The 115,343-nt window shown below is 67.0% G+C and carries 108 protein-coding genes, 1 pseudogene and 1 riboswitch (2 of these 110 cut by a window edge); of the genes and pseudogenes, 48 read left to right on the top strand and 61 right to left on the bottom strand.

Features of this window, described 5'->3' with window-relative positions; all coding sequences use genetic code 11:
- The 7 genes from AB0B25_RS11965 to AB0B25_RS11935 all read right to left on the bottom strand — a co-directional run.
- On the bottom strand, nt 1–6,624 hold the 5' end (the start) of the coding sequence (locus tag AB0B25_RS11965) for an amino acid adenylation domain-containing protein (protein ID WP_357177329.1). The gene continues 7,053 nt to the left of window position 1, outside the view; only the first 6,624 of its 13,677 coding nucleotides appear in the window; its start codon is at nt 6,622–6,624; its stop codon lies beyond the left edge, outside the window.
- 354 nt (nt 6,625–6,978) lie between these two features.
- Nucleotides 6,979–8,640, bottom strand: a complete 1,662-nt coding sequence (gene lnt / locus AB0B25_RS11960) for an apolipoprotein N-acyltransferase (protein ID WP_357177367.1) — start codon at nt 8,638–8,640, stop codon at nt 6,979–6,981.
- Between the two features lie 34 nt (nt 8,641–8,674).
- Nucleotides 8,675–10,273, bottom strand: a complete 1,599-nt coding sequence (locus AB0B25_RS11955) for an amidohydrolase family protein (RefSeq protein ID WP_357177327.1) — start codon at nt 10,271–10,273, stop codon at nt 8,675–8,677.
- Between the two features lie 40 nt (nt 10,274–10,313).
- Nucleotides 10,314–10,568: a hypothetical protein gene (locus AB0B25_RS11950; RefSeq protein ID WP_357177325.1), complete on the bottom strand. Its 255-nt coding sequence runs from the start codon at nt 10,566–10,568 to the stop codon at nt 10,314–10,316.
- A 59-nt stretch (nt 10,569–10,627) separates the two neighbouring features.
- Nucleotides 10,628–11,107 carry an FxsA family protein gene (locus AB0B25_RS11945; RefSeq protein ID WP_357177323.1) on the bottom strand — a complete coding sequence of 160 codons (480 nt, stop codon included), beginning with the start codon at nt 11,105–11,107 and terminating at the stop codon, nt 10,628–10,630.
- A gap of 94 nt (nt 11,108–11,201) precedes the next feature.
- The gene (locus AB0B25_RS11940; protein ID WP_357177321.1) at nt 11,202–11,861 is read right to left on the bottom strand and encodes a response regulator transcription factor; all 660 of its coding nucleotides are present in this window, start codon (nt 11,859–11,861) and stop codon (nt 11,202–11,204) included.
- Between the two features lie 161 nt (nt 11,862–12,022).
- Nucleotides 12,023–13,195: a histidine kinase gene (locus tag AB0B25_RS11935; protein ID WP_357177319.1), complete on the bottom strand. Its 1,173-nt coding sequence runs from the start codon at nt 13,193–13,195 to the stop codon at nt 12,023–12,025.
- A gap of 166 nt (nt 13,196–13,361) precedes the next feature.
- Between AB0B25_RS11935 and AB0B25_RS11930 the strand changes: the two genes are divergently transcribed.
- Nucleotides 13,362–14,129 (top strand): TSUP family transporter, encoded by a 768-nt coding sequence (locus AB0B25_RS11930; RefSeq protein WP_357177317.1) that lies wholly within the window; start codon nt 13,362–13,364, stop codon nt 14,127–14,129.
- Here the strand turns inward: AB0B25_RS11930 and AB0B25_RS11925 are convergent, their stop codons facing one another.
- Nucleotides 14,130–14,777, bottom strand: a complete 648-nt coding sequence (locus AB0B25_RS11925) for a helix-turn-helix domain-containing protein (protein WP_357177315.1) — start codon at nt 14,775–14,777, stop codon at nt 14,130–14,132.
- Between the two features lie 172 nt (nt 14,778–14,949).
- Between AB0B25_RS11925 and AB0B25_RS11920 the strand changes: the two genes are divergently transcribed.
- Entirely contained in the window at nt 14,950–16,479 is a 1,530-nt protein-coding gene (locus AB0B25_RS11920; RefSeq protein WP_357177313.1) for a TldD/PmbA family protein, read from the top strand.
- A 68-nt stretch (nt 16,480–16,547) separates the two neighbouring features.
- Complete coding sequence (locus tag AB0B25_RS11915; protein ID WP_357177366.1) at nt 16,548–17,867, top strand: metallopeptidase TldD-related protein; 1,320 nt, start codon at nt 16,548–16,550, stop codon at nt 17,865–17,867.
- A gap of 44 nt (nt 17,868–17,911) precedes the next feature.
- Here the strand turns inward: AB0B25_RS11915 and AB0B25_RS11910 are convergent, their stop codons facing one another.
- The 6 genes from AB0B25_RS11910 to AB0B25_RS11885 all read right to left on the bottom strand — a co-directional run bounded on the left by AB0B25_RS11910 (nt 17,912) and on the right by AB0B25_RS11885 (nt 22,160).
- Complete coding sequence (locus AB0B25_RS11910; protein WP_357177311.1) at nt 17,912–18,295, bottom strand: PPOX class F420-dependent oxidoreductase; 384 nt, start codon at nt 18,293–18,295, stop codon at nt 17,912–17,914.
- A gap of 24 nt (nt 18,296–18,319) precedes the next feature.
- Nucleotides 18,320–18,553, bottom strand: a complete 234-nt coding sequence (locus AB0B25_RS11905; protein WP_357177309.1) for a hypothetical protein — start codon at nt 18,551–18,553, stop codon at nt 18,320–18,322.
- An 88-nt stretch (nt 18,554–18,641) separates the two neighbouring features.
- A complete protein-coding gene (locus tag AB0B25_RS11900; protein ID WP_357177307.1) occupies nt 18,642–19,199 on the bottom strand; it encodes a hypothetical protein in 558 nt (185 codons plus the stop codon).
- A gap of 50 nt (nt 19,200–19,249) precedes the next feature.
- On the bottom strand, nt 19,250–20,017 hold the full coding sequence (gene map / locus AB0B25_RS11895) for a type I methionyl aminopeptidase (protein WP_357177305.1): 768 nt from the start codon (nt 20,015–20,017) through the stop codon (nt 19,250–19,252).
- Between the two features lie 380 nt (nt 20,018–20,397).
- The gene (locus tag AB0B25_RS11890; RefSeq protein ID WP_357177303.1) at nt 20,398–20,760 is read right to left on the bottom strand and encodes a hypothetical protein; all 363 of its coding nucleotides are present in this window, start codon (nt 20,758–20,760) and stop codon (nt 20,398–20,400) included.
- 443 nt (nt 20,761–21,203) lie between these two features.
- Complete coding sequence (locus AB0B25_RS11885) at nt 21,204–22,160, bottom strand: LysR family transcriptional regulator (RefSeq protein ID WP_357177301.1); 957 nt, start codon at nt 22,158–22,160, stop codon at nt 21,204–21,206.
- A gap of 64 nt (nt 22,161–22,224) precedes the next feature.
- Between AB0B25_RS11885 and AB0B25_RS11880 the strand changes: the two genes are divergently transcribed.
- The 11 genes from AB0B25_RS11880 to AB0B25_RS11830 are packed head-to-tail and all read left to right on the top strand — an operon-like array spanning nt 22,225 to nt 32,284.
- Nucleotides 22,225–23,385, top strand: coding sequence for an XdhC/CoxI family protein (locus AB0B25_RS11880; protein WP_357177300.1), 1,161 nt, complete (start codon nt 22,225–22,227; stop codon nt 23,383–23,385).
- A gap of 55 nt (nt 23,386–23,440) precedes the next feature.
- Nucleotides 23,441–24,331 carry a xanthine dehydrogenase family protein subunit M gene (locus AB0B25_RS11875; RefSeq protein WP_357177298.1) on the top strand — a complete coding sequence of 297 codons (891 nt, stop codon included), beginning with the start codon at nt 23,441–23,443 and terminating at the stop codon, nt 24,329–24,331.
- Between the two features lie 2 nt (nt 24,332–24,333).
- Nucleotides 24,334–24,852, top strand: coding sequence for a (2Fe-2S)-binding protein (locus AB0B25_RS11870; protein ID WP_357177296.1), 519 nt, complete (start codon nt 24,334–24,336; stop codon nt 24,850–24,852).
- Complete coding sequence (locus tag AB0B25_RS11865) at nt 24,849–27,239, top strand: aerobic carbon-monoxide dehydrogenase large subunit (RefSeq protein ID WP_357177295.1); 2,391 nt, start codon at nt 24,849–24,851, stop codon at nt 27,237–27,239. The genes AB0B25_RS11870 and AB0B25_RS11865 overlap by 4 nt, the downstream gene beginning before the upstream one ends.
- A 25-nt stretch (nt 27,240–27,264) precedes the next feature.
- Nucleotides 27,265–28,158 (top strand): XdhC family protein, encoded by an 894-nt coding sequence (locus AB0B25_RS11860; RefSeq protein WP_357177364.1) that lies wholly within the window; start codon nt 27,265–27,267, stop codon nt 28,156–28,158.
- A complete protein-coding gene (locus AB0B25_RS11855; protein ID WP_357177293.1) occupies nt 28,155–28,748 on the top strand; it encodes a nucleotidyltransferase family protein in 594 nt (197 codons plus the stop codon). The genes AB0B25_RS11860 and AB0B25_RS11855 overlap by 4 nt, the downstream gene beginning before the upstream one ends.
- Nucleotides 28,745–29,632, top strand: a complete 888-nt coding sequence (locus tag AB0B25_RS11850) for a MoxR family ATPase (RefSeq protein ID WP_357177291.1) — start codon at nt 28,745–28,747, stop codon at nt 29,630–29,632. Before AB0B25_RS11855 ends, AB0B25_RS11850 begins: the two co-directional genes overlap by 4 nt.
- A gap of 13 nt (nt 29,633–29,645) precedes the next feature.
- Nucleotides 29,646–30,296, top strand: coding sequence for an SRPBCC family protein (locus tag AB0B25_RS11845; protein WP_357177289.1), 651 nt, complete (start codon nt 29,646–29,648; stop codon nt 30,294–30,296).
- Nucleotides 30,293–31,495, top strand: a complete 1,203-nt coding sequence (locus AB0B25_RS11840; RefSeq protein ID WP_357177287.1) for a VWA domain-containing protein — start codon at nt 30,293–30,295, stop codon at nt 31,493–31,495. Before AB0B25_RS11845 ends, AB0B25_RS11840 begins: the two co-directional genes overlap by 4 nt.
- Before the next feature lie 22 nt (nt 31,496–31,517).
- Nucleotides 31,518–31,961: a hypothetical protein gene (locus AB0B25_RS11835; RefSeq protein WP_357177285.1), complete on the top strand. Its 444-nt coding sequence runs from the start codon at nt 31,518–31,520 to the stop codon at nt 31,959–31,961.
- Nucleotides 31,955–32,284, top strand: a complete 330-nt coding sequence (locus AB0B25_RS11830) for a BBE domain-containing protein (RefSeq protein ID WP_357177284.1) — start codon at nt 31,955–31,957, stop codon at nt 32,282–32,284. Before AB0B25_RS11835 ends, AB0B25_RS11830 begins: the two co-directional genes overlap by 7 nt.
- Nucleotides 32,285–32,423: 139 nt before the next feature.
- Here the strand turns inward: AB0B25_RS11830 and AB0B25_RS11825 are convergent, their stop codons facing one another.
- Complete coding sequence (locus AB0B25_RS11825; RefSeq protein ID WP_357177282.1) at nt 32,424–32,681, bottom strand: hypothetical protein; 258 nt, start codon at nt 32,679–32,681, stop codon at nt 32,424–32,426.
- Nucleotides 32,682–33,965: 1,284 nt separating this feature from the next.
- On the opposite strand from AB0B25_RS11825, the gene AB0B25_RS11820 reads away from it, so the two are divergent.
- Nucleotides 33,966–34,901: a helix-turn-helix domain-containing protein gene (locus AB0B25_RS11820; protein WP_357177280.1), complete on the top strand. Its 936-nt coding sequence runs from the start codon at nt 33,966–33,968 to the stop codon at nt 34,899–34,901.
- A gap of 17 nt (nt 34,902–34,918) precedes the next feature.
- On the opposite strand, the gene AB0B25_RS11815 is transcribed toward AB0B25_RS11820, so the two are convergent.
- The gene (locus AB0B25_RS11815; protein ID WP_357177278.1) at nt 34,919–35,797 is read right to left on the bottom strand and encodes a DUF427 domain-containing protein; all 879 of its coding nucleotides are present in this window, start codon (nt 35,795–35,797) and stop codon (nt 34,919–34,921) included.
- 89 nt (nt 35,798–35,886) lie between these two features.
- Complete coding sequence (locus AB0B25_RS11810) at nt 35,887–36,759, bottom strand: alpha/beta hydrolase (protein ID WP_357177274.1); 873 nt, start codon at nt 36,757–36,759, stop codon at nt 35,887–35,889.
- 571 nt (nt 36,760–37,330) lie between these two features.
- Between AB0B25_RS11810 and msrB the strand changes: the two genes are divergently transcribed.
- From msrB to AB0B25_RS11785, 5 genes are all read left to right on the top strand, one after another.
- The gene (msrB, locus tag AB0B25_RS11805; protein WP_357177270.1) at nt 37,331–37,786 is read left to right on the top strand and encodes a peptide-methionine (R)-S-oxide reductase MsrB; all 456 of its coding nucleotides are present in this window, start codon (nt 37,331–37,333) and stop codon (nt 37,784–37,786) included.
- A 41-nt stretch (nt 37,787–37,827) separates the two neighbouring features.
- Nucleotides 37,828–38,295 (top strand): peptide-methionine (S)-S-oxide reductase MsrA, encoded by a 468-nt coding sequence (gene msrA, locus AB0B25_RS11800; RefSeq protein ID WP_357177362.1) that lies wholly within the window; start codon nt 37,828–37,830, stop codon nt 38,293–38,295.
- Nucleotides 38,296–38,420: 125 nt separating this feature from the next.
- Nucleotides 38,421–38,684, top strand: coding sequence for a helix-turn-helix transcriptional regulator (locus AB0B25_RS11795; protein WP_357177268.1), 264 nt, complete (start codon nt 38,421–38,423; stop codon nt 38,682–38,684).
- A 540-nt stretch (nt 38,685–39,224) separates the two neighbouring features.
- Nucleotides 39,225–39,659 carry a nitroreductase family deazaflavin-dependent oxidoreductase gene (locus AB0B25_RS11790; protein WP_357177266.1) on the top strand — a complete coding sequence of 145 codons (435 nt, stop codon included), beginning with the start codon at nt 39,225–39,227 and terminating at the stop codon, nt 39,657–39,659.
- A gap of 252 nt (nt 39,660–39,911) precedes the next feature.
- The gene (locus AB0B25_RS11785; RefSeq protein ID WP_357177265.1) at nt 39,912–40,601 is read left to right on the top strand and encodes a histone deacetylase; all 690 of its coding nucleotides are present in this window, start codon (nt 39,912–39,914) and stop codon (nt 40,599–40,601) included.
- Between the two features lie 176 nt (nt 40,602–40,777).
- Here the strand turns inward: AB0B25_RS11785 and AB0B25_RS11780 are convergent, their stop codons facing one another.
- Both AB0B25_RS11780 and AB0B25_RS11775 read right to left on the bottom strand, forming a co-directional pair.
- On the bottom strand, nt 40,778–42,112 hold the full coding sequence (locus AB0B25_RS11780) for a helix-turn-helix domain-containing protein (RefSeq protein WP_357177263.1): 1,335 nt from the start codon (nt 42,110–42,112) through the stop codon (nt 40,778–40,780).
- Nucleotides 42,113–42,234: 122 nt separating this feature from the next.
- Nucleotides 42,235–43,185, bottom strand: a complete 951-nt coding sequence (locus AB0B25_RS11775) for an FAD-dependent oxidoreductase (RefSeq protein WP_357177261.1) — start codon at nt 43,183–43,185, stop codon at nt 42,235–42,237.
- A gap of 151 nt (nt 43,186–43,336) precedes the next feature.
- Here AB0B25_RS11775 and AB0B25_RS11770 point away from each other — a divergent pair, with 151 nt between their 5' ends.
- Entirely contained in the window at nt 43,337–44,440 is a 1,104-nt protein-coding gene (locus AB0B25_RS11770) for a glutamate--cysteine ligase (RefSeq protein WP_357177259.1), read from the top strand.
- Nucleotides 44,441–44,553: 113 nt separating this feature from the next.
- On the opposite strand, the gene AB0B25_RS11765 is transcribed toward AB0B25_RS11770, so the two are convergent.
- Both AB0B25_RS11765 and AB0B25_RS11760 read right to left on the bottom strand, forming a co-directional pair.
- The gene (locus AB0B25_RS11765) at nt 44,554–44,934 is read right to left on the bottom strand and encodes a hypothetical protein (protein WP_357177257.1); all 381 of its coding nucleotides are present in this window, start codon (nt 44,932–44,934) and stop codon (nt 44,554–44,556) included.
- Between the two features lie 921 nt (nt 44,935–45,855).
- On the bottom strand, nt 45,856–46,683 hold the full coding sequence (locus tag AB0B25_RS11760) for an RNA polymerase sigma factor SigF (RefSeq protein WP_357177256.1): 828 nt from the start codon (nt 46,681–46,683) through the stop codon (nt 45,856–45,858).
- Between the two features lie 534 nt (nt 46,684–47,217).
- On the opposite strand from AB0B25_RS11760, the gene AB0B25_RS11755 reads away from it, so the two are divergent.
- The 6 genes and pseudogenes from AB0B25_RS11755 to AB0B25_RS11730 all read left to right on the top strand — a co-directional run bounded on the left by AB0B25_RS11755 (nt 47,218) and on the right by AB0B25_RS11730 (nt 52,013).
- The gene (locus AB0B25_RS11755) at nt 47,218–47,628 is read left to right on the top strand and encodes a hypothetical protein (RefSeq protein WP_357177255.1); all 411 of its coding nucleotides are present in this window, start codon (nt 47,218–47,220) and stop codon (nt 47,626–47,628) included.
- A gap of 118 nt (nt 47,629–47,746) precedes the next feature.
- Complete coding sequence (locus tag AB0B25_RS11750; RefSeq protein ID WP_357177253.1) at nt 47,747–48,298, top strand: dihydrofolate reductase family protein; 552 nt, start codon at nt 47,747–47,749, stop codon at nt 48,296–48,298.
- 418 nt (nt 48,299–48,716) lie between these two features.
- Complete coding sequence (locus tag AB0B25_RS11745) at nt 48,717–49,151, top strand: hypothetical protein (RefSeq protein WP_357177251.1); 435 nt, start codon at nt 48,717–48,719, stop codon at nt 49,149–49,151.
- Nucleotides 49,148–49,849, top strand: coding sequence for a DUF6875 domain-containing protein (locus AB0B25_RS11740; RefSeq protein ID WP_357177249.1), 702 nt, complete (start codon nt 49,148–49,150; stop codon nt 49,847–49,849). Before AB0B25_RS11745 ends, AB0B25_RS11740 begins: the two co-directional genes overlap by 4 nt.
- Nucleotides 49,850–49,966: 117 nt before the next feature.
- A pseudogene (locus tag AB0B25_RS11735) lies at nt 49,967–50,579 on the top strand (SDR family oxidoreductase); the annotation flags it as partial.
- 408 nt (nt 50,580–50,987) lie between these two features.
- Nucleotides 50,988–52,013: a patatin-like phospholipase family protein gene (locus AB0B25_RS11730; protein ID WP_357177247.1), complete on the top strand. Its 1,026-nt coding sequence runs from the start codon at nt 50,988–50,990 to the stop codon at nt 52,011–52,013.
- 29 nt (nt 52,014–52,042) lie between these two features.
- Here AB0B25_RS11730 and AB0B25_RS11725 read toward each other — a convergent pair whose 3' ends face one another.
- From AB0B25_RS11725 to AB0B25_RS11700, 6 genes are all read right to left on the bottom strand, one after another.
- A complete protein-coding gene (locus AB0B25_RS11725; RefSeq protein ID WP_357177246.1) occupies nt 52,043–52,801 on the bottom strand; it encodes a Mut7-C RNAse domain-containing protein in 759 nt (252 codons plus the stop codon).
- A complete protein-coding gene (locus AB0B25_RS11720; RefSeq protein ID WP_357177244.1) occupies nt 52,798–53,952 on the bottom strand; it encodes an FIST N-terminal domain-containing protein in 1,155 nt (384 codons plus the stop codon). Before AB0B25_RS11720 ends, AB0B25_RS11725 begins: the two co-directional genes overlap by 4 nt.
- A 315-nt stretch (nt 53,953–54,267) precedes the next feature.
- Nucleotides 54,268–55,221, bottom strand: coding sequence for a hypothetical protein (locus AB0B25_RS11715; RefSeq protein WP_357177242.1), 954 nt, complete (start codon nt 55,219–55,221; stop codon nt 54,268–54,270).
- A complete protein-coding gene (locus AB0B25_RS11710) occupies nt 55,218–55,709 on the bottom strand; it encodes a hypothetical protein (RefSeq protein WP_357177240.1) in 492 nt (163 codons plus the stop codon). Before AB0B25_RS11710 ends, AB0B25_RS11715 begins: the two co-directional genes overlap by 4 nt.
- A gap of 3 nt (nt 55,710–55,712) precedes the next feature.
- Nucleotides 55,713–56,933, bottom strand: a complete 1,221-nt coding sequence (locus AB0B25_RS11705) for a macrolide family glycosyltransferase (RefSeq protein ID WP_357177238.1) — start codon at nt 56,931–56,933, stop codon at nt 55,713–55,715.
- Nucleotides 56,934–57,306: 373 nt separating this feature from the next.
- Entirely contained in the window at nt 57,307–57,747 is a 441-nt protein-coding gene (locus AB0B25_RS11700) for an ATP-binding protein (RefSeq protein WP_357177236.1), read from the bottom strand.
- Between the two features lie 445 nt (nt 57,748–58,192).
- Between AB0B25_RS11700 and AB0B25_RS11695 the strand changes: the two genes are divergently transcribed.
- Together AB0B25_RS11695 and AB0B25_RS11690 are read left to right on the top strand one after the other, a co-directional pair.
- A complete protein-coding gene (locus AB0B25_RS11695) occupies nt 58,193–58,558 on the top strand; it encodes an STAS domain-containing protein (protein ID WP_357177234.1) in 366 nt (121 codons plus the stop codon).
- 255 nt (nt 58,559–58,813) lie between these two features.
- The gene (locus AB0B25_RS11690) at nt 58,814–60,166 is read left to right on the top strand and encodes a cytochrome P450 (protein WP_357177232.1); all 1,353 of its coding nucleotides are present in this window, start codon (nt 58,814–58,816) and stop codon (nt 60,164–60,166) included.
- Nucleotides 60,167–60,225: 59 nt separating this feature from the next.
- Here AB0B25_RS11690 and AB0B25_RS11685 read toward each other — a convergent pair whose 3' ends face one another.
- The gene (locus tag AB0B25_RS11685; protein WP_357177230.1) at nt 60,226–60,753 is read right to left on the bottom strand and encodes a hypothetical protein; all 528 of its coding nucleotides are present in this window, start codon (nt 60,751–60,753) and stop codon (nt 60,226–60,228) included.
- Between the two features lie 174 nt (nt 60,754–60,927).
- On the bottom strand, nt 60,928–64,500 hold the full coding sequence (gene cobN, locus AB0B25_RS11680) for a cobaltochelatase subunit CobN (RefSeq protein WP_357177228.1): 3,573 nt from the start codon (nt 64,498–64,500) through the stop codon (nt 60,928–60,930).
- A 14-nt stretch (nt 64,501–64,514) separates the two neighbouring features.
- A riboswitch (cobalamin riboswitch) is annotated at nt 64,515–64,646 on the bottom strand.
- 304 nt (nt 64,647–64,950) lie between these two features.
- On the opposite strand from cobN, the gene AB0B25_RS11675 reads away from it, so the two are divergent.
- Complete coding sequence (locus AB0B25_RS11675) at nt 64,951–66,198, top strand: precorrin-3B synthase (protein WP_357177226.1); 1,248 nt, start codon at nt 64,951–64,953, stop codon at nt 66,196–66,198.
- Between the two features lie 162 nt (nt 66,199–66,360).
- Here the strand turns inward: AB0B25_RS11675 and ddaH are convergent, their stop codons facing one another.
- Nucleotides 66,361–67,227, bottom strand: coding sequence for a dimethylargininase (gene ddaH / locus AB0B25_RS11670; protein ID WP_357177224.1), 867 nt, complete (start codon nt 67,225–67,227; stop codon nt 66,361–66,363).
- A gap of 137 nt (nt 67,228–67,364) precedes the next feature.
- Here ddaH and AB0B25_RS11665 point away from each other — a divergent pair, with 137 nt between their 5' ends.
- Nucleotides 67,365–67,802 (top strand): Lrp/AsnC family transcriptional regulator, encoded by a 438-nt coding sequence (locus AB0B25_RS11665; protein WP_357177222.1) that lies wholly within the window; start codon nt 67,365–67,367, stop codon nt 67,800–67,802.
- A gap of 75 nt (nt 67,803–67,877) precedes the next feature.
- Here the strand turns inward: AB0B25_RS11665 and AB0B25_RS11660 are convergent, their stop codons facing one another.
- Nucleotides 67,878–68,816 (bottom strand): oxidoreductase, encoded by a 939-nt coding sequence (locus AB0B25_RS11660; protein WP_357177220.1) that lies wholly within the window; start codon nt 68,814–68,816, stop codon nt 67,878–67,880.
- 197 nt (nt 68,817–69,013) lie between these two features.
- Here AB0B25_RS11660 and AB0B25_RS11655 point away from each other — a divergent pair, with 197 nt between their 5' ends.
- From AB0B25_RS11655 to AB0B25_RS11635, 5 genes are all read left to right on the top strand, one after another.
- Nucleotides 69,014–69,430, top strand: coding sequence for a MerR family transcriptional regulator (locus tag AB0B25_RS11655; protein WP_357177218.1), 417 nt, complete (start codon nt 69,014–69,016; stop codon nt 69,428–69,430).
- Nucleotides 69,431–69,520: 90 nt separating this feature from the next.
- On the top strand, nt 69,521–70,375 hold the full coding sequence (locus AB0B25_RS11650; RefSeq protein ID WP_357177216.1) for an MBL fold metallo-hydrolase: 855 nt from the start codon (nt 69,521–69,523) through the stop codon (nt 70,373–70,375).
- 267 nt (nt 70,376–70,642) lie between these two features.
- A complete protein-coding gene (locus AB0B25_RS11645; RefSeq protein ID WP_357177214.1) occupies nt 70,643–71,278 on the top strand; it encodes a precorrin-8X methylmutase in 636 nt (211 codons plus the stop codon).
- Nucleotides 71,275–72,855: a precorrin-3B C(17)-methyltransferase gene (cobJ, locus tag AB0B25_RS11640; protein WP_357177212.1), complete on the top strand. Its 1,581-nt coding sequence runs from the start codon at nt 71,275–71,277 to the stop codon at nt 72,853–72,855. The genes AB0B25_RS11645 and cobJ overlap by 4 nt, the downstream gene beginning before the upstream one ends.
- 152 nt (nt 72,856–73,007) lie before the next feature.
- The gene (locus AB0B25_RS11635; RefSeq protein WP_357177210.1) at nt 73,008–73,556 is read left to right on the top strand and encodes a PadR family transcriptional regulator; all 549 of its coding nucleotides are present in this window, start codon (nt 73,008–73,010) and stop codon (nt 73,554–73,556) included.
- A gap of 31 nt (nt 73,557–73,587) precedes the next feature.
- Here the strand turns inward: AB0B25_RS11635 and AB0B25_RS11630 are convergent, their stop codons facing one another.
- The 4 genes from AB0B25_RS11630 to AB0B25_RS11615 are packed head-to-tail and all read right to left on the bottom strand — an operon-like array spanning nt 73,588 to nt 77,076.
- Complete coding sequence (locus AB0B25_RS11630; protein ID WP_357177360.1) at nt 73,588–74,352, bottom strand: cobalt-precorrin-6A reductase; 765 nt, start codon at nt 74,350–74,352, stop codon at nt 73,588–73,590.
- Nucleotides 74,349–74,972: a hypothetical protein gene (locus tag AB0B25_RS11625; protein WP_357177208.1), complete on the bottom strand. Its 624-nt coding sequence runs from the start codon at nt 74,970–74,972 to the stop codon at nt 74,349–74,351. The genes AB0B25_RS11630 and AB0B25_RS11625 overlap by 4 nt, the downstream gene beginning before the upstream one ends.
- Nucleotides 74,973–74,983: 11 nt before the next feature.
- On the bottom strand, nt 74,984–76,324 hold the full coding sequence (gene cbiE, locus AB0B25_RS11620) for a precorrin-6y C5,15-methyltransferase (decarboxylating) subunit CbiE (RefSeq protein ID WP_357177206.1): 1,341 nt from the start codon (nt 76,322–76,324) through the stop codon (nt 74,984–74,986).
- Nucleotides 76,321–77,076 (bottom strand): SDR family NAD(P)-dependent oxidoreductase, encoded by a 756-nt coding sequence (locus AB0B25_RS11615; RefSeq protein WP_357177204.1) that lies wholly within the window; start codon nt 77,074–77,076, stop codon nt 76,321–76,323. The genes cbiE and AB0B25_RS11615 overlap by 4 nt, the downstream gene beginning before the upstream one ends.
- A gap of 140 nt (nt 77,077–77,216) precedes the next feature.
- On the opposite strand from AB0B25_RS11615, the gene AB0B25_RS11610 reads away from it, so the two are divergent.
- Nucleotides 77,217–77,660 (top strand): PPOX class F420-dependent oxidoreductase, encoded by a 444-nt coding sequence (locus tag AB0B25_RS11610; RefSeq protein WP_357177202.1) that lies wholly within the window; start codon nt 77,217–77,219, stop codon nt 77,658–77,660.
- Between the two features lie 136 nt (nt 77,661–77,796).
- Here AB0B25_RS11610 and AB0B25_RS11605 read toward each other — a convergent pair whose 3' ends face one another.
- Complete coding sequence (locus AB0B25_RS11605) at nt 77,797–78,924, bottom strand: Xaa-Pro peptidase family protein (RefSeq protein WP_357177200.1); 1,128 nt, start codon at nt 78,922–78,924, stop codon at nt 77,797–77,799.
- Nucleotides 78,925–79,256: 332 nt separating this feature from the next.
- Between AB0B25_RS11605 and AB0B25_RS11600 the strand changes: the two genes are divergently transcribed.
- Nucleotides 79,257–80,225, top strand: a complete 969-nt coding sequence (locus AB0B25_RS11600; RefSeq protein ID WP_357177198.1) for a 5'-3' exonuclease — start codon at nt 79,257–79,259, stop codon at nt 80,223–80,225.
- Between the two features lie 117 nt (nt 80,226–80,342).
- Here the strand turns inward: AB0B25_RS11600 and AB0B25_RS11595 are convergent, their stop codons facing one another.
- The 7 genes from AB0B25_RS11595 to AB0B25_RS11565 all read right to left on the bottom strand — a co-directional run bounded on the left by AB0B25_RS11595 (nt 80,343) and on the right by AB0B25_RS11565 (nt 88,573).
- Entirely contained in the window at nt 80,343–81,023 is a 681-nt protein-coding gene (locus AB0B25_RS11595; RefSeq protein WP_357177196.1) for a DUF4333 domain-containing protein, read from the bottom strand.
- Nucleotides 81,024–81,216: 193 nt separating this feature from the next.
- On the bottom strand, nt 81,217–83,919 hold the full coding sequence (locus AB0B25_RS11590; RefSeq protein ID WP_357177194.1) for an RNA helicase: 2,703 nt from the start codon (nt 83,917–83,919) through the stop codon (nt 81,217–81,219).
- A gap of 2 nt (nt 83,920–83,921) precedes the next feature.
- Nucleotides 83,922–84,875, bottom strand: coding sequence for a twin-arginine translocase subunit TatC (gene tatC, locus AB0B25_RS11585; protein ID WP_357177192.1), 954 nt, complete (start codon nt 84,873–84,875; stop codon nt 83,922–83,924).
- 99 nt (nt 84,876–84,974) lie between these two features.
- On the bottom strand, nt 84,975–85,238 hold the full coding sequence (tatA, locus tag AB0B25_RS11580) for a Sec-independent protein translocase subunit TatA (RefSeq protein WP_357177190.1): 264 nt from the start codon (nt 85,236–85,238) through the stop codon (nt 84,975–84,977).
- Nucleotides 85,239–85,301: 63 nt separating this feature from the next.
- The gene (locus AB0B25_RS11575; RefSeq protein ID WP_357177188.1) at nt 85,302–86,351 is read right to left on the bottom strand and encodes a 2-dehydropantoate 2-reductase; all 1,050 of its coding nucleotides are present in this window, start codon (nt 86,349–86,351) and stop codon (nt 85,302–85,304) included.
- Between the two features lie 139 nt (nt 86,352–86,490).
- A complete protein-coding gene (locus AB0B25_RS11570; protein ID WP_357177186.1) occupies nt 86,491–87,471 on the bottom strand; it encodes a YafY family protein in 981 nt (326 codons plus the stop codon).
- A 109-nt stretch (nt 87,472–87,580) separates the two neighbouring features.
- Nucleotides 87,581–88,573: a WYL domain-containing protein gene (locus tag AB0B25_RS11565; RefSeq protein ID WP_357177185.1), complete on the bottom strand. Its 993-nt coding sequence runs from the start codon at nt 88,571–88,573 to the stop codon at nt 87,581–87,583.
- A gap of 88 nt (nt 88,574–88,661) precedes the next feature.
- Between AB0B25_RS11565 and AB0B25_RS11560 the strand changes: the two genes are divergently transcribed.
- Nucleotides 88,662–88,958, top strand: a complete 297-nt coding sequence (locus tag AB0B25_RS11560) for a thiamine-binding protein (protein WP_357177183.1) — start codon at nt 88,662–88,664, stop codon at nt 88,956–88,958.
- Between the two features lie 51 nt (nt 88,959–89,009).
- Here AB0B25_RS11560 and pafA read toward each other — a convergent pair whose 3' ends face one another.
- The 5 genes from pafA to dop form a co-directional block, all read right to left on the bottom strand.
- Nucleotides 89,010–90,368 (bottom strand): Pup--protein ligase, encoded by a 1,359-nt coding sequence (gene pafA, locus AB0B25_RS11555; protein ID WP_357068138.1) that lies wholly within the window; start codon nt 90,366–90,368, stop codon nt 89,010–89,012.
- A gap of 267 nt (nt 90,369–90,635) precedes the next feature.
- Nucleotides 90,636–91,424, bottom strand: coding sequence for a proteasome subunit alpha (gene prcA, locus AB0B25_RS11550; protein WP_357177181.1), 789 nt, complete (start codon nt 91,422–91,424; stop codon nt 90,636–90,638).
- Nucleotides 91,425–91,426: 2 nt separating this feature from the next.
- Nucleotides 91,427–92,281 (bottom strand): proteasome subunit beta, encoded by an 855-nt coding sequence (gene prcB / locus AB0B25_RS11545; RefSeq protein WP_357177179.1) that lies wholly within the window; start codon nt 92,279–92,281, stop codon nt 91,427–91,429.
- The gene (locus AB0B25_RS11540) at nt 92,278–92,472 is read right to left on the bottom strand and encodes a ubiquitin-like protein Pup (protein ID WP_040735645.1); all 195 of its coding nucleotides are present in this window, start codon (nt 92,470–92,472) and stop codon (nt 92,278–92,280) included. Before AB0B25_RS11540 ends, prcB begins: the two co-directional genes overlap by 4 nt.
- 326 nt (nt 92,473–92,798) lie before the next feature.
- Nucleotides 92,799–94,298: a depupylase/deamidase Dop gene (dop, locus tag AB0B25_RS11535; protein ID WP_357177178.1), complete on the bottom strand. Its 1,500-nt coding sequence runs from the start codon at nt 94,296–94,298 to the stop codon at nt 92,799–92,801.
- Nucleotides 94,299–94,418: 120 nt separating this feature from the next.
- Between dop and AB0B25_RS11530 the strand changes: the two genes are divergently transcribed.
- The 6 genes from AB0B25_RS11530 (at nt 94,419) to AB0B25_RS11505 (ending at nt 98,971) form a co-directional block, all read left to right on the top strand.
- Nucleotides 94,419–95,861, top strand: a complete 1,443-nt coding sequence (locus AB0B25_RS11530; protein ID WP_357177176.1) for a DUF418 domain-containing protein — start codon at nt 94,419–94,421, stop codon at nt 95,859–95,861.
- Nucleotides 95,803–96,375 carry an NUDIX domain-containing protein gene (locus AB0B25_RS11525; protein ID WP_357177174.1) on the top strand — a complete coding sequence of 191 codons (573 nt, stop codon included), beginning with the start codon at nt 95,803–95,805 and terminating at the stop codon, nt 96,373–96,375. Before AB0B25_RS11530 ends, AB0B25_RS11525 begins: the two co-directional genes overlap by 59 nt.
- Before the next feature lie 199 nt (nt 96,376–96,574).
- Nucleotides 96,575–96,862 carry a DUF427 domain-containing protein gene (locus tag AB0B25_RS11520; RefSeq protein WP_357177172.1) on the top strand — a complete coding sequence of 96 codons (288 nt, stop codon included), beginning with the start codon at nt 96,575–96,577 and terminating at the stop codon, nt 96,860–96,862.
- A gap of 265 nt (nt 96,863–97,127) precedes the next feature.
- Nucleotides 97,128–97,925 carry a helix-turn-helix domain-containing protein gene (locus tag AB0B25_RS11515; RefSeq protein WP_357177170.1) on the top strand — a complete coding sequence of 266 codons (798 nt, stop codon included), beginning with the start codon at nt 97,128–97,130 and terminating at the stop codon, nt 97,923–97,925.
- 180 nt (nt 97,926–98,105) lie between these two features.
- A complete protein-coding gene (locus tag AB0B25_RS11510; protein ID WP_357177168.1) occupies nt 98,106–98,420 on the top strand; it encodes a metalloregulator ArsR/SmtB family transcription factor in 315 nt (104 codons plus the stop codon).
- Nucleotides 98,417–98,971 (top strand): SRPBCC family protein, encoded by a 555-nt coding sequence (locus tag AB0B25_RS11505; protein WP_357177166.1) that lies wholly within the window; start codon nt 98,417–98,419, stop codon nt 98,969–98,971. The genes AB0B25_RS11510 and AB0B25_RS11505 overlap by 4 nt, the downstream gene beginning before the upstream one ends.
- Nucleotides 98,972–99,102: 131 nt before the next feature.
- Here AB0B25_RS11505 and AB0B25_RS11500 read toward each other — a convergent pair whose 3' ends face one another.
- Complete coding sequence (locus AB0B25_RS11500; RefSeq protein WP_357177164.1) at nt 99,103–99,483, bottom strand: nitroreductase family deazaflavin-dependent oxidoreductase; 381 nt, start codon at nt 99,481–99,483, stop codon at nt 99,103–99,105.
- Nucleotides 99,484–99,535: 52 nt separating this feature from the next.
- On the opposite strand from AB0B25_RS11500, the gene AB0B25_RS11495 reads away from it, so the two are divergent.
- On the top strand, nt 99,536–100,141 hold the full coding sequence (locus AB0B25_RS11495; protein ID WP_357177162.1) for an NUDIX domain-containing protein: 606 nt from the start codon (nt 99,536–99,538) through the stop codon (nt 100,139–100,141).
- On the opposite strand, the gene AB0B25_RS11490 is transcribed toward AB0B25_RS11495, so the two are convergent.
- From AB0B25_RS11490 to AB0B25_RS11460, 7 genes are all read right to left on the bottom strand, one after another.
- Nucleotides 100,142–100,822 carry a TIGR00266 family protein gene (locus tag AB0B25_RS11490; RefSeq protein ID WP_357177160.1) on the bottom strand — a complete coding sequence of 227 codons (681 nt, stop codon included), beginning with the start codon at nt 100,820–100,822 and terminating at the stop codon, nt 100,142–100,144. It lies immediately after the preceding gene.
- 151 nt (nt 100,823–100,973) lie between these two features.
- Entirely contained in the window at nt 100,974–101,342 is a 369-nt protein-coding gene (locus AB0B25_RS11485) for an arsenate reductase family protein (protein ID WP_357177158.1), read from the bottom strand.
- Nucleotides 101,343–101,433: 91 nt separating this feature from the next.
- Entirely contained in the window at nt 101,434–101,949 is a 516-nt protein-coding gene (locus tag AB0B25_RS11480; RefSeq protein WP_357177156.1) for a hypothetical protein, read from the bottom strand.
- Between the two features lie 405 nt (nt 101,950–102,354).
- Entirely contained in the window at nt 102,355–103,662 is a 1,308-nt protein-coding gene (locus tag AB0B25_RS11475) for an aspartate aminotransferase family protein (RefSeq protein WP_357177154.1), read from the bottom strand.
- Between the two features lie 207 nt (nt 103,663–103,869).
- Complete coding sequence (locus AB0B25_RS11470; protein WP_357177152.1) at nt 103,870–104,907, bottom strand: TIGR03842 family LLM class F420-dependent oxidoreductase; 1,038 nt, start codon at nt 104,905–104,907, stop codon at nt 103,870–103,872.
- A gap of 34 nt (nt 104,908–104,941) precedes the next feature.
- Nucleotides 104,942–106,363, bottom strand: coding sequence for a dihydropyrimidinase (hydA, locus tag AB0B25_RS11465; protein ID WP_357177150.1), 1,422 nt, complete (start codon nt 106,361–106,363; stop codon nt 104,942–104,944).
- Nucleotides 106,364–106,381: 18 nt separating this feature from the next.
- Entirely contained in the window at nt 106,382–107,218 is an 837-nt protein-coding gene (locus AB0B25_RS11460) for a nitrilase-related carbon-nitrogen hydrolase (RefSeq protein WP_357177149.1), read from the bottom strand.
- Nucleotides 107,219–108,032: 814 nt separating this feature from the next.
- Here AB0B25_RS11460 and AB0B25_RS11455 point away from each other — a divergent pair.
- Nucleotides 108,033–108,764 carry a peptidylprolyl isomerase gene (locus AB0B25_RS11455; protein ID WP_357177147.1) on the top strand — a complete coding sequence of 244 codons (732 nt, stop codon included), beginning with the start codon at nt 108,033–108,035 and terminating at the stop codon, nt 108,762–108,764.
- 231 nt (nt 108,765–108,995) lie between these two features.
- Here the strand turns inward: AB0B25_RS11455 and AB0B25_RS11450 are convergent, their stop codons facing one another.
- Together AB0B25_RS11450 and AB0B25_RS11445 are read right to left on the bottom strand one after the other, a co-directional pair.
- Nucleotides 108,996–110,177, bottom strand: a complete 1,182-nt coding sequence (locus AB0B25_RS11450) for a cation:proton antiporter (protein WP_357177145.1) — start codon at nt 110,175–110,177, stop codon at nt 108,996–108,998.
- A gap of 6 nt (nt 110,178–110,183) precedes the next feature.
- Entirely contained in the window at nt 110,184–110,666 is a 483-nt protein-coding gene (locus tag AB0B25_RS11445; RefSeq protein ID WP_357177143.1) for a TrkA C-terminal domain-containing protein, read from the bottom strand.
- A gap of 248 nt (nt 110,667–110,914) precedes the next feature.
- Between AB0B25_RS11445 and AB0B25_RS11440 the strand changes: the two genes are divergently transcribed.
- Entirely contained in the window at nt 110,915–112,984 is a 2,070-nt protein-coding gene (locus AB0B25_RS11440) for an acyltransferase family protein (protein WP_357177141.1), read from the top strand.
- Between the two features lie 15 nt (nt 112,985–112,999).
- On the opposite strand, the gene AB0B25_RS11435 is transcribed toward AB0B25_RS11440, so the two are convergent.
- The 3 genes from AB0B25_RS11435 to arc all read right to left on the bottom strand — a co-directional run.
- A complete protein-coding gene (locus AB0B25_RS11435) occupies nt 113,000–114,523 on the bottom strand; it encodes a glycosyltransferase family 39 protein (RefSeq protein ID WP_357177139.1) in 1,524 nt (507 codons plus the stop codon).
- Nucleotides 114,516–115,151: a TetR family transcriptional regulator gene (locus AB0B25_RS11430; RefSeq protein WP_357177137.1), complete on the bottom strand. Its 636-nt coding sequence runs from the start codon at nt 115,149–115,151 to the stop codon at nt 114,516–114,518. The genes AB0B25_RS11435 and AB0B25_RS11430 overlap by 8 nt, the downstream gene beginning before the upstream one ends.
- A gap of 96 nt (nt 115,152–115,247) precedes the next feature.
- Nucleotides 115,248–115,343, bottom strand: partial view of a proteasome ATPase gene (gene arc / locus AB0B25_RS11425; protein ID WP_357177136.1) — the end only. 1,665 nt of this gene lie beyond the right edge of the window; 96 of the gene's 1,761 nt are visible here — the last part of the coding sequence; its start codon lies beyond the right edge, outside the window; it ends in the stop codon at nt 115,248–115,250.

Genomic DNA, 115,343 nt, shown 5'->3' with positions numbered 1-115,343 from the left:
CTGTGCGCCGTCGACGTCCTCCGGGAACACGGTACGCAGCACCTCGTGCCGTTCGACCAGGTCGGTCAGCGCGGCCCGCAGCGCGGGCAGGTCCACCTCGCCCGCGATGCGGATCACGAAAGCGATGTTGTAAGCACTCGATTCGGGAGCATATCGGTTGAGGAACCACAGTCGCTGCTGCGGCAGCGACAATGGAATACGTCCCGGACGTGGCGTCTGCACAGCCAGCGTCTGCCGCTGCGTCCGGGGCGCGAGCGCCAGTTGCTCGGCGACCCCGGCGATGGTCGGCGTATCGAAGATCGAGCGCACCGGCAGCTCTACGCCGAATTCCGTGTCCAGCGCCGCGGCGAGCCGGGTGGCGAGTAGCGAGTTGCCTCCGAGGTCGAAGAAGCTGTCTTCCGCGCCGGTGACCGGACGGCCGAGGATGGCGCCGAACACGCCCGCGACGCGCAACTCGACCTCGCCATTCGGCGCACGGGAGGTGCTGACGGCGGTGAACACAGGCTCCGGCAATGCCTTTCGGTCGAGCTTGCCCGCCGGGGTGATCGGCACCCGATCCAGCACGGTGACCGAGGCAGGCACCATATAGCCGGGCAGCCGCTGGCGCGCGGTCTCCACGATCGCGGTGGACTCGACCGGCTGGTCGGCGGCGATGTATGAGGCGAGCCGGAGCTGACCGTGTTCGTCGGTGTGCACCACGGTCAGCGCGAACGTGACACCGGGGTGCCCGCGCAGGGCATGGTCGATCTCGCGCAATTCGACGCGGAACCCGCGAATCTTGATCTGATCGTCGGCGCGACCGAGGAAGCGCAACTGTCCCGACCTCTCCATCACCACCAGGTCGCCGGTGCGGTACATCCGCTCGCCGCGCCTGCCGTGCGGATTGGCCGGGAACCGTTGCGCGGTCAGTCCGGAGCGACTGTGGTAGCCACGGGCCAGGCCGGGGCCCGACAGGTACAGCTCGCCCTGCGTGCCCGGCGGCACCGGTTGCAGCCGATTGTCCAGCACGAACAGCCGCATGCCACGCACCGGCCGCCCGACCGGCACCGGGCGTCCCGGCTCCATCGGACCGGTCGCCGTCGCTGCGACGGTGGCCTCGGACGGTCCGTACATGTTGTGCATGCGGTGACCCGCGGTCCAGGTCTCGACCAGTTCCTCGGAGCAGGCGTCGCCACCGACGATGACCGTCCCGAGCTCCGGAAGCCCTTCGTTCGGCACGGTAGCCAGCGCGGCGGGGGTGACGAAGGCATGCGTCACCCGCTCGTCGCGCAGCAACGTCGCCAACTCGGTACCGCCGTACATGCCCGAAGGCGCGATCACCATCGTGGCGCCCGCGGCGAAGCCGAGCAGCATCTCCAGTACCGACGCGTCGAAGCTGGGCGAGGAGAAATGGAGTGTCCGCGCCGAATCCGAGACGCCGAACAGGTGGTTCTGCTCGCCGGCCAGCGACGCGATGCCCGCATGCGTGACCACGACCGCCTTGGGCGTACCGGTCGAGCCCGAGGTGTAGATGAAGTAGGCGGGGTGACTCACCCGCATCGGGTGGTGTCGGTCGGCGTCGGTGATCGGGTCCGTCGCGTAGGTCGCGAGTTCGCCGGCAAGCTCGTCGGACCCGAGCACCAACCAGTCGACGGAGGTCTTTCGGTGCTTGCCGCGTGATGCGGGCCAGGCCGGCATGGCGACCAGGCTGTCGGCATCGGTCAGACCCAGCATGGCGCCGGAATCGCCGAGCATGTGCGCGATCCGCTCACCGGGGTAGCTCGGGTCGATCGGCACGTAGGCCGCACCCGTTTTCGCGACCGCCCATACCGCGCTGATGGAGTCCAGGCCACGGGGCAGCGCGATCGCGACAACCATCTCGGGACCGGCGCCGTGCTCGATGAGGACACGGGCCAGCCGGTTCGACCGCTCGTCGAGTTCACGATAGGTGGTGTCGGTGCCGAGGTAGCGCACCGCGACAGCATCGGGCAGCCGGACGGCGGTGTCGGTGAGCAGCTTGGCCAAGGTGATCGGCGGCTCGCCGGGCGCGCCGGCCAGCGGCACCAGGTTCGCGGCTTCCCTACGGTCCAGAATGGGCAGGTCACCGACCGGCCTGCTCGGTGCGGCCACTCCCCCGCTCAGCACCGAGACGAATCTGCGGGCGAACGACTCCACCGTCTTCTCATCGAAAACATCTGTGGCATAACCGAATTCAGCCGTCAACGGGCCATCCGTCGCGTCATCGTGCACGGCCAGTTGCAAGTCGAATTTCGCAATGTCCGAGGCGATCGGCAGCACCGTGGCGCGCACTTCGGGCAGGTCGATCCGGAGATCCGGCGTGCGGTCGTAGGACAGCATCACCTGGAACAACGGGTGCCGGGCCGCGGAGCGCTCCGGATTGACCACCTCGACCAAGCGCTCGAACGGCACGTCGGCGTTGGCGAACGCGTTCAGATCGGTCTCGCGCACAACGTCGAGCATGCGATCGAAACCCGCTGCCGGATCGACCTCGGTGCGGAGCACGAGCGTGTTGACGAACATGCCGACCAGATCATCCAGTGCCGGGTCGGAGCGCCCGGCGATCGGGGTGCCGATCGCGATGTCGGTGGCCGCGCACAACCGCGACAGCAGCGTAGCCAGCGCCGCGTGCAGCACCATGAACATGCTCACACCCCGGGTGGCCGCGAGTACGCTTGCGGCGCGGCGAATCTCGGGAGCGATGGTGAACTCGACCCGACCGCCGACGGTGGCCCGGTGCAGTGGACGAGGGCGATCCAACGGAAGGTCGAGCTGGTCGGGCAGCCCGGCCAGTGCCGAGCGCCAATGTGTCAGCTGCCGGCTGAGCGCGCTCGCCGGATCGGATTCCGCACCGAGCAGTTCGCGCTGCCAGAGCGCGAAGTCGGCGTACTGCACCGGCAGCTGCGTCCACCGCGGCGGCGCGCCCTTGGCGCGCGCCGACACCGCCGTCATCAGGTCCCTGGCCAGCGGCGCGATCGACCAGCCGTCGGCGCAGATATGGTGCAGCACGATGAGGAACACGTGCTGTCGCGGCCCGGTACTGTACAGCGCGACCCGGATCGGAGCCTGGCTGCGCAGGTCGAATCCGTATCCGACGTACTCGGTGGCCAGCGCCACGACGTCGACGGTGGTGGCATCGATCGGATCGAGGGGCAGCGGAATCTCGTCAGCCGGGTGAATCCGCTGGAACGGCCCCTGTGGCGAGTCCGGAAAGGTGGTGCGCAGGCTCTCGTGTCGTTCGATCACATCGACCAGGCCTGCACGCAGCGCCGCTACATCCAGCGGACCGTCGATCTGGACGGCCAGCGGCATGTTGTACGCGGCGGCGTGCTCGGCGAACCGGTTGAGGATCCATAGCCGCTGCTGCGCCTGTGACAGCGGGATCCGGTCCGGCCGCTCACCCGGCAGCAACCGCGGCGAGGCCGTGTCCGAGGTCTGCATGGCGAAGCGCTGGGTAAGGGCCGCGATAGTCGCGGCCTCGAACAGGTCACGGATGGTCAGCCCGGTTCCGAGCGCGGCGTTGATTCTTGCCACGGCACGCGCAGCGACCAGCGAGTTGCCTCCGAGGTCGAAGAAATTGTCTTCGACACCGACCTCGGCGGTGTCGAGGACCTCCGCGAAGATTCCGGCGAGGACCCGCTCCACCTCGGTACGCGCCTCGGCGATCGGCCGGTTCGGCCGCGAGCCGACGGCCGGCGCGGGCAGCGCCTTGCGGTCGATCTTGCCGTTGGCGCTCAGTGGCAGCTCGTCGAGTTCCATCAACGCCGTCGGAACCATGTAGCCGGGCAACGTGCGGCGCAGGGCGGTGAGCAACACGGCCGTGTCCAGTCGTGTCTCGCCCGCGCCGTCCTTCGCCGCGACCACGTAGGCCACCAGTTCGTCGCCGGTGCGCCCGGCGTGCGCGACGCAGACCGCCCGCGCGACCCGCTCGTCGTCGAGCAGCGCCGCCTCGATCTCGCCGAGTTCGATACGCAGGCCACGGATCTTGACCTGGAAGTCGCTGCGCCCCAGGTACTCCAGCACACCGGGCTCGGCCCCGGAACGGCCGACCTGCCAGCGCGCCAGATCGCCGGTGCGGTACATCCGTGCGCCCGGCGTGAACGGATTGGCTACAAACCGATCTGCGGTCAGCCTGGGCTGGCCCACGTATCCGCGGGCCAGCTGAACGCCGGCGAGATACAGCTCACCGGCCGCGCCGGGCGGGACCGGCCGCAACCGCGAATCCAACACGTAGGTCTGGGTGTTCCATACCGGAGAGCCGATCGGTACACCACTCGGCTCGGGAGGACACGGCCAGTAGGTCACGTCGACGGCCGCCTCGGTCGGACCGTACAGGTTGTGCAGCTCGGATCCGCTCAGCGCCACGTGGAAGTCGCGGATGGTGGCGGCGGGCAGCGCCTCACCACTGCAGAACACCCTGCGCAGACCGGTGCACTCACGCACATCGGTGTCGGTGACGAACACCGACAGCATGGATGGCACGAAATGTGCTGTGGTGATGTTCTTTTCAGCGATAACCTGGGCCAGATACGCCGGATCCCGGTGCCCGTCGGGCGCGGCGACAACCAGGCGAGCACCGATCTGCAACGGCCAGAAGAACTCCCACACCGACACATCGAAGGTGGCGGGAGTCTTCTGCAGCACCGCGTCAAAGCTGTCCAACGGGTACTCGTGCTGCATCCAGCGCAGGCGGTTGACGATCGCGGCGTGGGCCACACCCACGCCCTTGGGTTTTCCGGTCGATCCGGAGGTGAAGATGATGTATGCGAGATGGTCGGGGCGCAGTTCGCCGTGACGATCGGCGTCGGTGATCGCCGCGCCCCCGAAGCGCGACAGGTCCGCCATGTCGATGGCCAGCTGGCTGATGTCGTCCGGCAGGTCGAGGTTGTCTCGGGCCGCGATGAGTACGCACAAGGGCTCGGCCTGGTGCACGATCTGGCCGATCCGCTCGGCAGGGTGCTCGGGATCCAGCGGCAGGTAGGCTGCGCCTGCCTTGACGATCGCATACATGCCGACGACGAGATCAATGCTGCGGCGAAGGCACAGACCGACCGTCCTGTCCGGGCCGGCGCCGCGGGCGATCAGCAGCCGGGCCAGGCGGTTGGAGCGCTCATCGAACTCGGCATAGGTGAGCGTCTCGTCGTCGAATTCGAGCGCGATCGCGTCCGGATCCGCGGCGACGCGCTCGGCGAACAGGCTCGCCAGCGTACCTTCCTGCTTCCGCGTCGCGGTGGCGTTCCATGCGTGCACCACTTGGTCACGCTCGGCATCGGTGATCGCGACGAGCGATTCCGCGCGGGTGTCCGGATCCGCGTCCAGGAACCGGGTCAAGAAGTCGAGATACCGCGCATGATGGCCGGTGACCTCGTTCTCGCTGTACAGCTCGGGATTGGCCTCGAAGTCGACGTGGATGCGATTGCCCGCGCCGTTGTAGAGGTTGATCGACAGATCTTCGACCGGGCCGGTGGCCAGCACATTGAGCGAACCGACCAGACTGCCGAACCGCAACTCGTCGTGGAACAGCATGACATTCACCATCGGCCCGAAGAATCCGCGCGCGTCACGGGAGTAGCCACAGTCGCGCCGGATGTCGTCGTGCCGGTAGCGCTGATGCCGCAGGGCACCGGTGATCTGCAGTTCGACCGCCTTCACCAGTTCGCCGAGCGTGGTCTCGCGGTCGAACTTCAACCGGATCGGCACGACATTGGACACCACACCCGCCGAGCGGCGCAGCGATACCGTCGTGCGCGCCGAGACCGGCAGGCTCAGGACCACATCGGGGTTTCCGGTCACCGACCGCACGTAGGCGCCGAGCGCCGCGACGAACAGGGCGGAGTCGGCTGTGCCGTACGTCCTGGTCGCGCCGTCCATCGCGGCCCGGCAGGTGTCGTCCAGTACAGCGGGCGCCAGCCGACGACCCGCGGCGTGGGTGGCCGTGGTGACGGTGATGCCGCCCAGGCTCATCGGCTCGCCGACACCGTCCAACTGCTCGAGCCAGTATTCGCGGTCGCTGCTGAACCGGCCGGATTCACGGTATCGCGCCTCGTCGGCGTAGATCTCCGCCAGCGGTGTCGCACGGGAGACGACCGGTTCGGCCCGGTTCTCCAGGGCGGTGTAGATCTCCGCCGTCCGGGTCAGCGCGTTCATCGCGCCGTAACCGTCGATGACGATGTGGTGGCCGCGGGCGTACCAGATGTAGTCGAGGTCGCCGGTGCGCAGCACCACGTTGGTAGTGAGCGGGTCGCGCTCCACATCGATCGGCGAACTCGCGTGCTCGTTCATCCAGCGCAACGCCGCCGCGTGCGGGTCGGCCTCCGAGCGGAGGTCGATGCGGCCCCACCCGGGCCGATGGGCCGGATCGACCAGCTGATACGGATTGCCGTCGATCTCCACCAACCGGACGTGACCGACCTGGGTTTCGGCGCCGAACCGCTCGATCGCGTACAGCAGGCGTCCGGCGTCGAGGTCACCGTGGATCTCGACGTACTGGGCGATGGTCAGCGGCACGTCGGGACGGATGCGCTGGGCGTACCACAGGGCCGTCTGTGCGGGTGACAGAGCAAACGGTTGTGCCGAAGATTCGCCGGATGAACATTGGTCTACGCGATCCGTGGCCAATGAGCTCATCAATCACTCCGTTCTGCCGCTGTTGACGCAACTCCCCGAGCACCGCCACAGCGAGCGCACGCGCGCCAGCCGTAGGACGTGATCCACGCCCTATGATTCGGAGCCTCACATCGGCCGGATTGCCAGCGTGTTGGATTTGTTTCACATCCAACGACCTTGACAGAAGGCCACTTTGGGTAGCTACATCTCCGCTAATCGCGGGACCACAGCGGATAGAACGGAAGAAAAACCTGGGCTGACCGTATTTTGCGGCAAGATTCCACGGCCAGGTCTGATCACATAGCAAACGATGCGCATTGCTCTGCCGCACCCAATTTTCGGGCAGGCAGGGGCTAAAACATACCGAGTGTTCGGTTAGTGTGCGCGCAGCCGGGCGGACGATCGACGATAAATCGTGACCTTCCGGTCGGTTGGAGGACCGGTGCGCGCCGATCTCCGCCGGACGACCGCAGCCAGCACAGCGGCAGCGGTCAGAATAGCGAACACTCGCTCCGGAATGGGTCCAATCCGTGTTGCCGGAGTGTTGCCCTCACGCAGTGGAAGTTCCGCGACCAGAGCGGCGGGTACGAACAACGGCGTTTCCTGCCGCACGCTGCCATCGGCCGCGATGATCGCACTGACCCCTGAGGTGGCCGCCACGACCAACGCTCGGCCGTGCTCGACAGCACGGATGCGTGACATGGCCAACTGCTGGTATGTCATCTCACTATCGCCGAAGGTCGCGTTGTTCGTCGGCACGGTGAGCAGTTGGGCGCCGGCGCGCATCGCGTCTTCGAACGACCGATCGAAGGCTACTTCGTAGCAGGTCGCCACGCCGATGTCGATACCTGCTGCATGCACGACGCCATCCCCGTGACCCGGCACGAAGTATCCGGCTCGGTCGGCATATTCCGAGAACAAACGGAAGAAGGCACGCATCGGCAGGTACTCGCCGAACGGCTGGATGATCTTCTTGTCGTGCCGCTCCCCCGGCCCGGCCACACCATTCCACACGATCACCGAATTGGTGGTCGTGTGGTCGGAGTTCACCAGCACCGCGCCGACCAGGATCGGTGCGTGGATCTGCTCGGAAGCCGCGGTGATCAAGGCGAACGCGTCGGCGTTGCGAAGCGGATCGATGTCGGAGGAATTCTCCGGCCAGATCACCACGTCGGGTTGCGGCAAGCGGCCTGCCGCGACGTCCCTGGCCAGCTCTTCGGTACGCCCGACATGATTGTCCAGCACGGCACGCCGCTGCTCGTTGAAGTCCAGTCCCAACCGCGGCACACTGCCCTGGATCGCGGCCACCGTGATCGTGCGGTCCCCCGCGTCCGGGGCCGGCAGGGTAGCCCGCAGCAGCAGCCCCGCGACCGGCATGACGACCAGAGCGACGGCCGCCAGGGCACACCTGCCCCACGGCACCACGCCGCGATCCTCGACCGGGCCGGGCACCCCCTTCTCGACATCACCAGGCGACGCGGCGGCCACGGTACGGTGTCCGCGACTCGACCAGAGCAAGCGCACCAGGGCGGCGGCGCTGGTTCCGGTGAGCGCCACCGCGAATCCGACCAGCGGTGCACCGCCGATCGCCGCCAGCGACAGGAACCACCCATCGGCCTGACCGAACGCCACACGGCCCCAGGGAAATCCGCCGAACGGGAAGCTGGACCTGCCCCACTCCGCCGTCGTCCAGGCCAGTGCCACCCACAGCGGCCAGCCGGGCAGCACGCCGACGAGCCGGGCGGCCAGGCCGAACAAGCCGATATACCCGGCGCAGGCGGTGGACAGCGCCAGCCATGGCACCGGTCCGACGTAGATACCCGTCCACGGCAGCAGTGGAAGGAAAAACCCTGCGCCGGCGAGGAATCCGTACCCGAAGCCCGCACGCAGACGTCCGCTGTCGCACACAACGAGTGTGAGCACCGCGATCCCCAGAGGCGCGAGAAACCACCACGGCCGTGGCGGGAAGCTACCGAACAGCAACAGCCCAGCCGAGATTGCCGCCGCCGATCGCAGCGCTGTCGGAACCCAGCGCATCGAGACCGTCGCGCGCGCCACCGCATCCCCCCGCTCACGCCGCATAGATCGTCGCTCCACGATGTACGGTGCGCAAGCAGATCGGCAGTCGTGAATCGGGTTGCAACGGAGGCAGTCCCGGGACGCGCGACCTCGGGTCGGTGGACCAGCGCTGCACCGAGTCGGCGGCAGCGGCGACCACCAACTCGTCGACATCCCAGACCGCATACGATGCGGGAGCTCCGGGAACAAGGGTTCCCGCCAGGCCGTCGCGGACTCCGCCCGCACGCCACGCACCGCGCGTAGCCGCGGCGAAGGCGGCGCGCGGGGACAGGCCATGTCCCGGCGTGCGATGGTTGGCCGCGGCGCGCACCGCCGCCCACGGGTCGAGCGCCGTGACCGGGGCATCGGAGCCGATCGCCAGGGCGACACCGGCGGAGGCCATGGCCGCGAACGGGTTCAACGCCGCCGCGCGGTCGGCGCCGAGACGTGCGGCATACATGCCGTCGCGCCCGCCCCAGGTCGCGTCGAATCCCGGTTGCACACTGGCGATCACGCCCCACGCCGCAAGCTTCGTGATGTGCTCGGCATCGATCAACTCGGCGTGTTCGATGCGGTGCCCCAGCGCGGCGAGAGCAGGGCCGCCGAGCTCGGCGGCCACCCGCCCGAAACCGGTCACGATCGCATCCATGGCCGCGTCGCCGATCACGTGGAAGCCGGCCTGGATGCCCGCTGCGGTGCACGCACGGACATGGTCGGCGATGGCATCGGCATCGAGATAGCTTCGGCCGGAACCGGACCCGTCGGTGTATGGCGCACGCAGCCACGCGGTGTGCGAACCGAACGAGCCGTCCACGAACAGATCGCCGCCCAGTGCGTGCACGCCGAGTTCCGCGACCAGAGCGCGGGCCTGCTCGGCGCTGCGCACCGCCTCACCCCAGTACGCCCGGACCTGCACACCGTGGGAGAATTCGAGCAGCTCGCGAACATCGGCGGACCCCGCGATCTCCGGGCCCGCGCACTCGTGCACCGCAACGACGCCACACGCGGCCGCGTGGTCCAGCGCCGCACGGCGCGCCTGATCCCGCTGCGCCCGCGACAGCCGTGTGAGCACCGCGGAACGCACCACATGGTGCGCGGTGGCGCGGACCGGCTCACCGCGGATGAATCCGTCCGCTGAGGCCACTTCGGGCAGTGTGTCCAGCAGCGCGGAGGACGCCACGGCGGAATGCGCGTCCACCCGCGAGAGGTAGACGTGCCGACCGGCGCCTGCTGCTCGGTCGATCTCCTCGACGGTCGGCGGCCGTCCCTCCGGCCAGGTGGTCTCGTCCCAGCCGTCGCCCAGGATGATGCCTTCGCGCTGCGCAGCTGCGAACTCGCCCAGCAGGGACAGGCACTGCTCGAGCGACCTTGCCGTGGACAAGTTCAGGCCGGTCAACGTCAATCCCAGCGCCGTGACATGCACATGCGGGTCGACGAACGCGGGCGCCACGAAGGCGCCGCCGAGGTCGATGATCTCCGCGTCCGGGTGCAGCGCACGCCCCGGTTGTTCGGCGCCCAGCCAGACCACGGTGCCGTCGGTCACCGCCATCGCCGTGGCGTCGGGTGAACTCGCACTGTAGAAACGGCCGCCGATCAGCAACTGGGTACTCACGAGGCACCAGTCTGCCGTATGCCCGATCAGGAGGTTGAGGTCAGCCGTTCAGTGCCGCGGGCGAGGACAGATCCTCTGGGTGAGCCAGCACCGCCATCACCTCCGCGTACCCCGGCGGGGCGATCCCCGTCCCGTTCGACGCCGTGCCGCCGCACCCTGCCTCCATGGCGATCAGTTCCAGCCGCAGCGCCGCGGCCGTGAACCCGGAAATCGACTGTCCCGCATTGGCCGCCGCTCGTCGCACCGCGGCGGCCAACTCCTCGCTCACCGTGACGGTGAGTTGCTCGATGGCCATCGCGTCACGATAGACCCTCGAGGCGGCAGCGCGGAACCGGGCGTGCGGACTTCAGCCGATCAACGTTGGGTCAGCGCGCGGTGGGCAGTGCCCTGCCCGTCGTCGTACCACTGCCGCACCACGTCGCCGTCGATCACCTCGTCACCGTCGATCACGACACCGCGGTAGGGTGCCGCCGCGAACCTGCCGAAACGCCGTGCCGCGAACGCCGTGACCAGCGGACGCACCAGGAAACGGGTCACAGGCAGCAGCAGAAGCAGGCCGAATAGCGAGGTGACCAAGCCGGGCACGAACATCAGCAATCCGCCCGCGGCGACCAGCGCACCGTCGGCGACCGCGGTGCCGGGCGCGATCTCACCGCGGCCGGCGCGCCGGAACTGCTCGAACACCCGCCGGCCCTGCGAGCCGACCAACAGCATCCCCGCGGCGGAGCCGGCGATCAGCAGCAGAATGGTCGGCACCACACCGAGCAGGTGACCGACGGCGACCAGCACGGCGATCTCGACAACGGCATACAGCACGAACAGCAGGGCAGGCATGGGCGATCCTTTCGGATGATCTACTGCTGTCAACGCTCGGCGCCCGCCTTTTTCTCCCGGTCGGCCTGAGAGGACTCTGAGATCCGGCCGCGGGTCAGCCGCCCGGGCGAACCAACCCCGTCTCATAGGCCAGCACGACCGCTTGAACCCGGTCGCGCAGGCCGAGTTTGGTAAGCACCCGGCCGACGTGCGTCTTGACCGTGGCCTCCGACAGGTAGAGCTGCTCGGCGATCTCGGCGTTGGAGCGCCCTGCCGCGATCTGTTCCAGCACCTCGCGCTCGCGGACCGTGAGTACCGCGAGCACCCCGGGGTCGCGCATCCGCGCCGGGTCCTCGGCGATGAGGCGGCCGAGCAGGCGTTTGGTGACCTTCGGCGACACCACGGCGTCACCGGCGGCGACGCTTCGGATGGCCGAGATCAGGTCCTCCGGCGGCGTGTCCTTCAGCAGGAATCCGCTCGCCCCGGCGCGCAGCGCCCCGAGCGCGTGCTCGTCCAGGTCGAAGGTCGTCATCACCAGTACCCGGCTCCCGTGCCCCGCCTCCACGATGCGCGAGGTGGCGGCGACCCCGTCGACGACGGGCATCCGCACATCCATCAGCACGACATCGGGGCGCAGTTCCGCCGCTCTGGCGACCGCGGCGGCGCCGTTGGCAGCCTCGCCGATCACCTCGATGTCGGGGTGTGCGCCGAGCACCATCTTCAGCCCCATACGCATGAGTTCCTGGTCGTCGACAACGAGTACGGTGATCGGCACCTCCTCAATCTAACGTGACCGTTGCGACATGCTGGTGCGGCGGTCGCGCGGCGGACCGGTCCGCTCGCGTTGCCCCGCAGCGCGGACCAAGACCGAATCCTTGTGACATGCATAGGGATTCGCGTCGCTCCTGCCTCCGAGGCGCACTTTCTCGGCGCGGCTCACTCCAACGAGCCGGGCTGAAGCGGGATACTCGCGTACACCTGCCAAGCGCCTTCCGAATTGCGGCCCGCCTCGAGGCTGCCACCGAGCACCGCGACGCGCTCGCGCATTCCGACCAACCCGAGACCACTTCCCTCGATACGAGCGCCCGGCTCGCGCAGCGGCACGCCGCCGGAGTCGGTGACGTCGATCAGAACGTCGGAGTCGGTGCGTCGGACGCGGACCCACGCCTTCGGATGTGGACCCGCGTGCCGCAGCGTGTTGGTCAGCGATTCCTGCACGATGCGGTGGACACCGAGACTCACCTCGGGCGCTATGTCGTCGAGCCCACCGGTCAACTCCAACTCCACGGCAAGGCCGGTGCCGCGCATCATCTCCACGACCTTGGCGATGCCCGCAGTGCCGTGCTGGGGTAACTGATCGGGCGCGTGCTCGGTACGCAGCAGCGCTACCGTCCTGCGCAGCTCGCGCAGTGCCTCGCGGCCGGTGCTCGCGATAATGGTCAGCGCCTGTCCGGCGGCGTCCGGATCACGGCGCAGCGCGTACTTCGCACCGTCGGCCTGCACGATGATCACGCTCACCGCATGCGCCACGACGTCATGCAATTCACGAGCGATGCGGGTGCGTTCGGCCGAGACGGCGTCGTGCGCGCGGCGCTCCTTGTCATAGTCGGCGACGGCCAGCCGGGCCGCGACCTCGGTGTCGTAGGCGTGCCGTGCACCGATGAACTCCGCGAGTGTCCAGCACAGCGCGTAGAACATGACCGTGAAGATGATGTCGGACCCGGCGGGTTTGTGCATCGCCGCGATCGACAGCATGAGATCGATCACAAGTCCCAGCCCGTACCACAGGCCCTCGCGTCGTCCCACGTAGGCGACCAGCGTGTACAGCAGGATGCCCTGCGAGAGCAGCGCGATGTGGTCGGCGCGGTCGTCGGTGAGGAAGCCGATCAGCGACGCGATCAGCGACAACCCGAGGGTGCAGGCCGCCATCGCCCGCGGGTACACGCGGCGCAATACCACCGGCAACGGAAGCACAGCGCCGATCGCCAGATAGGCGAACTTGTTGTGGGCGTTGCCGACACCGAGGATCTCGAACAGCAGCAGCAGCGCCGCGAGCACCGAATCGGCAACGATGGGCTTGCCACGAAGCCACAGACTGAACCGGCGCACCAGTTCAGCGTAGGTGCCGCGCGCGCCTCGTCCGCCGGACCCGTCGCGCGGCTACTGATCCGCGCAGTGAACGACGCACATCCGGACACCTGGACGGCGCGGCGCTCGGTCGCGCCGCCGTGGTCGCCGACGCGCGCACGACCACGCAATCTGGTTCTCTGGCCCGGTGCAGATAGGTGATTGGGCGGTTCTGTTGACGGCGGCGACGGCCGCGGGCTGGGTGGACGCGGTGGTGGGCGGCGGCGGATTGATCATCCTGCCGACGCTGTTGCTGGTGTCGCCGGGCATCGCCCCGCAAACAGCGCTCGGCACGAACAAACTCGCCGCGGTCGCTGGAACGAGCGCCTCGGTGGTGACCTTCGCGCGCAAGGTACCGATCCGGTGGCGGGTGCTGGTTCCCGCCGCCGTGATCGCCGCGGCGACCGCCGGAACCGGCGCCGCCGCGGTCTCGCTGATCGACCGTGACCTGTTCATCCCGATCGTGCTGGTAGTGCTCGTCGGGGTCGCGGTCTTCGTCACCCTTCGACCGTCGATCGGCGTCACGCTGGCCACCCACCCACCGACGCGCCGCAAGCTCGTTCTCACGGTGGCGCTCGCGGCCGGACTGATCGGGTTCTACGACGGCCTGCTCGGTCCCGGCACCGGCACCTTCCTGATCATCACCTTCGCCACTCTGCTCGGCACCGAGTTCGTGCGGGCGGCGGCCATGGCGAAGGTGATCAACTGCGGTTCGAACGTCGGCGCGCTGGTCTTCCTCGCCGCGACCGGCCACATTCTGTGGGCGCTCGGCATGACGATGGCAGTGGGCAATGTGCTCGGCGCGATCGTCGGCGCGCGCATGGCACTGCGCAAGGGCGCCGAGTTCGTGCGGATCGTCTTGCTGGTGGTCGTGATCGGGATGGTGATCCGGTTGGGCTGGCAGCAGTTCGGTTGATCAGCCCACCGCTTCGACGCGGTGTGGGCTGAGCCAGGGTTGCAGTACCCGCGAGGTCGCCTCGTGCATGAGGCGGTGCAGGCGTTCGCCGTCCTCCACACCGACCAGCGGCTGCTGGAACAACACCGTGAGCGCACCCGACACCGCACCGACCACCGCACCGACCAGCGCTGCGGCGCCGACCTCGTCGAGTTCGGCGGGGAATGCCACGTGCAACTGCCTGGCGATCTCGCGCTGCGTGACCAGCTGGGCGTGCGCCGCCCGGCCGCTCACCGACGGCACCGTGCGCGACACCTCGGCGCGCAGCGCCGCGATCCGGGGGCTGAGGTCGTCGATCAAATGCTCGCCGGGGTTGTCGCCCGCGGCGCGCAATGCGCGCAGCACTACCTCCACCGGGCGTTCCCCGGGTCGCCTGCTCGCGATCGCCGCGACCGCGGCGCGCACCCGATCGTCGGACTCCGGGAAGAGTAGCTCTTCCTTGCTGCCGAAATAGTTGAAGAACGTGCGGGTGCCGACGTCCGCCGCGGCGGCGATATCGGCCACCGTCGTCTCGTCATAGCCTCGGGTTTCGAACAACTCGGCAGCAGCCTCGAGCAGAGCTCGGCGGGTACGTTCACGTTTGCGGTCACGGAGGACGGATGGCGGCACGCGGGCACAGTACGGCATCCGGCGAGTGACACGCCGTAAGCTCGGTTTCGCGCGCGCCGTGCACGCGCGCGCCGCCTGGCAATCCATTCGCTATCGCATCCGGCGCACGTTCGCACGGCGTGTCCGGAGGTGTACCACGGCGCCCGGAGCGGCACCGGCTAGGTTGGTGCGGGTGACCACCGCGACCTCCAGGGATGTGGACGCCGAGTTCCTCGGCCTACCGTTGGCCGCCCTGGCCGACGCCGCGTTCGCCGCGGCGACCGCGGCCGGCGCCGAGCACGCCGACCTGCGGGTGCACCGATTGGTCACCCAGTCCATCCGGTTGCGCGACGGCCGGGTCGAGGCGGTCAACGACCGCACCGAGCTCGGCTTCGCCGTACGGGTGATCGTCGACGGCACCTGGGGGTTTGCCTCGCACGCCGCCCTCACCTCGGACACCGCCGCCGAGGTGGCCCGCACCGCGGTCACCGTCGCCACCACGCTACGCGCGCTCAATCGGGAGCGCGTCGAACTCGCCGCAGAGCCGCGCTACGACGACGTGCGCTGGGTGTCGGCCTACGAACTCGACCCGTTCACGGTGCCGACCGGCGAGAAAGTCGCCCTGTTGCAGGACTATTCGGAGCGTCTGTCGCACGCCGACGGCGTCGACCACGTCACCGCGAGTGTGTTGCAGGTCAAGGAGCAGACGTTTTACGCCGACACCGCGGGATCCTCGATCACCCAGCAACGAGTCCGGCTGCATCCGAGTCTCGAAGCGATCACGGTGGACACCGCCGCCGGGGCATTCGAGACGATGCGCACGCTGGCCGCACCGGTGGGTCGCGGCTGGGAGTACGTCACCGGTGCGGACGGAACCTGGGACTGGGACAACGAACTCGCACGCATCCCGGAGTGGCTCGCCGAGAAGGTGCGGGCGCCCAGTGTGCGGCCCGGGCCGACCGACCTGGTCATCGACCCCACCAACCTGTGGCTGACCATCCACGAATCCATCGGCCATGCCACCGAGTACGACCGGGCCATCGGCTACGAATCCGCCTACGCGGGTACTTCGTTCGCCACACCCGACCAACTGGGCACGCTGCGCTACGGCACCCCGATCATGCATGTCACCGGCGACCGCACCGAAGCGCACGGCCTGGCCAGCGTCGGCTACGACGACGAAGGAGTCGCTGGGCAGCGCTGGGATCTGGTACGCGACGGCATCCTGGTCGGCTATCAGCTGGACCGGGTGTTCGCACCGCGCTTGGGCCTGGATCGATCGAATGGCTGCTCCTACGCGGACTCGGCACATCATGTGCCGATCCAGCGGATGGCGAATGTTTCGCTGCAGCCCGATCCGGACCACGACATCAGCACCGCAGAGCTGATCTCCCGGGTCGACGACGGGATCTATATCGTCGGCGACAAGAGTTGGTCGATCGACATGCAGCGCTACAACTTTCAGTTCACCGGCCAGCGGTTCTTCCGTATCCGCGGCGGCAGGCTGGACGGCCAACTGCGCGACGTCGCCTATCAGGCGACCACCACCGACTTCTGGGGTGCGATGGAGGCGGTCGGCGGACCGTCGACCTGGCAGCTGGGCGGCGCCTTCAATTGCGGAAAAGCTCAGCCCGGCCAGACCGCGTCGGTCAGCCACGGCTGCCCGTCGATCCTGGCGCGCGGCATCAATATCTTGAATACCCGGACGGAGGCGGGCCAGTGACCAGCGAGCTGATTCCCGCGGGTGTGGTCGTCGAGCGAGCGCTCGCGCTGGCACGCGCCGATGAGACGATGGTGATCGTCCACGACGAGCACGAGGCCTCGCTGCGATGGGCCGGGAACTCGATGACGACGAACGGTGCCTCGGTGGCCCGGACGTGGACGGTGATCTCGGTGCTTCGCGAGGGACCCACCCACGCGCGGGTCGGCGCGATCGGGTCCTCCAGCGTGGACCCCGACGATATCGAGGCTGTGGTGCGCGCCAGCGAAGCCGCCGCACGCACCGCGGAGCCCGCCAGAGATGCCATGCCCCTGCTGGAGCCGGACGCGGACCCGGATGACGACTGGGCCGCAGCGGCGGCAACAACCGGCGTCGAGGTGTTCACCGACCTCGCCAAGGATCTGGCCACGGGCTTCGACGGCGCCGACCGGCTCTACGGTTTCGCCCACCACCAGATGCAGACCACCTGGCTGGGTACCTCGACCGGCATCCGCCGACGCTTCGTGCAGCCGACGGGTTCGGTGGAGATCAACGGCAAGCGCGCGGTGGGTGCCGAGCTGGCCAGCGGCTGGGTCGGAATCGGGACCGCCGACTTCACCGACGTCGATGTGTCCGGCCTGCTCGCGGAGCTGTCCCGCCGCCTGGACTGGGCAAAGCGCAAGGTAGAACTGCCCGCGGGACGCTACGAGACCCTGATGCCGCCCTCCACCGTCGCCGACCTCATGATCAGCATGGCTTGGGAGATGGCGGGCCGGGGCGCGCAGGAGGGCCATACGGCCTTCGCACGGGCGGGTGGCACCCGAATCGGCGAGCGCCTCAGCAACATTCCGCTCACGCTCTACTCCGACCCGCACACGGCCGGACTCGAGTACCGACCATTCGTCGCGGTGTCCGCTTCGTCGGAATCGATGTCGGTGTTCGACAACGGGCTGCCCGCCGAGCGGGTCGACTGGCTTCGAGACGGGGTGATCGAGTCGCTGATCTACCCCCGCGCGATCGCCGCCGAATACGACACTCCCCCCACGGTTCCCGGCGAGAACCTCGTGTTGACCGGCGGGTCCGACGCGACCCTCGATGACATGATCGCCCGCACCGAGCGCGGCCTACTGCTGACCACCCTGTGGTATATCCGGGAGGTAGACCCGGCAACGCTGCTGCTCACCGGCCTCACCAGAGACGGGGTATACCTCGTGGAAAACGGCGAGGTCACAGCCGCGGTGAACAACTTCCGGTTCAACGAGAGCCCGCTGGATCTGCTCCGGCGGGCCACCGAAGCGGGCGCCACCGAGATCACGCTGGCGCGTGAGTGGAAGGACTGGTTCACCCGAACCGCCATGCCACCCTTGCGGATTCCCGACTTCCACATGTCCTCGGTCAGCCAGGCAACCTGAGGCTCGCCGGGACCGCCCGCGGCGCGGGCGCCACGATGGGCCGGTCAGCCGACCGGGGTGATTTCGATGCCGATGGTGCCGGATTTCCCCCGACGCAGGTTGCTGCCCAGGATGACCAGCGGGGCGGTGAGCCAATATTTGCGCCGCAACAGTTTTCGAACTCGTTCGGTGCCGTCGGCGTCGAGGATACGTCCGGTGCCCTCGACGATCTCGCCGCGCGGCTTGCCGCCCGCCGTACACGGTTGCAGAGTGACCGCCGAATTGCGGCGTAGTCGCTTGACCTTCCAGCTGTCGGTCACGGTCCAGGCGTATAGTTTGCCGTTCTCGGTGACCGCCCACACCGCGGTACTCACCGGAGTGCCGTCTTTGCGGAACGTGGTCAGCAGAACATAGTCGGCCTCGGCGATGGTCCCCAGCGGATTCGTCATGCAGTCAGCGTATCGACCGAGTGCCTACTCCGACATTCGATACTCCCCCGCCTCCAGCCGGGCGAGCACCCCGTCGGTCCATCCCGACAGATTCCCGAACACGCCACTCCACAGCTCCAGCAAATCGGTCGCGTGCGGCGCTTCGTAGCGTCCCGAGAGGGTCGGGATCATGTCGAGCAGCCCGGCGCGAACCTCTTCGCTACGGCGACGCTGTTCGCGCAGCCTCTCGATGACATGCGCGCGAGGCAGCGCAGCCATGGACGCGATGCCCGCGCCCAGTTCCTCATGTCGACGCTGACCAGCGCCTCGTCCATGAGTTTGTGGAACTCTGCGTCACCCGCCTCGGTCAACTCGAAGCTCGGCACCCGAGAACGCCACCATGCCTGCCGAACGGGTCGGTTGTGTGATACTGGTCGACGATGTGGCGAGCAGGCACCAGGCGTTCACCGTGGCGCTGCGCACCCGGTTCGGCGCCGTGCCCACCAAGGACCAGCCACGGATCACTCGATTCCGACCTGGTCAAAGCCGGTTCACCGTGGTCGATCCAGCAGGCAACACGGTGATCTACATCCAGCGCGACGAGCCGAAGAACGTGGAGTACGGCGGTTCCATAGCATTGGACGGACTGGCCAGAGTTTTGGACAACGCCCGCATCCTGCGCGATTTCAAGACCGACGACAAGGCCGCGTTCCGCGTCCTGGAGGTCGGCCTCGGGCGCTTCCATGTCGAAGCGCCCCGCCGGGACGTGGCCAGGGCATTGGCGGCACTCATCGAGCTGGCCATCGCCACCGAGAAGCACGACCGCGCAGCACAACTGCGGGCCGAGTTGCGCGCGATGAAGCTGTCCGACGAGGAACGCGTCGCCGACGACGACGACCTCCGCGCCGCCGACCAGCTCGCGCACTGGCTATCCGAAAATCATGAACGTATACCGGTTCGATGCCCGCACCGAGGTCACCTCGCGCGAGTCAGTACCTGCGGCCCGTCCGGGGTGACGGCCACGGTGTGCTCGGAATGCGCGGTCCGCGAACCGTCCGCTGACCGAATAGTCCAGCCATCGGGATCGGTGACGATGCGGTCGGTCGAACGCGCGAACCACGGCTCGATCGCGATGACGAGCCCCGGCCGGAGCCGGTAGCCGCGCCCGGGGCGACCATAGTTCGACACGTGCGGGTCCTCGTGCATGGTGCGACCGATGCCGTGCCCGCCGAATTCGGTATTGACCGGATAGCCGTGCTCGTGTGCGACCGCCGCGATCGCGGCGGAGATGTCGCCGATTCGGTTACCCGGCACCGCGACCGCGATAGCGGCGGCGAGGGCCTGCTCGGTCGCGCGGACCAGCCGCACGTCCTCGGCGTCGGCGGACCCGACAACGACCGTGGTGGCCGAATCCGCGACCCAGCCATCGATCCCGACGGCGAGGTCCATGCTCAGCACATCACCGTCGCGCAGCGCGTAGTCGAACGGAAGCCCGTGCAGCACCGCATCGTTCACCGACAGGCAGACGGTGTTGCGGAACGGGCCTCGACCGAACGAAGGCGTGTAATCCCAGTAGCAGGACTGCGCGCCCCGCACGCGAATCCGTTCCCGCACATGGGCTTCCAGCTCGAGCAGGTTGACCCCGACCCGCGCCAGATCACGCAAGTCCGTGAGCACATCGGCGACGAAGCGCCCCGCTACTCGCATCCGCGCGATTTCCGCGGGGGTTTTCAACTCGACCATCAGGGTCCTCCATCGCCGGTATTTTAATACCACCCTAACGGCCTCGGTATAAAAATACCAACCACAGAGTTCGCGGCGCCAACCCCGAAGATCGCCGTCCAGCCAGGTCGTTACCGATCCATCACAGTCATGGACACCGGCCGAGCGAGCAGCATCGGCCACCGAAACCGCCGACTCGACGCAGGAGCTGAACCACCGCGCCGGGAGCGCCGGTCACACGGAATAGCGAGAGTCAGCACACACGCCATACCCCCGACAGCCCGCCCGAAATGATCAAACCAGAGTGCGGCGCACCCCAGCCCCGCTACAGGCCGGCCCAGGACGCGGCGAATGCGTCATGCCAGCCGAGCAGTCGCGAAACTCCCAGCGGTACCAGCGCATCACCTACGGATTTCCGAACGGACCGTGCCGCCGGGAGGGCGTCGCGCCGAATTGCGCAGGCGACGGATCAGGCGCCAACCCCACACCTCGAGTGCTGCCGCGAGACTCATATACAGAACGAAGGCGACAATCACCAGGAGCGAACCATAGTCGCGCGACCAGCCCGTCATCAGCAGGAGCGCGGCCAATCCCCCACCGATCAGCATGGCGCCCAGCACCACAGCCGGCACCCCCAACGGCGCAAGATCTTCATCGACGCCGGACAGATATGACGGTCCCGAACAGGTGCTGTCGCGGCGGCCTCGACGAGAGCCGGTAAGGAAGGGGATGTCGAGTGGATTGACGGAAACTCTGGTGACCATGACGTCCTCCGGATGGTCGATCCGATCGACCTGGGTTACGATCCCGCATCGGGATCATCGCTCGCGCATCGCCGCCGTTGGCGAGCAACTCGTATCGCAGTGCCTCGGATCGAGGTACACGGACCGCACACCGATCCAGATGCCTCGATCAGTTAACTATCAGCTCTCAATAGTGTGGTGGGTGTTTCCCGTTGAGGGAACCTCGACTTCAGCACTGTAAATTCACCGATTATGCGTTACCAATTCGTGATCAAATGAGCTTAACCGGGCCGCAACCAGGGGGATCCAGAGCGGCAAATGCCTCATCGAGGCCGCTAAACCACGCAAATGCCACAGGTGAGGTTTATCAAACCGATACAAAATCCGGCTCGACCCGAGCCCAAATTGAATTAAAGCTCAATCTTTTCGCATCTGGCAAACCTTGTCGACGCGCTGCACGCCGATCAACTCCACAACGTCACATGAACTTTCGGGCGGAACCGTGTGACGCCCACGCCGGACCCGTGGATCATCGCCTGGATGCACCGCGGGGTGGTGATGAACCGCAGCAGTTCCGACACCGCAGGCTGGCGGGTGTCGGGCGGCAGAGTGGTCGCACACCATTCGTCGGACACTTGGAGGCCGCGGCCCTTGATGTGGGCCAACCGACCGGCCGCGAGGTCGGACGACACGGCGAAGCCGATCGTCAAGGTGATGCCACCGACCCGGCGGACCTCTTCGAGGGCGGCAGCGTCGCTTTGGAAGATCCGCTGGTGTGATTCGGGAATGGCCAGTTCGCGCAACATCGTCGCGAGGTGGCCACCGACACTGCCCGCACCGGGGCCGAGCATCCAGTGCTGTTCGCGCAACAGCGCCGGATGCGGTACGACATCTACCAGAGGACTGTCGGGGCGCGCGACCGCGATGATCTGATATTTCAGGAACGGCCGCGCGGTGACGGCGGCGTCGGCGCCTTGCGGCCCGGGCCCCAGCGCGATGTCCACCGCACGGGTCTCGATCAGGCTGCGGAACCGGCTGGTGGGATGCACACTCAACTCGACCGACAGATCCTTCGCCCGTGCCGCGAACAGATCGATCAGGCCGGGCGCGGCATGTTCGGCGAACGCGCTCGATGCCGCGATCCGGAGTAGGCGCCGGCCGTGCGCCGCCTCGCTCACCTCGATGGCGGTCTGGCGCTGTAGACCGAGGATCTCGATCGCTCGGCTGGCCAGGCGCAGCCCGCCGGGGGTGAAGGCCAGACCCGCCGCCGCGCGGGTGAACAGCGGGTCGTCGAGTTCCTTGCGCAGCTGGGCGATGTGCGTCGAGACACCGGCATCGGACATCCCCAGCTCTCTGGCCGCCGCATGAACGGAGCCGAGCCGCACCACGGTCGAGTAGGCCCGAAGCTGGGCGGGCGTCACAGTTGGAGTCTACTTTGGAGGTGGATGTGGCGCCTATCGTCGCATCATCGCTGGAGGGCGCAGTATGCAGGACGTGCTCACGGATCTGATGACAACCTGGAACGCCGGGAGGACCGCCGGCGTCGCGACGGTCGTCCGTACCTTCCGCTCGTCGCCGCGACCGCCCGGTGCGGCTATGGTTGTCGCTCCGGACGGGACGGTCGGCGGATCGGTGTCCGGCGGCTGCGTCGAGGGCGCGGTGTACGAACTCGCCACCGATGTCGTCCGGACCGGACGTCCGGTGCTGCAGCGGTACGGTCTTTCCGACGATGACGCCTTCGCTGTCGGTCTTACCTGCGGTGGGATCATCGATATCTTCGTCGAAGCGATCTCGCGGGAGACCTTCCCGGAACTGGGCGAAGTCGCTGCGGATATCGCGGCTCGACAGCCGGTCGCGATCGCGACCGTGATCGAGCATCCCGATACCGCGTGGGTAGGGCGCCGATTGATTATTCGGCCGAGCGAGGCGCACGGCACGCTGGGGTCGATGCGCGCCGACGACGCCATTATCGACGACGCCCGCGGGCTACTCGCGGCGGCGCGCAGCGATGTGCTGTCGTACGGTCCGGACGGGCAGCGGCGCGGCGAGGGCATGACCGTTTTCGTCGCCAGCCATGCCCGGCAGCCGCGGATGCTGGTCTTCGGGGCGATCGATTTCGCCGCCGCCGTCGCTCAGCAGGGATCGTTCCTGGGATATCGGGTGACGGTGTGCGACGCGCGGCCGGTCTTCGCCACCTCAGCGCGGTTCCCGACCGCCGACGAGGTGGTCGTCGACTGGCCGCACCGCTACCTGGCCGCGCAGATCGCGGCCGGCGCGGTCGATTCGCGGACCGTCGTCTGTGTGTTGACCCACGATCCCAAGTTCGACGTTCCGCTGCTCGAGGTCGCGCTGCGGGCGACGGAACTCGGCTATGTCGGGGCCATGGGCTCGCGCAGAACACACGACGAGCGGCTGTCCCAGCTCCGACAGGCCGGCCTCACCGAGGAACAACTCGCCCGCCTTGCCAGCCCGATCGGACTGGATCTGGGTGGCCGGACACCAGAGGAGACGGCGGTGTCCATCGCGGCCGAGATCATCGCGCGGCGCTGGGGCGGACATGGCCGCTCATTGGCCCAAACCGGTGGTCGTATTCACCACGCACAAGGCGTGAACAGTGAGTTAAGTGATTCCTTAACTCGGTCTTGACGACGGCTCGACAGGGGCAGACGCTGGGCTTCTTCCGCTGATGCGAGGCGATCACATGCAAGTTCCTGGGCCATTCGAATACGAGCGCGCAACGGGCGTGGATCATGCCATCGGACTTCTGGACCGGCTGGGCGAGGAGGCGCGGATCGTCGCCGGCGGGCACAGCCTGCTACCGATGATGAAGCTGCGTCTGGCCAATCCGGAATACCTCATCGATATCAACGACCTGGCTGCCGAGCTGGGATACATCGTCACCGATCCGACCCTGGTACGAATCGGTGCGATGGTCCGGCATCGGCATGCGCTGGAGTCCGACGATCTCGCCGCGGTATGCCCGATTTTCCGCGACGCCGAGCGTGTGATCGCCGATCCCGTGGTGCGCAATCGCGGCACGATCGGCGGCTCGCTGTGTCAGGCCGATCCCGCCGAGGACCTCACCACGGTCTGCACGGTCCTCGGCGCCACCTGCCTGGTTCGCGGACCGTCCGGCGACCGGGAGATCACGATGGACGACTTCCTGGTCGGCCCGTACGAAACTGCCATGGCGCACAACGAACTGCTCATCGAGGTCCGGATTCCCCTGCGGCATCGCACATCGAGTGCCTACTCGAAGGTGGAGCGCCGGGTCGGCGACTGGGCGATCGCGGCGGCCGGCGCCACGGTGACACTGCGCGACGGGACCATCGCGGCCGCTCGGATCGGTCTGACGGCCGTCGACCCCGATCCCGCGGCGCTCGCGTCGGCGGTGGAGGTGCTGATCGGTCAGCCGCCCACCGAGGAGGGTTTCGCGGAGGTGGGCCGTCTGGCGAGCGCGGCGTGCTCACCTGGCTCCGATATGCGCGGCAGCGCGGACTACAAGCGCCACCTCGCGTCCGAACTGACGATTCGCGCACTGCGCACTTCGGTCGGTCGAGTTCTGAATGATTCTGCGCTGGAAGGGAACTAGCCATGCAGGTAACCATGACCGTCAACGGCAGCCCGGTGACCGCGGAGGTCGAGGCCCGCACCCTGCTTGTCCACTTCCTGCGCGATCAGTTGCGGCTCACCGGAACCCATTGGGGGTGTGACACCAGCAACTGCGGCACCTGTGTGGTGGAGGTCGACGGCGCGCCGGTGAAGTCGTGCACGATGCTGGCCGTCATGGCCGGCGGTCGCTCGGTGCGCACGGTGGAAGGACTCGAGGTGGACGGCCGCCTCGATCCCGTACAGGAAGGCTTCATGCAGTGTCACGGACTGCAGTGCGGATTCTGTACACCGGGAATGATGATCACCGCCCGCGCCCTGCTCGATCGCGATCCGAATCCCGACGAACAGACCATCCGGGAGGCGATCTCGGGCCAGATCTGCCGCTGTACCGGATATACCACCATCGTGCGGTCGATCCAGTGGGCCGCGGCGAAACAACGGGGCGAAGCCGCGGAGCCCGAACCCGCGGCCCCGGCCGCTCCGATAGCGAGCGCGTCATGACCGCCGTCGAGTCCCGGCCCGAAGACCAGGTCGACAACGACCACAAGCCGTGTGGTCACGGCCGAATGCTCCGCAAGGAGGACCCCCGCTTCATTCGCGGACACGGCAACTATGTCGACGACGTGTCACTGCCCGGCATGCTGCATCTGGCAATCCTGCGTTCTCCGTTCGCGCACGCCCGGATCGTGAGCGTCGATACCTCTGCGGCACAGGCGCATCCCAAGGTCAAGGCGGTGGTCACCGGTGCGGACCTGGCAGCGAAGGGTCTGGCCTGGATGCCGACGCTGTCGAACGACGTACAAGCAGTGCTGGCGACCGACAAGGTCCGATTCCAGGGCCAGGAGGTGGCCTTCGTCGTCGCCGAGGATCGTTACTCCGCGCGCGACGCATTGGAGCTCATCGATGTCGAATACGAGATGCTCGATCCGGTGATCGACGCCCGGACCGCCTTGGCGCCGGAAGCGCCGGTGATCCGCGACGATCTCGACGGCAAGCAGGACAACCACTGTTTCGACTGGGAGACCGGCGACGCCGCCGCCACCGAGTCGGTATTCGCGCGCGCCGACGTCGTCGTCGAACAGGAGATCGTCTATCCGCGCGTGCATCCCGCGCCGATGGAGACCTGCGGGGCCGTGGCGGATCTCGATCCTGTGACGGGGAAGCTCACCCTGTGGTCGACGAGCCAGGCACCGCACGCCCACCGGACACTCTACGCATTGGTGGCCGGACTGCCCGAGCACAAGATCCGGGTGATCTCACCCGATATCGGCGGTGGATTCGGAAACAAGGTGCCCATCTACCCGGGCTACGTCTGCGCCATTGTCGGGTCGCTGTTGCTGGGTAAGCCGGTGAAGTGGATGGAGGATCGCAGCGAAAACCTCACCAGCACCGGTTTCGCCCGGGACTACATCATGCTCGGCGAGATCGCCGCCACCTCCGACGGCAAGATCCTCGCCATCCGGTCGACCGTGCTCGCCGATCACGGCGCCTTCAACGGCACGGCCGCACCGATCAAGTATCCGGCCGGCTTCTTCGGCGTCTTCACCGGCAGCTACGACATCGAGGCCGCCTACTGCAAGATGACCGCGGTCTACACGAACAAAGCTCCCGGCGGCGTCGCCTACGCGTGCTCGTTCCGGATCACCGAAGCCGTCTACTTCGTCGAGCGGCTGGTGGACTGCCTGGCTCAGGAACTGAAGATGGATCCCGCCGAGCTGCGGCTGCGAAATCTTCTTCGCCCGCAACAGTTCCCATACACCAGCAAGACCGGCTGGGTGTACGACTCCGGCGACTACGAGAAGACCATGCGCCTGGCGATGGACATGATCGGCTACGACGCCTTGCGCAAGGAGCAGCAGGACAAGCGCGCCCACGGCGAGTTGATGGGCATCGGCATGTCCTTCTTCACCGAGGCCGTCGGGGCGGGTCCGCGCAAGGATATGGACATCCTCGGCCTCGGAATGGCCGACGGATGCGAGTTGCGCGTCCATCCCACCGGCAAAGCCGTGGTGCGTCTGTCGGTTCAGACCCAGGGACAGGGGCACGAGACGACTTTCGCGCAGATCGTCGCCGAGGAGCTCGGCATACCGCCGGATGACATCGACGTAGTGCACGGCGACACCGATCAAACGCCGTTCGGGCTGGGCACCTACGGCAGCCGGTCGACACCGGTCTCCGGCGCCGCTGCCGCACTGGTGGCGCGGAAGGTCCGCGACAAGGCGCGCATCATCGCGTCCGGCATGCTCGAGGTCTCCGTCGCCGACCTCGAGTGGGAGAAGGGCTCGTTCCAGGTCAAGGGCGATCCGTCCGCCGCCGTGACGATCCAGCAGATCGCGATGCGCGCCCACGGCGCCGGCGATCTGCCCGAAGGGATCGAGGGCGGACTCGACGCGCAGATCTGTTACAACCCGGAGAACCTCACCTACCCGTACGGTGCGTACTTCTGCGTCGTCGACATCGACCCCGGGACGGCTGTGGTGAAGATCCGGCGCTTCCTCGCCGTCGACGACTGCGGCACCCGAATCAATCCGATGATCATCGAGGGCCAAGTGCACGGTGGCATCACCGATGGCATCGGCATGGCGCTGATGGAGATCATCGCCTTCGACGACGACGGCAACTGCCTCGGCGGATCCCTGATGGACTATCTCATCCCGACCGCGGTCGAGGTGCCGCATCTCGAGACCGGATACACCGTCACCCCCTCACCACACCATCCGATCGGTGCGAAAGGAATCGGCGAATCCGCCACCGTCGGATCGCCGCCGGCAGTGGTCAATGCGGTGGTGGATGCGTTGGCACCGTTCGGCGTTCGGCACGCCGACATGCCGCTGACGCCGTCGCGGGTGTGGGAAGCGATGCAGGGGCGGGCGGCTCCGCCGATCTGAGAGGGTGCCGGCAATGGGATCACCGATGAAGATGGCCGAGCGGGCACAGCAGCTGGTCGGCGCCCGGACTCCGTTCGTGCACGCGACCGTGGTGCGCGCGCAGCAACCGACGTCAGCGCACGCCGGAGACGAGGCGATCCTGCTGCAGGACGGGACGATCGAAGGATTCGTCGGTGGCCAATGCGCGCAGAACTCCGTCCGCAAGGCCGCACTCGGCGCCCTGCAGTCCAACGAAAGTGTGCTGCTGCGCGTGCTGCCCGACGGCGATCTGCAGTTTCCGGAGGCGCCCGGCGCGGCGGTAGTGGTGAATCCCTGTCTGTCCGGCGGAGCGTTGGAGATCTTCCTGGAGCCGCAGATCCCCGCGCCGCTGGTGCGCGTCTGCGGCGCGACACCCATCGCGGAGGCCCTGGCCGACCTGTGCGAACGGGTGGGATTCGGGGTGCAGCGCACCGGCGCCGGAGCCGACTCGCCGGAGTCGCTGGCCGACACGACGGCGATGGTGATCGCCAGCCACGGCGGCGCGGAAGCCGAGTCGATCCGCGCCGCGCTCGACGCTGGTGTGGGGTATATCGGGATGGTGGCCAGCAGAGTTCGGGGTACCTCGATTCTCGACGAACTCGGGCTGACCGACGCCGAGCGGGCGCGCGTACACACCCCGGTGGGTTTGCCGATCGGCGCCAAGACGTCCGCGGAGATCGCCGTCTCGATCGTCGCGCAACTGATCCAGGCGATTCGAAAGGGTGGCTTGGCCGTCACAGCTCACCCTGCGCATGGCGCGGTCGAGGCGCTCGATCCAGTGTGTGGCATGACCGTGACGGTCGGTCCGGACACGCCGCATCTCACTATCGACGATGTCGACCACTGGTTTTGCAGCTCGGGCTGCCGCACCTCCTTTGCCACGGCGGGGACGGAGTCATGACAGCCGGGTTCGTCACCGGGGTCGTGCTCGCGGCGGGTAGCTCACGGCGCCTCGGCACTGCGAAACAGCTACTGCCGTATCGGAATACGACCGTTCTCGGCGCCACCCTCGACGTGGTCCGGTCCTGTGCCTTCGATCAGGTCGTCGTCACGCTCGGCGGCGCGGCTGCGGCGGTTCGGCAGCAGGTCGATCTCGCCGGACTGGAGGTGGCCATGGCCGACGACTTCGGGGCGGGCTGTTCGTCGTCGTTGCGCTCTGCCCTGCGCGTGGTGGATCCGCGGTCCGACGGAATCCTGCTGATGCTCGGTGATCAACCGGGCCTGTCGGCGGCGACTGTCGACCGACTGATCCGCGAGACGACGACTGCCGCGATCACAGTCTGCCACTACCACGACGGTGTCGGCCATCCGTTCTGGCTGAGCCGCAGCGTATTCGGCGAGTTGACCCGAATGCACGGCGACAAGGGCGTGTGGAAGATCATCGACTCGGGCCGCGTGGCGGTATCCCGACTCGAGGTCGACGCACCGGTGCCCCTCGATGTGGACACCTGGGACGACTACGAGCGGCTACGGGCCGCCACGTCGCCATGATGTCGCCGTTCGACGATGTCGAAGACGTAGTGCGACGATTCGATGCCGACGACTACCTGCTCGACACCGGCGCCGCCGCCGCTGTCTATCTGGCCACCACATTGGGTCGGCCGCTGCTCCTGGAAGGCGAACCGGGGGTGGGAAAGACGACGGCGGCGAAGACCCTGGCCACCGTGCTCGGTGCACCATTGATCCGCCTGCAGTGCTACGAGGGACTCACCGTGAGCGAAGCACTGTACGACTGGAATTACCAGCGTCAACTGCTCAGCATCCGGCTCGCCGAGGCGCGCGGTACCGACCTCACCGAAGCCGACCTGTTCACCGAGGCGTTCCTGGTGGACCGCCCGATCCTGCGTTGTGTGCGATATCGCGGCCCGACGCCCCCGGTACTGCTGATCGACGAAATCGACCGTGCCGATGATGAATTCGAAGCGCTGCTACTCGAATTCCTCGGCGAGGCCGCGGTAACCGTCCCCGAACTCGGGACTTTTGTCGCCGCGGACCCGCCGATCGCGGTGCTGACCTCCAATCGCAGCCGCGATCTGCACGACGCGCTGCGCCGGCGCTGCCTGTACCACTGGATCGACTACCCGGAGCCGGCCCGGGCGGTGGCGATCGTGCGGCGCACCGTGCCGGGGGCAACCGACGCGCTGATCGAGCACGCCACTCGATTCGTCGGCCGGGCACGCGACCTCGATCTCGACAAGCCGCCGGGCATCGCCGAGACCATCGACTGGATCGCCGCGCTGGCGACACTCGACGTCGCCGATCTCACCGCACCGGCGGCGGTCGCCGCGCTCAGCGCCCTGGCGAAGACACCCGACGACCGCTCCACCGTGCGTATGGCGTTTGCCGAATATACCCAAGGCTTGGCTACCGGATGAGAGGGAAACTCCGATGAAGATCGCCAACGAATTCACTGTCAACGCACCCGTCGAGCAGGCATGGGAGGTGCTGACCGACCTCGAGCAGGTGGTACCCCTGATGCCGGGCGCGCAGATGGTCGGCTGGGAGGGAGATGACTTCCTCGGCAAAATCAAGGTCAAAGTCGGGCCGGTGACCAGCGAGTTCGCCGGCAAGGCGAACTTCGTCGAGCGCGACGACCGGGTCCATCGCGCCGTCATCAACGGCAGTGGCCGGGACTCCCGCGGATCCGGAAACGCCGCGGCGACCATTACTACACAACTGCGCGAAGACGGCGACCAGACCCACGTCACCGTGGATACCGACCTCAAGATCGTCGGCAAGCTGGCCCAGTTCGGCAGCGCGATGCTGCAGCAGGTATCCGAGAAGCTGGTCGGCCAATTCGTCGCATCCTTGGAAGCGAAACTCGCGGAAGGCGACTCGGCCGCCACCGCGCCGGTAGTCGATTCGGACAGTGGAGCGGGGCTTGCGCAACCGGTCGGACAACCCGAGCCGGAGCCACTCGACCTCGTCGGCCTCGCCGGGCCCGCGATGATCAAGAAGTATGCGCCCGCGCTCGCGCTCGGGCTGGCGGCCGTACTCGCGATTGTCCTGGTGCGCAGGCGGATGCGCGGGAAGCGATGACACGAGCGGTGCTGCTGCGCGGCGTCGACCTGGCCGCATTCGCCGTCGCGATGGTCGCGCGGCTGCGCCGGGGTGGCGTGGCGGTGGCCCCGAGCGGACCCGCACTGTTCGTGCACGCCTTACGCCGCATGCCGCCGTGGTCGGGCACCGAACTCTACTGGGCGGCGCGGCTCACCCTCGTCGATCGCATGGAGGATCTCGCCGCCTTCGACGCCGTCTTCCGGACTGTGTTCGCCGATACCGTACTGGGCGTGGACCCGCCCAGCCGAGCGCACACGCTGCCGACCGAACCCGCGCCGGAAACGCGTATGGGCGCTCCGGAGCACTCCGGACGAAGCACCGAGGTCCCCTGGGCGACATGGCGATCGGCCACCATCGCCGACCGAGCGATCGAGAACGAGGCGGTGCTGCCGGACGTGCTGCCGAGCCGGATCGCGGCACGAGCACAGGAGTCCTTCGCCCGCTTCGATCCGGACGATCTCCGGACGATCGGCACCTGGTTGGAACAGGCGTCGGCGCTGTGGCCGCAGCGTACGAGCAGGCGCCAGGAATCCCATCCGCACGGCAAGCGGATCGACTTCCGGGCGACGATGAACGACTCCCGCCGCACCGGATGGGAGTCGGCGCTGCTGGTCCGCACTCGTGCCCGGCGCCGCCCCCGCCGGATCGTCATGGTCTGCGACGTCAGCCGCTCCATGCAGCCCTATTCGACGATCTACCTGCACCTGATGCGCGCCGCGATACAGCGCCGTTCATCCGATCGCCCCGAGGTGTTCGCTTTCTCCACTTCGCTGACCAGGCTGACCCCGGTGCTGGCACACCGTTCCCCAGATGTCGCGCTGGCCCGGGCCAACGACAAGGTGGTCGACCGCTTCGGTGGCACGCACATCGGCCGCTGTCTGAGTGCGCTGTTGGCTTCGTCGTCCGGGAACGCGGTGCGCGGCGCCGTCGTCGTGATCGCGTCGGACGGCTGGGACAGCGACGCCCCCGAGGTCCTGGCCCGTGCGATGGCTCGGATCCGACGTCGGGCTTGGCGCGTCATCTGGCTCAATCCCCGTGCGGGCGACGCTCGATTCCAGCCGGCCACCGGAGCGATGGTGGCCGCCCTACCGTTCTGCGACCTGATGCTTCCCGCGCACACCCTGGCGAGCGTGCACTTGTTCATGCAGGCCGCCCTGACATCAGCGACCAGCACCTGATGCGGGCATCCAGCGAGCGGTGGTGACATCGCTACGCGTCCGGCTGCATCCGGTGCCTCGGCTGTTGGCGGGGTTCCTGATGTATCCGTGGCCCGAGACCGTCGGCATCTGGGAGCGATTACGGGAGTTGCTCGCAGACAGCTCAGATGAGTTGACCGTGCAGACCGGAGTCCTGTCCGGCCCGGAGGGCGCCCCCATGCTGCTGGTCTCACCATGCTGGAGCGGCGATCCAGCTGTGGGCGAGCAGCACATCGACGACGTACGCGAACTCGGCAACCCGGTGGTCTCGCAGGTCGCGGCGATGACACACGGCGAGATGCTGCGGCTGTGGGATGCCCACGTCGTCACCGAGAACCACTACGCGCTGGGCACCAGGTCGGTCGCCGAGTTCACCCCCGGCGTCATCGCAGCGCTGGTGCACGCCGGTGCGCACCGCACCGCACCTCACCGCTGTCGGCTGTGTTGAGCCACCACTTCCACGGCGCCGCCACCAGAGTTCCCGAGGACGCGACCGCCTTCGGCATGCGACGCCCGCACTTCGTCGTCGAGATCCTCGCCGCATGGGAGCCCACTGACACCGACGGCGAGCGACACCGCGCGTGGACCGACGCCACTTCCACCATGCTTGCCCCGGTGGCCCTGCCCGGCGGCTACGCCGCTTTGCTCGGTCCTGACGACGGCGAGCAGATTGCCGACGCCTACGGCCGAAACGCCGCCAGACTGCTGGATGCCAAGGCCCGGTTCGATCCGGAAGGGATCTTTTCCGCCACGCCCCTCCCGCCACCGTGACGGTAAAACTCGCCGGCAGTGCGCCCGCGAGTAGACGGTCCACCAGATGACGGATTCGAAGCCGTTGCGGTGCAGCCGACCAGGAACCCGGCACCGTGCGCTCTGGGCGCAAGGACAGTCGGTGCCGCGGGCGGAAGATTCAGAGCAGTTGGTCGCAGCGCAGCTGAGCCTTGGCCGCCGCGCGCCGTCGGTCGGTCCGGTCACACCACCGCTGATGCTGGTCGCGCATCGTGTTCCAGTCGTCGGCGGCCGCGAAGATCCACTTCCGCTCCAGCTCTGCCGCTCGCACCGCCGGCGTCTCCCGCTCCACCTCGTTCTCCGCGTGTGCGGCGCGATCGACCAGTTCGGTCCAACGCCTGAAATCTTGATGCAGCTCGCTCTCGATCACGCGATTCATGTTTCTGACCTCCTGGATACCTAGCTTCGTGACAGCTCTGTCGACGCCTCGTACTCATCTCGACGTCGGAGCACTATTCCGCCCCCATGTGCCCGATCAGATAGTTCCGCTCCGGATCGAGCCAACCGGCCACTGCCTTCCAGTCGGCCGGATTCATTCGCACATCAGCGAATTCCACCGATCGAACACAGTTCATGTGCATACGCCGGCGTTCATCCATTCTCTCTCGCAATGCTTTTCCGCATCGCAGACACCGCATCTCTTTCATGATCACAAGCCATTCACACCTAATTATTCACCGTCAGAGCAATTTTCGGACATCGAGCGCTTCTCCGGGATCGGAGTCATACCGCGCCCGTTACGGTCCCCTCGCCGGGGGCGGGGTGGTCGACTCCTCGGTCACGACCGCCAGCCACCGACCCGATGTTCGCTCGAGATGTCCGGCGGGTCGCGGGCCAGGACCTAGGGATACCGGACCGAGGTGGCGCTGTGGCAGTCGGCCGCGCACGGCTCGGAGCGCAGATCCGAGCCTGACTGCGATGACACCCACACCGGGCGTTTCCGAGAAAAACCGAAGCAGGACCGGTCTGCTGTGCGCCCGCTCACCGGGCTCGACGAGCCGAAGGTAGGCCCTACCTTCCGGCGCCCCGAGTTCGCGTTCCGGAGAGCGGCCGTATTCTCGTCGTGATAGGCCGAGATTTGTGGTGCGATTTGTATTGCGGGGCCCCGACAGAATCAGCCCCGCCAACGAGCGGACCATGTTGTCTTTACCTCACGGGTTCTCTGTGCTCGGTCCCGGTAATTCAGTCCGACGGGAGCTGCCCGAGCTTTCGGTCACTGCCATGTTGTCCAACTAGGTACATGTCGCCACATCGGTAGCCGTCCATCACAGTCGAATCCACTACCTATGTCACATGCCCTACTCACCTCGATCTCTTCGTGAGATCGATGCTCCGACCGGGCCGGATTCGAAATTTCCCAGCCGGTGATGTCCGTACCGAGGCAGGTCAGCGAAGAGATTCGGTACTGCGAAAACACCGGCGGGTTGCCTGATCGCGAGGCTCCTTGATCATACAGTGATTGAACTCCGCCGGAATATCCGAACGGGGCGACATCATCGATCCGTACAGATGTCGTTCCAATCACGGCTGGGTTTCGCATCGGTCTTCCTCGCTACCATTCGAGTCGCTAGACTGATTTCTGACATTAGGGATGCGCCGATACGGGTTCGACCTGATCTGCGCACGGGACGCACGGAAACGCGCATGTCAGCGGAGGCTGCGGATGACACTTTCCGAGCCGTATTCGGTGGAGCAGGCCGACACGGCCACCGTCTCGGCCGGTGATTCGACCGGTTTCTGGGCGGAGCATGTCTGTCGCCACCAAGGCACCCTGCGATTCCGTTTCACCAATCCCTCGACATTCCGCGGCTGGCTGGCGGTACAGCGATATACGAGCTATCAACTGGTCGAATTCTGGTCCGATGGCATCGTCTACTCGCGTACGCCCACGGATATCAGGCACGATGACGACGCAAGTCTGCGCCTGCTGCTCCCTACCACCGGCACACTGCACCTTCGACAAGACGACCACTCCGTACAGGCTCTCCCCGGGCAAGGAGTAGTGGTCACAAAAGCACGCCCGCTGAATTTCGGGCAGCCACAATTCGCGCGAGCGTGGGTCATGAACCTCCCCGCCGGTGCTGTTCCCCTCGATGTCGGCAGCGGACCTGCCCTGCTCGACCTGAGCCAGGGCATGGGTTCGGTCGCGGCGAGCATGATCAACGAACTCGGCGAACAGCGCCATGCCGTGGATGGGCCCGCCTTCGCCACGGCGTGTGACATGATCGCCGATCTACTCCGCATGTGCCTGCGTCCGGGGAGCGAGTCGCCCAGCACGCTGGCGGCCGTAGACGCCGCGGTCCGTGACTATGTCCGACGACATGCCCACGACCCCGACCTCACCCCTGCCGTGATCGCGCGAAGCCTCGGCTGGTCACTGCGCCAGGTCCAATTGGCGTTGCACCACACCGGAACGACACCGAGCCAACTGATCCGCACCGCGCGGCTCGACCGGGCACATCGCATGCTCCGTGACGCCCCCACGAACCGCACCGTCGCCAACATCGCCTACGGCAGCGGTTTTCGCTCACTCAGCGCCTTCGGCGCCTCCTTCAAGGCGCAGTTCGGATTGACTCCGCAAGAAGCACGGACCCACTGACAACCTGGAGCGGGCCCTCAGCGGCCGGCTGCGCCGCTGCGCAGCCGCAGTTCGTCGGGATCCAGGCCGCGATCGATGCCGTGGGGCACGACGGTCTGACCCGATTCGAGCACGAGCCTCCTCCCGTCGAGGTAGACATCGACGATGTTCGGCTCGAACGACACCCAGCCGGACACGGCGGCGACCTCGGGCCATGCCGCCAGATACGACCACGCGGCGCGGTGGTGCGCGCCGATGTCGTAGTAGCTGGCCAAGCCCTTGTACGGGCAGAACGTCTCGCCGTCGACCAGAGCCAGCGCGGCGGAGTCGATGTCGTCGCGGGCGACGTACCAGCGCGGAGCGAAACCCGATTCGTACAGCGCGACCGGATGCCGCGTCTCCGCGACGACCCGATCACCGTCGCGGACGACAAGATGGCGCGAGGTCCGGCGGATGTCGATGCGGTGGTACATGTCGGCAGCGTGACCGACGATTCGCTCGTCTTCTTCGTAGAAGCCGTCCATCGACCGCCAAGCGAAGGCGACCCGGTCCCGTAGGACATCTGCGTAGGCCGGGAGGGTGCTGTATTGCCAAGCGGCTCGCTGCGTCTGCTTGTCACCGCCGTGCACGGCGAACCACACGGTTGTCCCGAGTTCGCGATGTCGCGTCGTGCGCGACTCCGGCACGAGCATGCCCCGGCGGACATCCGCCGAGGGAAAGAACGCGACCGGATAGCGGTCCGGCTCATGCAGCAGGACGACGTCCTCGCTGTCGGCCACCCACGCTCCGTCGAATCGCACGCGCATCCGCCGGCGCAGCGGTTCGGCGAACAACAGCCGTTCCGGCAGCGGGTCCGCCACCAAGAAATGCCCTACCGACCGGGATGCCAACGGCCCTTGCTGCCATGCCAAACCCATTGATTTCCCCCTTTGCTCTCGCTTCTTGGTTCACCCTGTTCGCTCGAAATCCGAGCCGCCGCGGCCACCATCCAGCGGACAAGCACAGTTCAGCGCGTGCCGGTCACGCGGCCGAGGAAATCGCGGATCAGCTCGGTGACCTCGTCACCGGCACTTTCCAAGAGGAAGTGACCGCCGTCGAGAAGGTGGATCTCGGCGTTCGGCGCATCCTCGGCGAATGCGTGAGCACCGTCCGGGCCGAAGATCGGATCGCCCGTGCCCCACACCGCCAGTACCGGGGGGTGACTACGACGTAGGTACTCGTGCAGTGCCGGATACAGCGGTGCGTTGGTCGCGTAGTCACGGAACAGCGCGAGTTGGATCGCGTCGTTGCCGGGCCGCGACACCAGCTCGAAGTCGTGATGCCACGTGTCGGGGCTGACCACGCTCTCGTCGGCGACGCCGGTCAGATATTGCCACCGGATGGCCTCCAGGCTCAGCGCGGTTCGGATCCTGGCTTCGGTCTCGGGCGTCTGCGCGCGCTGGTAGTCCCACACGGTCGTCCAGAAACTGTCTACGAAGCCGGCGTCGTAGCCATTGCCGCTCTGCGTGATGATCGCAGTGACCGCCCGGGGCGCGGCCAACGCCAGGCGCCAGCCGATCGGGGCTCCATAGTCCTGCACGTACATCGCGTAGCGCGCCACCCCCAACTGCGCGAGCAGCCCGGCGGTCAGGTCGGTCAGAGCGTCGAAGGTGTACTCGAACTCGTCCACCGCCGGCGCGGCGGACAACCCGAAGCCGAGATGGTCCGGCGCGACGACGCGGTACCGGTCGGCCAGTGCGGGAATCAGGTTGCGGAACATGAATGAGCTGGTCGGGAAGCCGTGCAGGAGCACGACCGTTGGAGCGTCCCGGTGGCCCGCCTCTCGGTAGAACAAACGCCGGCCTTGCACCGTCTCGTAACGGTGGTGCACTACAGCCATCTTCAACCCTCCATCATCTAACCACTCTGATGAACTTCGATAGTTACAGCAGAGCATGGCCGGAATTAACTGTCAATACTCTTTTCGGTGGTTATGATCGAGCCGATTATCCCGACCGGCGAAACGCTGCACCGCTCGTCCTGGCGAATACCACCCGCTGTCGATGCGAAGCGCCGCGACAGGTTCGCCGACCTTCGAACTGGGACGTCCGATGGGCACCCCTCCGCGAAGAACGAGCTGTGCGTCCGCTGGGCGTGCGACACCCGGCGTCGTCGGCGGTCCCGCCGCACCAGGTGTCACACCTGCCAGACCCGATGCTGTCCAGCACCGTCCCGGCCCCCCGACACCAGGCAGGGCACTGGTCCGCTGCTCGCAACCTGACACCGACCTGGTCCCGGACCTGCGACAAAGCCCGATCTCGCTCGGCTCGTCGTTCCTCGTCCGCCGTGGCCTTCCGCTGGTCGGGGCAGCCCGACCGAGCACATGTGATGACCGAAATGTGACGCCCGACCCGTCGGGACTTTCCGGTCCCTGACGCCGGTTGTATCTGGGGCCGATATCAGGAGGTCATGTGACACAGGAACACAAGCGAAATCCCACCGCGATCGCCGCGCTGTCGCCTGAGCAGTACCACGTCACCCAGGAGAGCGGGACCGAGCGGGCGTTCACCGGCGAGTACTGGGACCACCACGAGGCCGGCATCTACGTGGATGTGGTGTCCGGGGAGCCCTTGTTCGCCTCGGTCGACAAGTTCGACAGCGGAACGGGATGGCCGAGTTTCACCAAGCCGATCGATGCCGGGAACGTGGTCGAGAAGCGAGACTTCAGTCATCTGATGATCCGCACCGAGGTGCGCTCGGCGCACGGTGGGAGTCATCTCGGCCATGTCTTCACCGACGGGCCCGCCACGGCGGGCGGGCTGCGGTACTGCATCAATTCGGCGGCACTGCGGTTCATCCGCCTCGAGGACCTCGAGGCGGAAGGTTATGGGCAATACCGGACTCTGTTCACGAAGGAGGAAGCGTGACCACGCGAAAGGCGATTCTGGCCGGTGGATGCTTTTGGGGCATGCAGGACTTGATCCGTAAACAGCCAGGAGTGCTGGCAACGCGGGTCGGCTACACCGGCGGGCGAAACGATCACCCCACCTATCGCAATCACCCCGGCCATGCGGAGGCCCTGGAGATCAGCTACGACCCGGAGCGGACGGACTACCGGGCGCTGCTGGAGTTCTTCTTCCAGATCCACGATCCGACGACGAAGGACCGACAGGGCAACGACATCGGCACCAGTTACCGTTCGGCGATCTTCTACCTCGACGACGACCAGAAGCGTGTCGCCCTGGACACCATCGCAGACGTCGACGCCTCGGGCCTGTGGCCAGGCAAGGTGGTCACCGAGGTGACGCCGGCGAGCGAGTTCTGGGAGGCCGAGCCCGAACACCAGGACTACCTGGAGCGCTATCCGGACGGCTATACCTGCCACTTCCCGCGGCCCGGCTGGACGTTGCCGAAGCGGCAGACCACCGCGAGGTAGCAAGCCCCGGCCCACTGCTCCCGTCCGCCGGCGCGCCGGCACGCGCCGGCGGTGCGGTGCACACGTCGCACGATGGACCGCGCCGCCTACTTGCGGTATTTTAATACCGGCCGTAGCCTGTGCCTATGGTCCGTCTACCGTTGACTCCGGAACAGCTCGACGCGGGCCGTCGCCTCGGCGGCGCCCTACGCACCGCCCGCGCCGACCGCGATCTCGCCGAAGTCGCCCACGCGGCGGGCATTTCACCGGAAACGCTGCGCAAGATCGAGACCGGCAGACTGCCCTCCCCCGCTTTCGGCACCGTCGTGGCACTCAGCCAAGTGCTCGCGCTCCCGCTCGATCACCTCGCCGACATTTGGCGCTCGACGGGACTGGCCGAATCCGCCTGAGCGACAATTCACAATCGTCTTCGGCTCGATCGCGCGATGCCGACGGCGGCATCCGCACCCTGTAGCAGCTTGTGCCCGCGAATGGTCACCTGCACAACCGCCTCCGACAATGACCGACGCGGAAGATTCGAGCAATTCGGCTGACAGCCAACCTCTTTCGCGTCCACGATCCATCGCCGACGAGCTCGATCGGCCAGACCGTTCGTCGGTCGCACTGCGTGCGAGTCACGATCGACTGCCCGCCTCGCTCGAGTGCGCTCGACTATTCGAGGTTCGAGACCAGATCCGCGAATAGTCCCGCCGAGAGATCTCGCGATCGATCCCACACCGCGCTACCGCGGATAAATTCCGGACCACGGCCCGCAGCGGATCAATTTTCTTCGAAGCGCGTTGCATTCAAGGCATCCCGAAAACGACGGTGATGACTGCACCGCAATTAGCAGAGCAGGTATGTGCCGTAACTTATCGGTGTGACTTTTCTCGCGAACTTTCCCGGGAAGCCGAACCCTACGATTCTCGTCCGACGGTTACGATCAATTCATGACGGATGCAGTCGAATTCGACTTTGACGCAATGAACCGCGAGGTTATCCGCGAGTTCCGCGAGAACGACGGCAAGGTCGGAGGTGTGTTCGAGGGCAAACCGCTGGTGCTTGTTCACCATATCGGTGCGAAGTCGGGCATCGAACGTATCGCCCCACTGGTCCCCTTCCTGGATGACGATCGGATCTACATCTTCGCCAGCAAAGGGGGCGCCGACTCCGATCCGCACTGGTACGGAAACCTTGTGGCGCACCCGGAGGTGACGGTCGAGCTGGGCACCGAGACGTTTTCGGCTACCGCGAGGGTGCTGACAGGAGCCGAACGTGACGAGATCTACGCCGAGCAGAGCGCCGTTCAACCCCAGTTCGCGGATTATCAGCGCAGCACAAAACGTCTCATCCCGGTGATCGAGCTGGTGCGCCGAGCGGAGTGAACACGAAACACCACGCACAGCGCGTCGACGTAGCCAACAGATGCGGCGACAGAACAGAACCCGAGCCAGCATTGCGTGAGAGCTGAGAGCTACGACAGTTGAAATGCGGGCCGAGCGCCCGATAGGACGAGGCGCCCGGCCATGAGGTGGTGGCCCCAAGCCTCAAACCCACATGAACGCCATGCCGGGGCGATCTCCAGCCGGCCCGGGAGCGCGCTGGCCGACCGGCCGAGTTGAGCCGAGAATGGTGAGGTGCCGGCGCGACGCATCGAGCGTGTGATCGCCGATTCGGTGGCCATACGACCAGACGGATCCTCCTCGACGGAGCTGGTCTGGTACGCAGCCTACGGCTCCAACATGAGCCTGACCAGGCTGCGTAGCTATCTGCGCGGCGGCAGGCCCGACGGTGGAGGGCTCACCCTGCCCGGCTGCCGCGACCACTCCGACCCGATTCGCTCGGTGCCCCTTGTACTGCCAGGATTGCTGTACTTCGCCACCGAATCGTTGACCTGGACCGGCGGGCGCGCCTTCTTCGATCCGGCCTGCGCCGGCGACATCGCCGTCCACGCCCACCTGCTCACCACGGCTCAGTTTTCCGACATCGTGGCCCAGGAGATGTACCGCGCCCCCGGAACGGACCTCGACTTCGACTTCGACGAAGTGATCGACCGCGGCACAACAACTATCGGCCCCGGCCGATACGAAACCCTGGTTTACGCCGGAACCCACCGAGGGCATCCGATCCTGACCTGCACCGCCCCATGGCGCTACCGCGACCTCCCCGGCAATCCACCCGCCGCCGCCTACCTGCGACACCTCGCCGCCGGCCTATCCACCGCGCACCGCTGGACCACCGCGACCACCGCCGCCTACCTCGCGACCCGCCCCGGCGCCGACCGCCGCTGGACCCCGGACTCCCTGCACACACTCCTACGCGCATAAGGTTGCTATCCGCCGACACTACGACACAGCGCGCACCACCGACTGATCCGACCCACGCGTGCCTCCGAGAGCAGCGGATCACACTCCGCCCCCCGAGCCCCTCGACGCTGCGCGAAGTTCCCGTCGAGGCAACGTCGCTCCCGCACGGCGTGCCGCCGGATCTCGGCCGCCGGCGACTATCGAAGTCGGTCGCCGGAATTCCGGTTCGCGGCAGACATCGCCTGCGCGCCGATCACCTCTTCCGAAGGAGATTCCGGAGCAGATGCGCCGAGACCGAACGACGACGCGTCCTCGGGATTGCGGTAGCTGCGTGCCACCAGTGCCGCACGCAGATACCACACCCCCGCCGACTGGGCGGGGTCGAGCCCGGTGAGCTGGCCGATCCGTTTGAGCCGGTAGTCGACGGTATTGGTGTGGATGTGCAGCAATCGCGCGGTCCGTTGGCGGTTGAGGTCAGTGCTGATGTGACGTCGCAGCGTATCGAGCAACTCGGGGTGCTCGTCGAGTGGATCGAGCAGCGTCCGTAGTGTTTCCAGCCCGGGACCGGGTCTGGTGAGCTGGTACTCCAGGGCCAGGTCGTCGAATCGGTACAGTCCGGGTACACAGCCGAGGCGCTGCACCATGTCGAGCAGTTCGTGCGCGCGATCGGCGGCCGCGGGTATCTCGGTCGGGGTCGCGGCGATCACCGTCGCGACGACCGGAACCTGCGCGGCACGGGCAAGACTGTCCGCCAGTTCGTCGAGGGCCTCGTCGTCCGGCGGCGCGGACGGCAGCAAGATCGTGCCACCGTCGACGCTCAGCAGCGACAGCACGCTGTCCCCACAGCGTGTCGCGAGCTCGGATTGCACGCGCCGCAGCTTACGTCGCGCCACCACAGCGCCATCGAGCTGCGGATTGCCCTCGTCGGGGTGCGCCGCGATGGCCACTGCGAGAACGGAATACGAGTCGGCGATCTGGATACCGCATTCGCGCGCCATGGTGAAAGTGGGGTGTCCGCCGAGCAGGGCGGAGGTGAGCGTGTGGACTGCCGTGTGGTGCTCACCGACCACCACCCGCAGTTCCGCGACATAGGCACGCGAGACAGTCGAGGTAATGATGTCCAGGATTTCCATCAGGCGACGGCTGATGTCTTTGACGCTGTCGAAATCCGCGGCGGTCGCATTGGCGACGACGATGTCGAATCCGACTTTGAATCCCTCGTGCACCGCGTGATGGATGGTGTCGATCGGGATGCCCTCGCGTGCCCATCCCGCCGCGGCATTGCGTAGATGCAGCGTCTTCTCCGGGATGTCGGCGCCGTCGAGCATGCCGACAGCGAGTTCCAGGCACAGGCCGGTGATCGTGGTGATGTCGCCGTTGAGCGCCTCACCGGGCAGTGTCCGGCACGGCGCGATGTTTTCGACGAAGTGGCCGACCATCTTTCGTGACAGGCTCCGCACGTCCCGCAGTGACGAGCTGGCGGGCCTGCCCGATAGGGTCAGATCCGGACCTGCCGATTCGGTGATGGACATCGTGACTCCTTCCCTCCCCGGACACGGAAGTACCCCACGGTAACTTGGCCGAAGTCGCCCATGATCACCGACCGACCCCGATGACCCGGCCCGGGGCTCGAACCGGCCTCCGACGCCGCCGCTCAGAGAGCGGCGACGAGGGCCGCGCTCTCCTGAGCACACCCGTAACCGATGGTGATGCCCGAACCGCCGTGGCCGTAGTTGTGGATCACGGGGATGCCTGCCAGCACCGCCGTATCGCGTTCGAGGCGGACTTCGCCGCGACCGGGACGCAGGCCGACGAGAACTTCCAGAACCCGACTATCGGCCAGGGCGGGGGCCAGATCGCGACAGCGCTCCAGGATCGACCGAGTCAGATCCGCATTCGGCGTGGTGTCCCACTCGCCGAGGTCCAGGGAACCACCGAGAACGCAGTCGTGTGCCCGAGGGTGGACGTAGGCGCGGCCGAGCGGGTGCTGCTCGTCGCGGATCGACATCGACAGTCCCGGGTTGGCCACCCGCACGATCTGGCCACGGATCGGAGACACCTCGTGATCGTGGACCACTTCGGCCGCGCGCAGGCCCGCGCAGTTGACCACCGCCTCCGGCGACAGGTCCAGGAGGTCGTCGAGCCGGCGAACAGTGCGCACTACCCACCGCGCTCCGGCCGCATCCACCTGGTGACGCAGATACGGCAGGTAGGTGGGCATCTCGACCAGCGGGACGGCGAAGCGGAAGCCGAACCGGTAGCCGGGTGGCAGTTCGCCGAGTTCGGCCTCGCGGAACGAACGAACCGACCGCGACCACATCGGAACCACCGGCTCATCGCGGTAGACGGCCATCGACTCGCACATCCGCACGCCCGGCGTGCCCGCCGCTGCCAGAGTCGCCAGATACTCGAAGGTCGTGTCGCTCCATGCGCGGACGCGGTCGGCCGGGCCCGCCGCGGTCGGAAACCAGACCGCGGCGGCCAGGAAGGAAGTCGTTGCGGTGATCGGCTCGGCGCTGACAATCGTGACGTCGTGCCGGTCGCGCAGTAGTTCTGCCGCGGTGGAAAGACCCGAGATACCCGAACCGAGAACGACGACCCGCATGGACCGACCCTATCGGCCGGGCCCGAACGGCGGTGTTTCCGCAGCACCGGTTCTGGGAGGCCGCTACCCCGCGCAATCGGAGCTCGGCACTCGACCGGCGCTCGGGCGACGACAGTCGACTAGCCGGCACAACCGTGGGTATCCCCACGCCATGGACGCTGGCCGCACGACCGTCGGTGTGGAGGAGGAGTTCCTGTTGGCGGATCCGCGGACCGGCGAACCGGTGGCACGGAACGTCGAGGTAGCACGCACCGCGAAAAACATCGGCATCAACCTGCAACTCGAACTGACCCGCTGTCAGGTGGAAAGCAGCACCGGGGTACACACCGACATCGCCGCACTGCTCCGGCAGTTGCGCGAGCTGCGCCGGGGCATCGCATCCTGCGCCGAGCACAATGGCGCCCGCCTCCTGGCGGTGGCCATCCCGCCGACGGTCCCGCACGACTTCCCGGTCACGGACACGCCGCGCTATCAGCACATCGCCGACAACTTCGGCATGCTCGCACATGAGCAGGGGCTGTGCGGGTGCCACATCCACGTCGGCATTCCCGACTATGAGACGGCGGTGCAGGTCAGCAACTATCTGCGGCCGTGGTTGCCGCTGCTGCTCGCGCTCACGGCGAATTCGGCGATCTACCGCGGCGCCGAGACCGGCTACGCCAGTTGGCGCAGCATTCTGTGGCGACGCTGGCCGAGCGCGGGGCCGCCGCCGTATTTCGAGTCCGCCCGCGACTACGACGCCATGGTCGCGATGATGTTGAAAAGTGGAAGCATCCTCGACCGGAAGATGGTCTATTGGGACGTTCGCCCGTCCATCTCCTTCCCGACCGTCGAAGTGCGGGTGAGCGACATTCCGGCCACTGTCGAGGAAACCGCCCTGCTGGCCGCGCTGGTGCGTGCGGCCGTCGTGGTAGCGCGAAAGTCCTTGGCAGCGGGTCACATCGCACCGGCGGTCCCGGCCGAAGTGCTGCGGGCGGCGTACTGGAAGGCCGCGCGCTCAGGCCTCGACGGCGACGGCGTCGATCCCCGCGACGGCTGCGTGGCGCCCAACAGCACACTGCTGCGCCGATTGATCGACCACGCCGCGCCCGCGCTCGAGGAAGCCGGCGATCGCCCGTTCGTAGACGAGGCGTCCGCCGCCATCCTTGCCCGCGGCAATGGCGCCAACCGTCAACTTGCGGCATTCCGCGCCCGCGACGACGTCGGTGACGTTATTCGCGAGCTGGCGCACGCCACCCTCGAAGGGTGTCATTGACGCTGGCCCGGGCCCGTAGCGAGGTGCCGACCTCAGGCTTCCGTCACCGGCAAGCCCGACAACGGGTGATCTCGATCCGGTTGCACGGGTGGGCCTTCGGCGATCCGTCGAGATCATCGCCGAATCCATTCGGTGATCGCCACGGCCCCGGCTGCGCCGATCACCGCTGCCGCTAGTACGAGCCGGGACAACCGCGGCATCCGTCCGACCGTCCGGACGCGCTGATCACCGCCCGCGCGGCAGGTCGATTGGTCGAGTCTGCGCAGAATCTTCGACTCCAGCGTCGGCGGCGGATTCACCGCGTCGATCACGGTCAGCGCCGCCAACGTCTCTTCCACCCGGCGCACGGTGGCGGCGAAGGCCGCGGCGGTCACGGAATCGGATTTCGCCACACGGTTTTCGATGCTGCGGCGTTCGATATCGGCCACCGCGTCCATCGCGTACGGATACGCCAGGTCGAGCAGGTCCACGTGCGGCCGCACGGATTCGGTCATCGCTGATCACTTCCTGTCAGACAGCTTCAGAGCCGATCGAGCCCGTCCGAGATGCGGCCTGTGACAGTGGTAATGGAACATCGAGATCGTTCGACGATCTCTCCGCAGGTTGCTCCTGGCGTGGAACCGATCCGTCGTTGGACCGTCACCCGCCCGGCACTCGGGTGGAACGGGCACATCGTCGGCCCCGATCCACCCGGTGCCTGCGGGCGGCCGGATCGGCGAGAGCGCCGGACCAGCCGTCATGCCTTCGATTTTACCTGCATGACTTGATTTCGCGGCGCTCCACCCGGCGGATTGGGGCTCGTGGCACATTCCCTGTCTCGGCTTGCCGCCGGTGCGGATCGTGTCAGCCCGCAAAGGACACTGTCGGGGCTCTCGATCGTAAGGTGTCCGCGACGATCGACAAACAGATCCGGATCTGCGGCCCGTGCCCGATCAGAGGGCCGATCTCGTCCAGCCATGAGGTGCGGATTCGGCGGCCACACCATGTGGTCGGTCGGCCAGCCCCTTCCGACGTGCGAAATCGGCACGGAACGACGCCATTCCGCGCCGGACCAGGAAAACCAGCTGCCGACACGGCGAATTCTCGGATACTCCGCCGTCGGGCGCGGGATCGCGGTGCCGCGCACGACCGTCATGTTGCCGCGCGAGGAACAATGCTTGGTCGGGGCGGTCGCGAGACCGTGGCCGACGATTCTGGTCGGACGACTCGCGCACCGACCGTTTGTGCTCGGCGTCGATCGCTCCGACCGGCCAGTGCACTCCGCGATACGAACAGACCACTGTGAGTTCCGCCCTACCTTCACCGAACACGGTTCGGGTGGTGTCTGATACAGATCGCAACACGCACGGTCGGCCGTGCTCGGGGGGTGAGCCGTGCACGGCGCCGACCTTTCGGGCGCCGGTCCCGACCATCGGTCAGGCTGCCGTGCGGTGCGGTCGTTGCTCGAGTGCTTGTTCGCGCAGTTTGGTCAAGGTGCGCGACAGAATACGGGAGACATGCATCTGCGAGACGCCGATGCGTTCGGCGATCTGGCCTTGGGTCAAAGATTCGAAGAACCGCATCACCAGCACGTCGCGTTCCAGCGCGGGGAGGGCGGCGATCAGCGGTCGCACCGCCATCGCGTCCTCGGTCAGCTGATAGCACGGTTCCTCGGCGCCCAGCCGCGAGGACAACGCGGCGCCCCCCTCATCGTCGTCGACGAACACAGCATCCAGGGAGTTGGTGTTGTAGGCGTTGGCCGCCAGCAGTCCCCGCGTCACTTCCGGGAGATCCACCTGCAGTTCGGCCGCGATCTCCCGCGCTTTCGGCATCCGGCCCAGCTGCTGCGCCAGCCGTTCGACAGCCGGACCGATCCGGGCGTGGGTTTCTTTCGCCCGCCGCGGTACCCGCACACTCCAGGCACGGTCACGGAAGTGTCGGCGCACTTCGCCCATGATGGTCGGCACCGCGAACGCCAGAAACGACGCCTGCCGGTGCACATCGAACCGGTCGACCGCGTGCAGCAGACCAACGCACGCGACCTGTTGCAGGTCGTCATTGGGTTCGCCGCGGCCGGCGAACCGGCGGGCGATGTGCTCGGCCAGCGGCAGGCACAACCGGATGATCTCCGCACGCAGGTCGTGGCGGTGCGGATCGGCGGCCTCGAGGGCGGCCAGCTTGTCGAACCAAGGCTCGATGTTCTCGTAGCTGTCGCGGCCGCGACGAGAAGGGATGGATCGGTTCGTCAGGTTCGGTTCGTTCATCACGAAGTCCTACGCTGTGTCGACGCCAATTCTTCGGTAATAGCCAGGACGCCGGAAATTAAACCGGATCCACCAATCAACAATCGGATCAGCTTCTCGTCCTACCGGATAATCACTGCCGACCAGCATGAATGCCGCGCGCGACCATGTAAAACTGATCAATGTCTAGATCAGCTAGCCGACCAGCCGCCGATGATGCGCTTGCATAAATCGCGATGGCCACCGACAAAACCGCGAGCATAACCCTCTACTGATTCCATCGCCAATCGACCGGACCTACCTACGGCCAGCTGTACACAATGCGAAGAAACAGGCATCAATAGCTCTTTCGCGATGAAACAAGAAAAACCCCGCGGACTGGGCCGAAATGACCCTCGGCGGCGCATCTGTCGGATTTGCACTATTCCCTGGTAAGCAGCGTCGGCGTTCGCGGCCGGGTAGTTGTCGACGCCGCAGAGCCGACCGCGGCATCGGCGGCTCCGCCACGACCCTCGCCACCCACGCCGGTGGTGGGAAGGAGAGAAGACTGACTGTGTGCGAGAAGACGAGGTTCAACTGATCGTGGTGGATGCGGCGAATGTCGTCGGCTCGAGGCCCGATGGCTGGTGGCGCGATCGTGTCGGCGCGACCCGGCGATTGCTCGAGCAACTCGCTACCTCGGGAGCAGGCCTTGGACGACCGGTCGAGGTGGTTGTGGTGCTGGAGGGCGCGGCGAAGGCCGCGCTCACCGATGAGACGAAGCCGGACTTCGAAAACCTGCGGGTGCTACTGGCCGACGGTTCGGGAGATGACGCTGTGGTCGGTGCCGTAGCAGCAGCCGCCGAGCAATACGGAAACCGATCGATCACCGTGGTGACGGCGGATCGTGAACTCCGCGCCCGGGTCGAAGCGATCGGGGCCGACACCGCCGGTCCTCGCTGGTTACTGGCCCGCATCGACTCATAGTGAACTCGGTCCGTACCCTCCGATGTGCATCGGCGCCGTCGGACCTCGATCATTTCGACAACGGTCACGCGAGCGTCGAACCGCTATGGTCGAGCGTTGAGGATGAAAGGATATCGCTATGGGCGCCATAGTAGTTCACGAGTTCATCGCACTCGACGGAGTGTTCGAGGATCCGTCCTGGACCTTCGAGTACGGCTTCGATCCCAAGATGGGCGAAACCCTCGGCGCGATCACGGCCGAGTCGAAGGCGATCCTGCTCGGCCGGACGACCTTCGAGATGTTCGCACCAGCCTGGTCGACCCGCGCGGCCGAGGACGATCCTGGTGCGCCGTTTTTCAACGACACGATGAAATACATCGTCGGCGCGCGGGAGCCTCAGGTGGAATGGGCCAACAGCACCCGCCTGGGCCCGTACGACCCGGACGTCATCCGAAAACTCAAGGACGACACCGACGGCAGCATCTACATCAGCGGCAGCGGCACGCTCGTCCGGGCTCTGCTGGCGGACGGCCTGGTCGACAATTTGCACCTGTTCGTGTACCCGATCGCACTCGGCAAGGGCAAGCGGTTGTGGCGCGACGGCGTCGACGCGACCAAACTCGCGCTCGTGCGGTGTGAGGTCTACGACAACGGGGTCGTTCACCTGGACTACGGCCCAGCCGCAACCTGATCTGATAACAGCCCGCCGTCGGCCGGACGCCCGCGAGTGTGACGCGGGTGATTGCCGAGACTGTGCCGATGGATGCCGGACGGATCGGCTCGACACCATGGCGCGCGCCATGGTGTCGAGCCCGTCCGAGTGGTGCCGCTGATCAACTCGTGCGGTTCCACGCCGGTAGGTGCCGACTGCCTACGACGTCCGGTCGCCGCGAACGCGGCAATCGAGGGTGTGATGGTCAACTTGCGGTAGCCCGACTGCGGGGACTGATCCGCGTTCGGCAATCCACCCCCACCTCGACAAACCCAGACGTCTTTTCTGGCCCGGAGAAAAACATCCAGTTGGTTTTGAACCGTTTCGTCGTGGGTGCCGTAGGTCTGAGGTATAAGCCGACGAACTGGTTGGTCCAGACGAGTCTGGAGAGCGTGTTATGGCCGAACAGCAACCGCAGTTCGCTGTGTTCGGCGGCCTTGGTGGTGCTCGGATCCCCGCCGACCCGACCGCGGAGACCGCAACCGGCCTGCTTCATCCGCAGGGCGGCCCGGGCGCCGTCCGGACCACCGAACGTCTCGTGATCCCATACCACGTCTACACCCGGCTCGCCGGCCGCACGTCGGACAGCCGATCCGCCCGCTTCGACGGTGACCTGCGCTACCTCACTGCCGATGACCAGACGGACGACACACCAGCTCGTACGCACCACGGCCGGATCAGCGGCCACGTCGCGGACCAGCACGTTCCCATCCGCCACAAACGGATGACCGAACCCGAGGCTCTCGGCGCAATCGGACACGTACTCACGAAGGATTTCGATCACGCCCCCAGCCACCTCGACCTCACCCCAGCAACGAGAAGCCGATCATGAACATTGACGGAATCATCGGGGCACGCTCTGGCATGCAACCGACCAATCTGTTCGCCGACGACCGGGCAACTCGCGAAGCCGAGCATCCCCGCGCCGCCGAACTTCGCCAGTGGACGCGGGAACACCTGTGCCGACCTCACCCGGACCTCGGCCGATCCGGCCCGGTTTGTCCCTACACCGCCCGCGCCATTGCGCATGAGTACCTCTGGGTCGCTTTCATCGAAGGCCGCCACATCGACACCGAGCACATCACCGCGGTGGTCGACGACATGAACGATCTGTTTCCCGCCTTACCACCGCAGCACAAGCCCGAAGCCAAAATAAAAGCCTTCCTCGCGGTCTTCCCCGACCTGACCGACTACGCCAACATCGACACCGTCCAGAATGACCAGAAAACACGGTTCGTCGACAAAGGACTGATGATCGGCCAGTTTTATCCGGGCTGCGCCACCCCCGGACTACACAACCCGGACTTCCACGCACTCGACGCGCCGCTGCCGCTGCTCGCCATCCGCTACATGGCGCCCACCGACTTCCCGTTCCTCAACACCCGCCACGAATGGATCGATACTTACCTCAAAATCTTCGCGCCCAGCATCCCGGGCTTCATCAGCAACTCCCTTGCCGACAAGCTCCTCGAAACACCCGCCCCCAGCGTCGGCGCCGCACGCTCAGCGTCGTCACCCGGAGCCGATTGATCACGGCCCGTGACAAGAGAAACCCCATGACAAGAGAAACGATGTAAGTGTTTGTCTTGCGTGCCGATTCGGGCGTGGCGGAAACTGCGCGTCCGTGCGCTGCGGCACGATGGTCGGATGCACATAGACCTCTCCGGACGACGCGCGTTGGTATCAGGGTCCAGTCAGGGCATCGGGTTGGCCATTGCGATAGAGCTGGCGCGGGCTGGGGCATCGGTGGTGGTCAACGGAAGAGACCGCGACAAGACCGACCGCGCCCGCGCGACCATCACGAACGAAGTGCGCGACGCCGAGGTGACCGCGGCGGCCGCCGATCCAGCCTCCGCCGACGGCGCGGAGAAGCTGCGTGAACAGGTCGACGAGCTCGACATCCTCGTCAACAACCTCGGTATCTTCGACGCCAAGCCCGTGCTCGAAATCGGGGACGACGAGGCGGCACTACTTCGAAGTCAATGTCCTGTCCGCGGTGCGCCTGATCCGAATGTACTTGCCAGGAATGATGGACCGCGGGTTCGGGCGGGTGCTGAACATCGCCAGCGATTCGGCGGTCGTGACCCCGATCGAGATGGTTCATTACGGCACAATGAAGACAGCCCTGTTGGCGGTCACCCGTGGGTACGCGAAAGCGGCGGCGGGCACCGGCGTCACGGTCAACTCGGTGATGGCCGGTCCGACACACACACCCGGCGTCGAACAATTCGTCCACGGCGACATAGATGCCATCCTCCCGTGAAAACCAACCACCGGCACCGCCATCGGTCTCCGAAGTATTCGTCCTACGGTGCGAACGACAATTGTGCGGACACAGGCGAAATCGTGGCCGCATGTCATTGAATGCGCTGGTGCGCAATGGGCTCGATCCGCCACAAAGCGATCGATGGTGTCGAATCAGCTGCCGGACAGCGCATTCGAGAAGTGATCTGGTCGGCACCGTTACCAACGGTATCGGCGCCGCAGACCTTCGTTCGGACCTGTTCGACCTCGCGGTTCGCGCCGCCTGCGGTCCTGGTGCCGAGGAAGATGGGCGACGAATGTACACGAGCAACCTCGCGGGGACGATGACCTTCGACGCTGATGGAGCGGCAATGGACGTGTACCGATCGACAGACCACGGCGGGCTGGACGTCGGAGGTCGGCTGTGACCGCGCCGGAGTCGGACCGATCCGCCGACTTGGTTCTCGCGGGCGGTGGCGCGAAAGGCGTCGGGCTGGTAGGGGCAGTCGCCGCGCTGATCGACGCCGGTTACCAGGTCCAGCGAGTGTCGGGCACCTCGGCCGGCGCGATGCTCGGGGCCATCGTCGCGGCGGCATCGCAGCGAGGGCAGCTGACGGGCGCCGAGGTCAAGGACCTGGCACTCGGTCTCGAGTACGACAAGTTTCTCGACCGTGGGCTGTTCGAGAGAATTCCTCTCGTCGGGCCGTCCTGGGCGATACTTCGCGGAAGTGGAATCTATCGAGGCGACTACGCCTACGAATGGATCGCCGCCAAGCTCCGCACGCTGGGGGTGACCACGTTCCATGACTTGCGCATCGACGACGAGACCCTGCCCGCACAACGACAGTACTCCCTGGTGGTCACGGTTACGGATGTGACGACCGGCCAGTTGGTACGACTGCCCTGGGATTACGACCGGGTCTACGGTCTCGACCCGGATACGCAACCGGTGGCAGCGGCCGTGCGCGCGTCGATGGCGATCCCGTTCTTCTTCCGACCGGTCTCGTTGACCAGTACCGCCGGGGTGACTTCGACCTTGGTCGATGGCGGGGTGCTGTCGAACTTTCCGATCGATTCTCTCGATCGGACCGACGGTCACCTGCCACGCTGGCCCACCTTCGGAATTACGGTGCTCCCTCATCTGCCGGCCGGCAATGCCACGCTGATTCCGCAACTCGGCCTGCTTCGCCGGTGCGGGGCCTCGCACCTGTTCGAGAGTGTCCTCACCACCATGCTGGTCGGCCGCGATCAGGCATATTTGAACCAGCCCTGGGTGGACGCCCGAGCGATCCGGGTGGATTCGGCCGACGTCGGCGTACTGAACTTCGACATCACCGAACAAGAGATCGAAGCGCTCTATCAGAAGGGGTATGTGGCGGCACAGCGATTCTTGTCCACCTGGAACTGGCCGGAGTACGTCGAACGCTTCCGAGTTCCGACCGGAATATGAACAGCGAACCACCGCGCTGACCCAAGCCGTCAGCGGGTTGTCGCGCTGTGCAGCCGCACGCGGATCGCCGCCACAGTCGCGTCGAGACCGACCTGATGCGAGCCCGACCAGTAGACGCGCTCGCAGTCGCGGCACTGCCGGAACGTGTCGTAGTAACGGCGGGTGAGCGGTTCCAGCCGATCGTCGACTGATGCTTCGGTGACCGCGTCGACGGCGCCGCCGCAGCGCAGGCACCGAGTGAACGGCGCGAGTCGCTCGATGAGGTCTAGACGCAGGATCACCTCGACGACCTGATCGAGCGGCCGGTCCGACCGGACATACACACCATGAGTGACATTGCGGCGCTTCAACAGTCCACGATCGCGGGTGAGCAGAATCCGATGCTCGGCCGCCGACACCTCGGCGAGTTCGGCATCACCGGCATCCCACCGGCAGTCGACGTCCAAGCCCATCAGCCGCATCATCTTGGCGAGACCGCCTAGATTGACATCGGCGACGAAGCGCGGCTCCCGGAGCGGGCGTGGGCGCACCCGGGTGATCCGTGCGATATCGAGCGTCTCGAACACCGGATACACGGTGATCCGGTCACCGGCCTGCGGGTGATGGTCGAAGCCCACCGGTTGCCCGTTGACGAGAATCAGGTCGACCTCGGTGTGTGGGATGCCGGCGGCTTCGACGATGTCCTTCACGGTCTGGTGCGGGCGGACGGGTCTGTCCGACACCGTGTACCGCTGGCCGGGCCGCAGGAAGTCGTTCAGTTCGGCGTAGACCCGGATGCCGATGTTCATTCGACGAACAGCGCCATCGCCGCGGTGAAGCCGTGCAGCGCGTTACGTCCGGCGACGGGACCGATCTCACCGGCGGCGAAGAAGCCCGCGAGCGGTATGCCGCCGAGTAAGTCGCCGATCGTGGCAGCGTCGTGATCCGCCACACCGAACATCCGCCGGCCGCGTCCGTTGCACGTGAACAGCAACGCACCTGCCGGGCGCCCCGGCAGGTCCGAACTCGCCTGCGCGAGGGCGGTTCGCAGATCTTTGTCCGCCCGGACCGCGTCGCGGACCTGGAACTGTACGGTCGTACCGACCTCGACAACCTCGCCGATCTCGATCGTGCCGCTCGACGGGTCGGCGCCGAGAAGGCCGCGAATCAGGAAGTCGCCCTGCCCCGGCGCTGCCAGATGCTCGTCCACCACAATGCCGATCTGTAGGCCGTGTGTCAGCAGTTCCTGCTGATCAGGTGGTAGCAGTTCGACGATCTCGCGCAACCGCGCGACCGGCGGCCGGCCGCCGAGTTCGGTGATCAGCGCGCCGTGTGCGCCGGTGACGATATACGGGTATCCGATCGGCCGACAGCCCTGCGAGACGATCGAGACACTGCACCGTCCGGGAAGCCGTACGCCGACCGCACCGGACGTCGACACCTCGCGATCGCAGAACAGCCTGCTGCCCGCCGGACCTCGTGCACCGCTCACCAACCCGCCCATGACGAGGGTGCCGGGCAGATCGGCGTTCAAGTGCTCGAGCAGGAGGTCGGCCGGGAAGGAGTAAGGGTCCGGCAACAACAGGTGGAAGTCGCGGGCGGCCTGGTCGAATCGATAGCCGGCCAATAGCCCACCGGTCGCCGTGCGGACGAATTCCAACTGGAATGTCTCGGCGGCGGGCAATCCGGATGCCAGCCATACCACCACCGCGGGCTCGTCCTCCATCTCACGACGACCCGCCACGACAGCCTGCGCCACACATCCGACCAGGGCGGGGACCTGGACTGCCTGGTGGACACCCGCGAGCACGGCCGAGGCCTCGTCGGTGTACGCCCGTGAGGCGAGCAGCACGCCGAGCGACACCGTCTCGCCCACGAGCTGGTCACGCGCGTGCGCTGCGGCCTCCGCGCCTGCCTGCCGCGCCTCAGGCGCGGTGGAGAGCCCGACTCCGATCCGCACCCTTCCATCGTAGCCAACCCCGGAGAAAGCATAGGTATCGTTGCCGCGCAATACATTTCAGATAGGCGCCCACCGTTTGGACCGTTTACCGCGCGACGGTCGAACCGATGACGAAGCTATGACGATCCCGCGACGGCGCCCGCCACCCAGAGTTGGCTCCAGATCAACTGGGTGCATCCGGAGGGACGACTCTTCCGGTCGAGGCCGCCCCAGCACAGGGCCTCCTTGCTGTCACCCGCTACGGCCGTCCGGGGCCCCGCCGACAGCGTTCGGGTGCATACATCCGGCGCCCACAGGAGGCCGTCGGTTCGCGGATCATGATTGAGTAGCCAGCGGGTCCTCGGGGTCAGCGGTAGTGCGGATGCCCTCCCGGATCAGCGCGATCACGGTGTCGGCGGTCCGGTCGAGGTGGCTGCGGCCGTCCGGGAGCCGAGCCTGCGGGCTGATGTAGCTGCGCGGACCGACGTGGGTGGCCGGGTCGAGCCAGTGCACCGAAATCTTCCCTTCGCGGGCGGCCCGGTTCCATCCGCTCCAGCGGACCAGCCGCCACCGCTGCGGGAAGATCCACATACCGGTGCGCTCGATCCAGTCGCTGGCAGCGGTGAGACGGTAGACGTGCTGGGCATGACTGATGTCGTTGGCGCCATTGCAAAATCCGCCGATGGTGGCGAGCCAGAGCGGGCAGCGCAGCTGAGACCACAATTCGTTCACCGCGCCGGTGGCGACCTGGGCGCCACCGCTGTAACTGAGCAGCACCACGGGGCTACCGCTGGCAGGGCGGTAGCCGGCGAGCTGGAGCTGGGCGGCGATCTGCGAGCCGACGGCGCGGTTGTACAAGGGGCGATACCGGCGGTCGGCGGCGACGAAGATCTGCATCACGTTGTGCAGAAAGAGTATCAGCCCGATACGGCGGCGCAGCCATGTCCACACCGGCCGGTCGGCGAGGGGATGAGCCAGCGGAGAGTAGGGCTGGATCTGGCCCAGCACTCTGAACTCTGGCGCTTTCCCGATCAGGCAGTCGACCAGTTGGCCGCCATCACGGGTGTCCTGGAATCGGCGTTTTCCGATGCCGTCGAGATAGACCAGGTAGGCGTCCGGAGGACGGTCCGCGTCCGCGCCCCGGGCGTAAGGCATCCGAAGGGGGAGCGCGGTGGTGGGAGTCCGCCAGCCTGCGGTATAGGCCAGCACCTCGTAACGGGCGAGCAGCGCTTCGGCGAGCAACGCCGGTCCGATCCCGACGAGCAACAGCAGCAGCGCGAACTCGATCATGGGAGTGGCTCCGCCACCCTCGTCCTGTTGAGCCTCGCGACCAGACGACGAACGCCTTCGACGGCGACGCCCAGCCCGAGTCCCGCGACAGCTGTGCAGCCGGTGGCCTCCCACCAGCCGACTCCGGCCAGCGGGGCGAGCGAGGTGGCGAGGCCGGCCCCTACGCCCGCCATCAGCAGCAGGTGTAGCAGCGGTCCGAGCAGGGGGAACGCGAGCACTGCAGCGAGGAGCAGCGGAGCGGCCAGGGCTGGTGTCCAGACCAACGCGCCCTCGACCGACGGCGAGGTGGGCAGTACCAGTTCGGCCAGGGTCCATGCGGACAGCGGCCAGAGCGCGAATACCGCGCCGTCGACGACGGCGCCCGCCAGCATCAACAAGACCGCCCGAGTTCGGGACACGCCGGACAGGCGGGCCACCACGGGCACGAAGCGCCCGGCGGCCTCGGACAGACCGGCGAGCAGTAGCAGGATCGCGACGAAGGGGGACACCGGTCAGCCCTGCGATGGCAGCTCAGGGGGTGCCACCGGGGTGGCGCCGGTCTGCCGTAGGTAGCGTTCGAGCTCGTCGGCGGCGCGGGGATAGCCGGTTGCCAGACGCTGAGCGCTCTGCAGGGTACGCACGGCGACCCGGAACCGAGGCTCAGCGAGCAGGCGCTGGGCGAGGGCGCGCACGGACTCCACGGTGACGTCCTCGGGGCGGATCGACAGGCCGGCATCGAGTTCGACGAGACGGCGAGCGACCAGCGTCTGATCGGCCCCCTGCGGGACCGCCAGCATCGGGACGCCGGCATGCAGGGCCTCGTTGACGCTGTTGACTCCGCCGTGGGTGATGAACAGCGCGGTGTGTGCCAGCACCTCCAGCTGCGGTACCGAGCGGGAGGCGATCACGTTGGCGGGCAGCGGGCCGAGTTCGGCGGGGTCGGTGTGTCCGGTGGAGATGATCACCATCCCGCCCAGTGGGGCGAGTGCGTCGGCGAAGTTACGCAGCAGCCGTGGGCCGGCGTCGAACACCGTGCCCATGGAGATGTACAGGACCGGGTCCCGCAGTCGGTCGATCGGGAACGACGAGTCAGCGGGGCGGGCGCCGATGCTCGGTCCGACGAACCGGTAGGACTGGTCGAAACTGTCGGCGTCGGGATGGAACACCCGTGAGGTGTAGACCAGGTTGAGCGGTTGGCGGATGTCTGCCAGGTCGATCGGGGACACCGCGCGCGTGTCGTAGCGGCGGCGCAGTTCCCAGCGCGACCTGAGATAGCCTCCGACGCTGCGCGGACGGGCCGCCGCTGCGGCGAGCAGGGCCCAGGAGGCGCGGGTGGGGCTGGGCACGTGCCGGTTGAACGCGAACGTGGTGAACGACGACGCCGCTGGCACGTCGAGTTCCTGGGCGGCCACCGGCCCCCACAGGCAGGCAGAGCCGTGCACGATCAGATCGGGCCGGGTGCCCCGTAGATCGGTGAGGACTCCAGGCAGCACCTGTACCGCCGTGCGCGCAAGTTGCTCCATGAGCGTGACCGCCGTCGGCGGGCCGGAAAGCGGTATCTCGTCCCCGGCGTAGAGGAACACTCGCGCACCGGTGGCCGCGATCTCCTCGGCGTACGCGGGTGTCGTGTGGTACGTAACAGAGTGGCCACGACGGACAAGCTCGGCCGCGACCGGCAGTGTCGGGTTGATGTGACCGTGCATGCCGATGTTGAGGAAGGCAACTGCGCTCATCGGCTGCCCCCTGCTGGGGAATGAGCCGGTGTCCGGCAACCTGTGGCGATCATGATTCGCCCTCACCTCCCGCGAGCGGAGCATCGCGTTCGTTCGCGCTCAGTATGCCAGCGGCGATGATCCACTCGGCCGGGGCCCTGAGCTGCGGTCGGCACCGTTGCCTTGTCGCGCACGGCGAGGTCGTCGTCCCTGGTTGCGACAGGGCAGTTTTTGCTTCGACAAACTGCTGAGCTGGGTCGGTTCATCGAAAGCGGCAGGGCCGGGCCGGCCGAGGAAATCTGGTCGGGCCGGCCGCCGTCGTTCCGGCTGGACCGAGCGGCGCGGGTGATGGCGTCGACATCGGAGCAGGTCGGAGTCCGCTGCCGGCACCGAACTACACCGCCGACACCGGGCGAGGAGCACCAGGTCGCGCGAAGTGCGCGCGCATGTCGACAACGGTCCCGGCGTCGCCGGTTTCGACATGCACCTGGCTCATGAGTCCCTGCATCAATTCGAGCCCGCGACCACGGTGGTTGTCGGGCGCGGACGTGACCGGCCGCCATCGGCCGTTGTCACTGATGGTGAGGTGCACCCCGTCCCGGATCGTCGAGGCATGGAGGCGGACGCTGCCGCCGGCCCTGCCCCGGTGGCCGTGCTCGATAGCGTTCGCGCACGCCTCGTCAGCGGCGATCAGCACAGTCCACGCGTCCTCTCCCCCGATCTCACAGCACGCCAGCCAGGTGCGCAGCGCACGGCGCACAGCAGCCAGTCGAGTTGGCTCGGCGGAAAACGTCAGCTCCAGCGGGGCGGGCGCGCGGCGACCTCGGTTCGCCATACATTGACCTCCGTTGCTTCAATAGCGCCACACGGACGAGTGCTGCGTCGACGTCGTGTGTCCAGCGGTACCCGATTCACCGCATCTCACACATTGGGCGGCCAGCCAGCCGCACAGCGGATCCGTCGGCGGCGGATCTGTCCCGCCGGACACGCGATCGCCGGTTTCCCGTGGCCTATTCCATTTCGGCGCGAGCGAACACCCGTGCCGGTCAACGCGTATGGCGGCGCGACGAGTGATCGCCTCGGACACGATGGGGTAAGTTGACCGCGGAATGCCTTATTTTCTGCGCCGTTTCGAGAGCGCAAGAGGTTCGACACGCAGCGGAGGTTGAAGTGGCGTATTACGGCCCGAGGAGCAGAAGTGGGACCGAGCGCCCGGACCGAGCGCAATCCGTATGCGGTCACGTGACCGGATGGTGCGCCGCAGCCATGGCAGGTGCGCGGTGAGTGCCGAAGGCTCACCGCGGGCGCTCGAGGTCCAGGCGCGATCGGCGGGCGACGTCCTGATCGTGACCGTACACGGCGAGATCGATATGGCATCGGCACCGCAGTTGCAGTCGGCGCTCGAGCAGGCCCTCCTCGAAACTCCGCGCACTGTTGTCGTGGACATGTCGAACGTGGGATTTCTCGGCTCCGCCGGCCTCAGCGTCCTGCTCGCGGCATCGGAGGCGACCGGGCCCGGTGGCCTACGGGTGGTACCCAGTGACGCGGCGCGACGGCCGATCGAGGTCACCGCACTGGACCGGCTGCTCACCGTATTCGACACCATCGAGGCCGCGGTGGTGGGCGAGAAGACACCGCCGAACTGAGGACGGCGCTCCTCGAACTTCTGACGTCCGGCCGGCACACGGTCGGATAGTTTCCTCCCGCGCACTCCGCAGCAAGTGTTCGATCCACAGGGTCCAGCCGCTCGGCAGGCCGGCAACCCTCCTGGCTGCTATCCCCGACGGCATGAGGCAGGCAGCCGGCACACTGTGCACACCGCGCGGTTTCAGGTGGGCAGCACCGGGTATCTGCCCGGTCGTCGACACCGTGTCGACCACAGTGCTCCGGGAGGAGGCCGTATGACAGAGAACCGCCAACACCGGCTGGTGGGGGTGTCCGCGGCGGCCGCATTGGCGGATCTCGGATTCGCCTCTGTCGCGTCCGGGGTCATCGCGCGGAGGCGGCCGGTGATGGGCTTGCTCGAGCACACCAAGGCCGATTCCCGGGTGATCGAGCGCATGCGTCAGCTGCGCCGCGAATTCGGATCCGGCCCGGTCGAACTCGTCGTGCCGGGACGTCGGATCGTGGTGGTTCTCGACCCGCAGGACGTCGGTCGGGTGTTGGCCGACTCACCGATGCCGTTTCACCCGGCCAATCGGGAGAAACGTGCCGCGCTGCGTCAGTTCCAGCCACACGGTGTGTTGTTGTCCGACGGCCCGATCCGAACCCAGCGTCGAGCCCTGAACGAAGCCGCGTTGGACACCGCCGAGCCGCTGCATCGGCTCGCCCTGCCCTTCGCCGCCATCATCGCGGACGAGGCGCGGGACCTGGTCGTGTCGGCGCTGCACCGTGGGCACATGGACGCGACGCAATTCACCGTCCAGTGGTGGCGATTGGTGCGACGACTGGTACTCGGCGACCGTGGCCGCGATGACACCACGCTCACCGACGAACTGGGGCGGCTCCGCTCGGCGGGCAATTGGTCATTCCTGGCCCCGGCGCACCGTAGGCGGCGCGACCTGTTCACCAATCGTCTGTACCGTTACGTCGAGTCCGCGCAGCCCGACAGTCTGGCCGGTGCGCTGGCCGCTGTGCCCGCGGCCGGCGCGACGGACCCGGTCGGACAGATCCCGCACTGGCTGTTCGCCTTCGATGCCGCCGGTATGGCGCTGAGCCGAGCGCTGGCAGTGTTGACCACCCATCCCGAGCAGGCCGCCCGGGCGCTGGCCGACGCCGCCGACGCGGATCGCCTCGACCTGCGCAGCTATCTGCGGGCCTGCGTGCTCGAGTCGGTGCGGCTGTGGCCGACCACACCGACGATCCTGCGCGACATCACTACCGACACACAGTGGCGTGACGACGAGGAACGCTTCACCATCGCGGCCGGTGCCGCGCTGATGATCGCGGTCCCGGCATTCCATCGAGATCCCGACCTGCTTCCCTTCGCCGACGAGTTCGTTCCGGATATCTGGCTCGACGGCCGCGCGGAGCAGTATCCGCAACTCGTCCCGTTCAGCGCGGGCCCGGCCGACTGCCCTGGCCGCAACCTCGTGCTGTTCGTCACGAGCACACTGCTCGCGCACCTGCTCACCACGGCGGAGTTCCGGCTGCGGTCTGCACCGCAGCCGGCACCGAATGCTCCGCTGCCGGTGACATTGAACAACTTCGGGCTCGATTTCGTGGTCGAGCCATGCATGACACAGGCCGGTTAGCCTTCCGGTAACCCGACGAACACGGTCCGACCACCGCGGCGCGATTCGGGCGCGCCGTGCTACTGGTTGGCGCCCGCGATACCGCCGATGATGCCACCGATCACACAGCCGGGCAGGAACCCGACGATCAAGAAGAGCAGACCGATCAGCGTGCCGACGGCGCAGCCGATCAAGACACCTGCCACGGTGGTACCCGCGTCACCGATGAACTGTGGCGCACCCGGTTCCGGGACCGCGGCCCCGACCGGGGTCAATGTCAAGGTGGTCCCGGCCGCGTCGACTTCCGGCGTCACCCGAACCTGCTGACCAGCCACCGTCTGCAGTGTCGTCGGCACCGTGGCGACCACCGCACCGTCCGGTGCATGGACCGTCACCATGGCGCCCGACGTCACCGCGAACGTTCCCGAGGTCACGGTGACCGTCGCGCTCGACCGATCGGGCGCGACGGCGGCCGTGTAAGCGATACCGTGGTCGATGCCGCCGATCACCTGGTCGGACACCTCGGCCTGGCCGTAGGCGGTGGCCGCCGTGACACCGGTGGCGGCAATGGTCAGCACTGTGGTCGCCAGCAGTTTCCTGAGCTTCATGAGATTTCCCGATCATCCAGCCGATTCGATTATGTCGTTTCCCCGAGAACGGCGGTGGAGCATCCCTAATGATGCGCGCTCGACGCGCCGATGTCGAGAGCTGAAAGTATCGAATTACCTTGCAAGATCAAATATTTCGGCGTCGCCCCGAAAAGTCTGGGGTCGAATTCAGAGCTATTCCAATTCCCCTTCGGTCTCGAGATAGACCTGACGCAGTCGATCGAGTGTGGCCCGGTCGGGCTTCTCCCACAGCTTGCGCTCGGCGGCTTCGAGCAGCCGCTCGGCAATGCCGTGCAGGGCCCACGGGTTGGACTGCTCCATGAACTTGCGGTTCACGTCGTCGAAAACATAGCTTTCCGACAGCTTCTCGTACATCCAGTCGGCGATGACATTCGTCGTGGCGTCGTAGCCGAACAGGTAGTCCACGGTCGCCGCCATCTCGAAGGCGCCTTTGTAGCCATGCCTGCGCATGGCCTCCAGCCAGCGCGGGTTCACCACGCGGGCACGGAACACTCGCGAGGTCTCCTCCGAGAGCGTCCGCGTGCGCACGGCGTCGGGGCGGGTGCTGTCGCCGATGTATGCCACCGGATTCTTGCCGGTCAGCGCTCGTACGGTAGCGACCATGCCGCCGTGGAACTGGAAATAGTCGTCGGAATCGGCGATGTCGTGCTCACGTGTGTCGGTGTTCTTCGCGGCCACCGCGATTCGCCGGTAGGCGCCGCGCATGTCGTCGGCAGCGGGCGCGCCATCGAGATCGCGGCCATAGGCGTAGCCACCCCAGGTGGTGTACACCTGCGCGAGGTCATCGTCGGTGCGCCAACTCTTCGAGTCGATCAACTGCAGCAGGCCCGCGCCGTAGGTACCCGGCTTGGAGCCGAAGATGCGGGTGGTCGCTCGCCGCTGATCACCGTGCTCGGCGAGGTCGGCCTCTACGTGCGCGCGCACGTAGTTCGCATCGGCGGGCTCGTCCAGGTCGGCGACCAAGCGCACCGCGTCGTCCAACAAGGCCAGCACATGCGGGAAGGCGTCACGGAAGAAGCCGCTGATCCGTACGGTGACATCCACCCGGGGGCGGCCCAATTCCGCGAGCGACATCACTTCCAGGGTCGTGACCCGTCGGCTCGCCTCATCCCAGACCGGTCGGACACCCAGCAGCGCAAAGACTTCCGCGATGTCGTCGCCGGACGTGCGCATGGCGGAGGTACCCCACACCGAAAGGCCGACCGACCGCGGGTATTCGCCATGATCGGCCCGGTACCGGTTCAACAGCGATTCCGCCATGGCCTGGCCGGTTTCCCAGGCCAGGCGCGACGGCACAGCCTTCGGGTCGACCGAATAGAAGTTGCGGCCGGTGGGCAGCACGTTGATCAGACCGCGCAACGGCGACCCACTCGGACCCGCCGGAATGAAGCCGCCGTCCAGCGCATGCAACACTCGCTCGATCTCGACCCCGGTCTGTCGCAGCCGCGGCACCACCTCGGTGGCCGCGAATCGCAGCACCCGGCGGACCTCGGCATCAGCGGTGAGACCGTCGACCACGTCCAGCGACCAATTCGCCGCCTGCAGCCCCGAAACGAGTTCACGGGCAAGGGATTCCACGGTGTCAACCCGCTCACGCATCTCGGTTCCGGACTCGTCGAGGCCGAGCGCTTCCCGCAGGCCGGGCACGGAGCGCTCGCCGCCCCACAGTTGACGGGCACGCAACATGGCGAGCACCAAGTCGAGTTCGCTCTCGCCTGTGGGCGCCTGGCCGAGCACGTGCAGACCGTCGCGGATCTGGACGTCCTTGATCTCGCACAGCCAGCCGTCGACATGCAACAGCATGTCGTCGAAGGACTCCTCATCCGGGCGTTCGGCGAGACCGAGGTCGTGATCCATCTTCGCCGACCGCATCAGCGTCCAGATCTGCTGACGGATGGCCGGAAGTTTGGCGGGGTCGAGCGCCGAGATGTTGGCGTGCTCGTCGAGAAGTTGCTCCAGACGCGCGATGTCACCGTAGCTTTCGGCACGGGCCATCGGTGGAATCAGGTGGTCGACGAGGGTGGCGTGCGCGCGCCTTTTGGCCTGGGTTCCCTCGCCGGGGTCGTTCACCAGGAAGGGGTAGATCAGCGGCAGGTCGCCGAGTGCGGCATCGGTGCCGCAGGAGGCGGACATGCCGAGCGTCTTGCCGGGCAACCACTCCAGATTGCCGTGTTTGCCCAGGTGCACCAGCGCGTCGGCGGCGAAACCCTCCGGCGCGCTGAGCCAGCGATAGGCAGCGAGGTAGTGGTGGCTCGGCGGCAGATCCGGGTCGTGGTAGATGGCGACCGGGTTCTCGCCGAATCCGCGCGGCGGTTGCACCATCAACACGATGTTGCCGAAACGCAGTGCGGCGATGACGATCTCGCCGTTCGGATCGGCCGACCGGTCGACGTACAGCCCGCCGGGTGCCGGCCCCCACGTCTCGACGACGGCTTCGCGCAGATCTACCGGCAGGGTGTCGAACCAGGCGGCATAGGTCGCCGCGCCGATGCGGATCGGATTGCCCTCCAACTGTTCGGCGGTAAGCCAGTCCGGGTCCTGCCCGCCGGCAGCGATCAGGGCGTGCACGAGAGCATCACCGTCGCGTTCGGCCAGCCCGGGAATCTCGCCGGGTTCGCCGAGGTCATAGCCAGCGGAACGCATTTCGGTGAGTAGACGGATCGCGCTCGCCGGGGTGTCCAGGCCGACGGCGTTGCCGATCCGGGCGTGCTTGGTCGGATAGGCCGACAGCATGACAGCGACGCGCTTGCGTGCGGCAGGGATGTGACGCAGCCGGGCATAGCGGGTGGCGATGCCCGCGACCCGGGCCGCGCGTTCGGGGTCGGGGACATAGGTGGACAGGCCGTCGGCGTCGAACTCTTTGAACGAGAACGGGACGGTGATGATCCGGCCGTCGAACTCCGGCACGGCGACCTGGGTGGCGACGTCCAACGGCGACAGGCCGTCGTCATTGGCCTCCCACTGGTCCCGGCCGCTGGTCAGGCAGAGACCCTGCAGAATGGGCACGTCCAGATCGGCCAGCGCACCGACGTCCCATGCTTCGTCCTCGCCGCCCGCGGAGGCGGTGGCGGGTTTGGTACCGCCGGCGGCCAGCACGGTGACCACGAGGGCGTCCGCCTGTCGCAGCGTGGTGAGCAGTTCCGGCTCGGCGGTGCGCAGCGACGCACAGTACAGCGGCAGCGGGCGCGCGCCGGCCTGTTCGATCGCGGTGCACAGCGCATCGATGTACGCGGTATTGCCCGCGAGGTGCTGTGCACGGTAATAGATCACCGCGACCGTCGGACCCTCGACCGGCGCCACGGGCCGATCCAGCGCGCCCCAGCTCGGCAGGTGGACCGGCTGCTCGAACCCGTATCCGGTGAGCAGTACGGTGTCGGAGAGGAAGTTGTGCAACTGACGCAGATTCGCCGGGCCACCCGCAGCGAGGTAGTTGTGCGCGTCGGCCGCGACGCCCCCCGGCACGGTTGAGCACTCCATCAACTCGGCGTCCGGGGCGATCTCGCCACCGAGCGCGATCAGCGGTACGCCGCTGGCGCGCACTGCCGACAGCCCGTCTTCCCACGCCCGCTTGCCGCCGAGGATTCGCACGACCACCAGATCGGCGCCGGCGAGCACCTCCGGCAAGTCGTCGACCAGCAGACGAGCGGGGTTACCCCATCGGTAGTCGGCACCGCTGGCGCGGGCGCTCAGCAGATCGGTGTCGGACGTGGACAGCAGCAGAATCACAGGTGGCAGCCTTCCTTGGGTGACGCGCCCATCGGGGGTTCGCTGCTCGCCGGGAGGGTCTGGCTGTCTACAGTGGCGCGACCGCACCGGATTCCCACCGGTTTCCTCGTGGTCCGCCGAGCACGCCGATGCTACCTGGATACGCAGGCGAGTCGGACTGCGTATCCGCCATACCGCGCGATTCCGGTCGGCCGGCAAGTCGTCGATGATCTGCACACAGCTCGTGGGGTGGGTAGGGCCGAAGCCGGCCACCCCTGCGCAGGCGATCGCAGCGCGGCGCCACCTCCCTCAGCCAGGTCGGCCATCCCGGTTCGACACGAAATCGGTAACGGCCTGCTCCGCGACAGCCCGCGAACCAGCCCGACGTCGACAACTCGGCGTCCGGATCGTGGGGAACTCGCCGGTCGCCGTGGCCAGGGCCGGCCCAGGGGCACGTAGGCTGAGGAAGTTATGACACGACCTGCTGCCGATTCCTGTCCCGGCGTGCTCCGGTTACATGAGGCGGCCGATGGGCCATTGGCGCGGATTCGGGTGCCCGGGGGGCGAGTGGAGCCCGCGCAATGGCAGGTCCTCGCCGAGGCCGCGCACGACCTCGGCGATGGGAACATCGAGCTCACCTCACGGGGCAACGTCCAACTGCGCCGGATAGGCGATGCCGAGGCGCTGTGGGCGCGACTGGAGAGCGTCGGTCTACTGCCCAGCCGCACGCACGAGCGGGTGCGCAACATCATCGCGTCGCCACTGTCCGGACGAATCGGTGGCGTGGCGGACGTGCACGGACTGGTTCGCACGCTGGACACCGAGCTGATGGCCGCGCCTCGCCTCGCCGATCTACCCGGCCGGGCGCTGTTCACCCTCGATGACGGCCGTGGTGATGTCAGCGGACTCGGCGCCGATATCGGTGCGCATGCCCTCGGCGCGGACGAGTTCGCGCTGCTGTTGGCCGGCGAGGACAGCGGCATCCGGATCCACGCCGCCGACGTGGCCGAGGTCGTGCTCGCCGCCGCCCACGGGTTCGTGGCACTGCGCGATGACAACCCCGGCCGCTGGCGGTTGCGTGACATAGCGCACGGCAGCGAGCGTGTGGTCGATCTCCTCGGCCTGTCCCCCGGCGACGATCGTCTCGAATTCACTACCGCACAGGTTGTTCCGATCGGTTGGCTGGAGCAGGACAACGGTCTGATCAGCCTCGGCGCCGGCGTGCGCCTCGGTTCCTTACCCGCCCGTACCGCAGAGTTCCTGGCCGCCATAGAACGCCCCGTTTTCGTCACCCCGTGGCGCGGCCTGATAGCTACCGACCTCGAGGAATGGGCCGCTGAACAGGTGGTGCGCGTACTCGCGCCGATGGGTCTGGTCTTCGACGCCGATTCGCCCTGGCACCTGGTCAGCGCCTGTGCCGGACAGCCTGGCTGCGCGAAATCCCACACCGATGTCCGCGCCGACGTGACGGCGGCGATCGACTCGGGGCGTGTGCTGCCATCCGCTGACAGCACAGTCGGGGCAGACACTTCCAGCACCGAACGCACCGAGCTGAAAAATGGCGCCGACCAACGAATCCTGGACATTCCAGTGATCGCTTCGGCGGAGGTCACAGTCGCCGGTCGGCAACACTGGTCCGGCTGCGACCGCCGCTGTGGCCGCCCTCGCGGCGCGGCCACCGACGTCGTCGCGACCGACGAGGGCTATCGCATCGACTGACCGAGAGGACGCGCGCGAGTCACCATCTCCCGGCCACCGATTGCGCGTCCTCGCGGTCACCTGCACACCATTGCGCCCCAGGCCCGTATCGACACCACCTACCTCGGCACTGCGACGAATACCGCAATGTTTCCGCCGGCCACTCACCGTCGTAACTTCGCATCACGGTGCGCGTCGACTCGTCCTCGCCCCGTGGATTTCGAGGGTGCAGCACTTGACGCTGCCACCCGCCTTGAGCAGTTCCGACAGGTCGATGCCGACCGGGTTGTAGCCGCGGGCACGAAGGGCTTCGCTCAGATCGGTCGCACGGCTGCTGAGAAAGACGTTCGCACCGTCGCAGACGCCGTTCAATCCGAGCACCGCCGCATCGGCATCCGTGGCCACGATCGCGTCGGGGTAGAGCTCGGCGAGCACCGCGCGACCGTCCGCGCTGAACGCGGGCGGATAGTAGGCGACGGTCGTGGCGTCCAGCGGCAGCAGTACCGTGTCCAGGTGGTAGAAGCGCGGATCGACGAGTTCCAGGGACACCACGGGTAACTCGAAGTGACGCGACACCTCCTCATGCGCCGCACGGGAGCTGCGAAACCCCATTCCCGCCAGCAACCGGTCGCCGACCAGGAGGAAGTCGCCCTCTCCTTCGTTCAGTTCCGTGGCTCCGACCAGCCCGGCCAGGCCGTGCCGGGCGAACCAGCGGTGATAGACCGGGCCCTCGGCGGCGCGTTCGGGATGGGTGAAGCGGGCCGACATCGCGCGATCGCCCACGATCAGCCCCGCGTTCGCGGCGAACACCATGTCCGGTAGGCCGGGGATGCCGGGCACCACGTCGACCTTGTGCCCGTGCTCCTGATAGGTCGCGCGCAGGGTCTCCCATTGGTCGATGGCTCGGGCGCGGTCGACGGGCTCGTCGGGGTTCATCCAGGGATTGATCGAGTAGGAGACTTCGAAGTGGTCGGGTCGGCACATGACGAACCGTCGCGATGACGGGCGACGTGCGGCGAACTCGGCCTGGAGGGTGGCTACAGAAGTCAACGGTGCTCCCGGAGGTAGACGCGAACTTTCGGCTGCCATGACCGTAATTCGCCTACTATTGCGCAAGAAACAATGATTTGTTGCGTAGATTCCATGCAGAGCAACTGTTCATTGCGTGAACGGGAAGCGGGTGCGAAGTGGACGAGCTCGACCGACGCATTCTCGAACGACTGCTCGAGCACGCGCGCGCCTCATTCCAGGAGATCGGCGGCGCAGTCGGACTATCCGCACCGGCGGTGAAGCGCCGAGTCGACCGGCTGGTCGCGAGCAAACAGATCACCGGATTCACCGCCTTGGTCAATCCAGCTGCTCTCGGCTGGAAAACCGAGGCGTACGTCGAGGTCTACTACCGCGACAACATCTCACCCGCCGAACTCAAACGCAGCCTGGAACCGATCCCCCAGGTCGTCGGTGTGTGGACGATCGCGGGCGAGGCCGACGCCCTGGTGCACGTGATGGCCACCGACATGGCCGAGATCGAGGTGACCGTCGAACGGATCCGGGAGAACGCGCGCGTCGGACGCACCCGCAGTTCGATCGTCATGTCCCGGATCCTCGAGCGGCCGCGAACCTGATCCGGCCCGCGGCCCCGCTCATCACCGCCACCAGCATTCGACGGCCCGATCGTCCTCGCCGCTGGGGCAGCGCGGTCAGACTTCGGCGGTGTGCCAGCGAATGCCGGTCAGCTGCTGCGAACGCTCCCACAGGCGACGGCCGAGTTCTGGATCTCGGGCTGCTGCCGACAGCTGCACAGGTGTGGGATGTCCAGAACGTCCACCCCGACCGTCAGGCCCGATGTAGGAACCCCCGGTGAGATCGGGCTGGGTCGCCGCGAAAAGCTGAGGCAGAGCTCCCATCTCCGGACTCTGCGCGAAGAGTTTTCCGGAAACGCGCATAGCGACTCCCATGATCCCGCTGCCTTTGTTCTGCATCGGTGTGTTGCTGTAGCCCGGGTGCGCGAGAATGCTGGCGATCGGCGACGACGACGATTGCTCGCGCCGGGCGAGTTCCACCCCGAAGACCGCGTTGGCCAGCTTCGATGCCGAGTAGGCGGCGAGGGGCGTGTACTTGCGCGACCACGCGACATCGTCCAGATCGAGTTCGCCCTTCTCATGCATGTACGACGTCACGGTGACCACACGCGGCGCCGGCGACCGACGCAGCGCCGGTGCCAGCAGCGCCGTGAACGCGAAGTGGCCGAGATGATTCGCGGCGAAATGACGCTCTGCGCCCTGCTCGGTCACGGAGTGCTCGACCATCGAGATCCCCGCGTTGTTGATCAGCACATCGACGGACTCCGCCGCGCCGATCTCCTGCGCCGCCCGGCGGATCGAGTCCAGATTCAGCAGATCGACCCGACGCACCTCGACCTCCGCCCCGGGATGCGCCCTACGCAGCGAGGACGCCACCTCCTCTCCCCGTGCCGCGTCCCGAACGGCGAGCAATACCCGACCACCATGCGCCGCGAGTTCGCGCGCCGTCACCAGGCCGAGACCGCTGGTCGCGCCCGTCACGACGAAGGTGCGACCCTGCTGTCCGGCCATTCGGTCCGCGGTCCATCCGCCACCGCCCGGCTTGCTCGCGTTCATTCTGGAACCCGTCGTCATCTCTTGATCTCGCTTTCTCGTCGACGCGGTCTCGATCAACCCGCTTCGGCAGGTCTGGGAACCTGAAAAAGCTAAACCTTCCCACTAATGTGAAGGTCAAGCGGCGACGACGAAGTCGCCTATCGGTGCGATGGTGCGGCACACGCCGTCCGCACGCATGCCTAGTCGAGGAGAGCGATGTGAAGATCGGGGACCTGGCCGCGAAGACGGGTGTCGCGCCGCGGCTGCTTCGTTACTACGAAGAGGTCGGGATCCTGCACCCGTACCGCAGCGGCAACGGCTACCGCACCTACGGCGAGCCTGCTATCGACCGCGTACTGCAGATTCGCGAACTTCTCGACGCCGGCTTCACGACAGACATGATCCGCGAGGTTCTCCCCTGTCTCGAAGCCGCGAAGCAAGAAACACACGCTTCGTCGTGCCCGGCGACAACAGATCTGGACCGACTACGCCGTCAACTGAGCAGCCTCGAACGACGCATCGAGGTACTCCAACGCAACCGGCGCGCAATCAGGGCATATCTGCACGCATGGGAGGACGCCGGGTCCACAACGCCGACCGTCGCCGAGGGCGAGCCGGACCCGGTTGCGCAGTGAGCCGCCCAGCAAGGTGCGCCCGAGTTCGCTGCGCAGCGAAATTCAGGCAACGTCAGGACGTGACGGCCCTCCCCGGAAGAAAAGACCGAAATGAGCACGTGGACGCTCGGGGACATCACGATCACGAAGATCACCGAACTGGAGTCGATCGGCAACACCGAGTTGATGCTCCCGCAGGCCACTCCGGAGGCCGTGCGGCGACTGCCTTGGCTATATCCGCACTTCGCCACCGAACAAGGCCTGCTGAGGACCAGCATTCATTCCTTTGTCGTGATGACACCGACGCGTCGGATCATCGCCGACACGGGGCTGGGCAATGGCAAGCAAGGACGTCCTGTGCCAGCGTGGAACGGGCTCGACGGCAGGTATCTGCATGATCTGACGGAAACCGCATCCCCTCCCGAAGCCATCGACATCGTGCTGTGCACCCACCTGCACGTCGACCACGCGGGCTGGGACACCAGAATGGTCAACGGCACATGGGTTCCCACCTTCCCCAACGCCCGGCACCTTTTCGCCCGGACCGAGTTCGCGCACGCTCAGGAAGCGGGAGGGCAGGGAACATCGGAGCTCTTCGCCGACTCCGTGAGTCCACTGATCGAGGCCGGGCTGATCGATCTGGTTGCGACCGACGAGCAGATCACGCCTGAGGTCCGGCTCGTCCCCACACTGGGCCACACCCCCGGCCACACGAGCGTACTGCTCGAGTCGCGGGGTGAACACGCGCTCATCACCGGGGATTTCATCCATCATCCCGTCCAGTTCACACATCCCGAGTGGGTCTCCGGCGGGGACCACGACCCGGTGCAGGCCGTCGAAACCAGGCGCTCGATGCTCGACGAACTCGCCCGCACCCGCGCCCTCCTCATCGGCACGCACTTCTCAGGACCGACGGCGGGCCACGTGGCGCCGACTGGTGACGGCGGGTACGAACTGGAGAGTTGAGTGGTTCCGGAGAGTGCGGCCGGCCGGGTCGACATCCACGAGGGTTGGTCGGCTGTACCGGCATAGACATCGGACCGACCGCGGGCGCACCAGGCGGTGATCGCCCGGACGCGGTTCGATGCGCCCGTGAGGATGCCGACTGCGTGGTGCGGAAGCCACCTCCACCGCCAGCACAGCGGCCCCGGACGACATACGTTGTCGGCCCTGCGTCGCCGCACCGGCCGAGCCCACGATCGGCACGAGGACTGACTCACTAGGGTGGACCGCATGCCCGACGTACGTACCAGCTACCTGACCGACGGAGCCGAGATCTACCGGCGCTCGTTCGCGACGATCCGTGCCGAAGCCGATCTGAGTGGTTTTCCCCCGGACGTGGCGCAGGTGGTCGTGCGGATGATCCACGGCTGCGGCCAGGTGGATCTCGCGACGGACATCGCGTTCTCGCCCGGGGTCGTGGCTTCTGCGCGGACGGCGCTGCGGGCGGGAGCACCGATTCTGTGCGACGCGACCATGGTCGCCTCGGGGGTGACTCGCCGACGACTACCGGCCGACAACGACGTGATCTGCACCCTCGCCGATCCGCGGGTGCCGGAACTGGCGGCGGCCACGGGGACTACCCGTTCCGCCGCCGCGCTCGAACTGTGGCGCGACCGACTCGACGGCGCGGTCGTCGCTATCGGCAACGCCCCGACGGCCTTGTTCCACCTGCTCGACCTCCTCGACGCCGGAGCGCCCCGTCCCGCGGCCGTGCTCGGCATCCCGGTCGGGTTCGTCGGCGCCGCTGAATCCAAGGACGCGCTGATCGGTTACGGCGACGTCGAGTACCTCACGGTCCGCGGCAGACGAGGCGGCAGCGGCATCACCGCGTCAGCGCTGAATGCGATTGCGAGCGAACAGGAATGAGTACTGCCGCGCCGGGCAAACTCTGGGGCGTCGGGCTCGGCCCCGGCGATCCCGAGCTGGTTTCGGTCAAGGCGGCCAGGGTGATCGGCGCTGCCGATGTCATCGCGTTCCACAGCGCACGCCACGGTCGTAGTATCTCCCGCCGCATCGCCGCACCATATATGCGCCCCGGCCAGCTGGAGGAGCACCTCGTCTACCCGGTGACCACCGAGACCACCGACCATCCCGGCGGCTACCAGGGCGCGATCGACGAATTCTACGAGCATGCCGCCCAGCGTCTCGCCCGCCACCTGGCAGCGGGCCGTTCGGTCGCGCTACTGGCCGCGGGCGATCCGCTGTTCTACAGCTCGTACATGCACATGCACCGTCGCCTGGCCGACCGCTTCGAAGTCGAGATCATCCCCGGCATCACCTCGGTGAGCGCGGCTTCGGCCGCATTGGGCACACCGCTGGTCGAGGGCGATCAGGTGCTGACGATTCTGCCCGGCACCATGCCGGTCGATGAGCTCTCCCGGCGATTGCGGGATACCGACGCTGCCGCGATCATGAAACTCGGTCGCACTTATCCTGCTGTACACCAGGCACTGTCGAACTCCGACCGACTCGCCGACGCGTACTACGTCGAACGCGCGAGCACGACCGAGCAGCGAGTACTGCACGCCGACTCGGTCGACGCTGCCGAGGTGCCCTACTTCGCCATTACCCTGGTGCCCGGCCCGGAGCCGACCACCCCGCCCCCCTGGGTGAACACGAGTTGGGATGCCGGTCGACGCGTCCACGCCGCGCACACGGCGCAGCACGCGGACGTCGGCGAGGTGGTCGTGGTCGGCCTCGGCCCCGGTGCGCCGGAGTGGACCACCGACGAAGTACGCGCCGCCTTGGATGAGGCCACCGATCTGGTGGGCTATACCAGTTATCTGAACCGGGTTCCGGAGCGACCGGGCCAGCACCGGCACGCCACCGACAATCGCGTGGAGTCCGAGCGCGCCGCTATGGCCCTGGACCTGGCCAAGCGAGGCGCACGGGTAGCGGTCGTCTCGTCGGGCGACCCGGGGGTTTTCGCGATGGCGGCGGCGGTGCTGGAGGAATCCGCGGATCCGCAATGGCGCGGGGTGTCGGTTCGCGTACTTCCCGGGCTCACCGCGGCCAACGCCGTCGCGAGCCGCGTCGGCGCTCCGCTCGGACACGACTACGCGATGATCTCGCTGTCGGATCGACTCAAACCATGGGAGGTTGTCGCGCAACGCCTTTCCGCCGTCGCGGCGGCCGACATGGCGATCGCGGTCTACAATCCCGCTTCGTCACAACGCACCTGGCAGGTGGGCGCGATGCGGGACCTGTTGCTGGAATATCGCAAGTCCGACACACCGGTGGTGCTCGGGCGCGATGTCGGCGGGCCCGCCGAGACGGTCCGAGTGGTGACACTAGGCGATCTCGACCCCGCGGATGTGGACATGCGGACGCTGATGATCATCGGCGCCTCCACCACTGTCGCGCTCGAGTCCGACCAGGGCACCCGGGTCTACACCTCCCGGCGGTACGGTCGCGTACGCGAGGCGACGGGCGACGGCACGTAGGATCGCGTGACAACCGGAGATCGGTGGGACCTCAGCGACGGCGGGGTATGCCCCAGACGCTCGCCCGTCTCCACCGGCCGGTCGGCTACCCATAATTGACCCAGTGGGTATAACATTCCACTATGGAATGTTGAGACCGGAGGGAGCTGGCGTTGACGAACACCGCGACCACGCGCAAGCCGTTGAACTCCACGGCAGCGTCGTTGCTCGGATTTCTCCACGAAGGCCCCATGTCGGGATGGGATCTGGTGGCCGAAGCGCAGGACCGCATCGGCGATTTCTGGACGATTACGCAGAGTCAGGTCTATCGCGAGCTCGGGTCGATGGACGCGGCGGGGCTCGTCCAGAAAGGCGAGACCGGAGCTCGGGAACGGACGCCCTATCACATCACCGACGCAGGACGGGAAGAATTCCTGGAATGGATCGCACGCGATCCCGGCGGCGAAACGATCCGGGTGCCGCTGTTGCTCACTCTCTCCTTCGGTGAGCACCTCGATCGCAATCGGCTCGAACACATCGTCGCGACCAATCGCGAGATCCACCAGGGCCGGCTCACGAAGTACCTCGCCGAGGATCCGGCGACGATGTCGTCATTCGCGCGAGCGACGCTGGACTTCGGCATCCGCTATGAGCGGGCCGTGCTCGAGTGGTTCGACCATCTGCCGGAGCTGCTCGGCGTCGCCTGGTCACCCGCACCGTGACAGACACGCGTACGCGGTCGGAAGCTGTCGGTCACTCCCGTCGTTCGCCGCTGGCCGCGACTGCGGCAGCGCGTAGCCAATCCCAAGCTTGTGCAACGGTTTCCACCAGCACAGCGCACTCGGGGAACTCCGGACGATCGATGACCACGACCGGAATACCCGCCGCACGTGCGGCAATCAGTTTGGCGTCGGTCTGGTCGCCACCGCTGTCCTTGCTGACCAGCACATCGATCCGGTGCTGCGCGATCAGCCGCGACTCGCCCTCAACGGTGAAAGGGCCGCGAGCCAGCAGCATTTCGTGATTCGGCGGCAGCGGGCCTTCGGGTGGATCGATCGCGCGGATCAGGAACCATTGTCCGCCCAGACCAGCGAAAGCCCGCACACCTTGGCGGCCGATGGTGAGGAAAACACGTTCACCGAGTGTGGTGACCGCCTGTGCGGCGGCGGCGAGATCCGGAACGCGAACCCACCGGTCGCCCATCTGCCGCGACCAGCTCGGCCGACGCAGACATACCAGCGGCACGCCCGAATCTCTGACGGCCGCAGCCGCGTTGGCGCTGATTGCGGCCGCGAACGGATGGGTGGCGTCGACTACGGCATCGATGCCGTTGGCCACCACCCAGTCACGCAGCCCCTCAGCGCCGCCGAAGCCACCGATCCGGACCGCTCCCTCGGGCAGCAGAGGCGTACGCACACGTCCGGCGAGCGAGGAAACGATCTCGAATCCTCGCTCGCCGGAAGCGATGTGGGCGAGTTCCCTGGCTTCCCGGGTGCCGCCCAGAATCAGAATTCTCAGGGTTGTCCGCTGAAGTAGGCGATGCCCGCGTTCAGCAGCGACGGTCCGCCCGCGACGGCGAGACCGACGAGTGCGCCGAGTACCGCGCCGGGCAGGATGCCGACCCCGAAGAACAGGATGCCGATGGCGGCGCCGATCAGCCCGCCGACCGCGGCACCGAGCGAAGCGCGCTGCAACTCGGCGAAAAACCACTCCTGCGCGCCGACGAACTCGGCGGCGACCGGTGCGTTCGCGGTCGGCGCCACCTGCGGGGTCAAGGTCAGCTGCTTGCCCTCGTCGGCGATGTTCGCGGCGATCTGGACCGGCTGCCCCTTGGCCGTCGCGGTGAGCGGAATCGTGGTGACCGTGTCACCCGTGGAATTCTTCAGGCTGACCGACTGCTGGTCGGAATCCAGGCTGAACGTGCCGCCGGTCACGCTGGTGACCAGGGACTTACCCGCGTTGGCGATCTGCAGCAGGTACCCAACGCCCTGGTCGGTTCCCGTGACCGTGGGCGAGGCGGCGGCCTGGTCCTGCGCCGCGGGCGGCGCGGGCGCGGGCGCGGCGTAAGCGGTGCCGGCGGTGACGCCGGTTGCGGCAGCGGCCATCAGTGCGGTCGCGGCGAACTTCTTGTATCGCATCTATCTCTCCGTCAGAAACCGTTATTCCGATCATGCTCGAAACTCGGCCCCGACCCTACCGCGTGACCGGCAACACGTTCCCGATTCGGCGGAGAAATCTGGACCGATCGGGCGGCCGACTTCACCACCGACCACTGTGTCACCGGGAGTTGAGGCCGCCAAGCCGTCGAGGATCCGAGCGGCTCGGCACGGTAGATCTGGAACTTTCGCAGCTCACCGCCCTGCGCGGCGGCCCAGGTCAGCAGGAGCGATTCCGACTCGGCGGTCACCGCGTTCGCCACGAGCCGGCCGCCCGGTCGCAGCTGCGCCCAGCATGTCCCGAGAAGACCATCCTGCGTGAGTCCACCACCGACGAAAATTGCCTCCGGAGAAGCGATCTCAGCGTGACCGACCTCCTCGAACAGCTCACCGCGCACCACGATGTGCCCGACTCCGAGCGCGGCGGCGTTGTCGGCGATCTGCCGCCGTCGGCGCTCGAGCCGCTCGAAGGTCACGGCGCGGTTGCCTGGATGCGCGCGGCACCATTCGATCGCGATACTGCCCGAGCCGCCCCCGACGTCCCACAGCAGTTCTCCCGGAGCCGGGGCCAGCGCCGCCAGCGTCAGTGCGCGGACCTCCCGCTTGGTGAGCTGCCCATCGCCGCCGAACAACTGGTCCGGTAGGCCGGGCAACCGCGTGGCGCGCACCTGATCCGCGTCGGCCACGCAGCTGATCGCGACGATGTTCAGCGGGTCACCGGCTGGGCGCTGCCACCGCTGCGCGACGCCGGTACCGATCTGTTCGGCGGGTCCGCCGAGTTGCTCGAGGACAGTCAGTTCGGACGCGCCGAAACCATGGCCTCTCAACAACTCCGCCAACTGCCCTGGTGTGTGCTCGTCGGCGCTGAGCACCAAAAGACGCCCGCGGTCCACCAACTCGGGCAGCACGGCCGACAGCGCACGTCCCACCACACTCACCACCGGCGTGTCGGCCAGCGACCACCCGAGTCGCGCGCAGGCCAGCGACGCGGACGACGGCTGCGGCAGCACCTGCAGCGCCCGCGGCCCGAAGAGTCGGGCCAGGGTGACGCCGATGCCGAAGAACATCGGATCACCGCTGGCCAAGACGCATAGCCGCACCCCGACATACGACTCGAGCAGCCCGGGCAGCGCCGGGAGCAACGGCGACGGCCACGTCACCCGTTTGCCCGCGGCCGTTTCCGGCACCAGCGCGAGCTGTCGTGCGGAACCGAACACCACCGCGGCGGCGCCGATGGCTTCCCGCGCGGGACGGCCGAGACCGTCCCACCCATCGGCGCCGATCCCGACGACCGCGATCCTGGGTCCGGTCCACGACACAGCAGAGCTCGTCACCGCGGCATCCGACGCCAAATCGGTTGGGGCAGTAGGCGCATCGCGAAGAATACCGGCCGCAGGATCCGGGGCACCCAGACCCGGCCCGCCCGCTTGCGCAGCCCTGCCACCGTGGCCGCGGCAACTTGGTCCGGGGTGCTGGAAAACGGCGCCGGCGACATTCCCTCGGTCATGCGGCCGATGACGAAGCCGGGGCGAACCAGCAGGAGATGTACGCCGCTGCCATGCAGCGCGTCCGCGAGTCCGCTCGCGAAACCGTCGAGGCCGGCCTTGGCCGATCCGTAGACATAGTTGGCGCGGCGGACCCGGACGCCGGCAACCGAGCTGAACACGACGATCTGCCCGTCGCCCTGGGCACGTAGCAGGTTCGTCAGGAGGGTGAGCATCCCGGCCTGCGCGACGAAATCGGTGCGCAGGATCGCCATCGCGTGAGCCGGGTCCTGTTCGGCGCGCAACTGGTCGCCGAGCACGCCGAACGCGAGTACCGCGATGCCGATCCGCCCGTGTTCGGCCACGATCTTCTCCAGCATCGCCGGATGAGCGGACGTATCGTCGGCCTCGAACTCGACAGTGTGCACCGCGGTCGCTCCGGCGCTCATGACCTCCGCGCTGTTCGGCGCCAACTCCTGGCTGCGCCGCGCGGCGAGGACCACCACCCGCCCCGGCGCCAGCCGCCGTGCGACCTCGAGCCCGATCTCGCTACGCCCCCCGAGCACCAAGACCACGCCCTCGGCCAACCCTCGCGTTCCCATATGCCCCAGTCTGTCATCGCTGCCGCGCCGCTCGACGAGTGGCACATCGCCGCGAGCGCTCCCTGGTTGTGTCACACCCGAGTGCCACTCGTCGGGGGGCGGTGGACAGTACGCGGTGGGGTGCGGACTACGGTCGAGGGATGCCGACGAGTATTGCCGAGTTGTCGCCTGGTGCCTTGGAGTTCGTGGGCGAGCGGCACCTCGCCACCCTGACGACCTTGCGCGCGGATGGAACACCACACGTCGTGGCGGTCGGGTTCACCTGGGACCAAGAGACCGGAATCGCGCGGGTGATCACCAACGACGGATCGGTGAAGGTTCGCAACGTGCGCCGCTCCGGTTACGCGGCGGTCAGTCAGGTCGACGGCATTCGCTGGATCACGCTGGAAGGCCCGGCGACCGTGCTCGACGACCCGGACGACGTCGCCACGGCGGTGCGCCGCTACGCGGGCCGCTACCGGGTGCCCCGGGAGAACCCCACCCGTGTCGTGATCGCCATCCAGGTCCGACGGGTCTTGTCCAGCAGCACCCTTACCGCTTCGGCAACCGACGGCAGTCCCGCAGGCAACGGCGCCTTTGCCTGATCCTGGGCAGACCGAGCGACCGGGCGCCTCGAGGGCTCCGGCTCGACTTATGCCGAGGCTCCCGCACGGCGAGTGTTGATGGCCGGCCGCGTCGCGACGAAGTCCCGCCACGGCCATGTCCCGGCGCACCGACAGGTCATAGAACGGTGAGTCCATGGGGGCGGTTGTTCATCGATTCGCTGCCGTCGGCGGTGACAACGACAATGTCCTCGATGCGGGCGCCCCACCGGCCACGAAAGTAGATACCGGGCTCGATGCTGAATGCCATGCCCGGCTGCAGGACCACGTCGTTACCTTCCACGATGTAGGGCTCCTCATGGACCGACAGGCCGATACCGTGGCCGGTGCGATGTACGAACTCGCGGCCGAAACCCGCCTCGGTCAACGGGTTTCGGGCGGCGGCATCTATCGCGGCGGCGGTGACTCCCGGGCGGACGGCCGCGGCCGCGGCGGCTTGGGCGCGCTCCAGTTCGGCGCACCGCGCGGCTACCTCGGCGTCCGGGTCGCCCAGCACATACGTCCGCGTCGAGTCGGAGTAGTAGCCGGGCTCGACCGGACCGCCGATGTCGATGACCACCACGTCCCCGGCCTCGATGCGCCGCTGCGACACGCCATGATGCGGATCGGCGCCATGCGGACCACTGCCCACGATGACGAACGCCGCCTCAGTGTGCCCCTCGGCCACGATGGCGGCGGCGATGTCGGCGCCGACCTCGGCTTCGGTGCGACCCACCTGCAGGAACTCACTCATCCGCGCGTGTACCCGGTCGATCGCGGCGCCCGCGCGGCGCAGCGCGTCCACCTCGGCGGCGTCCTTGATCATGCGCAGTTCGCGCAGCACCGGAGTGGCGGACACGGGTAGGCCGGTGAACGATTCCGCGAGCGGCAGCAGGTGCAGCGCGGGCATGGCGTCGGCCACGGCCACCCGGGAACCGACATGCAGCGCGGACTTCACCACGCCGTACGGGTCGGTGCCGTCGACCCAGTCCAGTACCTGCAACCCCAATTCGCCTACCGCTGAATCGTCCAGCGAGGCGAGCTCCAGTTTCGGGATCACCACCGACGGGGTCGCGCCGTCCGCGGGGATCACCAGACAGGTCAACCGCTCGAAGGACTCGGCCGCTGACCCGATCAGATAGCGCAGATCCGGCCCCGGGGTGATCAGCAAGGCGTCCAGATGAGCGGCCCGCATCAGCTCCACCGCACGCTCGACCCGAGCACCATAGACGTCCGCCGCGAACCTGGAATCTGGATGGGAGCTCATCCGTCCGACGTTACCCGTCGGCCGACCTCGGATGAACTCGAACCGTGGCAGCGCCCACTACGACGACAACAACCGCGACGACACAACCGCGCGGTCACCGCGGGTTCACACCTCGACCACCATGCGCCATCAGCACCTTCCGACCATCGTCACGCTCGTCTGACTGTCGGCGCGCCGATATCGCCATCCGTTCGTCTATCAAGACATTGCGTGCCCAGCGGGTGAATACCCCGTTGGACAGAACAGGTCGACACCGGCGTCGGTGCCGCGATCTCGCCGATGGGCCTTCCGTTCGCCGGGGTGATGTCAGAGCAGGCGAGTAGCCTCAGCCCGTGACCTCTGCTGCTGGTGGGCCCCTGTTGCTGCTGGATGGAGCCAGTCTGTGGTTCCGTGCTTTTCACGCGATTCCGGACAAGATCACCGCGCCGGACGGTAGGTCGGTGAACGCGCTACGCGGTTTCACCGACATGGTGGCGTCGCTGATCGCCAAGCACACGCCTAGCAGACTGGTGGTGTGCCTGGATCTGGACTGGCGGCCCGCCTATCGAGTCGATCTGGTGCCGTCCTACAAAGCGCACCGGCTCGACAGCACCCCGGACGCCGCGCCCGGCGCCGAGCTGGTTCCGGACACGCTGACCCCCCAGGTGGCGATGATTCTGGAGGTACTCGACGCAGCGGGCGTCGCGACCGGCGGGGCGGCCGGGCTGGAGGCCGACGACGTACTCGGCACCCTGGCCACCCGCGAACGCGACGACGCGGTCATCGTCGTCAGCGGTGACCGCGATCTGCTCCAACTCGTGCGGGACGACCCGACACCCCCGGTACGCGTGCTGTACGCGGGGCGCGGCTTGGCCAAGGCGGAGCTGTTCGGGCCGGCCGAGGTCTCCGCGAAATACGGTGTGCCACAACAGAATGCGGGTCGGGCGTATGCCGATCTGGCCACGCTGCGCGGCGACGCTTCCGATGGCCTGCCCGGTGTCGCGGGGATCGGCGAGAAATCCGCGTCGATGCTGATCTCGCGCTTCGGTTCGCTCGACGCGCTACGCGCGGCCGTGGACGACCCGGACGCCGACCTCGCCCATGGCATGCGCGCCAAACTTCGTGCCGCGGAAGACTATCTGAAGGCCGCGGCACCTGTCGTGCGGGTTGTGTGCGACGCCGACGTGGAACTGTCCCGCAGCGATGTGCTCCCGACCGAACCCGCCGACCCGGCTCGATTGCGGGACCTCGCCACCGCCTACAACGCCGAGAGTCCGATCACCCGCCTGATCTCCGCCCTGAGCACCGCACGCACCACCTGACGCCACACAGAAAACCCCATCGCGCACATCGCGATGGGGCTGCTCGATCTCGACGCCGATCTCGGCGGTGCGGCCCACACTCGCGTGGGCCGCACCGGGATGCGAGCGGACCGGGAACTAGCTGGGGCGGCCGACCTCGTAGGTGCCGTCCTCCTTGGTGATCTTGATGGTCACCTTCTTCGACTCGCCGCTGACCTTCAGGCTGCACTCGAAGGCGGCGTCGACCTTGACTTCCTGGCCGGACGGGCAGGAGACGTCGCTGACATCCTGGATGCCGTAGGAATCCGACAACACCTTCTTGACGCCGTCCTGTACCGCGGCTTGGTCGAGTTTGTCTTTGGCGGTCAGCGCCAGAACGAGGGCGACGATCGCACCGAGCACCACGACAGCGAGCACGGACAGGCCGATAACAAGGCCTTTGCCCTTTCCACCCTGCTGCGGCGGTGTCTGCTGAGCTCCCCACTGGGGCTGCTGCTGACCCCACTGCGGCTGCTGGCCTTGCTGGCCCCAGTCCTGCTGCTGGGGTTGGCCCCACTGCGGCTGACCCGGTTGGGCGGGCTGCTGACCCCACTGCGGTTGCTGCGGCTGCTGACCCCACTGCTGGTGCGGTTGCCCCCACTGTTGCTGCGGCTGTTGCTCACCCCAGTGCTGGGTCGGCTGGGCCGAAGCCGGGGACTGCGGTTGTCCACCCCATTGCTGCGCGGAGCCGGCACCGCCGGGTGCCTGCTGTCCGCCCCACTGCTGGGTGGGATCGTTGCGTCCCTCCCCAGGGTCGTTCGGTCCATAAGGGCCGCTCATCTGCTTGCCTCCACTCGCATCGTTGTACACACGGTAGCCCCCCGCGTGGGGCCCGTCGCATAACACGACTGTTCCGCCACGGTCGGTACGCGAAAGAAATCAAATCACAATCGAATCAACTGTGTTGATGTCGGCAGCGCCGGCGGCGCCTCCATGGTGACGCACGCCGACGCCGACACTGTGCTCATACCGCTCAGGCGGCGTCCACCGCGACGACACCCCGCCGGATCGCCCGCACCGCCTTGGCCGCCGTCGCCGCGATCTCGGAGTCGTCGGCGGTACTGTGAATCTGATCCAGCAGATCGATCACCTGTCTACACCAGCGCACGAAATCGCCCGCCGATAGTGGCGCGCCTTGGTCCCCGCTGGCCAGCAACGAGTCGGCCAACCCGTCCCCGCGCGCCCACTTGTAGAAGCCGGTGACGAAGCCGAGATCCGGTTCTCTGGTCGGCGGCAGTTTGTGCCGCGCTTCGTCCGACCGCAACCCGGTCCACACTCCGATCGTCGCGCCGACCGCCCGTCGGATCGGCGCCGTCGGTCCACTCGCACCGAGATATCCACCCTCTTGACGCGATTCGTACACCAGGATCGAGACCACGCTGGCCAGTTCGGCGGGGCCGAGGCCGCGCCACAGACCCTGCCGCAGGCACTCGGCGACCAACAGGTCGCTTTCGGCGTAGATACGAGCCAACCTGCGCCCGTCGGCGGTCACCTCGCTCTCGTGCACGAACCCGCGCTCCTCCAACAACCCGAGGATCCGATCGAAGGTGCGCGCCAACGAGTTGGTGGTCGCGGCAACCTTCTGGCGCATGGCCTCGGTCTCGCGCAGTAGCCGGTTGTAACGATCACCCACCCTGGCCATCTGCTCGCGGTCCGGCCTCGTATGCGCGGGATGCGCGCGCAGGCTGCGGCGCAGCGTTGCCAGCTCCCGATCGTCGGCGGCCGCCGAACGCTTGCCCCGCCGTGCCCTGCCCGGCGCCGAGATTCCGGTGCTGCGTAGCGCCGACGCCAGATCACGACGGATATGTGCGGTCCGATGATCGACCCGGCGCGGCAACCGCATATGCCCCAGCGCCTCGGCGGGCACCGGGAAGTCCGCTACCGACACCCGGCCCGCCCATTTGTCCTCGGTGAGCACCAACGGACGCGGATCCCCAGGCGTCGAATCCGGCTCGAGGATCACCGCGAGCCCGGCGCGCCGCCCGGACGGAATCGCCACCACGTCGCCACGCCGCAGCGCGACCAGGGCAGCCACTGCCGCACCCCGCCGATCGGCTCGGCCCTGCTGTGCCAACTGCCGTTCGCGCTGCTTGATCCGCTCGCGCAGTGCGAGGTATGCCAGGAAGCCGCCTTCGGCGCCGCCCAGCTCGTCGCCCAACTTGCGCAATGTGGCCTCGTTGCGCTCGATGCCACGCACCAACCCCACCACCGAGCGATCCGCCTGGAATTGGGCGAACGACCGCTCCAGCAAGGCGCGCGACTCATCGGCGCCCATCCGGTCGATCAGGTTGATCGACATGTTGTAGCCCGGACGGAAGGAGCTGCGCAGCGGATAGGTACGGGTGGAGGCCAGGCCCGCGACCGCACTGGTGTCCACCTCGGGCTGCCACAGCACCACCGCGTGGCCTTCGACATCGATGCCGCGCCGCCCCGCTCGCCCGGTCAGCTGGGTGTACTCCCCCGGTGTCAGCTCCGCGTGCGACTCGCCATTGAACTTCACCAGCCGCTCGAGCACAACGGTGCGCGCGGGCATGTTGATGCCGAGTGCCAGTGTCTCCGTGGCGAATACGGCGCGAACCAGTCCGTTGACGAACAGTTCCTCGACGGTGTGCCGGAACGCGGGCAACATGCCCGCATGATGCGCGGCCAAACCCCGCTGCAGCGCCTCGCGCCACTCCCAGTAGCCGAGCACCTCCAGATCGGCCTTGGGCAGATCACCGGTGTGCTTGTCGATGATCGCGTCGACCTCGTCGCGTTCGTCCGCGCGGCTCAAGTCCAGCCGTGAGCGTAGGCACTGCGCCAACGCTCCATCACAGCCTGCCCGGCTGAAGATGAACGTGATCGCGGGCAGCAAGCCCTCGTCGTCCAGTGTGGCCAGCACTTCGGGCCGTGGTAGCGGACGAAAATCGCGACGTGGACCACCGCGGCCGTGGCGTGGACCAGCCCAGCCGTTCATCCGGTCGGCGGCCTCGCGCTGCTGGATGAACCGCACCAGATCCTCGTCGACCAGCACCTTCTGGTCGGTGGACTTCGTGTCGAACAGATCGAACATCCGCCGCCCCACCATGACGTGCTGCCACAGCGGCACCGGCCGGGTCTCGTCGACGACCACGGCAGTGTCGCCGCGCACCGTCTCCATCCACGCGCCGAATTCCTCCGCGTTGCTGACCGTGGCCGACAGGCTGACCAGCCGGACGTCCGGCGGCAGATGCAGGATGACCTCCTCCCACACCGCCCCGCGGAATCGATCGGCGAGGTAGTGCACCTCGTCCATCACCACATACGACAACCCGCGCAACGCGTCGGAGGAGGCGTACAACATATTGCGCAGGACTTCGGTGGTCATCACGATCACCGGTGCGTCCGGGTTGATCGACTGGTCACCGGTCAGCAGGCCGACACTGTCGCGGCCGTACCGCTCGGTGAAGTCGGCGAACTTCTGGTTCGACAGCGCTTTGATCGGTGTGGTGTAGAAGCACTTTCCACCCGCCGCGAGCGCCAGATGTACCGCGAATTCACCGACAACGGTCTTGCCCGCGCCGGTCGGGGCGCATACCAGCACGCTGTGGCCATCCTCGAGCGCCTGACACGCAGTGCGCTGAAACGGATCGAGCTCGAACTTCAGCTCGATGGAGAAAGCAGCCAACTCGCCCGTCTGCGACTGGTGATCTGTCACTGTCAGAGGGTATCGGAGTAGTCCGACACCGAGCGCGGGGATTTCGTCGGCGTCGTCGTGACCGACTCCGCCGGATCGATCGGCTCGGGCTCACTCACATCGGACGCTTCCGCATCGGACAGCGCGCCCCATCCTTCCTGCTCCCTGCGGGCACGACGCACGTCGTTGATCCGGGAGAACTGAATGGCGACCTCGAACAGGACGGTCAGCGCCAGCGCGAGCGCGAGCATGGAGAAGGGGTCCTGCGGGGTGACGACGGCGGCGAAGACGAACAGGCCGAACGTGATGCCGCGCCGCCACGCCTTGAGCCGCTGGTAGGTCAGCAGCCCGACCAGGTTCAATCCGATGATCAGCAACGGGGTTTCGAAGCTGACGCCGAAGATGACGAGCAGGTTGATGATGAAGCCGAAGTACTGCGAACCACTCAGCGCAGTGATCTGAACATTGTCGCCGATGGTGAGCAGAAAGCTGAGGGCGTGCGCGATGACGATGTAGGCAAGCACCGCACCGGTCGCGAACAGCACCGTTCCGGCGGACACGAACCCGATCGCGTACTTGCGTTCCTTGGCGTACAGGCCGGGCGTGATGAACGCCCACAGTTGATACAGCCAGATCGGCGCGGCCAACACGACGCCTGCGGTCATCCCGACCTTCAGGCGCAGTGTGAACTGCTCGAACGGCGCGGTGGCCAGTAGCCGGCACTCGCCATCCGGAGTGAGCGACGCGCGTGCCGACGCGGGCAGCGAACAGTACGGCCCGCGAAGAATCTCACCGAGGCTCTCGATGCCCAAGAACGAGTGCGCATACCAGAGGAACCCGAGCACCGTGGTGACGATCACCGCGACGATCGAGATCAGCAGGCGGTAACGCAGCTCCTGCAGATGCTCGACCAACGACATGGTGCCGTCGGGATTGGTCCTGCGCTTACTGCGCCGCGGATCGAACGGGATTCGCATGGTCGGTGATAACCCCTGGGTTGACGTGCCGTGCTGACCTCGGCAACAGCGCTGAGTCCGGAGTGAGGTCCTTCCTCACCCCGTCGCGAGCTTGTCCGCTCAGACCGACTTCGGCTCGGTGCGCGGTTGCTCGGTGGCCGACGGCGTGACCTGCTGCGCGGACGGAAGCTGCGGCGTGGATTGCTGGGTCGGCGCGGTGGCGGTCGACGAGGCGCCCTCGTTCTGCATCTGGCTGACCTCGCTCTTGAAGATGCGCAAGGAGCGGCCCAGACTGCGGGCCGCGTCGGGCATCCGCTTCGCGCCGAAGAACATCACGAAAACCACCGCAATGATCAGCCAGTGCCAGATGCTCAGACTGCCCATAATTACCTCCCAAGACTGTGATGATTCGATGCTACCGGACCGTGACGTGCGCGAACGCTGCCGTCACTGCTTGTTTGCCGGGCGTTCGACCGCGCCGCCTGCCGCGGCGGCGCGCAGTTCGGTGAGCAGTTGCGGCCCGGTCCAGCTCCGCCGATCACCCTGTTCGGCGGCCACGATCAACTCGATCAGCCGCTGGTTCACCGGTGTCGCGACCCCGACCATCGCACCCAGGCCGACGATCTCGCCACACAGCCAGGAGATTTCGGTCTTGCGACCGAGGTGCAGATCGTCCGCCATGGAGGAGCGTGCCTCCGGATCGATGGCGAGGACCCGCCCGGACACCCGCCGGAACAAGCCGTCGGGGGCGGTCAGCAGCGCCGCCATCACCCGCGGCGGCAGCGGTGTCAGCCTGGCCGGGCGAATTCGCGCCTTGTTCATCACCGCCAGCGCTTCACGCTGGGTCAGCGCGAGACAGCGACGGTAGTCGCGATCGGCGAGTTCCGCACGCAGCGGCCGCCCGGACAACGCGTTGATCGGGTTGTTGAGGTTGAGCAACAGCTTCGCCCACTGCACCCGACGCAGGTCGGGATACCGGCGCAACCCGAGTCCGGCCTGCTCGAAGACATCGACGAACGGCGCGAGCGCGGGATCGTCCTGGACCGCGAGCTTGCCCTCGGTGCCGCGATGGAAGCGGCCGTCGGGATGGTGCACGACATTGAACATCACCATGCCCGCCAAAACCACACAGTTCGGCAGGATCTCCCGGATCACACTGTCGTTGCCGATACCGTTCTGCAAACTCAGCACCACGGTGCCCGGCCGGATCTTGCCGCCGAGCGGGCGGACCGCATCCGCGGTCGCCGCCGATTTCACTGTGACCAGCACCAGGTCCGCCGATCCGACATCCTCCGGCTCGGTGGCGACGTGGAACTCGTCGGCGGCCAAGACATCGTCACCGCCATCGAGGTCGGTCAGTCGCAGCCCCGAGGAGGTGATCTCGTCCAGCAACCATGCTCGACCGACCAACGTGACGTCCGCTCCAGCCACCCCCAGCTTGCCGCCGACGAAGGTGCCGATACTGCCCGCTCCGACCACGAGCACGCGATTCTTCACGCCGTTCCAGCCTCCGACATTCGAGAGAACACCTTCGTTCGGGCCGAGCCGTCACCGGGAGGCCGACTACTCCGCATCGATCCTCCAGTGTGTATTGCGACGTCCGGTCCGCGGCGTAACGGCGCTGTTGGGTCGTCCCTCATCGAGCCTCCGGGTATCCGGCTTCCTCGTAGGCGGCCAGGGCGGCGTTCGAGCGTTCCCGCACCGCGGCGACCAGTTCCGGCGGTCCGAGGACCGTGACGCCGGCGCCGAAGCCGAGCAGCAGCCGCGCCATCCAGTCCAGGGTGGCGAACCGCATGGTCGCCTCCAGACTGCCATCGAGATGCACCGCGAGGCGATGCATTGGATACTGATCGAGTACCCAAGCGTAGTCGGCGTGAATTCGCAAGCGCGCCAAAGGAACCGCCGGGTCGTCCTGGAACAGGTCGAGCCCAGCTTCCGCTTCCGTGGCGTGCTCGGGCGGCCGGGCCTGTTCGTCCAGCTCGACCGCGGCCTCGATCCGGTCGAAACGGAACAGCCGGACGCCCTCGGCCTGCCTGCACCACGCCTGCAGATAGCTGTTGTTGTCCACCAGGACGATACGGATCGGGTCGACCACCCGTTCGGAGACCACGTCGCGGCTGGCGGAGTAGTACACCAGGCGCAGCGCGCGCCCGCCCGCCAGCGCCGACCGCACGGTGGCCACGGCGGGCGCCTCCCGTGGCGGCGTGCGAGCCTCGCCCGCCTCGCCGGCCCGGGGCGCCCCGCCCGCGATCGCCGATTCGATCTTGGCGATGGCCGCGTGCGCCGCGGTCGGGTCGACCATGCCTGGCATGTCCACGATCGAACGCAGTGCGACCAGCAGTGCGGTCGCCTCGGTGGAGGTCAGCCGCAGCGGCCGGTCGATTCCGGCGGAGAAGGTGACCTCGATGCTCTCCTCGGAGAACGACAGGTCGATCAAGTCGCCAGGACCATATCCGGGCAGCCCACACATCCACAGCTGATTCAGGTCGCTCATCAGCTGCTTGGTGGTCACGCCCAGGTCGGCGGCGGCATCGGCGGCGCTGATGCCGGGGTGCGCGATGAAGTACGGGATCATGTTGAGCAGCCGCGACAGACGCACCGAGAGCCTCGAGCTCACCGCGTCACCTCGCCCACCGCACCTGATGCCCCCGCGCTCATGCCTGCTCCTCGCGCGCACCCGGCTCCCCGAACGCCCGCGCCGGGCGGCTGTGTCGATCGCCGCTCGCTCATGCCCGGACCTCGGTATGGTCGAACACCGAGCGCAGCCGAGCGATGACATCGGTCCTGAGTTCCTCGGGCGCGAGCACCACCGCATCCGGACCGAGACCGGTGATGAGCCGGGCCACCCAATCCCACGAGCGAACCGGCAGTTCCACCACGGCGCCCGCGCGCCGACCGATCGTGCGTGCACCGGTCACCTGGCCGAGCCTGCGGATCTCCCGGCCTCGTCCGTCGGCGATCCACACCGTAGCCGAGCCGCTGACCGGCGCCGAACTGGTGACGCGGTCGACAATCGCGCGAAGATCCCCGTGCGGTTTGTGCACCGCGTTGCGCGGCCCGTAGGCGGTCACATCGTCACCGATCCGGGACAGGCGGAAACTACGCACCGCGTCCCGATCCCGGTCGTGTCCGACCAGGTACCAGCGGCCGTGATGGGTGACCACGCCCCATGGCTCGACATCGCGCATCAGGTAGGGGGCATTGATCGCACCACGATGCTCGAACCGGACCGCCTGGCCTGCGTCGATCGCTGCCAGTAGTTTGCCGAGCACCGGCTCCGAGCCGCGAGTGCGGGCGGGGACGGCGGGTACCGACGCGACGGCGGCATCGGTCTCCACGTGGATGCCCGCGGCGCGCAGTTTGAGCAGTGCGCCCTCCGCAGCGGCGGCCAACTCGGGCGATTCCCACATCTGCACGGCGACCGCGACAGCGGCGGCTTCCTCGTCGGTCAGGTCGATATCGGGTAGTTCGTAGGCATCCCGGTTGATCCGGTAGCCCTCGATCGTCGAGTACCGGCCCACCGGTCCGACTTCCAGCGGAATGCCCAGATCACGGAGTTCGTTCTTGTCCCGCTCGAACATCCGGCTGAACGCCTCGTCGCTGGCGGAGTCCTCGTATCCCGCGACACTGTCCCGGATCCGCTCCGCGGTCAAGAACTGACGGGTCGACAGCAGCGCGATGACCAGATTCATCAGCCGCTCGACCTTGGATATCGCCACCCGATAGAGGGTAATCGGCACCGGGCCGACACCGCGCGGCGGCGCGCGATTCATTCGGTCACGCGTGCGATGCGGGCATCATCAATACATGATCATCGCCTTCTCCGTTACTCCGATCGGCGCCGGTACCGACGTCGGGCGAGCCGTCGCCGAAGCGGTCCGCGTCGTGCGCGCCAGTGGCCTGCCCAATCACACCGACGCCATGTTCACCACCGTCGAGGGCGAATGGGACGAGGTGATGGGCGTGGTCAAGCAGGCGACCGACGCGGTCATCGCGGTGGCGCCGCGGTGCAGCCTGGTACTCAAAGCCGACATCCGGCCCGGCGTGACGGACGCGATGACCGCGAAGGTGGCGACGATCGAGCGGTACTTGGCACACGAGTAATCCGCGTCGGAACGACACCGGGCCGGTCGCTCGACCGGCCCGGAAACCCACTCACATCGACGCGATGAGACGTTCCACGCGCTCGTCGACCGAGCGGAACGGATCCTTGCACAGTACGGTGCGTTGCGCCTGATCATTGAGCTTCAGGTGCACCCAGTCGACCGTGAAGTCACGGCCCGCCTCCTGCGCGGCGGTGATGAAGTCGCCACGCAGTTTGGCGCGAGTGGTCTGCGGTGGAATGTCCACCGCGGCGTCCACCGCCTCGTCCTCGGTGACCCGTTTGGCCAGGCCCTTGCGCTGCAGCAGATCGAAGACGCCACGACCGCGCTTGATGTCGTGATAGGCGAGATCGAGCTGAGCGATCTTCGGATCGGACAATTCCATCCCGTAGCGGTCCTGATAGCGCTGGAACAGCTTGCGCTTGATCACCCAGTCGATCTCGGTGTCGACCTTGGCGAAGTCCTGCGCCTCGACCGCGTCCAGGGTGCGGCCCCACAGGTCGACCACCTGATCGATCTGGGGATCGCGGTCCCGGTTGCGCAGATGCTCCACGGCCCTGGCGTAGTACTCGCGCTGAATCTCCAGCGCGCTGGCCTGTCGCCCACCCGCCAGGCGCACCGGACGGCGCCCGGTCATGTCGTGACTGACTTCACGGATCGCGCGGATCGGGTTATCCAAGGCGAAATCGCGGAATGAGACACCTGCCTCGATCATCTCCAGCACCAGAGCGGCCGTGCCGACCTTGAGCATGGTGGTGGTCTCGGACATATTGGAGTCGCCGACGATCACATGCAGGCGGCGGTACTTCTCCGCGTCCGCGTGCGGTTCATCGCGGGTGTTGATGATCGGGCGCGAGCGGGTGGTCGCCGAGGAGACGCCCTCCCAGATGTGTTCGGCACGCTGCGACAGGCAGAAAGTCGCGGCCTTCGGCGTCTGTAGAACCTTGCCTGCGCCACAGATCAGCTGACGGGTCACCAGGAACGGCAGCAGCACGTCCGAGATCCGGGAGAACTCGCCCGCCCGGACCACGAGGAAATTCTCGTGGCAGCCGTAGGAGTTGCCCGCGGAGTCGGTGTTGTTCTTGAACAGGTAGATGTCGCCGCCGATGCCCTCTTCGGCAAGACGCTGCTCGGCGTCGATCAGCAACTCCTCGAGGACCCGCTCGCCCGCTCGGTCGTGGGTCACCAACTGCGCCAGGTTGTCGCATTCCGCGGTCGCGTACTCCGGGTGCGACCCGACATCGAGGTAGAGCCGAGCACCGTTGCGAAGGAACACGTTCGAGCTACGGCCCCAGGACACTACCCGGCGGAACAGATACCGGGCTACCTCGTCGGGGGACAGCCGACGGTGACCGTGGAAGGTGCATGTCACACCGAACTCGGTCTCGATCCCCATAATTCGTCGCTGCACACTATCGACAGTACAGCCATGTGCTGGACTTGCGTGGTGCACCGAACAACCCGGATGCCTACTTCTTTACAACGATTTGGTCCGCTTTGCCGGAATTTGCCCGGTCGAACCCGTGCTGTCGCGGAAAGAACTCGTGCTGTCACGGACAGGATGCACACGTCCGACCAGACATCCGGACCCCGCCACCGACCGCGACGGCACGGCGGCGGGGACACAGCGCCGTCGATGCGCCCTTCCCGCCGCCGTGGAACCCCTCCGCCCCGCGGCTTACTCCGACTTCGCGTCGTCCGCCGCGGATTCCTCGTTCTTCTCGTTCTTCTTCGACTTCGGTTTGCCTGCCGCCTCGGCCGGGCTCAGCAACCGCTCGAGCACGGTATTGGTGATGCGCCGGAACGCCCGGCGCGGCCGGGCCTGCTCCAACGTGGCAACCTCGAGCGAGCTCACGTCGAGCACCCGCTTCTCCTTCTCCGCGCCTTCCGGCGCGCGCGCCTGCAGCGCGCGTACCGCGACACCGACCGCCGAGGCCAGGTCCAGACCCGGCTGGTAGGAGCCTTTCAGCGCGGTGACGATCGGCTCGGTCGTACCGCCCATCACGACGAACTCCCGCTCATCCACGATCGACCCGTCGAAGGTGATCCGGTACAGCACCGACGCCGCGGCCTGCTCCGGATAGCCCACCTCGGCGACGCAGATCTCCACCTCATAGGGCTTGAGCTGATCGGTGAAGATCGAGCCGAGAGTTTGCGCGTAGGCGTTGGCCAGCGCCCGGCCGGTGACGTCGCGGCGGTCGTACTGGTATCCGCGGATGTCCGCCTGCAGGATGCCGCCCCGGCGCAGATTCTCGAACTCGTTGTACTTGCCGACCGCGGCGAACCCGACCCGGTCGTAGAGCTCACTCACCTTGTGCAGCGTCGCGGACGGGTTCTCGGCGACGAACAGCACGCCCTTGTCATAGATCAACACCACGACACTGCGACCCCGGGCGATACCCTTGCGCGCGAGTTCGGTCTTGTCGCGCATGATCTGCTCGGCCGACGCGTAGTACGGCAGTGTCATGCTCAGGCGCTCCCTTCTTCGGCGGCCTCACGATCGGCGACGATCCCGCGAGTGATCTCCGCCAGCCGCGACTCGGTCACCTCGACCGCGCCCTCCTCATCGATGACGATCGCCGTCGGGAAAATGTTGCGCAGCAGATCCGGACCACCCGTCGCGGTATCGTCGTCGGCCGCGTCGAACAGCGACTCGATGGCGATGCGCAGCGCTCGATCCTGATCGATTCCCTTGGCGTACAACTTCTTCAGCGAGGACTTCGCGAACATCGAGCCGGAACCGACCGCGGCGTAGCCGAACCGTTCCTCACTCCGGCCACCCACCACATCGAACGACACGATGCGGCCGGCCTTCTCCGGGTCGGTGGCGCCGAGGTCGTAGCCGACCAGCATCGGTACCACCGCCAGGCCCTGCAAGGCCGCGGGCAGGTTCTCGCGCACCATCTTCGACAGTTTGTTCGCCTTGCCGTCGAATGTCAGCGACACGCCCTCGAGCTTCTCGTAATGTTCCAGTTCCACCGCGAAGATTCGCACCATCTCCACCGCCATGCCCGCGGTACCGGCGATACCGGCCGCGGAGTAGCTGTCGGTGATGTAGACCTTCTCGATGTCCCGGCTGGCCAGCAGGTTTCCCTGGGTGGCGCGCCGGTCACCGGCGATCAGCACGCCGCCGCGGTAGCTGACCGCGACGATGGTGGTGCCGTGCGGCGCGATGTCCTTCGCGGAAGTGCCGCCGGCAGATCCGGCGGCACCATTCCCGAAGCTGTTGGAAGGCAACAGATCCGGCGCATGCATACGCAGGTATTCGGAGAAGGAAGAGAGGGCGTACCCCAAGTGGAGACGCGAGGGGTCACCTGCTGTCACTGGCCGCCTTTCTGCACGTACGCTCGGACGAAGTCTTCGGCGTTCTCCTCGAGCACATCATCGATCTCGTCGAGCAGGTCGTCGGTATCCTCCGCCAGCTTCTCGCGGCGCTCCTGACCGGCGGCATCCACACCGTCCGGGCCATCGTCCTCGTCGCCACCCCCGGCGCGCTTGGTCTGCTCTTGTGCCATCGCAGCCGACCTCCTCTGTCCTCATCATGACCGGAGCCCATCTGAGCACGGCCCCGATCATGAGCAATGTCCGTGCTCGTCCTTCAACACTACCCAGCCACACCCGCACCATGGCGTAACTGTGTCTAATTCGCCTCTGTGTTCGATTCGCGGAGGTGATCGCATCGCCCGTGCCAGGGTGGGTTCGCGACCCCTTTCCTAACTCCGAGCAGGCGAGACCAGCACCGTCGGCACCCGCGCTTCGGTCGCTCGGACATGAACCACGCCACGAACAGCGCGGAAAGGTCGCGTTCCCTCGTCACACGGGTGCGCCGGGCGACAGCCTGCTAGGTCGTGAGCTGTTGGACCAGGTCAGCGGCGGTGTCCACACCATCGAGCAGCTTGCCGACGTGGGCCTTCGTGCCGCGACGCGGTTCCAGCGTGGGAATGCGGACCAGCGAGTCGCCGCCCAGATCGAAGATCACCGAATCCCAGCTCGCAGCGGCGATGTCGGCCCCGAAACGGCGCAGGCACTCGCCGCGGAAAAACGCCCGGGTGTCGGTGGGCGGGTTGGTCATGGCATCGAGGACCTGCTGCTCGGTGACGAGCCGCTTCATCGAACCACGCGCGACCAGCCGGTTGTACAGGCCCTTGTCCAGGCGAACGTCGGAGTATTGCAGGTCCATCAGATGCAACTTGGGCGCTGCCCAGCCGAGGCCCTCTCGGTTGCGCATACCCTCGAGCAGCCGCAGTTTGGCAGGCCAGTCCAGCAGCGGCGCGCACTCCATCGGGTCGCGCTCGAGCAGGTCGAGCACCATCGCCCAATTGTCGATGATGTCCTGGACGCGCTTGTCGTCATTGCCCTCGCGATCCATGAACTTGACCACCCGATCCAGGTAGACCCGTTGCAGCGCGAGACCGGTGAGTTCACGTCCGTCGGCGAGCGCGACGGTCGCGCGCAGCGTCGGGTCGTGGCTGATCGTGTGCACCGCGGTGACCGGGCGGGCCAGCTGCAGATCGGACAGGTTCTCGCCCGCCTCGATCAGATCGAGCACCAAGGCGGTGGTGCCCACCTTCAGGTACGTCGACATCTCGGCCAGGTTGGCGTCGCCGATGATGACGTGCAGCCTGCGGTACTTGTCCGCGTCCGCGTGCGGCTCGTCGCGGGTATTGATGATGCCGCGCTTGAGCGTGGTCTCCAGACCGACCTCGACCTCGATGTAGTCGGAACGCTGGGATAGCTGGAAGCCTGCATTGTCGCCGGACTGGCCGATGCCGACCCGGCCGGCACCCGTGATCACCTGGCGGGACACGAAGAACGGCGTGAGTCCGACGATGATCTGGTTGAACGGGGTGTCGCGGCTCATCAGATAGTTCTCGTGGGTGCCGTACGAGGCGCCCTTGCCGTCGACGTTGTTCTTGTAGAGCTGCAGACGCGGGGCGCCCGGAACGCTCGACGCGTGCCGCGCGGCGGCCTCCATCACCCGCTCACCGGCCTTGTCCCAGATCACCGCATCCAGCGGGTCGGTGACCTCGGGCGCGGAATACTCGGGGTGGGCGTGATCCACATAGAGGCGCGCACCGTTGGTCAGGATCATATTGGCCGCGCCGACCTCATCGGCGTCGATCACCGGAGCGGGCCCGTTCATCCGGCTCAGGTCGAACCCCCGCGCGTCACGCAGTGGAGATTCCACCTCGTAGTCCCACCGGGTGCGCTTCGCGCGCGGCACACCCTCGGCCGCGGCGTACGCCAGAACGGCCTGCGTAGAAGTGAGGATCGGGTTGGCCGACGGCTCGGTAGGGGTCGAGATGCCGTATTCGACCTCGATTCCGATGATGCGCTGCATGACGTCGAGCCTAGGCGACGCGCCCGGGCTGACCCGGTGCGACGGGCGGAGACCAATGTCATACCGCGGTAGTACTTCCGGAGGACTCGTCCCTGCGCAGGTCGACGTGATAGTCGAACGATGACCGAATCGATCGCCGATCGTCGATCGGACCTGACGGGGCGGCACTGTTCGCCGGAACCGACGACGCCACCGGTCCCCACCCGGCTGGCCGCTCTCGACGTGCTGCGCGGGGTCGCTATCCTCGGCACGCTGGGCACCAATATCTGGATTCTCACCGACCCGGCGGGGCTGGTCGGCTATGTCGCCGCGCTCGGCGAACCGACCCGCGGAGGGATGTGGACCGAGCGGGTGCTCCAGCAGGTGACGCAAGGCAAGTTCCTGGGGCTACTCACCATCATGTTCGGCATCGGGCTCGCCATCCAGCAGCAGTCGGCGACCAGAGCCGGGCGACGCTGGCCCGGCAGCTATCCGTGGCGCGCCGCACTGTTGTTCGTGGACGGCCTGCTGAACTTCGTCTTCGTCGCCGAGTTCGATGTTCTGATGGGGTACGCGGTAACCGGTCTTGTCGTCGCGTTCATACTCGGGACCGGACAACGCGCGCAGCTGCGCTGGCTGATCGGGGCGGCGGGCGTCCACCTGACCATGCTGACGCTGATCGGCTTCGCCCTGGCGCTTGCGCCGCGACGGAATCCGGCGCACCGCCAGCCGCTGAATCCGAATCCCTACACGGACGGTTCGCTCTGGGATCTGGCAAACTTCCGGCTGACCAACGCGGGCCTGTTTCGCCTGGAGGCGGTCTTCGTCTTCGCCCTGTCGGTCGCGCTGTTTCTGACCGGTGCCCGACTGTTCCGGTCGGGCCTGTTCCAGCCGGAGGGCGCGCGAATCCGCCTGCGGCTCACGACTGTCGGCCTGGGCGTCGCGGCGCCGATCGATCTCGCCGTCGGCATCGCCGGCGGCGGCGACCTGATCTTGTTCACCCGCTACGGCAGCGCCCCGTTCGTTGCCCTCGGCATGCTGTCGGTGGTCGCCGAATGGTACGTACGACACCCCCGGGTCGGGTTCGTCGGGCGTCGCTGCACCGAAATCGGCCGCACCGCACTCAGCTGCTACATCCTGCAGAACCTCACGGCATCGATCCTGTGCTACGGCTGGGGTTTCGGGCTGGCCGCCCATGTCTCGCCCGACAACCGCGTTCCGTTCACCCTCGGCGTCTACCTGCTCGTCGCGCTGATCATCTCCCTCGCGGCGCACCTGTGGTTGCGTCGGTTCGAGCGGGGACCGGTGGAGTGGCTGTGGCACGTCAGCTACCGGACATTGGCCGGACAGTCACGACATCGACCGATCGGCGCCCGCCTCCTCGACCACGGCACTCGGGCCGGCGCTGTTGTGATGTCCGTCCGCGGCGACGGGACTGCACTACCGGACCTGTCCCGTCCGGCCGCACGACGATCGACCGCGCGAAGCGGCGAACGTCGCGGTCGGCGACAGCTACCGTTGTGCCGTGACGCTCGCCGACCGGTATCCCCTGCTGCACACGCCGACGCACTGGGCGTGGGGTGACCTGGACGTCCGTTTCTCCACCACCCTCCCAGCCGACGAACTGGTCACCAATATCCATGTCGTCTGTTTCCTCGGCGACGAGATCGTGTTGTGCCGCGATGATCGCAACGTGTGGCTGGTTCCCGGTGGCACCAGGGAACGCGGCGAGTCCGTCGACGAATGCGTCCGTAGGGAGCTGCGCGAGGAGGCGGGGGCACGGCCGGTCGGGCCGGTCCGATGGTTCGGCGCGCATCACGCCACCAGCAATCGCCCGGCGCCACACCGCGAATGGCAGCCGCATCCGCACAAGGCGTGGCTCTGGTGTACGGCGGACGTGCTGCTCGACTCCGCACCGACGAATCCTGAACACGGCGAACAGATCCTGGAAGTGCGGACATTCCCGATCGAGGAAGCGAGGCGACGGGCAGGTACCGATGGTGACCACATGAGCGAAATCGTCGCGTTGGCAGTCGAATTCCGTGGCGCCGGGCTTCTGCCCGACCCTCCGGGTTGGGCCTCGGACCTGCCGAAATGACCGAACCGGCGGCCTGAAGGCGTTCGGGTCGACCCGATCGAAGCGTCGGACGCAGCTTTCTGACGCGGCCCCGGCCGACCACGTCGCGCTCCAGCGGCACCGATGCTGCGGATGCCGCTGCGGGTCGCACGACACCGGTACCCGGTGTGGGGCCCGCTACGGACTCTCGCGGTTCACACGACTGGGGCAGAATCGAGGGATGACAACGGCAACCTGGCACGGTCGCGTCCTCGCGACCAGTGACGACACCATCATTGTCGAAGGCAACCACTATTTCCCCGCGGACTCGGTGGTCACCGAGTTCTTCCAGTCCTCCGACACTCATACGCTCTGCCCATGGAAGGGCACCGCAAGCTATTACACCGTGGTGGTCGACGGCGAATCCAACGTCGACGCCGCTTGGTACTACCCCGATCCGAAATCCGACGCGGCTCAGATCAAAAACTATGTCGCATTCTGGCGCGGCGTCGACGTAACCGACAACTGACCCACTGCCGCTCGGCCGTTACCGCCTAACCATTCGAGCGGACCGATATGGCGGCTTGCGAAAAGCATTCGAACCGCCGTTCGACTCCCTTCGAGCCTTTCGCGTGCGGCGACGACCTGCGTGGGGATGCTCGCCGCGGTGGATAGGGCGCCGTGGCCGCCGTCAACGTGGAGCGAATGCGATCAGCGAAGCGCGACTACAGCGGCGGCGAAACGGATAGGCTCGTCGGAGGATCCAGCGAGCGTGCGCCAGCGGGGAGTGTTCGATGAAGGCTCTGGTCACCAACGACTTCCCGACGTCGAAGGATGCCGAAACCGCCGGGGAGCCGGGGTGGTCGGGCACCACATTGCTGCGGCCCGGGATCCTGGCATTCGCCGAAGCCATCGATCCGACGCAGTTGCACGCCCACCACGCGGTGCAGATCATCGCCGCGTCCAGCCCCATCGTCGTGGTCGACGGCAACGGTGTCCGGCGGCACGGCACCCGCGTCATCGTTCCGACCGACGCGCCACATCGGATCGACGTGGGCGCCGCACACGGCACCGCCATCTACCTCGACCCCGAGATCGCCGCCGGAGCCGCCGCGGATCGAAGGGCTCACCTGCACGGATGGATCGGCAGCGCCGACATGCTCGGGTTCGATCCCGCCCACGGCGATCTGATCGACCAGGTCGCGGCCGTCATCGATGACCTTCTGCCCGAGAACGGCAAGACCGAAACAAGCGAGCGGCACTCCGTCGTCACCGCAGCGCTGCACCTGCTGCCCGCGTTGGTCCGGGACGGCTCGGTGCGCGGCTCGGATGTCGCACACCGGCTGGGCATTTCGGCAAGCAGACTCACCCGATTGTTCACCGAACAGGTGGGAATCCCTTTGCGCCCCTACATCCTCTGGCTGCGGCTGCACATCGCAACAACTCGCGTGCGTGCGGGCGACGATCTCACCGCGGCCGCGGTGGCCGCCGGATTCTCCGACAGCGCTCACCTGACCCGCGCCTGCCGACGCACGTTCGGGCTGCCACCCTCGGCGCTGAGCGGGAGATCCCACTGGGCCGTGGGCGACTAACGGCATCACTGTCGCGAAACACGGCGCGGGCTCCCATTCCAGGCCCTAGGGCTGCCGGTGGCCGGGAGAGTTCCCGGCCACCACAATTCCCGACGGTAGGTCCGGTCAGGTCCACCTCGTCACGCGTGGATCATATTATATTCCTTGACGGGCATATGCCTCATATGGCATATTATCGGCGTGACGGTTGACGCGTTCGCGGCGGTGGCCGAACCACAGCGCCGAAGGATCCTGGACCGGTTGCGCACCGGTCAGGCCAGTGTCGGTGAGCTGGTCGACCAGCTGAACCTGCCGCAGCCGATGGTCTCGAAGCATCTCAAGGTGCTGCGGGAGGCAGGGTTCGTCACCGTCGAAATCGTGGCGCAGAAGCGGATCTACCGGCTGGCGCCGGGACCGTTCCAGCACCTCGAGGGCTGGCTGCTGCCCTATCTGCGGTTGTGGAGCCGGCACCTCGATGCCCTCGGACGACACCTCGACAACAAGGAGTCCTCATGACCGCTCGCCACTACCACCCGAGTCCGTTGCAGCCGGTCGATATCGTCAGCGATGGCACACGGTTCGCGCTGGTGTTCACCAGGGAGTTTCCGCACCGACCCGAATCGGTATGGTCGGCACTCACCGACCCGGACGAGCTGCGGCACTGGGCGCCCTACACCGCGGATCGGCCGCTGCACACCCCAGGACCGGTCACCCTGATCATGACCGACGGTGACGCACGGACCGAATCGCCCGGCGAGGTGACCGTGGCCGAGCCGCCGACACTGCTCGAATTCACCTGGGGTGCCGACCTCTTGCGCTGGGACCTCAGTCCGCACGGCGCGGCTACCACGCTTCGGCTCACGCACTGGCTGGCCGACCGCGCTACGGCCGCGATGATGGCGGCAGGCTGGCACATCTGCCTCGATGTAGCCGCGGAGCTGCTGGCGGGTAGCCCGATCGGCCCCATCGTCGGCGCCGAAGCGATGAACCACGGTTGGGCCGAACTCAACAAGCAGTACTCCGACCGCCTCGGCATCGAATCGATCGATCCGCCGATCGACGCATGAACCGCTCTACGCCCCGTTACGGTACCGAACCGGTCCCCGTCACCACCGGCATGTAGAAGGCGGCGGCATACTGCACGCCGCGCGGTATGCCGCCGCACCGGAGCGGAACCAAGATCTGCCGCGGCGGCAGTTCAGTCCACCCGACGGGCCTGCAGGTAGTAGTCGGCCGAGATCGCCGTGAGCACCTGGCGAACACCCGGTGACGCCCAGATCCCGGACGCGCCGCGCAGTACCACCGGCTCGGTCAACTCGACGACGCGACCGCGGGTCTCCAGTATGAACCCGCCTGCGGCGCGAATGTTCTTGACCCAGTCGGCGTTTCGACCATAGACAAGGGTGATCCGGTAGTCGCCGTCGTGTACTGAGACCATGACCGGAGTGCGGTAGGAACGCCCGGATTTTCGGCCCTTGTGCAGCACGATGCCGAAACCGGGCGCCCTGCCCGCGACAAGACCCGCGGTCGGATTGGTGACGTGCCGGTTGAAATTCGCCAGTGCGCGCGGAAGCACCATCGGGGCGATCCTCTCTCCGGGGGGCGGGCGGTGCTCAGGTTACTCTCGACCTGTGCCATTTCCGCCGCACCGTGAGCCACCGGGCGCCGACGCGTCGGGCGCCGAGTCGATCGCGGTGTACGACCGACAGGGCAACCCGATCGGCGCGGCCGACCGGGCCACGGTCTACCGAGACGGACTATGGCATGCCAGCGCCGGCGTTCTGGTGCGGTCACCGGATGGCGATCGGATCTATGTGCACCGCCGCACCGACACCAAAATGGTCTTCGCGGGCATGCACGACTGCCTCGCGGGCGGCGTGGTCGAACCCGGCGAATCGCCGCGCGACACCGCTGTCCGCGAAGTCGGGGAAGAACTCGGCATCATGCTCGGCCGGGGCGATCTGCCGTTGCGGCTGCTGGCGAGCGTCTCCTGGGATGGCGACTGGCAGGACAGACCCATGCGCTGTCACCTTTTCGCATACGAACTGCGCTACGACGGACCAATTCGGCACCAGACCGACGAGATCGCCGACGGCTGGTGGTGGTCCGAGGCCGAACTGCGAGTTCACCTGGCCGATCCGGACTGGCCGTTTGTGCCGGACACCCGCCTGCTGATCCCGGACATCCTCAACACGGTGGCCCCCCGGCCGAAGAACCCAGGTTCACCGTCACGGTGATCAGCTCGACGACACGACCGAGCCCGCCCACGCGGCGAACGCGCCTGGGTTGCGGGTCTGTAGCAACACCCGGCCGGGCCCGGTGAAGTCGAAGACGAATCCCTCGCCGGACTTCAGCGACTGGATCGATCGGCCCGACACCGCGCGGCGGATGGTGAAATTCATCGCCAGGTCGTAGGCCACCACGTGACCGGTGTCGATGGTGATGGGCTCGCCCGCCTGCAGGTCGATGACATCGATCGCGCCGAACACACCGACGACGATCTCGCCCTCACCGTGTGCGCGCAGACCGAAGCCGCCTTCGCCGCCGAACAGATTCGCGAAACCGCCCCACTTGCTCTCCACCTGTACGCCGTACGAGTTGGCGATCCAGCCGCCGCGGCTGATGAAGAACGGACGATCCGGGCTGATCTGCAGGTTCAGCATGTCGCCGGGTAGCGCGGGCGCCACATCCACCCAACCGCCCTGTGGCGGCGCCGTGAACGTCGAGACGAAGAACGATTCACCGGCCAGCACCGACCGTTTCAATCCGGCCAGGATGCCGCCCTCGGCCTTGGCCTGCAACGTGACTCCCGCCGAGTGGGCGACCATGGCGCCACTCTCGACCCGCATCGGCTCACCGCCGGCCAGAAAGCACCGCGCGATGGTCGAAGCAGGATTGTGCCGAAGTTGTACCTTCATGTCCGCCGACCCTACCGACCGCCTGTGTCGAACCGGAGGATCGGCCCGATTCACCTCCGGTACAAGCCGACAGTTCAGCGACCTCCGCGCCCCCGGTGCGACGAAATCAGCCGACCGGAGTCGACGCGGCACGACGAACCGGCCGCAGCCGTCACCGTAGCGTGCGCAACGCGGCTTCGTCGCGCGCGACGACCGCGCCACCGTCGGCGGTCAGCACGATCGGGCGCTGGATCAGCGTCGGATGTTCGACCATTGCCGCCACCCACCGGTCCCGGTCGGCGGCGGCGCGTCCCCAGTTCGCCATATCCAGATCCTTGGCGATCCGCTCGCCGGTACGGACGATGTCCCAGGGTTCGGCGCCGAGCCTGCGCAGCACGTCGCGAAGCTCAGCGGCGGTCGGCGGCTCGTCGATGTACTTCCGCACCGAGTACTCGATGCCCGCGTCGTCCAGGAACGCGGTCGCGGTGCGGCTCTTGGAACACCGTGGGTTGTGCCAGATCTCGGTCTGCCCAGAGGTCATGCACCAGGATACCGAGGGCGAAACGACTGTCGGGCCACCCTGGGTCGAGCCGTTCGCCACAAAGATCGGCATTCCGGCTCGTCGGCCCCGCTCATCCCAGCGGGATCGTGAAGTCCCACGGCCCCGGATCGAGCAGGAACCCTGCCATCGGGTCGATCGGGTCCTGCCAGAGAAGTTGCGGCACAGACACATTCAGTGCCCGGCAGGACGGATCGAGACGAGGACCGCACGCGAAGTCCAGCACGATCCTGGCGCCGTCGCTGTCTGCCCGTGACTCCATGAAAAGGTAGGAGCCGCCCCGATCGTCGGTCAGACGCATCCCGGTCTCCGGAAAACCCGAGCGGAAATGCCGCGTCCGGCCAGGTGGGTCATCCCAGGTTTCGGGTTCCAACGGAGAGCGGTAGTCCGGATGATCCCGCGCCAAGTCCACCTGCGCCCTGATCCGGAATCCGTCGTCGAACAATTCGAGTGAGAAGATCGTTACGGCCACCCCGGCGCGATGTCGGGTCAGCCCGGCCGCCACCACCCGGTCGAAAACATACAGCCGCGGCGCCGGCATCGGGTCGTCGGCTGTCGCGATCAGCTCGGCGCGCGCGACGTCGTCCACTTCGGCGGTATACCGACCTGCCCCGGCGATGGCCGCCTCCACCGTGCTCGCACACTGGTCACACGCAGACAAGGACCGCAGTAGCCCGACATCATCGGGATGTCCACCACAGAACCGACAGGAGTTCGCTGAATTGGGCCCGGCTGAATGCGCAATCACCCGACAAGTATCAGCCCACGGCCTACTCCCAGCCGAGAGACTGATGCGGTCTTTCGTCGAGCTGTCCGCGGCCGCCGGCTGGCAACGCCGATGTGTCGCACGACCCTGGGTATTGCTGTGTGCCGCCTCTCCACAGCGGGATGAGTTCAGCGATGTGATCGGTGACCGGGCCGCCAGGCGCGCGGGGTCCAGGCCGGCAAGATTTCACCGGTTCGGCGCCCCGAGCGCCGCGACAACACAGGACAGTCAGCTCGTGAAGCCGTCAGCAACCTCCAGCACTTCGTCGATGATTGCCACACCGGTGCGCAGTTCGTCCGCGGTGGTGGTCAGCGGCGGCGCGATCTGAAAACGATTGCCCGCATTGAACGGCCACAACCCGCGATCCTTCGCCGCGGCGGTGACCGCGGCCATCGGCGCGGCCGCCGCGCCCGCCGCGGCGAACGGGACGAGCGGTTCCCTGGTGGCGGGGTCACGGACCAGTTCCAGGGCCCAGAAGAAGCCGAGCCCGCGCACCTCGCCGACACTCGGATGCCGGGCAGCCAACTCTTGCAACCCCTTTCCGAGCACATCGGCGCCCACCGAGCGAACGTGGTCGAGAATGCCGTCGCGCTCGAAAACCTCGATCGAGGCAACGCCGGCCGCGCAGGCCAGCGGATGCCCGGCATACGTGAGACCACCCGGATACACCGTGTGGTCGTAGCGCTCAGCGATCTTTTCCGCGATGAGCACGCCGCCGAGCGGGACATAGCCGGAGTTCACGCCCTTGGCGAACGTGATCAGATCAGGTGCGACGTCGAAAGCCTGGACCGCGAACCACTCACCCACCCTGCCGAAACCGACCATCACCTCATCGGCGATGTACACGATGCCGAACTCGTCGCACAGCGCGCGCACACCGGCCAGATAGCCGGGCGGGGGAACAAGCACGCCGTTGGTGCCGACCACCGTCTCCAGGATCAGCCCCGCGATGTGCTGCGGGCCTTCCAATTCGATCACCTGTCGCAGATGGGCCAGCGCGGCGGCGGTCTCCTCCTCGGGGGTCGCCGTGGCCCACGGCGATCGGTAGGGATACGGTCCGAAGAATCGCACCACGTCGACATTGGTCGGCTCCGCGCCCCAGCGGCGGGGTTCGCCGGTGAGGCCGATCGCGACACCCGTACCACCGTGGTAAGAGCGATACGCTGCGAGCATCTTCGTGCGCCCGGTATAACTGCGGGCCAGCCGCACCGCGTGCTCGACCGCCTCTGCGCCACCGGTGGTGAACAGAATCCGATTCAACTCGCCGGGTGCGCGCTCGACGATCAGCCGGGCCAGCTCGCTACGTGCCTCGTTGCCGACGGTCGGCGAGATGGTGCTGAGCCGCTGTGCCTGCGCCACGATCGCCGCGACGACGTCCGGTTGCTGGTGACCGATGTTGACGTTCACCAACTGGGAGGAGAAGTCGAGATAGCGCTTGCCGGTCGCGTCCCAGAAGTACGAGCCGGATGCCCCGGTGATCGGCACTGGGTTCACCTCGGCCTGGACACTCCAGGGATAGAAAACGTGATCGGCCACGCTACTTACCACCTTCTGTCAAGGTCACCTGTTGCGGCGGGTAACCGGCCCCGGTGACATCGTTTCCGCCGGACTTCGAGAGGTCCAGCGCCTTGGTAACGTACCCGCTGGTGCAGGCGCCGTCCGGGGTCCTGCCACGGCAGCCGCGCCTTTCCATGCCGCGCCGCGCAGGGTTCCGATAGACGACGGGCCAGCTGCCGCCGCGGCTCAATCGACCGCCTCGGTGGCGATCACCGGCTGGGCCAGGCACGGCAGCACCGATTCGCCGTACGCCTCCAGCGTCGCGGTTTTCGCGTCGTGCTGGAGATAGACGGCGAACTGGTCGACACCGAGCTGCTCCAGCTCGCGCAGCCGGGCCAGCTGGTCGTCGGGTGTGCCGAGCAGGCAGAAGCGGTCCACGATGGCGTCGGGCACGAACTCGGCATGCACGTTGCCCGCACGACCGTGCTGGTTGTAGTCGTAGCCCTGTCTGCCCTGGATGTAATCGGTGAGCGCGGCCGGAATATCGGTGCCGGTACCGTATTTCGCCACGATGTCCGCGACGTGGTTGCCGACCATCGCCCCGAACCACCGGCACTGCTGCCTGGCGTGTGCCAGCATCGCGTCCGATCCGTCGGTGACGTATGCCGGTGCAGCGGTGCAGATCCGGACCGTCGCCGGGTCGCGGCCTACGCGTTCGGCGGCTGCCCGCACCCGCGCTATGGTCCACGCCGTGATGTCCGGATCGGCCAATTGCAGAATGAATCCATCGGCCACCGCACCGGCGAGATCGAGAACACGGGGTCCGTAGCCCGCCACCCACACCTCCAGCCTGGACTCGGCTGCCCACGGCAGACGAACGACGGAATCACCTACCCGCGCGCTGCGACCGTTGCCGAGTTCCCGGATCACCTCGACTGATTCCCGCAGCGTGGCCAGGGTGGCGGGTTTACCGCCGAGAGTCCGCACGGCCGAGTCGCCGCGGCCGATTCCGCACAGGGTGCGATTTCCGAACATGTCGTTGAGCGTGGCGAAGGTCGACGCGGTGACCGTCCAGTCGCGCGTGGTCGGGTTGGTCACCATCGGGCCGACCACAACCTTGCGGGTTGCGGCCAGGATCTGGCTATGGATGACATAGGGCTCCTGCCAGAGCAGATGCGAGTCGAACGTCCAGACGTGCGAGAATCCATGTGTCTCCGCGAGTCTGGCCAGCTCGACCACACGCGCGGCGGGAGGCGTGCATTGCAGCACCACACCGATGTCCATGCGGCACTCTCCGTTCGTGGGTCGGAATCCGTCGTCAGATCAGGTTCTGCGATAGGTCGCGTGCGACGAACCGGCCGTGCCCGGCGCTACCGTTGTAGGCGCCGGCGTCGACGATCACCCGGCCGCGGGACAGCACCGTGTCGACGTGGCCATCGACCTCGAATCCTTCGTAGGCCGAATAGTCCATGTTCATGTGGTGGGTCTTGCCGACCCCGATGCTGGTATGGCCGGCCGGGTCGTAGATCACGATGTCGGCGTCCGCGCCGGGGCTGATCACACCCTTGCGCGGATACATGCCGAACATCCGCGCGGGCGTGGTGCAGCAGACCTCCACCCAGCGCTCCAGCGAGATCTTCCCGGTCTTGACGCCCTGGAACAGCAGATCCATTCGATGCTCGACACCACCGATCCCGTTGGGGATCTTGCTGAAATCGCCCAGACCCAGCTGCTTCTGATCCTTCATGCAGAACGGGCAATGGTCGGTGCTCACGGCCGTGACGTCGCCGGTGCGCAGGTAGCGCCACAGCTCGTCCTGGTGCCCTTCCGCCCTGGATCGCAGCGGTGTCGAGCACACCCACTTCGCGCCCTCGAAACCCGGTGCGCCCAATTGCTCTTCGAGTGACAGGTACAGATACTGCGGACAGGTTTCGCCGAACACGTTCTGGCCGTGGTCGCGAGCAGTGGCGATCTGCGCGAGCGCCTGCTTGGCCGAGACATGCACGACATACAGTGGCGCGTCCGTCAGATGAGCCAGCATGATCGCCCGATGGGTGGCTTCCTCCTCCATCTGCCACGGCCTGGTCGTGCCGTGGAAGTACGGAGCGGTGTCGCCGCGCGCGAGCGCCTGCTCGACCAGCACGTCGATGGCGATCCCGTTCTCGGCATGCATCATCACCAGCGCGCCCAGCTCACCGGCGGTCTGCATGGCCCGCAGGATCTGGCCGTCGGTGGAGTAGAAGACGCCGGGGTAGGCCATGAACAGTTTGAAGCTCGTGACCCCCTCGGACACCAATTCGCTCATCCCCTTCAGGGATTCGTCGTCGACCTCGCCGATGATCTGGTGGAAGCCGTAGTCGATCGCGCACCTACCCGCAGCTTTCCGATGCCACGCGCCCAGGGTGTCCTGGACCCGCTCCCCTGGTTTCTGAACGACGAAATCGACGATGGTCGTGGTGCCGCCCCAGGCGGCGGCGCGAGTGCCGGTTTCGAAGGTATCGGACGCTTCGGTGCCGCCGAAAGGCATCTGCATATGGGTGTGGCCGTCCACGCCGCCAGGGATGACGTACTTACCGGTCGCGTCGATCACAACCTCGGCGGAGGCAGCGAGGTCCGCACCGAGAGCAGCGCTGCCGGGGTGCAGGACTGCGACGACGGTCTCGCCGTCGACCAACACGTCGAGCGACTGCGATCCGGTAGCCGAGACCACCGTGCCGCCATGGATGAATGTGCGCGTCATCTCGATCCCACCTATGTCTCAGGGTGCCACCATGGGCCCATACGCGTCGGGGCGGCGATCGCGGTAGAAGGCCCAACGGTCACGAACCACCTTGATCAGATCCATGTCCAGGTCGCGGATCACCAGCTCGGGGCCGGTGTCCGAGGCGACATCGCCGACGAACGCGCCCTCCGGGTCGACGAAGTAGCTGGTGCCGTAGAAATCGTCGGCGCCGTACTCCTCGATACCGACCCGGTTGATCGCGCCGATGAAATACTCGTTGGCCACCGCCGCGGCCGGCTGTTCCAACTTCCACAGATATCCGGACAGGCCGCGCGAGGTCGCGGAGGGGTTGAACACGATCTCCGCGCCGGCCAGGCCCAGTGCGCGCCAGCCCTCGGGAAAGTGTCGGTCGTAGCAGATATAGACGCCGATCTTGCCGACCGCGGTGTCGAACACCGGCCAGCCCATGTTTCCCGGGCGGAAGTAGAACTTCTCCCAGAACCCGTCGACGTGCGGTATGTGGTGCTTGCGGTACTTGCCGAGATAGCTGCCGTCGGCATCGAGGACCGCCGCGGTGTTGTAGAGCAGACCGGGTTGTTCCTGCTCGTAGACCGGCAGAACCATGACGAGGCCCAATTCCTGCGCCAGCGCCGCGAATCGCTCCGTTGTCGGCCCCGGCACGGATTCGGCGTAGTCGTAGAACTTCGAGTCCTGCACCTGACAGAAGTACGGACCATAGAAAAGTTCCTGGAAGCAGACCACCTTCGCGCCCTGCGCGGCGGCCTGACGGGCGTAGGCCTCGTGCGCCGCGATCATGGACTCTTTATCACCCGTCCAGTTCGTCTGGACGAGCGCCGCTCGAACGATTCCCATGCCTTGTTATACGTCACCGAGAATCGGTTCGGTTGCGTTACAAGATTGCGAAACCAGTTTCGACCATGGGTCGATCAGGATTCGCACCCGACGGCCGACGTGGATCGGCGCGGTGTATACCTGCGACCGTCCCGCACACAGCAGCGGCTCGTCCGCGTCCCCCGATCCTTTCCCGTCGACCGACCGCGCGGCACCGACCCGACTTGCTGCCGACCGCGACGGTGCGGTGCGGTCGGTCGAGATCGGGACCGAGCGGCGATGCCGAAGCCGGCTACCTGGGCGCGGCGTTCTTCCCGAACTCGGCGCGAGGTGCCGGGCGGACCGACCGTTCCGCCGAACAGCTCACCGTGTTCGACGGTGAGCGCGACCCGGTGGACTCCCTGGTCGCCGCGCGCTTCGCCGTTAGCACCGCAGCACAGTCGATCACGCACGCCTTTCCGCCGTATCTCCGTCTACTCGCGCGCACGGGACCTCCGGCCGGACCGGCGCCTCTTGCACGAATCCGGTGTGGTTCCACCGGGTCTCGCGCACGCTGCCGGCAAATATGCCGTTACCCCTGTGATCCCGTCTCCGCAAGTGGGCGATTTCCGCGTCGGGCATTGGCACTCGACCGCCGACATCGACTGGCTCACCGCAGAACTCGTCGTCACCACCCCACCGCCCGACCTACCACCGACTCCGCCCGCACGCCCGCCGCCCGTCCTCCGCCGAGTTATATGACAATCGGACCGTACGGCCACGCTCGGCGAGGCGAGATGGAATGATTCGCGTCGCATCGTCCGGTGCGCAACCCGATTGAAGGAGATTTCTAGCGGTGAGCAGCGAAGTGCATGTGCGACAACTCGACAGCGATCGGCATGTGAAACGCCTCGGCGTACCGTGGCGGATGCTGCGGGTCCTCGGCGTCTTGGCGGTCGGCGCGACGCTGGTGGCGTCCGCGGCGGGCGCCGTCTCAGCGAACCCGGGGACTCTGCGGGAGCAGGCGCCTGCCACCTGCGCCGCGCCGACCGCCGGCCAACCGAACGGCAAGCAATGGACCGCCGAGCCCGGTGTGACGATCGATGGCAGTGCCGGATACACGGCAACCCTGACGACCACCTGTGGCACCGTGACGATCGCCTTGGACGCGGCACACGCGCCACGCACGGTCAACTCGTTCGTGTTTCTGGCCGGTGAGCAATACTTCGACCACACGAAGTGCCATCGGATGACCACCGAGGGGATCTATGTCCTGCAGTGTGGTGACCCGACCGCGACCGGCACCGGCGGCCCCGGCTATCGCTTCCCCGACGAGAACCTGACGGGCGCCACCTATCCGGCGGGCACGGTCGCGATGGCCAACTCGGGCCCCGACACCAACGGCAGTCAGTTCTTCCTGGTCTACCAGAACACCCAGCTGCCGCCCAACTACACCCCGTTCGGGCGGGTCACCGCGGGCTTGGACGTGCTCGCGTCGATCGCCGCCGCGGGCGTCAAGGACGGCTCGGGTGACGGCGAACCCGCTGTCGACGTCGTTCTCGATTCTGTTGCCGCCGTGCGCAACTGACCGCTCCGAGTACCTGGTGGCGGCGCCTCGTTCGGCGCCGCCACCGCTGCTTCGGCAGGATCGGCAGGATCGGCGAGGACGTGTGGCGCCGGACCGAACCTGCGCTGTCACAACCCCTGTTCGCACCGCGATTGCCTGATCCGAGCAACGCGCCCGACCATCACGCGTGGTGAACGAACCAGACATCGGAACAGAGGAGGACACCAGCCCCGATCGACGGCTCGCGGCGGGTCAGGGCACCGCGACCTTGCGACGGATGACCAGCGCGACGACCGGCTCCACGACACGGTTGGCAACCGGGCCGAGGATCGCCATCAGCAGTACATATGTGGTGGCCAACGCGGCGAATTCGGCGGGAACGGCGCCCGCGGAGACCGCAAGGCCCGCGATGACGATCGAGAACTCACCATGGGCGACCAGGGCGGTGCCGGCACGTGCCCGGCCGTAACGGCCCGCGCCGGCCTGCTTGGCCGCCCACCAACCCGTGGCGACCTTGGTCGCGGTGGTCACGACCGCCAGCAGGCACGCCCAGCCCAGCACCGGCGGAATGCTGACCGGGTCGGTGCTCAAGCCGAACAGTACGAAGAACAGCGCGGCGAACAGGTCGCGCAGCGGTTCCAGGATCTTGGTGGCGTTGTGCGCGGTCGAGTCCGAGATGGCGATGCCGAGCAGAAACGCGCCCACCGCCGCGGACACTTGCACCGCGGAGGCGACCCCGGCCACCAACAACGCGGAGCCGAGCAGCTTCAACAGGAATATCTCCCGGTCCTCGCTGTCGACGATCGCGGAGACATAGCGGCCGTAGCGCAGCGCGACGATCAGCACGACCGTCACCGCGACCAGCGCGATCGCCAGCGTCTTCAATCCGGCGAAAAAGCCGACGCCCGCCAGCACGGCGGTCAGTACCGGCAGATAACCCGCCATCACCAGGTCTTCGAACACCAAGATGGACAGGACCACCGGTGTCTCCCGGTTGCCGAGCCTGCCCAGATCGTTGAGCACCTTCGCGACGATGCCCGAGGAGGAGATATAGGTGACACCGGCCATGGCGATGGCGCCGGTGAGACCCCAGCCGAGCCCGAAGGCGACCAGCACGCCCGGTGTGGCGTTGAGCACGACGTCGACAACGCCCGCGGCCCACGACCGGCGCATCCCGGTGACCAGTTCCGACGCGCTGTATTCCAAGCCGAGCAGCAAGAGCAGCAGTACGACGCCGATCTCGCTGGCCAGGTGAATGAACTCGTCGACCTGCCGCAGCTCCACGAGGCCGCCGGTGCCGAACACCAGTCCGCCCACCAGGTACAGCGGAATCGGCGACAAACCGATGCGCGCGGCGATCCGACCGAGCAGGCCTAGGCCGAAAAACACCGCGCCCAGTTGCACCAGCGCGAGCGCGGTCTCCTGTGCCACCATCGCCGATCAGCCGTCTAACAGGATCTTGGCGGCGGCCTCCAGGCCCTCCGCGGTACCGACAACGACGAGCACGTCACCTGCGGTGAACGTGAAATCCGGCCCCGGCGAAGGGATCGGCTGCCCACCGCGGACCACCGCGACGATGGACGCTTTCGTACGCGTGCGTATCTGGGTTTCGCCGAGCATCCGCCCTTCGTAGCGGGACCGGTCGGGGATGGATAACTGACGCGTTGTCAGCCCGGTGAACTCGCGGTGTTCCTCACGCAGCTGCTCGACCAGCTGCGGTGCACCGAGCAGGTTGGCCAGCACGGCCGCCTCCTTGCCCGACAGAGGTACCTGCTCGGTCTCGTCGGGGTGGTCGGTCTTGCTCACGATCAGGTCCATGGTGCCGTCGCGGTGATCGATCACTCCGATTCGGCGCCGTGCGTCGGTCAACGGGAAGTCCTTACGCACACCGATACCCGGCAGGGGTGTCACCTCAACGTTCATCGCCCCACCCTAGCCATCGTGCGTCCGCGACCTGCGACAGGGTGACCGAATTGTCCGCATTCGGTCCACTTTTCCGCACGACACTCCGACTACGCGAGATGGACCGGGGTTTGCCGCCCGTGGTAAGAGAGTGACGTGTCCCGTACATCGAGCCGCCACTTCGACGTCACCTCCGTCCGCCGATCCGGCCACGCGCTGCGGGTCCGGTGACCGTCGCCCGTGCGGTACTCCGGTTGCGACGATCGGCAATGGTCGTCTCGCCCGCGGCAGCGCCGGGCGGGACCGCGGATGCCTACCGGCACGATCTGGATGGGCTGCGCGGAGTGGCGATCGCGCTGGTCGTCGCGTTCCACGTCTGGTTCGGGCGGGTCTCGGGCGGGGTGGATGTCTTCCTGGTACTCACCGGTTTCTTCTTCACCCGCTCGTTGCTGAGCGGCGCGGAGTCGCACGGTGCGGTGCGAATCGCGCCCACCACGCGCAGGCTCGCCCGCAGACTGCTTCCTGCCCTGGTGACGGTGTTGGCCGCGGTGGCGACGGCGACCGTACTGTTGCGCCCCTTCACGCAGTGGACCGAGATCGCCGCGCAGACGCTGGCATCGCTGCTGTATTACCAGAATTGGCGTCTGGCGCTGTCCTGGTCGGACTACCTGGCCGCCGATCCTTCGGTGAGCCCGCTGCAACACCTCTGGTCGATGGCGGTGCAAGGGCAGTTCTATCTGGTCGCGCTGCTGGGTGTGGCATTGGTAGCGGGCGTGTGCGGGCGTGTGGCCGGCCCCGGAGCACTCCGGCCGGTTCTGGCGATCATCCTCACCGTGCTCGCGGTGGCCTCGTTCGGTTACGCCGCGCACGGCACTTCGATACATCAGGGCTGGAACTACTACGACAGCGTCGCGCGCGCATGGGAGCTACTGGCCGGAGCGCTGCTCGCGGTCACAGCGCCGTGGCTGTCCGCGCCACGTTTCGTACGCTTGCTGTCGGCGGTCCTCGGCGCGACCGCGGTGTTGACGTGCGGCTGGCTGATCGACGGCGCCGACGCGTTCCCAGGCCCGGCGGCGCTGCTCCCGGTGGGAGCCGCGGTGTTGTTGATTGTGGCGGGGAACAATCTCCCCCAGGCCGAGCAGCCGCTGCCCAACCGGCTACTGGGTACATCCGTCGCGGTGCGTCTCGGCGAATTGGCCTACGCGTTGTACCTGTGGCACTGGCCGGTCCTCATCTTCGTTCTCGCGGAGGTCCGGTCGGCCGCCGCCGGATTCGTCGGCGGTCTCGGCGTCGTCGCCGCGGCACTGGTGCTGGCCTATCTGACGAACCGGTTCATCGAGGAACCGCTGCGGGGCCGGCGGGCCGCACGATCCCTCATCGAGGCGCCGGTCCACCATCGCCGCACCGGCCAGGTGGTCGCGGCGCTCGGCCTCGCGGTACTCACGGTGTCGGTCGGCGCGCAGGTCGTGACGCTGGCGAATCCGCCGAAGGCGACGGCCTCGCTCGACCCGATCCATTATCCCGGCGCGGAAGCGCTGGTCGGCGGCGCGCACACCCCTAAGGCCCGGACCCGGCCGACCGTGTACGAGGCGCCCGCCGACCTCGCGTACCCGGCCCGGGACGGCTGTATCGCAGATTGGGACACCCGCGACGTGATCACCTGCTCCTACGGGGACGTGAACGCCGAGCACACCATGGCGGTAGTGGGCAGCTCGCACGCCGAGCACTGGGTTCCCGCCCTCGATGTCCTAGGGCACGAGCACAGCTTTCGCATCGACGTATACCTCAAGATGGGTTGCCCACTCACGGTGGCCGCGGAGCCCACGTACAAGGGCGAGGCCATTCCGGACTGTCGAGACTGGTCGGTCGAGGTGATCGATCGCCTCGGCGTCGACCGGCCGGAGTGGGTGTTCACCACCGCGACCCGCCCACGCGACGACCTCGGCGACGAAACCCCGGCCGATTATCTGGACGTGTGGAACCAACTGGCCGAACGTGGACTCAACGTGCTGGCGATTCGTGACACGCCGTGGCTGCGCCGCGACGGTGTTCGATACCGGGCGATCGACTGCCTTGCCCAGCAGGGTGACCGGATCAGCTGCGGCATGTCGCGTGCGGCGGCCCTGAACACGATCAATCCGGCACTGGAGTCGGCCGCCGCGTTCCCCAACGTGTTTCCGTTGGATCTGAGCGACGCGGTCTGCGAACACGACGTATGCGCGGTCACCGAAGGCAACATTCTGATTTATCACGACGAGCACCACCTCACCGCCAGCTATTCGCGGTCGCTGGCACCGGAACTCGGCAGACAGTTGTCCCCGATCCTGGGCTGGTGGTGAGGCGCCAGCACCCGATCAGCCCATCCGCAGCAGGTCCGGCCACACTTGGGACCACGGTGCACGCGGCCGCGCGCAGCGCCAGATGGTGACATCGCGGGTGACGCCAGGGAAGCCGAGTCGGGCATCCGCATGCCCGACCGGCATCACATCGGCGCAGTGCCGCCGCACATCCGGCTCGTCACCACCAACCCACAGGACCGTGGTGGCCGAGTCCGGCGGCGTGCCGAAGTAGCCGAACCCCCGGTTGGGGCTGTACACGGCGGGAAGGCCGAACCTTGCGCGATGTAGGTCCAATGCGCTCGCCTGCCAGTAGGAATCGGCGATCACGATGACAGTTGCCCGTTCCGACTCCGGCAGCGCACGGTAGATATCAGCCGTCGCCGCCACGAGTTCCGACCAACCGAAACGGCCGTAGAGCGCGATCTCCAACCCGGCCTCGGCCTGCGTATCGACCGGCTCGATATCGACTTCTGGACGTAGCGGCAGCGCGTACACCAGCAGCAACGCAGACAATACGACCAGCGGGACAGTCGCGACCTTGCGGGGGCGGCGCCAGCTGTTCGTCCAGGCCACCGCACCCACCGCGATCAGCGCCGCATAGCAGCCCGCCGCGTAGTACGGGCGTCCATCAGTAACGAGGAAAGCCACAGCGAGCACGAGTGGTAGCAAGCCGAGAAACCGATATGTCCGCCAGGATTCGGATCGCAACAGCGTCCATATCCCGTAGACCAGCAACAGACCGCCGAGTAGTCCGGCCGATGCGAGCGCCAGCGGCAGCCAGGTGTAGCGGCCACCGATCGTGGCTTGTTCCGCGGCGACCACACTTCCCAGACGCAGCTGCGGCCAGCCGTGCGTCGCCTGCCAGACCAGACTGGGCGCCGCGGTAACGACGACCAGCGCCGCACCCCACCACAGCATCGGGCGACGCAGCAGCTCCCGCGGCCCGTATGCGGTCACGCTGATCACGAGTGCGATCCAGAAGAACGGAATCAGCCATTTGACCTGCATGTCCAGTGCCGTGACCGCTCCGGAGACCAGCAGTAGGCTGTCGCGACGCGTGCGAACCCAGCGAACGACCAGCCAGCTCACGACCACCCACAGCGCCGTGTCGATCGTGTTGGTGGCCAGTTGATCACCCTGCACCAGCAGGAACGGCGAGGTGGCGTACGCGCCCGCGGCAAGAACCTGCGCAGTACGGCCTCCACCGAATTCCCTGGCGATCTGCGCGGTGATCACCACCGCGGCCACGGTGACCAATGCGGCCGGAAGTCGTTGCGCTACTAGTGAATTCGGGGCTACGAGATCCATCAGGCGAGAGATCGCGGGCAGCAACGGCCCTTGGTCGGCGTAGCTGACCGCCAGTCTGCGCCCGGCGGCGACGAAATACAGCTCGTCACCGAAGAATCCGTACCGTGCGATCGAGACCGCCAGCGCCACCGTGGCGAGCGCCGCCACCACGCCGACGCCGCCGAAGGCGAAATGGGGCACCGATCCCCGGGTGTCCCCAGCACGCCGGTCCGAGCCCAGAACCTCAATCATCGCCACCCCACTGTCGTGTCGCCCTGTCGAACACTCTGCATAAGTGCACTGCGTACGCATCCAGCGCGAAATCCGGCTCCCGCACCGCCCGCCCGGCCGCGCCGTCGATGGCATCGCGAATCGACTTCGCCATCAGCAGCGGATCGAACTCCCCGAACTCCCCCGTACGCCGGCCTTCGGTCATTATGTCGACCAACGGCACGATGATGTCGCGTTCCCCGTCGGTGGAGGAAAATTTCGGCTTACCTTCCGCGTCACGCAGGTTCGTCACCACTTCGATGAGCGCGGTCACGTAAGCGGAGTTCGCGGCGATGAACGCCAGATTCGAGTCGATGTACGCCAGCAGACGGTCACGCGCTGCTCCTGCCGCACCGACCCGCGGCGCAACGTATTCCGTCGCCGCGACATACAGCTGGATCACCAGCTGCGTCATCAGATCGTCCTTGCCGGCGAAGTGGTAGGAGATGACCCCCTTGGAGATCCCCGCGCGTTCGGCGATCCGCGCCAACGACGCGTTGCCGTAGCCGACCTCGGAGATCACCTCCACGGCCGAGGCGATGATCTGCCTGCGGCGGGCCTCCTCGATAAAAGAGGCTCTTCGACCGCCCGTACTGGTTTCTGGCCGCACGGCCAAATTTTAGCACAATCGGCCACATCGGCTCCGACACAGCCGAAGGGCCGCGCCCTCCAGCGGAGAACGCGGCCCTTCGGGGTCGGTGGAGACTTACAGGTACTGGCCGGTGTTCGATTCGGTGTCGATGGCGCGGCTCGCGCTGGCATTCTTGCCGGTGACCAGCGTACGGATATAGACGATCCGCTC

The organism is Nocardia sp. NPDC049190 (genome assembly GCF_040648115.1).
GTDB lineage: Bacteria > Actinomycetota > Actinomycetes > Mycobacteriales > Mycobacteriaceae > Nocardia.
This window is presented reverse-complemented; position numbering and strand designations above follow the sequence as displayed.

Coding starts and splice junctions, on each gene's coding strand:
- lnt (WP_357177367.1), bottom strand. CDS start 8,640: ATGCGCTGGGTTCCGACAGCGCTGCGATCGGCGGCGGCAATCTCGGCT.
- AB0B25_RS11950 (WP_357177325.1), bottom strand. CDS start 10,568: ATGGCCATCGAGCAACTCACCGTCACGGTGAGCGAGGAGTTGGCCGCC.
- AB0B25_RS11945 (WP_357177323.1), bottom strand. CDS start 11,107: ATGCCTGCCCTGCTGTTCGTGCTGTATGCCGTTGTCGAGATCGCCGTG.
- AB0B25_RS11915 (WP_357177366.1), top strand. CDS start 16,548: ATGGTGATCGTCCACGACGAGCACGAGGCCTCGCTGCGATGGGCCGGG.
- AB0B25_RS11910 (WP_357177311.1), bottom strand. CDS start 18,295: ATGACGAATCCGCTGGGGACCATCGCCGAGGCCGACTATGTTCTGCTG.
- AB0B25_RS11905 (WP_357177309.1), bottom strand. CDS start 18,553: ATGGCTGCGCTGCCTCGCGCGCATGTCATCGAGAGGCTGCGCGAACAG.
- map (WP_357177305.1), bottom strand. CDS start 20,017: ATGGTCGAGTTGAAAACCCCCGCGGAAATCGCGCGGATGCGAGTAGCG.
- AB0B25_RS11890 (WP_357177303.1), bottom strand. CDS start 20,760: ATGGTCACCAGAGTTTCCGTCAATCCACTCGACATCCCCTTCCTTACC.
- AB0B25_RS11880 (WP_357177300.1), top strand. CDS start 22,225: ATGCAGGACGTGCTCACGGATCTGATGACAACCTGGAACGCCGGGAGG.
- AB0B25_RS11875 (WP_357177298.1), top strand. CDS start 23,441: ATGCAAGTTCCTGGGCCATTCGAATACGAGCGCGCAACGGGCGTGGAT.
- AB0B25_RS11870 (WP_357177296.1), top strand. CDS start 24,334: ATGCAGGTAACCATGACCGTCAACGGCAGCCCGGTGACCGCGGAGGTC.
- AB0B25_RS11865 (WP_357177295.1), top strand. CDS start 24,849: ATGACCGCCGTCGAGTCCCGGCCCGAAGACCAGGTCGACAACGACCAC.
- AB0B25_RS11860 (WP_357177364.1), top strand. CDS start 27,265: ATGAAGATGGCCGAGCGGGCACAGCAGCTGGTCGGCGCCCGGACTCCG.
- AB0B25_RS11855 (WP_357177293.1), top strand. CDS start 28,155: ATGACAGCCGGGTTCGTCACCGGGGTCGTGCTCGCGGCGGGTAGCTCA.
- AB0B25_RS11850 (WP_357177291.1), top strand. CDS start 28,745: ATGATGTCGCCGTTCGACGATGTCGAAGACGTAGTGCGACGATTCGAT.
- AB0B25_RS11845 (WP_357177289.1), top strand. CDS start 29,646: ATGAAGATCGCCAACGAATTCACTGTCAACGCACCCGTCGAGCAGGCA.
- AB0B25_RS11840 (WP_357177287.1), top strand. CDS start 30,293: ATGACACGAGCGGTGCTGCTGCGCGGCGTCGACCTGGCCGCATTCGCC.
- AB0B25_RS11825 (WP_357177282.1), bottom strand. CDS start 32,681: ATGAATCGCGTGATCGAGAGCGAGCTGCATCAAGATTTCAGGCGTTGG.
- AB0B25_RS11820 (WP_357177280.1), top strand. CDS start 33,966: ATGACACTTTCCGAGCCGTATTCGGTGGAGCAGGCCGACACGGCCACC.
- AB0B25_RS11815 (WP_357177278.1), bottom strand. CDS start 35,797: ATGGGTTTGGCATGGCAGCAAGGGCCGTTGGCATCCCGGTCGGTAGGG.
- AB0B25_RS11810 (WP_357177274.1), bottom strand. CDS start 36,759: ATGGCTGTAGTGCACCACCGTTACGAGACGGTGCAAGGCCGGCGTTTG.
- msrA (WP_357177362.1), top strand. CDS start 37,828: ATGCAGGACTTGATCCGTAAACAGCCAGGAGTGCTGGCAACGCGGGTC.
- AB0B25_RS11795 (WP_357177268.1), top strand. CDS start 38,421: ATGGTCCGTCTACCGTTGACTCCGGAACAGCTCGACGCGGGCCGTCGC.
- AB0B25_RS11790 (WP_357177266.1), top strand. CDS start 39,225: ATGACGGATGCAGTCGAATTCGACTTTGACGCAATGAACCGCGAGGTT.
- AB0B25_RS11780 (WP_357177263.1), bottom strand. CDS start 42,112: ATGTCCATCACCGAATCGGCAGGTCCGGATCTGACCCTATCGGGCAGG.
- AB0B25_RS11775 (WP_357177261.1), bottom strand. CDS start 43,185: ATGCGGGTCGTCGTTCTCGGTTCGGGTATCTCGGGTCTTTCCACCGCG.
- AB0B25_RS11770 (WP_357177259.1), top strand. CDS start 43,337: ATGGACGCTGGCCGCACGACCGTCGGTGTGGAGGAGGAGTTCCTGTTG.
- AB0B25_RS11765 (WP_357177257.1), bottom strand. CDS start 44,934: ATGACCGAATCCGTGCGGCCGCACGTGGACCTGCTCGACCTGGCGTAT.
- AB0B25_RS11760 (WP_357177256.1), bottom strand. CDS start 46,683: ATGAACGAACCGAACCTGACGAACCGATCCATCCCTTCTCGTCGCGGC.
- AB0B25_RS11750 (WP_357177253.1), top strand. CDS start 47,747: ATGGGCGCCATAGTAGTTCACGAGTTCATCGCACTCGACGGAGTGTTC.
- AB0B25_RS11745 (WP_357177251.1), top strand. CDS start 48,717: ATGGCCGAACAGCAACCGCAGTTCGCTGTGTTCGGCGGCCTTGGTGGT.
- AB0B25_RS11740 (WP_357177249.1), top strand. CDS start 49,148: ATGAACATTGACGGAATCATCGGGGCACGCTCTGGCATGCAACCGACC.
- AB0B25_RS11725 (WP_357177246.1), bottom strand. CDS start 52,801: ATGAACATCGGCATCCGGGTCTACGCCGAACTGAACGACTTCCTGCGG.
- AB0B25_RS11715 (WP_357177242.1), bottom strand. CDS start 55,221: ATGATCGAGTTCGCGCTGCTGCTGTTGCTCGTCGGGATCGGACCGGCG.
- AB0B25_RS11705 (WP_357177238.1), bottom strand. CDS start 56,933: ATGAGCGCAGTTGCCTTCCTCAACATCGGCATGCACGGTCACATCAAC.
- AB0B25_RS11700 (WP_357177236.1), bottom strand. CDS start 57,747: ATGGCGAACCGAGGTCGCCGCGCGCCCGCCCCGCTGGAGCTGACGTTT.
- AB0B25_RS11690 (WP_357177232.1), top strand. CDS start 58,814: ATGACAGAGAACCGCCAACACCGGCTGGTGGGGGTGTCCGCGGCGGCC.
- AB0B25_RS11685 (WP_357177230.1), bottom strand. CDS start 60,753: ATGAAGCTCAGGAAACTGCTGGCGACCACAGTGCTGACCATTGCCGCC.
- AB0B25_RS11675 (WP_357177226.1), top strand. CDS start 64,951: ATGACACGACCTGCTGCCGATTCCTGTCCCGGCGTGCTCCGGTTACAT.
- AB0B25_RS11660 (WP_357177220.1), bottom strand. CDS start 68,816: ATGAACGCGAGCAAGCCGGGCGGTGGCGGATGGACCGCGGACCGAATG.
- AB0B25_RS11650 (WP_357177216.1), top strand. CDS start 69,521: ATGAGCACGTGGACGCTCGGGGACATCACGATCACGAAGATCACCGAA.
- AB0B25_RS11645 (WP_357177214.1), top strand. CDS start 70,643: ATGCCCGACGTACGTACCAGCTACCTGACCGACGGAGCCGAGATCTAC.
- cobJ (WP_357177212.1), top strand. CDS start 71,275: ATGAGTACTGCCGCGCCGGGCAAACTCTGGGGCGTCGGGCTCGGCCCC.
- AB0B25_RS11625 (WP_357177208.1), bottom strand. CDS start 74,972: ATGCGATACAAGAAGTTCGCCGCGACCGCACTGATGGCCGCTGCCGCA.
- AB0B25_RS11615 (WP_357177204.1), bottom strand. CDS start 77,076: ATGGGAACGCGAGGGTTGGCCGAGGGCGTGGTCTTGGTGCTCGGGGGG.
- AB0B25_RS11610 (WP_357177202.1), top strand. CDS start 77,217: ATGCCGACGAGTATTGCCGAGTTGTCGCCTGGTGCCTTGGAGTTCGTG.
- AB0B25_RS11605 (WP_357177200.1), bottom strand. CDS start 78,924: ATGAGCTCCCATCCAGATTCCAGGTTCGCGGCGGACGTCTATGGTGCT.
- AB0B25_RS11595 (WP_357177196.1), bottom strand. CDS start 81,023: ATGAGCGGCCCTTATGGACCGAACGACCCTGGGGAGGGACGCAACGAT.
- tatC (WP_357177192.1), bottom strand. CDS start 84,875: ATGCGAATCCCGTTCGATCCGCGGCGCAGTAAGCGCAGGACCAATCCC.
- tatA (WP_357177190.1), bottom strand. CDS start 85,238: ATGGGCAGTCTGAGCATCTGGCACTGGCTGATCATTGCGGTGGTTTTC.
- AB0B25_RS11560 (WP_357177183.1), top strand. CDS start 88,662: ATGATCATCGCCTTCTCCGTTACTCCGATCGGCGCCGGTACCGACGTC.
- prcA (WP_357177181.1), bottom strand. CDS start 91,424: ATGACACTGCCGTACTACGCGTCGGCCGAGCAGATCATGCGCGACAAG.
- AB0B25_RS11540 (WP_040735645.1), bottom strand. CDS start 92,472: ATGGCACAAGAGCAGACCAAGCGCGCCGGGGGTGGCGACGAGGACGAT.
- dop (WP_357177178.1), bottom strand. CDS start 94,298: ATGCAGCGCATCATCGGAATCGAGGTCGAATACGGCATCTCGACCCCT.
- AB0B25_RS11530 (WP_357177176.1), top strand. CDS start 94,419: ATGACCGAATCGATCGCCGATCGTCGATCGGACCTGACGGGGCGGCAC.
- AB0B25_RS11520 (WP_357177172.1), top strand. CDS start 96,575: ATGACAACGGCAACCTGGCACGGTCGCGTCCTCGCGACCAGTGACGAC.
- AB0B25_RS11515 (WP_357177170.1), top strand. CDS start 97,128: ATGAAGGCTCTGGTCACCAACGACTTCCCGACGTCGAAGGATGCCGAA.
- AB0B25_RS11505 (WP_357177166.1), top strand. CDS start 98,417: ATGACCGCTCGCCACTACCACCCGAGTCCGTTGCAGCCGGTCGATATC.
- AB0B25_RS11500 (WP_357177164.1), bottom strand. CDS start 99,483: ATGGTGCTTCCGCGCGCACTGGCGAATTTCAACCGGCACGTCACCAAT.
- AB0B25_RS11490 (WP_357177160.1), bottom strand. CDS start 100,822: ATGAAGGTACAACTTCGGCACAATCCTGCTTCGACCATCGCGCGGTGC.
- AB0B25_RS11485 (WP_357177158.1), bottom strand. CDS start 101,342: ATGACCTCTGGGCAGACCGAGATCTGGCACAACCCACGGTGTTCCAAG.
- AB0B25_RS11470 (WP_357177152.1), bottom strand. CDS start 104,907: ATGGACATCGGTGTGGTGCTGCAATGCACGCCTCCCGCCGCGCGTGTG.
- hydA (WP_357177150.1), bottom strand. CDS start 106,363: ATGACGCGCACATTCATCCATGGCGGCACGGTGGTCTCGGCTACCGGA.
- AB0B25_RS11460 (WP_357177149.1), bottom strand. CDS start 107,218: ATGGGAATCGTTCGAGCGGCGCTCGTCCAGACGAACTGGACGGGTGAT.
- AB0B25_RS11450 (WP_357177145.1), bottom strand. CDS start 110,177: ATGGTGGCACAGGAGACCGCGCTCGCGCTGGTGCAACTGGGCGCGGTG.
- AB0B25_RS11445 (WP_357177143.1), bottom strand. CDS start 110,666: ATGAACGTTGAGGTGACACCCCTGCCGGGTATCGGTGTGCGTAAGGAC.
- AB0B25_RS11440 (WP_357177141.1), top strand. CDS start 110,915: ATGGTCGTCTCGCCCGCGGCAGCGCCGGGCGGGACCGCGGATGCCTAC.
- AB0B25_RS11435 (WP_357177139.1), bottom strand. CDS start 114,523: ATGATTGAGGTTCTGGGCTCGGACCGGCGTGCTGGGGACACCCGGGGA.